Below are 115343 nucleotides of genomic sequence, written 5' to 3' on the forward strand. Positions count from 1 at the left end.
GCGAACCCGCTCGGTACATCCTCGGCAATGGACTGCCCGGCAGCGGACGTTCCCGCCGACCCTCCCGCCGGCTCGGCCGTCCCATCGGTCGACGACCCACACCCCGCCAGCACCATTACCGCACTCAGCCCGGCCGCCACGGCATACGCCGACTTGCGCATGAGATTCATCATTCCCCTAAGCCGATGCCCGATACCTGCTGTACGCCGGGCCCGGACCGGCTCCTCCGCCCCCGCGAAAACTACCGTTGACCGTATCGGGCACCAGTCCAGCTGGCAACCGGCGAACCGGTTCGGCCCGGCGCGAACCGCTCACCGGTTTTCCATGCACGGATCCTGCGCATGCCCACCCCGATCCGGGGGATTACCCGCTGGGCGTGCCGGGCGAGTTCGCGATAACTGTTCGACGATCGTGTCGAGATCGACCTCCGGACGGCAGTACCGGCTACGGAAATCCTCACCCACCTGCCGTGGATCCATGGCGAGCGAGCGCGGGTCCACGCTGCTCGTTCAGCTCGGCGCCGGCCACCATCTCGAGCTCCTCCCCGTCAACGCCCTGCACATTTTGCCCGAGAGGCGATATCAGAATTCCCGCGCACATGCTGAAACGGATACTTCTGGTTCGGCCGCGTCGGCTCACCGCGCCAGGAAATGCCACCCGAGCCAGATCCACAGTGGGAGGGTGAGCAAGCGAGCGGTTCGGGTGCGAAGGGCCAGGGCTACGACGAGGGTGGGGTTGCGCGCGGAGGAACGCTCCGAGGCCATAGGTCGCAGGATACGGCCGACTGGCTAGGTTGAGTGGGTGAGTTCTACTGAAGGCATGGTGCGGGTCCTCGCGCACGAGGCGGAACCGGAGTTCGCGCTGGGTCTCGATACCCGCCTGACCCTCGTCGCCACCGGCCTGATCTTCCTGTCGGCGCTGGTCCTGGGCACGTGGAAGTACCACGGCATCCGCACCTCGCCCGACGGTGCCGCGCACATCTACGTCGACATCGCGCACCGCGCGGCCCTCATGTATGCCTTCGCCGGCCTGATCCTGGCGGTGTTCACCGAGCTCAGCGCCTGGCCGACGGCGGTGAACCTGACCGCAGACGCGATCGTGCTCGCGTTCTTCGCCGGCGCCATCGCCACCTACGCCTGGCACGGGTACCGGCGCGACACCACCAACCAGTTCCACGGCGATATCGACCCGAGCATGCGGCTGTCGATGTTCGCCCTCATCGCCGGTGAGATCGGCGGCTTCCTGGTGCTGTTCGCAGGCTTCCTCGTCGGCCAGTTCTGACGATCCTCAGACCGCGGCGACTCGTTTGGCGAGATCCTCGGCCAGTTGCTCAGCGCGAGCGAGGTCGGTGGCTTCCACCATTACCCGGATGAGCTGCTCGGTTCCGCTGGGCCGCAACAGGACCCGGCCCGAATCGGCAAGCGAGCGTTCGGCTTCGGCGACGGCGTCGAGGACGTCGGTCGCGGCCATCACCGCTGCCTTGTCGCTGACCGGCACATTCACCAGAATCTGCGGCACGGTCTGCAACACCGACGCCAGGTCGGCCAGGGTGCGGCCGGTGGCGGCCATGCGGGCCATGAGTTTGAGGCCGGTGAGGATGCCGTCACCAGTGGTGCCGTGGGCCGGGAGCACCACGTGGCCGGACTGTTCGCCGCCGAGGGTGAAGTGCCCGCGGCGCAGCTCCTCGAGCACATAGCGGTCGCCGACAGCGGTGGTGCGCACGGTGATTCCGGCCTCGCGCATAGCGATGTGCAGGCCGAGGTTGCTCATCACGGTGGCGACCAGAGTGTTCTCGGCGAGTTCGCCGGCATCGCGCATGGCCAGCGCGAGGATCGCGAGGATAGCGTCACCGTCGACGACATTGCCCGCGGCGTCGACGGCCAGGCACCGGTCGGCATCGCCGTCGTGGGCAAGGCCGAGGTCCGCACCGTGTTCGCGGACCGCGCTCCGCACCTGGTCGAGGTGGGTGGAGCCGCACCCGTCGTTGATATTGAGGCCGTCGGGGTCGGCGTTGATCGCGATGACGTTCGCGCCCGCTTCCCGGTACGCGGCCGGGCCCACCTCGGAGGCGGCGCCGTGCGCGCAATCGACCACCACGGTGAGCCCGTTGAGCTCCTGCCCGGTGGCCTCCACCAGATGCTCGACATAACGCTCATGCGTTCCGGCGACGCTGTACTGATCGGGAAGGGCGAACCCGTGATCGCGCACACCGGTCGAGCCGAGGACCCGGCCGATTCCGGCACCGGTGGGGCGCACCGGAGGCTCGTTCATGAGGGCCTCGATCCGGTCCTCGATAGCGTCGTCGAGCTTGCGCCCACCGGCGGCGAAGATCTTGATCCCGTTGTCGGGCATGGGATTATGCGAGGCGGAGATCATCACGCCGAGGCACGCGTCGTAGAGGCCGGTGAGATAGGCGACCGCGGGCGTCGGCAGCACGCCGACCGACAGCACATCGACCCCGGCGGCGGTGAGCCCCGCGGTGACGGCGGCTTCCAGCATCTCCCCGCTGGCCCGCGGATCGCGCCCGACCACAGCCAGCGCGCGCTTCTTGCCGCGACTCAGAATCTGCGCCGCCGCGCCGGACACGCGCAGCGCCAATTCCGGAGTCAGCGACTCATTGGCCAGTCCGCGAACCCCATCGGTGCCGAACAGACGTCCCATACCTCGTCCCTCGATCGATGCAACCTGCCGCGTCCGCGCCCGCCCCACGAACGCCGCCCTTCCATACAGCACGAGAGCAGGCGCCCAGCGATGCTGGATGCCTGCTCTCGTACAGGTGCCGCGCCGACCGTACCGCTTCCGGCACCAGCACGGTGCCGGAAGCGTGCAGTCGACGATGCGAAAATCAGCGCTTCGAGTACTGAGGCGCCTTACGGGCCTTCTTCAGACCGTACTTCTTGCGCTCGGTGGCACGCGGGTCACGAGTCAGGAAGCCGGCCCGCTTCAGGGCGGGACGATCCTCGGGGGTGACCTCGATCAGCGCACGGGCGATGGCCAGACGCAGCGCGCCGGCCTGGCCCGACGGGCCGCCGCCGACCAGGCGGGCGTGTACGTCGAAGCTCTCGGTGCGCTCGACGGTGACCAGCGGGGACTTCACCAGCTGCTGGTGCACCTTGTTCGGGAAGTAATCCTCGATGGTGCGGCCGTTGAGCACGAAGTTACCGGTGCCAGGCAGCAGCCGGACGCGGACGACGGCTTCCTTGCGGCGGCCGACGGTCTGCACCGGACGGTCGATGACCACCGGGCTGTAGGTCGCCTCGGAGTCGTAACCGGCCTCTTCGTAACCGGCGCCGTCCTCGACCACCTCGACGGTGGTGTCCTCGGCGGTGTATTCCTCGTTGAATTCCTCGGGAGCGGTCACTGGGCCACCTGCTTGATCTCGAACGGAACGGGCTGCTGGGCGGCGTGCGGGTGGTTCGGGCCCGCGTAGACCTTCAGCTTGCCCGCGATCGCGTTACCGAGCTTGTTCTTCGGGATCATGCCCTTGACGGCCTTCTCCACGAGACGATCGGGCCGCGACTCCAGCACCTGACCGACAGTGCGCGACTTGAGGCCGCCCGGATGCCCGGAGTGGTGGTGGATGAGCTTGTCCTGCTTCTTGTTACCGCTGATGGCAACCTTGTCAGCGTTGATGATGATGACGAAATCGCCACCATCGACGTGCGGAGCGTAGGTCGGCTTGTGCTTGCCACGCAGCAGATTCGCTGCCTGAACGGCAAGACGGCCGAGCACTACGTCAGTGGCGTCGATGACGTACCACTTACGGGTCACGTCACCCGCCTTCGGGCTGTACGTAGGCACAGTGCTTCCCTGTCTGTCGTCGGTGCTGCCGGCCCGGTGTGTGGTCGAGGTTGTTCCCGGCGGCCGGTTGAGACCCGGGCCTCGGCATGCCACACACCAGCTGGCCACGATACCAGTCGGGTATGGGTGCGGCGAAACCGGAGCGTACGCCCCGGCCGCCGCGGTGGCTCAGATCTCGAGCGGTGGCCCGAAGTCGGCTGCTCCCGGCGGGCCGGGCACCAGGTAGCGCAGGGTGTTGACGCCGGGTTGCTCGCATTCGGCGGGCAGCGTGCCGCGCACCGCTGCGATGCCCGACGGCGGTTCCAGGATCGCTTCCGGGGTGAGTGAGCAGGCCACCGGTTCCACGCTGGTGCCGGCGACTGCGGCGAACTCGGCAGCCCCCGCCTCCGACGACATCGCGAAGGCAACGAGCGCGACCGCACCGGCCGCTGCCTGGGCTCCGAAGAGGTTTCCCTTCATCTTGTCCCACACCTTGCCCTTATCACGGTCGGGGTGGTCGTCGTGATCTCGACTCTGCGGCGCAGCCGGCGGAGCTTGCGGAGCCGGCCGCGCGTCGGACGCGGGCGCACCGCTCATCTCCGGCGGCCGGGTGAACCGGCTCGCGGCCGGCTCCGCGCCCGGCGCAGCGCTGTGCCGCCCCCGGCCATCGGTCATCGGCGGCCGGTCCCGCATCTGGGGCGCGGGCGGTGGCGGCCCCTGCTGCATCGGTGGACGTTGCGCACCCGGTGGTTGCTGCGGCGGGCGGGCAGCCTGCGGACTCTGTTGCGGCGGCGCCGGGCGCGACGGCGGCGGCGCGGGCTGGGCAGGCCTGCCGCCGGGCTCCGGTTCGCCCCCATCGCTCTCGCTCAACACCAGATGCGCGGCCCCGAGCACGAGCGCGTGCATGGGATGGTCGGCGCTGTGCAGCCGCTGGCCGAGGTGGTTCTGGAAGGCCAGCCGGATCGGATCGTTGAAGCAGACGTTTCCGGCCAGCAGCACCGTCGAGGTATCGGCGCCGATCGCCCGCGCGGCCGCCATGACCTCGATGACGGCGTCGTCGGCGGAGCGGGCGTCGCGGGTGGCCTCGGGCGGGATGGCGACGTCGACCGATTCGGTGGGCTGTTCGTCGTCGGCGTGCACCGCGACCACCAGCATGGTGCGCCCATCGGAATAGACGCCGGTGGCGCCGACGCCGCGGGGATTCATCCGGTCGGGCGGGCGGACCAGCCCGAGCGCGCGCACATACCCCGACAGCGCGACCGACTCCGGCAGCGGTTCGACGGTGACGTCGAGCTGCTCGACCAGTTCGCAGTAGGTGTCGACCTTCTCGTCCGGCCAGCCGTCCGGGTACGGCAGCGCGACCACGTCGGGCTTGCCGCGCAAATACTTGCCGACCGCGGCCAGCGGGTTGTACAGCCGCGCCCGGAACACCAGCTCGGCAGGCCAGGTGGCACCGGCGATGACGATCTGCGGATGCCCGAGGATGTCGCGCACATCGGCGATGGCCATGCCGAGATCGGGCCGCTGCCGGTCCAACCCTGCGGTATGCAGCCTGCCGGAGGCGTCCGCCAGCAGATATGCGGGAGTGGTGTAGCTACCCTCGACCTGGACCGGGCGGATCGGGGTGCCCCCACCGCCTGCGGCCACGGACACCACATCCCACCCGAGATGTATTGCCCCTACTCGCACCGTCACAGGCATCAGTGTGCCTGCTGTGCGCGCGACACGCTCGGCGCACCGGCAGACCGGCCGCTACCGGCGACGACACGCCCGCTCATGACGCGGACTTCTTCAGTCGTAGGCGGTGCCAGGTGATCACCGACAGGATCGCGGTCACCACCAGGAGCATCGCGATGTCGAGCAGCCAGATGCCAGCACTGTGCTCCCAGAGCGTGTCGGGCTGGGCGTTGGCGAACAGCGTGCGGATGTCGACGGTGGACGCCGCGGCCGCATAACCCCAGCGCGAGGGGAACAGCCAGGAGATCTGCTCGAGCACCACGCGATCGGTCACCGGGATCATGCCGCCGGCCATCACCAGCTGCACCATGATCGTCACCACCAGCAGTGGCATGACCTGCTCGTTGGACTTGGCCAGCGTCGACAAGGCCAGGCCGACGACGACACACGACACCGCGGTGAAGGCGACGCCGACATACAGTTCGAGGCTGCCGGACGGTATCAACGCTCCCGCGCCGGGCGGATTCTTACCCGCCAGCGCGATGCCGATGAGCACCGCCGACTGCAACAGGGCGGCGACGCTGAAGACCACGATCTTGGCCATGGCGTAGGCAGAGGGCAGCAGGCCGACCGCGCGCTCCCGGAAGAAGATGGTGCGCTCGCCGACCAGGTCGCGCACGGTCAGCGTCGACCCCATGAAGCAGGCGCCGAGCACGAGAACCACCAGCAGCTGCTGGGTTTCGCCGCCGCCCTGGTGGACGAAGATCTGCTCGCCATTGGGCCCGGGCACCGGCACCTGCGGTCCAGGCGCGAATCCGTTCTCACCCGGGACGACCAGCGTCAGCACGCCGAGCACGAACGGCAGGATCACCAGGAACGCGAGGTACCCGCGGTCGGCCAGGATCAATCGAACCTGCCGCCGTACCAAGGTGGAGAACTGGCGCCACCCGCTCGATTGCGGCGGACTGCCCATCGCGCCGTGCCGCATCGGCGCGGGCGGAGGCGGCGGCGGTATGAACGCCTGCCGCGACCGGTACGCCGCGAACGCCTGATCCGGGTTCGCCGCGACATTGGCGAAGATCTCCGCCCAGTCGCTGGTCCCGAGCGCACTGCCGACACCGGCCGGGTTGCCGGCGTAGGCGGTCTTACCGCCGGGGGCCAGCAGCACGACCTGATCGCACATGTCCAGGCAGGCCACCGAGTGGGTGACCACGATGACGACGCGGCCGGCGTCGGCCAGCTCGCGCAGCATCACCATGACCTGACGGTCCAGCGCCGGGTCCAGGCCGGAGGTGGGCTCGTCCAGGATCAGCAGCGACGGACCGGTGAGCAGTTCCAGCGCCACCGATGCCCGCTTGCGCTGACCACCCGAGAGCCGATCCACCCTGGTATCGGCATGCTCGGTGAGCGAAAGTTCTTTCAGCACACCGTCGATGACCTGCTGCCGGTCGGCGCTCGAGGTGTCGGGCGGCAGCCGCAGCTCGGCGGCGAAGCCGAGCGCCTGACGCACGGTGAGCTGCCGGTGCAGCACATCGTCCTGCGGGACCATGCCGATACGGGACCGCAGCGCTTCGTATTCGGCGTGCAGGTTGCGGCCTTCGAAGGTGACCACACCGCCCGAGGGCTGGGTATTGCCCGCGATGAGCTTCGACAGCGTCGATTTACCCGCACCGGACGGGCCGATCAAGGCGGTGAGCGTGCCTCGCCCGGCCTGCAGATTGACATCGACGAGCAGCTGCTTGTTGCCCTCGACGGTGAACCCGACCCCGTGCACATGCAGGCCCTGCTCGGCGACCGGACGCTGCCGATGCACCAGCGTGCCCTGCTGGACCACGAAGTCGACGTTGCCGATGGTGATGATGTCGCGTTCGCGCAGCACTGTTCGCTGCTGCCGGACACCGTTGACGAAGGTGCCGTTGGCCGAGCCGAGATCCTCGATGGTCAGGCCTTCGGAGCCGGCCACCAACCGGGCATGCCTGCGCGAGGCCAGCGGATCGTTGACCACGATCTGGTTGTCGGCGGTACGGCCGATCGCCAGTCCGCCGGCGGGCAACCGGTCCGCGCGCGCGATCGGCGAGGTCGACGGCCTGGCCCGCACCGGGGGCAGCGACGACGTATCAGCTTTGGTCGTCATATTGATATTGACGTTGGGGGCCGCCGGTTGCGGCTGCGGCGCACTGTGGAATCCGGCGATCCGGCTCGCCCCCGATTGCGGACCGGAGTGCGGACGCTGCGGCGGCGCGGGCGGCGGCCGTAACCCCTGACGCGGCGGTTGCACCGGATGCTGCGGCTGCGACGGATGCTGCGGCGGACGAGCTCGAGGCGCCGCGGGCAGCAGATGCAACAGCGGCCCGGTGATCGCGTCACCGAGCCGCACCTGCATGGGCCGATCAATGGAGACGGGCCGGCTGAGCCGGGCCGCGTCGACGAACACACCGTTGGTGCTGCCGTTGTCGCGCAGCACCCAGGCACCCCCCTGCCAGGCCAAGATCGCGTGTACCCGTGAGACCAGCGGACTGTCCACGAAGAGGGTCACTTCCGGCGCGCGGCCCATCGTGACCTGCTGGCTCGAATCGAAAATTCGTTCGGTTCCATCATGGCGCACGGTGATGGTCTGCGCCCCCGGTGAAGACATGCAGCGGATACTATTCCATCACCCGGACATCGGCGGTGCCCCCGATGCGCCATGCCCCGTTCCGGCGACCGAAACACCGACCGACCGGCCGACGAGGGGGAGGAACCGATGCGGCAACGTCGTGCGACCGCCGTCATCATCGCCGTGCTGTGCGCGGTCACCGCGCTGGTGGGATGCACCCGATCCGTGGACGGGCGGGCCGTCTCGATCTACGACGATCCGTTCAAGGTGGCAGGCCTGCCCACCACCAGCGGCCCGAGCGGCCCGCGCCCCGACGTCCCCGACAGCGAGCTCACCGCACGCAACGGCGACGGCGGCGAGGTCGACACCCTCGCGCTCAACGCTGTCGAGGACATCCAGGCCTACTGGGCCGAGGTGTACCCCGAGGAATTCGAGGGCGAGTTCGAACCGGTCGACAAGCTGGTCTCCTGGAGCGCCAAGGCCGGCCGCAACGATTCCGTCGAGTTCTGCACCGAAACCACCTACCGCCTTGTCAATGCGGCCTACTGCCGGCTCGACAACTCCATCGGCTGGGATCGTGCGCTGCTGCTACCGACCATGGAGGAAACCTTCGGCAAGATGTCGGTGGTCATGGTGCTGGCACACGAATACGGGCACGCCATCCAGACCATGTCCAAGATCGTCGACCGCAAAGACCCGGTGATCGTCAAGGAACAGCAGGCCGACTGCTTTGCCGGCGCGTTCATGCGCCATGTCGCCGAAGGTAAGTCGAAGCACTTCACCATCAACACCTCCGACGGCCTCAATTCCGTGCTCGCGGCGACCGTCGCTATCCGCGACTCCGACCCCGATGATCCGGAGAGCGTGCACGGTTCGGCGTTCGAGCGGGTCACCGCCGTACAGATCGGATTCACCGACGGCCCCAAGGGCTGCAAGGCCATCGACATGGACGAAATCGAGCGCCGCCGTGGCGATCTGCCGCAGAGCTTCGAAGGCGACGCCAACCGCGGCGAATACCCGATCACCAAAGAGAACCTGATCGAGCTGAGCAAGGCGCTGGCCGCGATCCTGCCGATCGACGGCGACCCCACCTACAGCTACGACGGCGCGCAGGTCGACTGCAGCAACGGCACCACCACCGAACCGGTGAGCTACTGCCCCGCCAGCAATACCATCGCCACCGACATCCCCGGCCTGGCCGAACGCGGCACCTCCGACACCGACCCGGATGATCCGCTGCCGGTGAAGGTGACCGGCGATTACAACGGTTACGTCGTCTTCATCGCCCGCTACGCGCTGGCCGTGCAGCGCGATCAGGGGCAGCAGTTGGTCGGCGCCAAGACCGGGTTGCGCTCGGCGTGCCTGTCCGGTGTGGTCACCGGCAAGCTCGCCGAACCGGGCAGGCCGCCATCGGAAGGCGATATCACCCTGGCCGCAGGCGATCTGGACGAAGCGGTGTCCGGGCTGCTCACCGACGGGCTGGCCGCCAGTGACATCAAGGGTCAGACCGTGCCAAGCGGTTTCGCCCGCGTCGACGCCTTCCGCGCCGGCGTGCTGAACGGCGAGACCACCTGCATGTCGCGGTACTCCTGAGCGTCAGCCGAAAGGTGGCGGCGCCGCCGGATCGAAGCGCAGCACCCGGTTGCCGATCATGATCTCGGTACCCGGCAGCAAGACCATCGGCTGATTCGGTGGCAGCCGCACCCAGTCGCGATACCCGGCCACCCGGGTGCGGGTGCCGTTGGTCGAGCCGCGGTCCACCAGCGTCACATCCCAATTGACCAGCACGATGTCGGCGTGCGCGCGCGACATCCCACCGGAGTTGTCCTCGATCTTGAGCGGGATCAGACCGCGGCGGGCCTGCTCGGAATGCTCCGGATCGCGCCCGATGACGGCGTCGGCGGCGAGCATGAACGTCATCCCGTCATCGAGTACAAGCATGCCGAGCGGCGGCCGGACCACCTCGCTCAATGCCTGCGTCTGGTCGACCGGCATCCCGCAGACCGTGCAGAACGCCGAGCGCGGATCGCTGGGATGTGCCCGCGCGCATTTGAATCCCATCACCTTGACCGCGAGCGTGGTCGCGCGGGCGGTGGCCTCCAACCGCCGCTGCAGCTGCGGATCGGGCCGCGGTGAGGGGTCGGTGCCGCGTTCTTCGGTCGTTTCCGGCGGTTGCCCGCCGTCGCTCAGGTCGAGCATCGAGGTCGAAGCCTGCGTGGGCGTCGCGTTCGGATCCGTCGGCGCCGATTGCGCCGCAGCGGGTTCCGGCGAACGTTCCTGGTCGATGCGTGCTGTCGGCAGTGGCGGCGGCGCCGACCGCCGATGCGAGCCACCCCCGGTGTGTTCGGCGCCGGCCCGGCGCGGCGCATGGGCACGCACCTCATCGGACCAGACGATCACCCCGCCCGCCTGGGCGATACCTTCCACCAGCCAGCCGATTCCACGTTCGGTGGGCAGCTCGGGCACTCGGCCACCGTTGTCGTCGACGAACAGCGCGACCGCCTTCGACGGCACCGACGCCACCCGGTCCACGGTGAACGCCGCGTCGCTGCCCCGATACCGTTCGACCTGCTCCCCCGCGAGCACCGCGGTGACGGCGCCGTGCAGGAAGATCGCCACCCCGCCGTTCTCGGCATGCGACAGGATCCCGAAATCGATCGGACGGCCGGGGCTGATCTGTTCAGCGTCCTTCATCAACCAGCGCGTCGCGTTACGCGCGACCAACGCGCCAGGCCCGGCAGGTTGCTGTTCGGCCGCGTCGCTGACCAGCTCGGCCAGCGATTCCAGCGCTCGAACCGCAGGCGATTCCTGGGTGGGCTTCCCCCGATCCCGGTGCGCCACGACCACCACGGCACCCGCAACCCGGGCCGCCGCATGATTACCGGCGACCACCTCGACCTGCCGATCCTTCAACGGTATCGGCCCTCCCCTGGATCGGAATGCTGGATCGTCGCCACCAGACCAGAGTATTGCAATGCGAACAACACCGGTCCGGTTACCCGCGGTTCGTCAGCAGGCTCTGATCGGCGCCGAAGGCCTTCGGCGAACACGTTCGCATGTCCCACCGGTGCAGTACTATCCGGCTGACACACTCGAGTAAAGGGGGGAGCGTGCAGCTCACCGCGAGATCGCACCGTTTCCGGGCCGGGGTCGCCCTGTTGTTCGCCTGCGCTCTGGCCGCCTCGGGCTGCGGATCCGACACCGAGGCCGCCGAACCGGCCGTGGATCTGACCCAGCTCGATGTCGGCGGTTATGCGACGCTCCCGCGCGAACTCGGCGCACCGAAGAACAAGGACGTCCCCCGGTTCGTCGAGGCCCAGCGCCTCGGCAACGTCATACCGCTACCGGTGGAGATCGACCCGAAGCTGGTGTATCAGCCGCCGGGTGCGGTGCGCCCGTTCCTGCTCCCCGACGAGTCCCACGGCAGTCCGATCCACCGGTGGATCAAGGAGGACAACTTCGCCAACGATGCGAAGGGGTTCATCTCCGGGTTCTCCGCGACCGGGCAGTCGAACAAGGTCAACAGCCTCGCCTACACGTTGTCGACCTCGGTGATGATCTTCTCCGATGCGAAGTCGGCGACCGACGCCGCCGCGAATCTGTCGCGGGCCGGGTTCTATGACGACGACAAGTACCCCGTCGAACCGGCGAAGCTCGACGAGCACCCCGCGGCCCAGGTGCGATACCAGCCCGGCATGCAGGTGCTGGCCTCCTGGCTGGCCCAGGACCGGTTCGTCATCGTCACCATCGTCTCGAACTACGAGAACAAGCTCCTCGGCGAGTCCGACCTGCCCGGCCTGTCCGCGCTGTCGGAGAAGGCCATCACCGCGACGAGCGCCGCCCTGGAGAAATTCGAGCCCACACCGCCGGACAAGATGATGGAGAACTCCATCGATCCCGACGGTATGCGCTCGATCTCGCTGCGCCGCCCTGAGGGCGATTCGTTCCTGAACGTGCCGGGCACCTACGACCTGCACGGCGCCCTGCACTTCCCCACCGACCCGGTCCAGCGTAGGCAGGAGCTCGAAGCCGCGGGCGTCGACCGCGTCGCGCACGACGCGGGTGAGCTGTACCGGACGGCCGATGCGGAGTCGGCACAAGAGCTGATGGACAAGTCCTCCCAGCTCAACCGGTTCTTCCGCAGCGCGGATTCGCCGAAGGGTCTGCCCCAGGCCACCTGCACCGAGTACAAGGGGCCGGCCCAGGGCGCGATTCGCTTCTACTGCCACGTCACCTACGACCGTTATTACGCGTTCATGGGCGCCGAACAGTTGCTGGACGCCCAGCAGCGGATATCCGCTCAGTACGCCATCCTGGCCAACTCCCAGTAGGACTGCGGCACATGCGAATTCGAAGCATCATGAGGACATCGACGCTCCGGTGTGCCGCGGTGGCCATCGCCGCGACCACCGTGTTGACCGGCTGCTCGGCCGTATCGGGCACCGCGGTTCCCGGGGAACCGGATGTCCGGGGACTCGATATCGGCAGCTACCCGGTCACCCCACTCGATATGCGCTGGGAATACCTGAACAGCCTGGTCGGCGGCACCGAGCTGGCGATCATGCGGCTGTCCGACAGCGTCATCAACGGGATCGATGTGGACCCGAAGCTGAAGTACAACCGCGGGGCGAAGGGCTTCGAGGACGCCCGAGCGGCCACCGAGCTACTCGCCGACGTCAACGGTCCGGTGCTGGAACGGCACAAGTTCATGTTCGGCCTCGGCATCACCTCCGCCGACCGCGCCAAGCGGGAGAAATCAATCGGCGAAACGGCGGTCACCATCGGTGTGCTGCAGTTCCCGGACGCGGCGACGGCCAAGGCCGCGGCGCGCGACCTCGACCAGACCGATTTCGCGGTGGCGCCCGACCAGAACAAGGCGGTCGCGCTGAAGAAATACCCCGACGCCCACTCCCATTGGCGGCCGGGCATTCCCTCGCTCGGCACCACCATGGCCGTCGGCAGCTACGTGCTCACGCTGCTGGTCACCTGGCCGAGCCCCGACCTGGACTCGCTGACGAGTCTGGCCGAGAAGACCTATGAGATCCAGGTCCCGCTGCTGAAGGAACTGCCTGCCCTGTCCAAGCGTGAGGTGCTGGAGCTGCCGTTCGATCCCGACGGAATGCTCCGGCGCATCCTGACCTCCGAGGAATTCTTCTTCGCACCCGCCGCAGGCACCGTCGGCACCTTCAAACCACGGGGCGTGCTGCACTGGGTCGGCGAGCCGACCGACGTGCAGAAGGCGATGCAGGACAGCGGTGTCGACAGCATCGCCCTTGCCGACGACACCTACCTATGGCGCACCAAGGACGCCGATGCCGCGGCGAAGTTCGCCGGTTCCCGGCTCACGGCGAGCCGGTGGACGGATATCGATGCACCGAAAGACGTTCCGGACGCCCGCTGCCGGGAAGACGCCAACCCCAACGACTCCGATCAGAAGTACGTCTGCATCGTCCATTACGACCGCTATGTCGCCCAGGTGCAGAGCGGCCAGCCGATCGATGTCCGGCAGCGGGCGGCCGCGCAGTACGCCCTGCTCGCCAACAGCCAGTACCAGTAGCGCCACCACCGACGACGGCCCGGCTCCATTGCCGCCCACTATGCTCCGAAGAACGTCCGCCCCAGCCGGCACCCCGATGCCGAACCAGCCAAGACAGGAGACCGCGAGATGGCGATGAGCCCCGGCACCATCGTGGGCGGATATCGCATCCAGCGCGTACTCGGCGCGGGTGGGATGGGCACCGTTTACCTGGCCAAACACCCCAGCTTGCCCCGGATGGACGCGCTCAAGGTGCTCAGTGGGCACCTCAGTGCCGACAACGAATTCCGGGGCCGGTTCGAACGTGAAGCGAACCTTGCCGCCGGACTGGATCACCCGAACATCGTGTCGGTCTACAACCGCGGCGAGGAAAACGGCCAGCTGTGGATCGCCATGCAGTACGTCGACGGCACCGACGCCGCCGCCGAACTCGAGCGCGATCCGCGCGCCATGACCCCGCAGCGCGCGCTGCGCATCGTCACCGAGGTCGGTAAAGGGCTGGACTACGCGCATCGTCGCGGGCTGCTCCACCGCGACGTCAAACCGGCGAACTTCCTGCTCTCAGCCGAGCACGACGAGGAAGAACGCGTCCTGCTCACCGACTTCGGCGTCGCCAAATCCTCCGAAGACACCACCGACCTCACCCAGACCGGCAGTTTCGTCGCCACCATCGCCTACGCGCCCCCCGAGCAACTCGCCGGCGGCCGGCTCGACCACCGCGCCGACATCTACAGCCTGGCCTGCGCCTTCTACAAACTGCTCACCGGCCAGAACCCCTACCCGGCAACCCAGCCCGCCATGGTCATGATGGGCCACCTGCACGAACCACCCCCACGGGCCACCGCGGTCAACCGCAACCTGCCCCCCGCCATCGACCAGGTCTTCGCCCGCGCCCTGGCCAAGAACCCGGCCGAACGCTTCAACACCTGCCGCGAATTCACCGACGCCGCAGCTCGAGTCCTCTCCGGCTCTATCCCGCACGCCCCCGGCCCCAGCTACACCTCCGGCGCCCACCAGCACCCCACCGGCACCCTCGGCTACACCGCGGGCCCCCACGCCCAGGAACCCAGCTGGCCCCGCTACGCCGTCAACAACACCGCAGAGCAGACCCGCCCACCCACCGACCCGCGGGCCCATATGTCGGCGCCATCCATCCAGCAGGCTCCCACCCCCACCGAGCCCCGCCGCAACCGCGCCCGCCTCCTGACCGCCGCAGCCGCGGTAATCGTCGTCGCACTGGCTGCGGGAATCGGGATCTGGGCGATGACCGGCGGCGATACGCCCGCAGGGCCGGCCGGCACATCGACCAACGCCGCACCCGGCTCCATCGAGGAAGCCCGCAAGAACAATCCGGCATTCGCAGGTAAGTCCGTCACGGTCGTCGATGTCACCGGCGGAAAGGCCTACGACAACCAGCTTGCGATGTATCTCGCGCCGAGCGACCAGGCGAAGTTCCTCCAGGATCTGGGGTTCGTCTACAATCCGGGCTTCGCCAAGTCAGGCGACGAAGCCTCGCCTCGGCCGGTGACCAAAGAAGACCGCTATTCCACCTTCTCCAAAGTGAATTCCGACTACATCGTCGCTATCCGCAGCGACGAAGGCGCTGGTGGCGGCGGACTATCCGGACTCAGCCCATACGTCACCGACGTCAAGTCGATCGTCATCGTGGTCGACGACCCGGCTACCGTCAACGCCTTCCGGAATTGGACCAGCTCGTCGCAGCCGCTGCTACTGGAGAAGCTCGTCCCGATCCTGTCGGCACAGGTGAAGTAGTATCCCTTCAACTGCGATCTACCAAGGGGGAGTCCAATTGAAGCCGACTGTGCTGTCGTCTTCGCATCGAGGGCTATGGGCATTGTTCGCGGCCGGAGCCATCGCAATCGGTGCGACGGCATGTGGTTCGACCGATACGCCGGCCGCTTCCACTCCGGTACCGGAAATCGACATGAGCACGTTGGATCCCGGCGGATTCCCTACTCGGCCCCGCGAATTCGGTACGGTGCAGACTATCGACCAGGCTCGTATCGTCGAAGCGACCCGGCTTGCCGAACACCTTCCGCTCCCCGCCGAAATCGACCCGGGATTCAATTACTCGAACCAGTCCATGGGGCGGATCCTGCTCGGGCCAGAGCAGCTCGGCCGCCTCATTGCGGTCGACAATTTCGACAAGGACGCAGCCGGATTCATTTCAGGATTTCTCAGCGAGGGTGAAACGAAACCCGACCATGCGGGACTGCATTTCATGAATGCAGTGCTGATCTTTCCCGATGCCGCCAGAGCCGCCGGAGCAGCGGCCGCGCTGGAGAATTCGGACTACCTTTACAACAACAGGAACCAACGAGTGGCCATCCCCGGATACCCCGAAGCGCATGCACACTGGGAACCGGGAGTGCAATCGATCGGCTCCTGGTTCGCCTCTGGCAACCTGGTCATCTATACCTGGGTGTACGACTACGTCAAGACCTGGCTGAAGAAGGATGATCTTCCGGCGCTCCTCGGTTTGGTGCAGAAGAGCCTCGATGTCGTGGTCCCAGCGCTCGAGAAGTTCGAACCGACACCCGCCGACAAGCTTATGCAGCTTCAGGCCGACCCCGACGGAATGATGAAGCGGGTACTGCCGCGGTCCGAAGGGAATCCCCTCGTCAACCCGCCGGCGGTGTTCACCGCCAACGGTGCCCTTCATCTCGCCGAGTTGCCGCTCGACAGGAAGCAGCTGTTCACCGAACTAGGCGTGGACCGGTACGTCGAGGGCGACGCCCTGCTGTGGCGAGCACGTGATGCGGGTGCCGCAGATCGCCTCATGGACGATGTGAGCGAACTCGACAAGAAATATCGCAGCATCGACCCACCCAAGGGTCTCCCGATCGCCAAATGCAAGGAATACATAGGCCGAGATCGCTACGTGCCAAGGTACTACTGCACGGTCAAATACGATCGCTATGTCGCACAGACCTGGTCATTGCAGTTGACCGATATCCATCAGCTGATTTCGGCCCAGTACAGCTTGTTGGTGAATGCCCAGTGAAAACTTCCCGCAGAATTACCAAGCTCCGCCTGGCAGGCATCCTGGCCGTTGCTGCCACTGCGGTATTGACAACAGCATGTGGCTCGACCATCCCTGGATCACCAGCGGCCGGTGAAATCGACATCCGAATTTTCGACACCGGGCAATATCCGACCGAACCACTCGATGCGCACGATGACACGCCGGTTCCGGGATTCTACGACTACTGGAAAATCGCAGGAATGCGGCTGGCCAACCACGTTCCGCACCCGTATCTGATCGATCCCGCGCTCAAACTCAACTCTTACGGTACGAGTATGTCGGATACTGGTCTGCCCGACTTCATGGGCAAAGAAGCCGAATTGACCGCGATCGCCAAGCGGAACAAGATGCTGTTCGGTTTCCGGACGTCGGCCAGCAGCGTGCTCTATTCGACACCAAGCTACTACGAATGGCCCGAAACCAAGTCGGCATGGGGACCATCGACCTCGCTCGCGATCGCGGTTTCGCAATATGTCGACGACGCGCACGCCCAGAAGGCCGCCGACGAGTTCTTCCGAGCGGACCGCGATCGGTTCAAGGACAATGAGGAAGTCGAGCTTCCGAAACACTCAGCAGCGCTGTCACATTGGAAGCCCGGCGGGACCGCACTCCGATCGTTCACGGCCCGGGGCTCCTATGTCGTGTCGATCACAGTAGTTATGCCCACCTCCGACCTGAACGGATTGAAGGGCCTCGCGGAAAAGGCTTTCGAAAAGCAACTTTCTATGCTCGATGCGCTCCCGCCGATAACTGACGAGGGAATGCTCGAACTTCCCTGGGATCCCGAGCGGATGCTACGCCGCACGCTCAACCCCAACCAGTTCCACAGCCCCACCGTGGACGAGGACTACGGGGTGTTCGAGCCGGACGGGTTCCTGCATTTCACTGAGGACGCCGGCGCTACGAAAACTTTCCTCGACCGTCTGGGCGCAGACCGAGTGGCCAGCTCCTACGGAACGCTGTCTTTTCGGGTAGCCGATCCCGAGGCCGCACAGCGAGCCGTCGAAGAGAAGGTCACCGCATACCCGTTCAGTAGGGTGCTCGATCCCCCGAAAGACGTGCCGGATACCGCCTGCGTGGAGGTAGCAGACCCGGGCGGCAGTGCCGAGTTCATGTGCATCGTCGCCTACGACCGATACGTGGGCTATGTGGGCTCCAACCAGATAACCGATGTACATCAAAGGGCGGCCGCACAATACGCGCTGTTCGCAAATAGCCGGTAAGCACGCGGAACCCCGACGCGAGCTCAATAACGGACGATTGCTGAGAACCGCCCGCGAACGACCAGGAGACATGAGACATGGCGATGAGCCCAGGCACCATCGTCGGTGGATACCGGATTCTGAAGGTGTTGGGCGCCGGTGGGATGGGTACCGTCTACCTCGCTAAACACCCGACCTTGCCGCGAACGGACGCCCTCAAAGTGCTCAGCGGCGAGCTCTCCCGCAACGATGAATTCCGTGCCCGGTTCGAACGAGAGGCGAACCTCGCCGCCGGTCTCGACCATCCGAATATCGTATCGGTCTACAACCGAGGTGAAGAGGAGGGGCATTTATGGATAGCGATGCAGTACATCGAGGGAACGGACGCTTCGGCCGACCTGACGCAGAATCCGTATTCGATGTCACCACTGCGGGCTCTCCGAATCGTCACCGAGGTCGGCAAGGGCCTCGACTACGCTCATCGAAAGGGCCTGCTGCATCGCGACGTCAAACCCGCCAACTTCCTGCTGTCGACGTCCCGCGACGAAGAAGAACGGGTATTCCTCGCCGATTTCGGCGTGGCAAAATCGTCCGATGACGCCAATAACCTGACACAGACCGGAAGCTTCGTAGCGACCATCGCCTACGCGCCGCCGGAACAACTCAGCGGCCAATCTCTCGATCACCGCGCCGACATCTACAGCCTCGCCTGCTCGTTCTTCAAGCTGCTGACCGGCCAGAACCCCTACCCAGCAAGCCAACCAGCGATGGTCATGATGGGACACCTTCATGAACCACCACCGCGCGCTTCCGTGGTTCGTCCAGGGCTGCCGAATGCCATCGACCGTGTCTTTGCCAAAGCCATGGCAAAGAATCCGGCGGAGCGTTTCGGCTCCTGCAAGGAATTCACCGCCGCTGCGGCAGCAGCTCTGACTCCGGGACACCATCCCGTTTCCACCAACACCTCACCGACCTACCCCGTCCAAGTGTTGCCGCCCGATTCACGTGCCCGTGCCGCGACGGTGACCGGGGATATCGCGCCACCGCTTCAACCGTCGAACCCGCGCAACGGCGCCGGTCGGCGCAAGATGATCGCCGGCGCTGGAGCCGCAGCCCTCGCGGTCGCCTTGGCGGTCGGTGCGACAGTATGGATCACCAATAGCGATGCCGCACCGGCTCCAGCGGACGCAGCCGCTTCGGCCGGAGCCACCGACGCCGCGCCGGTGTCCCGGGCCCGCGTGGACAACCCCGCATTCCAGGGAAAAACCGTCACCGTAGTGGACTACCAAGGGCCGGAGTCCGTGGAGGTCTACTACAACAAGTCACCACAGGCGGAATTCCTCCAGAAGTTGGGGTTCATCTACAATCTGAACCTCACTCAGGGCAATGGCCAGGCAGCCCGGGGCCCTGTCGAGGGGAGGATTTCGGAAATCGCCGACGACCCGAAGGCGTACCTCATAGTGCTACGAAGCGATCCCCAAGCGGGGGGTGGTGGCCTCACCGGGTTGCCCTTCGACATTGTGCATTCACGCTCGCAGGTGATCGCCGTTGACGCGCCACCAGCTGTTTCGGCCATGCGCGATTGGTCCGGGCGTTCTGAGGAAACCTTGCTGGATCAGCTGGTTCCGGTGCTTCGCCAGCGTATTAAATGAGTACGGCATCAAGCAAAAAAGGTGCGCTTCGAATCGTGCTGGACGATTGGAAGCGCACCTTATGGCAGGCCATCGGCCCTGGTATCACATCCAGGACTGAGCCGCGGTCTTGTCGGCGGTGGTCATATCGATGGCGCCGTCCTCGACGACCTTGGCGACCGCCTCGAGGATCGTCAGCAGGTCGTTGTGGGCGTCGTCCCAGCGGGCCTGCTTGTCACGGTAGGCGGCCTGCGCCTGACCTTCCCAAGACGCAACCAGCTGGTTGACGTAGCCGGTCAGCTCGTCGTGGGTCTCCGTCAGACGGCTCTTGGACGTACGGATGTCACCAGCGAGCGCGATCAGCTGGCCTTCGTTGTAAAGCATTTCGCCTCCTAAAAGAAAAAGACTGGTTCTGTTGTTCAGCTCTGGATGTTGAGGCTGCTCGCCTTGCCCAGCTCGCCCGACGCACCCGCCTTGTGGATGGAGTCGAGGTGCGCCTGCTCGGCATCGGTGAAGCCCTTGCCGTTCTTGCGAATGGAATCGGCGATCTCCTGCAGAACCGTGTGCAGCCGGTCGGAGGCATCGCGGTAGTCGTTCATGACCCCCTGGAACGCCTTGGCGGCCTCGCCCTTCCAGTTCCCTTCGGAACCGGCGACGAGAGTACCGATGCGGCTGAGCTCGGACGCCAGCTGGCCGTTCACAGTTTCGACGTGGCCCGCCGACGCCTCCATTGCGCCAAAATCGGCAATGATGTTAGACATTCTGCCTCCTGCTTCTACGTTTGGGTTCGGACGCGCTGCGCCAGCAGGGCCGAACTGCTCCTACACGATGATTGGACGCTAGGGCTGCCCAATCGGTTCCATCGATGTGGAAGAAATTTTTGGCTGTTGTCATGGGATGACTTCCAGCGTGGTTGCGACGTCTGCACAGAGTTGTGTTGTCGTGTCTTGCCCCCCTGTCTGATATTGGCACCCGATGCTGACTTGGGTGCTGTGCTCGACGATAACATGCCAGTCGACTTGTGAACCGTCGTCTGGATGTTCGGTGTAGGCCAGGCCTGGGCGGCCGCCGAAGACTACGTCGTGGCGCAGGGGGCTCATGGTTCCCGCGGGACGTTGCTTGATCTGAGCCTCGAGGTCGGCCGCGACCTTTTCGTAGCCGACACCTGGGGCTACCTGCTTTTGAGTGAGCGTGATTCGGGCCTTTGTGCCGTCTTCGGGGACCAAGTAGATGCGGGATCCGCCTGCCGCCTCGGTGATCCGCCAGCCGGACGGGACCTCGAACCGGATATTGCCGATCGTTTCAGGAGCTGGTGCGGCCTTAGTGGTCGCCTTGGCTGGAGTTGTCGGAGCGACGGTGGGCGATGAGGGTGCGGCGACCGTGGACGATTGGGCCGCTGCTGCCGTGCCGCTCGTCTCATCGGGCTGGTTCATGGCGACGGCTGCGCCGATACCTGCGACCACTATCGCGGCGACGGCGGCTGCGCCGATGTAGATCGGTGTGCGCGAACGCGGCGGCCGAGTCGCCGCGGCGCGCTCTCGCAATGGTTGCAGCCATTCGGTCTGCGGCAGCGGAGGAATGGATGCTGTCGGGTAGTGCGTGGGCTCGTTCTGCTTGTTACGAGCCAGATCGGCGCTCGCGACTGTCCGAACTTCGGTGTCGGGGCCGCTGACTTCGGTGACAACCGAACCGATGAGCTCGAGGAAGCGCGGGTCGGCGCCACCGACGACCAGGACGCTGTCAGCGGGCCGTCCGGCCAGCAAGCGTTCGAGGAGTGCCCGTAGGTCCGTCAAACCTGGGCTGTCCGGAGCGATCTCGGCGGCAGCAAGGTTCGGCTCGTGCTCACACGCCTCGATCCCCGGACCCTGCTGACCGTAGGTGACCGATGTCGCGGTCGTCGACAACGGGGCGAACTCGATCACCACCGTACGGCGATCCCGGTTTCGAATATCCGCCGCTACCGCACGTAGGGCTGCGGTGTGAATCTTCACCTCGGAGGCGCAACGAGAAGCGGCAGTTTCGAGGTCGGAACGGCGCCGTGCCCCCCATTCGGTGGGCGTGACGATCGTCAGGCGTTCGCAAGGCGCCGGAACACGCAACTCGGCAAGCAATCTGCCGAATACCGCCGTCATAGCGTCGATCGGCGAAGGCAGGCTCGGCAGATAAGCGATCCGGTCCGCGGTCAGCAGTTGCACTGCCGAACATGCCATCGACTGCGGCGCCAGTGGTTCTCCGACGACGAGACTCATCCCGTCGCTGCCGGGCGCAACCGACGGTGGCATGTCCGCGTGCGTGTTCGAGCTCCGCGCCCACAGGCGCGCATCGGTAACGATCAGCTCGACTGCGGTCATGAGATCGGCTGGATGTACGAAGTCTGGATGAGCTCAGCGCCGGCCCGGCTGACGAGAGTACCGCGCCCCGGAGGCATCGCACTCGGCCGGACATTCCCGAGCAGGCTGCCTTCTTCCCGGCTACCGCTCATGATCAAACCTGGTGTGGCCAGATCCCGCAGGCGTGAGATAGCAGCCTCGTACATCGCGCGGGATGCACCACCGGACCGACGGGCGATGATCAAGTGGAAACCGACATCCTTTGCGTGCGGAAGGTATTCGACGATCGGTGCGATCGGATTACCACTCGATGTGACCACAAGGTCGTAGTCGTCGACGATCAAGTAGAGATCCGGACCGGACCACCACGAGCGCTCACGCAGCTGCTGGGGAGTGACGTCAGGGCCGGGCATACGCGAATTGAGCAGCGCGGCGAGATCATTGACGTTGGTGGTAAGCCCTTGCGCGCTGGTGGCATAGGCGGCGATGTGATCGCCCTCGACCGCACCGAGCAAAGTGCGCCGGTAGTCGGCGAGGATGATCGCCGCTTCCTGTGGCCGGTTCGACTCCATGATGCCCTGGCAGATGCCGCGCAGCAGGGTCGTCTTTCCACACTCGGTATCGCCGAAGATGAGGAAGTGCGGCTGTTCGTTGAAGTTGAGGAAAACAGGCGCCAGTTCGGATTCGTTGATACCGATCGGAATACTGAGGTTCCGACGCCCCGGAACAACCGTGCCCCAACCCTCGATGGTGGACATCAGGTCGTAGCGATCCAGCCGATCCGGCAGCATACGAACCTTCGGCGCAGGACGCCCAGGCGTCATCGAAGCCAGCTGCTGCACCGCATTCGCCACACCGGTGCTGAGGTCCTGCGGGTCAGAGCTGCCATCCACCCGCGGCAGCGCGGTGAGCATGTGCAGGTTCTCCGGGGTCATACCGCGGCCGGGACGGCCCTGCGGCACGAGGGCGGCGATCTTGCGACCGAAGTCGGAGTCGGCCGGGTCACCCAAGCGCAGTTCGAGGCGGGTGCCGATCTGGTCCTTGAGGGCCGGGCGGGCTTCCATCCAGCGTGACAGGGCGATCACCACGTGGACGCCGTAGGACAGGCCCTGGACGGCGAGGTTCATGATCGGCTGTTCCAGGGCGTCGAAATCCTGGCGGATCGAGCCGAACCCGTCGATGACCAGGAAGGCGTCGCCGAACGGGTCCTCATGGGCGCCGGCCGCCGCGGGGCTGCTTGCCGGATCCATGGCGCGCAGGCGGCGGAACTCGGCCATCGACTCGATGCCGAGCTGGCGGAAACGGAGTTCGCGCTGGCGAACGATCGTGGTCATTTCCGCGATGGTGCGGCGGACCTTGTCCTCGTCGAGGCGCCCCGCAACCGACCCCACATGCGGCATACCCTCGAGGCTGGCGAGCGTACCGCCACCGAAGTCGAGGCAGTAGAACTGGACCTGTTCGGCGGTGTGGGTCAGCGACATCGACATGATCAGGGTGCGCAGCATGGTCGACTTGCCGGACTGCGGGCCGCCGACGACGGCGACGTTGCCCCGGGAGCCGGACAGGTCGACGACCAAGGGGTCGCGGCGCTGGTCGTACGGGCGGTCGACGATGCCGATGGGGGCGCGCAGGGTGGCCACCGCGGCGTACTCGCCGGTGAGGATCGAGCGCGGGACGAGCTGGTCGAGGGTGGGAGCCTCGTCGAGCGGCGGGAGCCAGATCTCGTGGGCCGGGCGGCCGTGGCCGCGGATGCGCTGCACGAGCATGCCGATGTTGGACAGCTGTTCGCCGTCTTCGCCGGCCTGGGGTTCCGGATCGTCGGTGGGCTCGGGGGGCAGCGGGATGCGGTCGGCGCTGCGGAAATCGACATGTCCCGCTTCGAAAGGCCTTGCGCGCACATCGATTTCACCGGCCTGGGTGGCGATGGTCATGTCACGCTGCGAACCACCACCGACGTATGGCCCGGAGACGTAGGACGCCTGGAAACGCACGATTTCACCGGAGTCGGACTTGAGGTAACCGCCACCGGGACTGTTGGGCAGGTTGTAGGCATCGGGGACACCGAGCACCTGACGGGATTCGTTGGCGGAGAAGGTCTTCAGACCGATGCGATAGGAGAGATGGCTCTCCAGGCCCTTGAGCTTGCCTTCCTCCAGGCGCTGCGAGGCCAGCAACAGATGCACGTGCAGCGAGCGGCCCAGGCGGCCGATCATGACGAACAGTTCCGCGAAATCCGGGTGCTGGGTGAGCAGTTCGGAGAACTCGTCGAGCACCACGAACAGCGCGGGCAGCGGGTCGAGGTCGGCGCCTGCGGCGCGGGCCTTCTCATACTCGGAGACGTTGGCGAAGTTGCCGGCCTGGCGCAGCACTTCCTGGCGCCGGTTCATCTCACCGGCCAGGGCGTCACGCATACGGTCGACGAGGTCGGCTTCGTCTTCGAGGTTGGTGATGACGGCGGCGACGTGCGGGACGTCTTCGAAGCCGAGGAAGGTCGCACCGCCCTTGAAGTCGACCAGGACCAGGTTCAACTGATCCGGCGAATGAGTCGCCAGCAGGCTGAGCACCAGGGTGCGCAGGAACTCCGACTTACCCGAACCGGTCGCACCGATGCACAGACCGTGCGGACCCATACCGCTTTCGGCGGCTTCCTTGATATCGAGCACAACGGGCAGGCCATCGGCGCCGACACCGAACGGAACCCGCAGCCGCTCCCGGCCGTAGCGCGGCCGCCACGCGTGTTCGGGGTTGAAGGTTCCGATATCGCCGAGGTTCATCAGCTGGGCCCAGCTGGAAATGACCTCGGTGTCATCGACCTCGACGTCGCTGCTGCGCTGAGTCGCGGCGCGGAACGGGGCCAGCCTGCGGGCCACCTGCTGGGCCTGCTCGGGGCTGATCCGGTCGATCATCGCGAAGCGTTCCTGATTGCCGGTGGCACCGCGGCCGACGCATTCGCCGTTCTCGACGATCATCTTGATACCGCGCGAAACCGCAAGGCGCGGAGCGTATCCGCACAGATCGATGATGGTGACGCCCTCGAAGCCGGATTCGCGGAGCTGATCCTCCTCCGACTCCAGCAGACCACCGTCGACGACGATGACGATGTGCACCAGGTTCGGGTTGGCCGGCTGGTTGCGCGAGTAGCGGACCCGATTGGCCAGCAACGGCTGCAAGCCGGTGGCCGCCTCACGGATGGAGCTGTAGAACATGCGCTGGGTGCCGATGCCGTCCTGGGCATCGGGATGCTGCGAATGCGGCAGCCACTTCGTCCAGTCCCATTCCGAGGCGGTGTCCGGACCGCAGACCACCGCGATCAGCACCTGATCGGGACCATGAAACATGGCCAGCTGCAACAACATCGCGCGCGTCATATCGCGGGCCTGGCCGCGATCACCGTCGAGCGCGATGGTGGCGAAACCCTTGACCGCGATCGCGGTGGGCAGATCCGGGACGGTGGAATGCGCGCGGACGAAGCGGCGCAGCGAGACCGCGGCGATCGGCTCCAACTCTTCGACGGGGCCCGTTTCCGGAGCGATCAGCCGGGTGGCCAGGCGCTGGCCGCCGATGCCGATGCGCGCGTGGCAGAAGTCCTTGTCGCCCGCGCGGCGCTCCCACATCCGGCTGGTGCCTGCCAGCATCCAGATCAGACCTGGTTCCGGGTGGCTCCATTCGACGGCGGCGCGCTGCTGGGTGGCCGTCTCGTCGACATCTTTACGCACCTGATCGAGGTAGCGCAGGTAATCCTTGCGATCCTCGTTGGCCTCCGCGGCCTTCTGTCCCTTGCCGCCACCCTGGCCGGCGAACATACCGACCATGGAGAACAGCATCATGACCGGGAACATCATGGTCATCGGGTTCGACATCATGCCGCCACCCTGAGTGAACATCAGGGCCATCATTCCGACCATGCCGATGACCATCACGACCGGCATCAACTTCATGAGCAGATTGCCCGGCGTCACCCGAGGGATCTCGGGAGGCGGCTGCAGGGTGACCTCTCCACCCGGCGTCCGCGGCATCTCCCGGCGTGCGCGCCGCTGAAACCGGACTGTGCTCATAAGACGAGAATTCCCCCTCTTGGCCTGCGGTGTTCGGGCCTCAGTGTAGAGGCAACCGCCGACATGTCGTACAGTTCGACCAGCATTCTGCTGCCCGGACCCATGGGTTCGCAAGCTCCGCTCGGGCCGGCGGAGTGCGGAAAACACGAGGTAGCGACCGAGTTGGGGGAGCCTTGACGCACGCGCGACTTGACCACATCGAGGAGGAATCCTCACGCGGCATCGTCCGCGCACCGGACCTGACCAGGGTTACCATTCTGGCCAAACATACCCAGGTGGACATGGCCATCCCGGTGGATGTCCCGGTCGCTCTGGTGATTCCGAGTGTCGTCGACATGGTCGCCCAGCACAGCCGCACCAATGATTTCGACAATGAGGGTGAACGCTTCGAACCGGCCGAGTGGGTGCTCGCGCGCATCGGTCACCCACCGTTCTCCAACTCGTTGAGCCTGGGTGAGCACGGCGTCCGCGACGGCGAGCTGCTGATGTTGGAGAGCGCGGCACACACCGCGCCCACACCACTGTTCGACGACATCATGTACAACGTCGCGATCGCCGACGCCGACCATTTCAAGGGTTGGACGCCCAAAACCGCACGTATCACCGGCTCGATTCTCGCCGCCTTCACCATGCTCGCCGGATGTGTCGGCCTGCTCGCCGCCCCCGATGCCATGGCGGGCTGGATCACCGGCTCCATCGCGCTCGGCGTGACGATCCTGCTCGTGGTCGCCGGCATGGTGCTGAGCCGGATGTACGGCGATACCGCCACCGCGCTCGTGCTCGGCGGTTGCGCGCTGCCGACGGCGTTCACCTCGGGCATGCTCATCGTCCCCGACCACTATGGCTGGGCGAACTTCCTGCTCGGTTCGGTGCTACTCGGGGCGACCGCGATCCTGGCGTGGCGCGTCACCGGCGTCGGGCTCGGTTTGTTCATCGGCGCGAGCGCGCTCGCGATCTACGCGGTCCCCGCCGCGCTGGTCGGATTGCTGACCGACCAGCCGGTGCGCGCGATCGGCGCGGTCGCCGCCGCCCTCGGCCTCGCCGGATTGTCGCTGGCGCCGCGGGTTTCGATGCTGCTGTCGAAGTTGCCGCTGCCTCCGGTGCCCTCCCCCGGCACCCCGATCGACCCGACCGAGGACGACCCGGACGATCACCGGGCGCTGCCGACGATGGAAGTGCTGCGCGCCAAATCCGAACGCGCCCGCATGTATCTGAGCGGTCTGGTCTCGGCGACCACGCTGGTCACCGCGATCGGAGCGCTGGCAGCGACCGATCCCACCGGCGAGGGTTACTACTGGCAGGGCATCGCGCTGGCGCTGGTGTGCGCCGTGGTGCTGATGTTCCGCAGCCGCACCTACGCAGGCGCCGAACAGGCCGTCGTGCTGATCGCGGGCGGTGCGGCGATCGTGCTGATCATGCTGATCGGCATGAGCTTCGTCGCCGAACTGCCACTTGCGGTGTTCGGTGCCGCGATGGTCATGCTGATCGCCGCGCTGATCCTCGGCATCATCATCCCCAACCAATCGGCGACACCGCCGATGCGCCGCGCCGTCGAACTGCTCGAATACGCGTTCGTCGCAGCCGTGCTGCCCCTGGTCTTCTGGGTGGCCTCGCTCTACTCCCTCGTTCGCGGGCTGTGAACGGGCGCCTCCGCGTCACGGCCGCCGCCCTGACGCTGGGTTTCAGCGCGTCGTTCGGTTTGAGTCTCGGCCAGGGCGTTGCGTATGCGGATCGGCCACCGCCGATCGATATGGGGAAGTTGCCGGCGGGTGATCCTGCGGTGCCGCCGGATCCGACGGAGCCCAAGCCGAACGTCGCCTGCGCCGACATTCAGCGTGGCGGCGATGGACCGACGATCCCACAACCGCAACGGGCGCTGGACCTGCCGCACGCTTGGAAGTTCGCGACCGGGGAGGGACAGCTCGTCGCCGTCATCGATACCGGCGTCTCGCCACACCCACGTCTACCGGGCCTGATCCCCGGTGGAGACTACGTGCAGGCCGGTGGCGACGGCCTCAATGACTGCGATGTGCACGGCACGATCGTCGCCGGACTGATCGCGGCGACAAGGGTTCCCGATCAAGGGTTCTCCGGCGTCGCGCCCGATGCCCGAATCATGTCGATTCGGCAGACCAGCGATAAGTTCACGATCAAAGGTCGCTCCCGCGAGGAACGCCCGGAAGACCTGCCCGGATACGGAAACATCAACGCATTGGCCTCGGCCGTACGACGGGCAGCCGACCGTGGTGCATCGGTCATCAACATCTCTTTGGTCAGCTGTGTGCCCGGCTCATACCAGCTTCCGGATGAAGCGCTGGGCGCCGCGTTGCGTTACGCGACTGTGGAAAAGAACGTCGTAGTGGTCGCTGCCGCCGGCAATATGGATCAGACTTCGAAGTGCCAGGCCGGAAATCCGGACGTCTCCCCGCTCGATCCCTCGGCCGACCTCTGGGACAAGCTGACCACGAACGTCACCCCGGCGCGCTTCGACGATTACGTCTTGACCGTCGGTTCCATCGGGCCGAATGGCCAGCCGTCGGACTTCACGGTGCCGGGCCCATGGGTCGATATCGCTGCTCCTGGTGAGGGGGTCGTCGGGCTGGATCCGACCAGCGGCGGCACCATCACGGGGAAGGGCGAACAAGGCAAAGTCAGCAGCCTCCAGGGCACCAGTTTCGCGGCCCCTTACGTTTCCGGCGTCGTTGCACTGGTTCGCCAACGCTTCCCCGAGCTCAGCGCTCAGGACGTTATGAAGCGCCTGAAGGCTACTGCTCATGCTCCCGCCGAAGGCTGGAACCCTTACATCGGTTACGGCGCGGTCGATCCGGTCGCCGCACTCACCAACGAGGTTCCGGAAACCCCCTTGCAGGCGAAACAGCCGAGCCCCGCCCAAAACGTACAGCTCCCTGTGCCCGAAGCCCCACCACCGCCGGACAACCTCGCACGCAATGTCGCGTTGATCGGTACCGGAATCATCAGTAGTGGACTGATTCTCGGCTACCTGGCGTCCTTCCCCATCCGCCGCCGATTCGGAGTTCGCGAGGACTGAGCAACCGCCGACACTGCTCGACCACAATGATGCGGCCCGCCGATTCGGCGGGCCGCATCATTTGTCGTCAACGAGTCGGCACCCGCCGACTGTGGGTTCTAGTGCCTGTAGAACAGCGCCCACGTCTTTCGCTGCACAGTTTCCCAGGGCTCACAGTAGTAGTAGACGCCAGGAGCAGTGGATTCCTTGTTCCGTTCCCGGTTTTCGGCGGTCCTCCTGTTTGCCTCGGCCTGACAGTCGCTCTTGCTGCTCGTTTCGGGCGGAGAACTGCGGCCGCCGGATCTGGCGGCCGCAGGACCTCACTTCCCGGCTGCGACCGGCTGTTGCGCCGGTGACGGGTCCGGCGCCACGCCGTCGTGCGCAACCATCGCCTCTTCGCGGCCGAGGCTCGGGCCGTTGGCGAGTAGGCCGACGATGGGCCATGGGGCGGGCTCGGGGTTTTCGCCGAGGCCGAGGGCCTTGACGGCGTCGGCGTTCTTGATGCCGTAGCGGACGCCGGTGTCGGCCACGTAGAACAGGGAGTCCTTGCGGCGGCTGTCGGGTTCGATGCCGGTGGTCTGGACGTAGGCGCCCGAACCCGGTGGGATGTAGGCGGAGTCGGCGTTGGGGCCGGAGCCGTCGGCCTGGGCCAGCGGCACCAGTTTGGCCTTCTCCGACATCGGCAGGGTGACGCCGGTGATCACCGACAGTTCGGCGCGGTTGCCGGAATCCTCGGTGGCCGTGGTGATCGGCTTCCAGGACAGGCAGCTCACCGGCTGGTCCTTGGCTTCGACGATCGACGGTGCGGTGACCGGGTAGTCGTCCACCCGCAGGGCGTTGGAGACGTCTGCCCTGGTGCGCACGGTCTGGTTGATGGTGGTGTCGCCGGTGGGCTGCGGGTTGGAATTGCGGATGATGTCGGCGGTCAGCGGCGAGATCCGCTGCAGGCCGTCGCGCAGGACCACATAGTTCTCGGCCTCGTCGGCGGTGGAGACCTGGACGACGGTGCCGATGCGGAAATCTCCGATCGGCTTGTCCGGCATGCCACCAGGGTCCACGATCTGCGGCGGCTTGATCTCCAGCACTTCGGGAATCGCGTTCAGCAGGCCCTCGCTGATCGGGCGCGGGGTCAGCCCGGTGATGTTCAGTGCGTCGGTGACGGCGCGGTCGGTCATGTCCACGCGGGCACGTTTGCGGTCGTACACCAGGTAGGTGGCGTCGTCGCCCTGCACGAGCAACGCCTTGTCCGCGCCCATGACCGAGGCCTTCTCCCCCAGTTCGGGATCGCCGGCCAGCACCGAGGTGGTGAGATCGCGGCCGCCGTCCATCTTCATGGAGTCGCATACCGACCAGGCCCGGCCCTTGCCGTCCTTGTCGAAGTTCAGTACGCCGGGCGCACCGGGGATGCCGATCAGCGGCCCGCGGGCCTTCTTACCGAGCTCTGATTCCTTGACGATGACGGCCTTGGGCGCATCGCCGGCGGCCAGACGCGCCGAGGCCAGATTCAGCGCGGGATGGACGACGTCGTTGAGAACGACGTACACCGCACCCGATTCCTTGCCGATCAGGATCTTGTTGTCGCCGATTTTGTCCTGCGGGCGTAGCAGGGCCAGTACACCGCAGCCGGCGAGCACGACGATGCCGAGAATGAGCCCGGCGGCATAGGCACGCGACTGGGAGCGCATGGGGTCGTGCAGCATTCGCACGTCCCGGCGCACCAAGGCGTGCTCCATCCGGCGCACCAGGAAGCGGTACCCGCTCACCTGCCAGCGCGTAGTGGGTTTTGAAGGCATGATTCCTCCCCCGAACAGTGCTCGCGTCCGCGGAACACAGTACAGTTCCCGGGGACTCTTGTTCAGCTCGGCCACACCGGAGGCGGCCGATACGGGTACTTGGGGGACGACGATGGCCGAACCTGCCGGCGCAGGACCGCGCCCGCTGCTGGGTCGCATCTCGCTGCGCAATCTGATGGTCGCGCAATTCGTTGGGCTCGTCGCGGGTGCGATCGCGCTGCTGGCCGGGCTCGGCGTCTGGCCCGCGGTCGGTATCGGTGTGGTGGCAGGTTTGGTTCCATTGATCCCCGTCGGGCGGCGGGTGCTGCTGGATTGGATCGGCACCGGCGTCGGCTATCTCGTCCAGCGCGAGTACGAGATCGGTGACACCGTCGACTTCCGCGGCCCCGACGGACGTTCGCTCGGCCTGTACTGGGATGGCAGCCGCGTGGTGACGGTCGTCGAGGTGCTCGCACCCAAGGGCGGGCTGACCCGCATCGCCCGCACCACCGTGCATGCCTCGCATCTGCTGCCACTGCCCGAGCTGGCGCAGTGCCTGACCCAGCACGACATCCTGCTCAGCGGCATCGACATCATCAGCCACGGTCACCGCAGCCGCGCGGGCACACCCGCGGGCAAGATCTACGAATCGCTGCTCGGCCCGCTGCCCGCCACCGCGCACCGCACCGTGTGGCTGGCCATCAGCTTCGACGCGGTGGCCTGCCCCGGCGCGGCCGAACGGCGCGGCGGCGGTAACGAGGGGGCGTCGCGTGCGGTCACCATCGCTACGCAGCGGATCATGCGCGCGCTCGAAGATGCCGACTGCAATGCCCGTATCCTCACCGCCCCGGAAATCCGCAAGGCCGTTCTGCAGATCACCGCCGGTTACGACCCGCGCACCCTGACCCAGCGGTGGCGCTACGCCGAGCTGGGCAACAGCGTCAATATCGGTGGCGCGGTGGACCCGAAGAAGCTGGGTTCGGATCTGCTGGCCCAGCTGTGGGTGGCGCCCTCGCGCGGCACCACGGTGGCCGTGCGGTTGCGTCCCGGTAGCAGCGCCGATTCGGTGAATATCGGTGCGGCCTGGCGATTGACGGCGCGTGAGCTGCCCGAACGCACCAAACACGAGGGCATGGTGTCGATGAACGGCAGGCACCGTGACGGTCTGCTGGCGCATCTGCCGATCGCCATCCCCGATGTGGACGATACGGTCCCGATGTCGGAGTACCCGATCGACGTGATCGGCGCGCTGCACCTGCCGTCCTCGGGCTGTGGTCAGCTGATCGGCTCCGACGACGAGGGCAACGGTGTCGCGGTCCGCATCATCGGCGCCGGTATCTCGACGGTGTACGTGGCCGGTGAGCTCTACCTGGCGCAGCAGCTGGTGTTCCGCGCGCTCGCCGTCGGCGAGCGCATCCTGATCCGCACCGATCGTGCGCACGCCTGGGAGAACCTGGTCACCACGATCGGTAATCCGGAGCGGCTGACCATCGCGGTGGAAACCCACCAGTCCGACGCCGGGTTCACCGCGACCGTGGTCGATGGTGTGCTCGCCCCGGCCCCGCACGCCGGTGTCACCACCATCTATGTGACCGGCGATCCGATGGGCTGGCCCGCGACCAAGCCGGATCTGTCGATCCAGCAGCCGGGTGCGATCGGCAACCACGTGGTGCTGCGCACCGGTACCGCGCAGGTCGATCTGACGCTGGTGTCCATCCCGCGCGAGGCCACCTACATCGGCCAGCCGCGCGGACGCCGCGCCATGGCACACCAGTAGCGCGCTCGGTCGGGCTCCAAGCGCTTCGAGCCGATCACCCCGGATACGGATCCGATACCCGAGCGGCCCGCAAAGCCCTTCCCCACCAAGCCAATTGGCCGAGCATCCGCGCGGCCGCGTCGATGGCGGCGCCATCGTGCGTCTGGCCCTGCGCGTCGAATCGTTTCTTGGCCTGATGGAAGCTGACGGTCTCGCGCACCGACACCATGTGGATCTCGGCAACCACCTGACGCAGCTGCTCCACCGCACGCAGCCCGCCCGACAGACCGCCGTAGGCGACGAACCCGATCGGCTTGGCCCGCCACTCGTGTTTGGCGCTGTCGAGGGCCGTTTTCAGGGAGGCGGGGTAGCCGTGGTTGTACTCGGAGGTCACCACAGCGAACGCGTCGGCGGCGGCGAGCCTGGCCCGGAACCGCTGCACCTCGGGCGTTTCGGTGAGGTCGGCGGGCAGCGGAGTATCGATGAGGTCGATGACGCCGACATCGAATTCGGCACGGTCGCGTGCGGTGCGCAGGAACCAATCGGCGACCACGGGCGCGAACCGTTCCGGTCGCACGCTGGCGACGATGACCTCGAGCCGCAACGGGGTTTCCACGGCGCGAGCCTAACCCGCTCGGCTCAGGGCAGCTCGAACGGCAGCGAGACGCCTGCGTGCACTCGGCAGCGGTTGCAGGTGTCGTCGCCGTCGACGGCGCCGATCGCGCGCCGGATCAGCGCCTTGAACGGGGTGATGTTCTTTTCGAACTCGGCGAAGACGTCGGTGACGTGCACGCCGTCGCCCTCCTCCAGCCCGGCATCCAGATCGGTCACCAGCGCGACTGCGGCGTAACACATTTCCAGTTCGCGGGCGAGCACCGCTTCGGGATGACCGGTCATGTTCACCAGTTCCCAGCCCTGGGCGGCGAACCAGCGGCTCTCGGCGCGGGTGGAGAATCGCGGCCCCTGCACCACCACCATGGTGCCCGAGTCCCGCATCGGCAGGCCATCACCGGCTGCTCCGATGGCGGCGGTACGCAGGTGGTCGCAGTACGGGTCGGCGAAGGAGACATGTACTCCGCCTGCGTCGAAGAAGGTCTGCGGACGCCCCGAGGTGCGGTCGACCAGCTGGTCCGGCACCGCCACCGTGCCCGGCCCCCAGTCGGGGCGCAGACTGCCCACCGCGCAGGGCGCGAAGATCCGCCGTACCCCCAGCGACCGCAACGCCCACATATTCGCCTGATAGGGCAGGGTGTGCGGGGAGAATTCGTGCCGCTTTCCGTGGCGCGGCAGGAATGCGACGGTCCTGCCCTCGACCTCGCCGATCGCGACCGGCGCACTCGGCGCACCGTAGGGCGTGTCGACCTCGACGGCCACCGCCTCGTGATCGAAGAAGTCGTAGAAGCCGCTACCGCCGATGACGGCGATCGCGGGCCGGGCATGCGAGCTCATGGCGACGATTGTGCCGCCCGTGCCGCTGGACGGCGCCGAGAGGTGGCTGTTCGCGCGCTCACCTGACAGTTCCCGGCGCGAGGTGTACCCTAGGGGGGTATTGAGAACCAGGCCGCCGACCCGGCGGGCAACGAGGAGGCAGTCGGTGACACCAAGCCCGTCGCAGAACAACGACCACACCGCGCACGACCATTCCGCCCACGGCTACATCACCGCCAAGGACGATTACCTCAAGCGGCTGCGTCGCATCGAAGGCCAGGCGCGCGGACTCCAGCGCATGGTCGAAGAAGAAAAATACTGCATCGATATCCTCACCCAGGTCTCCGCGATGACCAAGGCCTTGCAGGCGGTAGCGATGGGCCTGCTCGAAGACCACATCAGCCACTGCGTGGTCGACGCGGCGGTGGCGGGCGGCCCGGAAGCCGATGCCAAGATCAAGGAGGCCACCGACGCGATCGCGCGCATGGTGCGTTCCTGATCGCTCAGCCGTGCCAGCGCCGGTAGACCCGCGCGGCGCCGGGATGTAGCGGGACGGTTCCGGTGCCGATGAGGAACCGCCCGTCCAAGAACTGGGTGCCCGCGGCCTCGGCGGGCACCAGCTGATCGGCATGCCGTACCAGCAGCTCGACGATGGCGGCGGCAGCGTCGTCGGGCAGGGTCGCGGCGGCCAGCAGCAGGTTGGCGACGCCGATGGTGTGCACCGCCGGGCTGCCCGGGTAGGCATCGGCGGGGATGGCGACCAGGTCGTAGACGGGACCGTATCGCTCCCGCATGGGTTCGGCCAGTGCGCCGAGGTCCAGCAATCGCATGTGGTCGGGCACAGTGAGCGCGGCGGTCGGTACGCCGCCGGCCCACAGCAGTGCGTCGATGGTGCCCTCGGTGAGCGCTCGAGCGGCTTCGCGCAGCGGGCGGTGCTCGACGATGACATCTGCCGCGGGATCGAGCCCGGCGCTCGCCAACAGCCGCGGCCCGGTCACGGCCGCGCCCGACCCCTCGGCGCCCAGATTGACCCGCCGCCCCCGCAGATCGGCCACCTCCCGGATCGGCCCGTCCGTGCGTACCGCCAGTTGGAGATAGTTCTCATACACCCGGCCGAGCGCGAGTACGCGCCCGCCGTTATCGCCCGCCGAATCCGCCAGTGCCAGTGCGGTGTCGACCTGCCCGTCGGCGAGCATCCGCAAATTTTGTTGTGACCCTGCGGTTTCCACCGGTTCGATGCGGATCGCGTCGGTGTTGTTCGCCGCCGCGGCGAGCAGGCGGGCGAAGGCGAAGTAGAAGCCGCCGTCCTCACCGGAAGCCAGGCGGACAGTAGTTCGGTCGCTCGTTCCGCAGCCGACGAGACCTGCGGATGCGAGCCCGGCCAATACCAGGGCCCGACGCCGCGAGATCGACGGCCGGCTCATCGGAGCACCGCCATCGGCCGCAGGCCGCACCGCCGGAAGACTTCGTTGCCGGCCGCTTCCGCCGACTCGAAGGCGGTCGAGACCAGGGCTCTGCACACAGCCGGCCCGCTCATCGAGTCACCGCCGGCAGCCGGACCACAACGGCGAGGCCGTGTGGCTGCACGGGTTCGACCGTCAAGGTGCCGCCCCTGGCCTTGGCGAGCGCACGGGCGATCGACAGCCCGAGGCCGGTGCCGCCCGCCGCCGCACCCGAACCACGGAAGAACCGCGAGGTCAGCTTGTCGATCTCGGCCGGATCGACACCAGCGCCGTCATCCCGGACCAGCACGGTCACCCAATCCGCTGCTGCCCGCACATCGATGATGGTGTGCGCGCCGGGACCCGCGTATCGACACGAATTGCTCAGCGCCACATCCAGGATCTGCGCCAATGCCGCGGAGCTGATCGCGGTTTCGGCCGGTGAACGCCTATCAGCATGGTCAGGGTGCTCGGCGTCCACCTCGCCTGCTCCGTGCCGGTCCCGGCGAACTGCCGCAGCCGGTGTCGCATCGACGTCGTTTCCGCTCAGCGTGTGTCCGGCGGTACGCAGGTCCTCACCGGGTCGGCCCGCGCGACTGTCGTGCGCGCCGTCGGTATCGACCGGCCGGGCGCCGGCAAACCGGGCGGTCAGGGACATGCCCGCCTCCGCGAACGCGGGCGACCAGGAGTCGAGTCGATCGGCAACGACCTGGCTCGCATCGCACCGTTCATCGGCGGAGGCCGCGTCGCCGAAGGCCACCGGCGCCTCGGCCACCGCCAGCTCGAGCAGGGCGTCGAGCAGGGCGGTCAGTCGGTCGACCTCGGCGCTGGCGCCGCGGAAGGTCGCCGAAGCGCGTTCGGGGATCGACGCCTCGAGCGAATCGAGTCGAATCGTCAGCGCCGCCAATGGGTTACGCATGGCATGCGCGGTGTCGGCAACCAGCTGACGTTGCGCGTCGGCAGAATCGGCGACCGCGGCGGCCATGGCATCGAACGATTCAGCCAGCGCGCGAACCTCGGGCGGGCCGCCGTATCGCCTGGTAATAGGCGCCGCGACCGGACCGTCAGGGGTTTGCCCGGGCTCGCCCGGCCGTTCGGAGGCCTGCTCCGTTGCGGCCGCGCGGTCCTCGCGATGGGCCGATCGCAGTCCTGGCGTGGTGCGATGTGCGCGCTCGTGCGCCACGTCCGGCCGTGGCCTCGGCAGCGTCGCGGTGAGTTCGGCGACAGCCTCCGACATGGCCGCCAGCGGCCGCAACACCCAGCGACTCACGACCAGCGCCAACAACACGAACACCACCATCGCCCCGACCGCGCCGAGGCCGATCACCGCCCACACCCGCGCGATCGCGGCGCGGGCCTGCGCCGTGGACGCCTCGATCACCACCGCACCGTTCACCTGCACGCCCGAACCGACCGGGCGGGCGATGAGCATGACCGGATCGCTCCACGGCGTCAGCCGATCCACCTGCTGTGGCCGCTGGTTGCGCCGCGCCGCCGCCACCGCGGCCATGATCCGCGGATCGTCCACCTCGACCCCGGCATTGACGATCGGCGCCCCGCGCGCGTCCACCACCAGCACGTTCTCCCCGTACAGCTCGTGGTAGCGGCCCACCTCGTCGGCGAGGGCCTGCACGCCGCCGGCCGAGCTCGCGCCGTCGGCGAGGGTGGCGAAGCGTTCGGCATCGCCTGAGCGGCCGAGCACCAGCTGCTGGGTGCGACTGGTCGCGGCGGTCAGGGACAGCGGCACCGCGAAGGCCAGTACCGCGATGGCCGCGAAGACGGTGAGCACTACCAGCAGTCGGCGGCGCATGCCCGTCTCCTGCCCAGCGGCCCGGTCCACGGGCCCATGCTCCGGCTGCCGAGCAGACGCCGCCGGAGCCTCATCAGGGCGCCGATCAGCCGTGCCCCCGATCGGTGAAACACGGACCCCGAACCCCGCGGAGCCGATCGCGGCGGCATCGGCGTGTCCGGGCAACCGGCCGGTGCCTGGCTCACTCGCCCCACCGATACCCGTAGCCGCGAATGGTGGTGATCAGGCCGGGCCGGTTCAGTTTCGCCCGCAACCCCGTCATGTGCACATCGAGCGAGCGCGAGACCGCGACGAACGCGTCACCCCAGATCCGGTCCATCAGCTGCTGCCTGCTCACCGCCGAACCCGGCCGCTCCACCAGCACTTCGACCAGCTCGAACTCCTTCTGGGTGAGTGGGATCGGGGCGCCGGCCACCTCGACCACCCGAGCGCGCAGGTCCACCCGGACGTCACCGGTCACCACCTCGGTCCGCTCCTGCTGCGCCACCGCGGCTGCCCGGCGCATCACCGTTTCCAGCCGTGCCATCAACTCCGCGATCCGCGGCGGCTTCACTACATAGTCGTCGGCGCCGCCGCGCAATCCGCGCACGATGGAACGTTCATCACTGCGCGCGGTGAGGATGAGCACCGGCACCGCGCTCACCTCCCGCAGCTGGCGCAGCACCTGCAGGCCGTCGGCATCGGGCAGACCCAGATCGAGCAGCACGGCGTCGTAATCGCGGTGGGCGATGAGCAGATCGGCGCCGCGGCGCATGCGATCGGCCCGGTAGCCGCGCGCCGAGAGCGCCTCCACCAGGGCATCGCCTACGCCGTCGTCGTCCTCGACCACCGCAAGCCGCACGCGCCGATCCTCCCATAACGGCAGGACCGGCGCGGGCAGCGGACGGTCAGGCACGTACGGCGGCCAGCTCCGGTTCCGGCTGGGCCGAATCGGTATCGGCGGCAGCTTCGGCGTCGATGGTGGACTCGGCCGAGGTCTCGCGCATGAAGTAGTAGGTGAGCAGCGAGACCGCGATGCATCCGGCCACGTAGAAGAAGTACAGCGACTCCAGGCCCGCCTTCTTCAACGCGAGCGCGATCATCTCGGCGGTGCCGCCGAAGATCGCGACGGTGAGCGCGTACGGCAGCCCGACACCGAGCGCACGGATCTTGGTCGGGAACAGCTCGGCCTTCACGATCGCGTTGATGGAGGTGTAGCCGGTGATGATGACCAGTGCGGTCATCATCAGGCCGAACGCGGCGAACGCGTTGGTCGTGTGGGCGAGCACCATCATGATCGGCACGGTCAGCAGCGTGCCGCTGACACCGAAGAAGATCAGCAGCTTGCGGCGCCCGATCCGGTCGGACAGTCCACCGGCCAGCGGCTGCAGCACCACGAAGACCAGGAGCGCGGCGAAGTTGATCCAGGCGACGGTGTCCTTGGAGATACCGGAGGTGTTGATCATGAACTTCTGCATGTAGGTCGTGTACGTGTAGAACGCCACGGTGCCGCCCAGGGTCAGGCCCACCACCAGCAGGCATTCGCGTGGATACTGCAGCAGCACCCGCAACGAACCGCGCGAGCTGCTCGCCGCCGGTTCGGACGACTCCGGCTTTCCGGCCACCGCCTTGAACGATTCCGATTCGTCCATGCCGCGCCGCAGCAGCATCACGACGATGGCGCCACCGGCACCGATCAGGAACGGAATGCGCCAGCCCCAGCTGTGCATCTGCTCCGAAGTCAGCAGCTGCTGCAACACGATCTGCACGCCGAGCGCGGTCAGCTGGCCGGCCACCAGCGTCACGTACTGGAAGCTGGAGTAGAAGCCGCGACGGCCCGCGGAGGCCACCTCCGACAGAAAGGTCGCACTGGTGGCGTACTCACCGCCGACCGAAAGCCCCTGCAGCAGCCGCGCCAGCAGCAACATCACCGGGGCCGCGATGCCGATGGTCTGATAGCCGGGGGTCAGGGCGATCATCAGCGAACCGGCGGCCATCACCGTCACCGACAGGGTCAATGCGGAGCGGCGGCCGAAGCGGTCGGCGTAGCGTCCGAGCGCCCAGCCGCCGATCGGGCGCATGATGAACCCGACCGCGAACACCGCGGCGGTCGAGAGCAGCTGCGCGGTGGGATCGCCATCGGGGAAGAACGCCTTCGCGAAGTAGACGCTGAACGCGGCGTAGACGTACCAGTCGTACCACTCGACGAGGTTGCCGATCGATCCGCGCAGCACGTTCGCCACTACTCGCCGTTCACCACCGGCCTGTGTCGTTGTCACCTGGACCCTCCTCTTATCAGCGCGGCTCTGCGCCGTCGGAGTCCACTGTGTCGGCAGTCACAAGCCGAAGGGAAGCCGCGCGGGCGGTTCCTAACTTTCCCTTAGGACGATCGCACCGGATCTAGCACTCTCGACCCGAGAGTGCTAACTTTAGTGGTGCACAGCTTCCGGCGCCCGTCGCCGTGGCGGTCGCCGTCGGGAACGAAAACGGAGGTGATTGCTGTGCTGAGGTTCGATCCGTTCCATGACATCGATGCTGTAGCCCGCCAGCTGCTCGGTGAAGCGACCGGCACCAGCCGCGCTCCGCGTTTCATGCCGATGGATCTGTTCAAGGCAGGCGACCACTATGTGCTCAACGCCGACCTGCCCGGTGTCGATCCCGGATCGGTCGATGTGAGCGTGGACAACGGAACGCTCACCCTGCGCGCCCAGCGCACCGCCCCGAGCGAGGAAGGCGTCCAGTGGATCGCCTCCGAACGCTTCTCGGGCACCTACATGCGGCAGCTTTCCCTCGGCGACAACGTCGATACCGACAACATCAGCGCCACCTACAACAACGGGGTCCTCTCGGTCACCCTGCCGATCGCCGAACGCGCCAAGCCGCGCCGGATCGAGATCACCGGCGGCGGCTCGGGGCCGAAGACGATCGAGGCCGGATCGAGCTGATCTCGAACCGGAGTACCTGAGACGACCAACGGATCAGGCCGGTGAGATCAGCGCCGGCGCCAGCGCCCGCAGGTCGGCCAGGTAATCGGGGCCGAGCGGCTGGACCGCGAGATGGTCCGCGCCCGCGTCCAAGTGGGCGCGAAGCCGCTCGGCCACCACATCCGCGGAACCGTGCACGGCCAGCGCGTCGATGAGTCCGTCGCTGCCGGGCGCGGTGACGTCGGCTTCGGTGAATCCGAACTTGCGCAGATTCCGCACGTAATTGCCCAGACCCAGATACATCTGCACGACCGGGCGGGCGGTCTCGCGTGCGCGGTCGGCGTCCTCGTCGAGCACGAACTTGTGCTCGACGGCCAGCCCGGCGGGCCCGAGGGTCTCCCGCGCGAAGGCCGTATGCGCCGGCGGGACCAGGTACGGCAGCGCGCCCGCGGTGCGTTCGGCGGCCAGCTTCAACACCCGCGGTCCCAGCGCGGCCAGCGCCCGCCGACTGCGCGGCACACCGGCCTTGTCCAGCTCGTCGAGGTAGTCGACCAGTGCGTCGAAGGGCTTGCGGTATGGATCGTTGAACTCCGGGTGGCCTACGCCGATGCCGAGCAGGAAACGGTTCGGGAAGCGGTCCTCGAGCCGGTGGAACGATTCGGCGACCTCCGCGGCCGGCGCGGTCCAGACATTGACGATGCTGGTGGCCACGGTCAGCGTTTCGGTGGCGGCCAGCAATTCCTCGACGCCGGGCAGCGCCGCCGGTGGGGAACCGCCGAGCCAGAGGGTGCTGTAGCCAAGCCCCTCCAGTTCCTTCGCCTCCTCGGGCGTGACGCCCTTGTAGCCGCGCCACACACCGAACTTTCCGAGCCCGTCGATAGTCATAGTCGATGCGAACTGCGGTGCGGCCGAGTTTATTTCCACGGGCACATCGCGGGCTCGCCACCCGGCCGACTCAACTACCGCAGCAACCACTCTCACTTGGGACGGTGCGCATCTCCCTGGTCTGCGCGTTGCGCGCGGCGAGCTCGGCGTCGGCCGGGTAATCGACGGCGATGAGGCTGAGACCATGCGCCGGCGCCACGGTCACCGCGCTGGAGCGGGTGCGCTCGGTGAGCAGCTCGGCGGTCCATTCGGGAGCGCGGCGCCCCTCACCCACCGCGAGCACCGCACCGACCAGACTGCGCACCATCGACCAGCAGAACGCGTCCGCACTGACGTAGGCCGTCAGCAGATCGCCTTCCCTGGCCCAGTCGAATCGCTGTAGTTCACGCACCGTCGTCGCGCCCTCGCGACGGCGACAGAAAGCGGCGAAATCGTGCAGGCCGAGCAGGTTTCGGGAGGCGGCCCGCATGGCATGCACATCGAGGCCGGGCCGGCACGGCACCACACCGCGCGCTTGCAGCGGTTCGGCGCCGTAACGGGCAGTGGTCAATCGGTAGGCGTAGTGACGGCGGATGGCCGAGAAGCGGGCGTCGAATTCCGCTGGCGCGACGCGGATGTCCTTGATGCGCACGTCCTTCGGCAGGAACCGCGCCATGCGATGCACGAGTTTGTCCTGATCGATCGCGGCGGCGGTATCGAAGTGCGCGACCTGACCTTCGGCGTGCACACCCGCGTCGGTGCGCCCGGCCACCGTCAGCGCGACGGTCTCGCGCAGCACCTTACCCAGCGATTCCTCCAGCACACCCTGGACCGTGCGCAGCCCGGGCTGACGGGCCCAGCCGATGAAATCGGTCCCGTCGTAACTGATGTCGAGCCGGTACCGGGTGGTCTCCGGTGCCTGGATCTCGTTCGCGTCCTGCCCGCTCACCACGGCCTCCTCGGAAAGTGAACGAGCCCGCCCACCCGAAACGGGTAGACGGGCTCGTTCGGCGAATTCAACGCGTCACGCGCATCCCGGGGAACCGGGACCACGACTCACGCCTTGTCGTCGGCCTTCTCGTCCGCGGTGGCCTCGGCCTCGGGAGCCTCGGTCTTCTCCTCGGCAGCCTCGGCGGCGGTGTCCTCGGCGGCTTCGGCGGCAGGCGCCTCGGCCTTCTTGGAGGCGGCCACGCGACGGGCGCGATCGGCTTCCCTGGTCACGGTCTCGCCGCGGACCAGTTCGATGATCGCCATCGGAGCGTTGTCACCCTTGCGGGGCAGCGCCTTGATGATGCGGGTGTAGCCACCCTCGCGACCCTCGAACGAGGGGCCGATCTCGGCGAAGAGCGAGTGCACGACGTCCTTGTTGCGGATCACCTTGAGCACCTCGCGACGGTCGGCAAGAGTGCCGCCCTTCGCCTTGGTGACAAGCTTCTCGGCGTACGGGCGCAGCGCCTTGGCCTTGGCCTCGGTGGTCGTGATCCGACCGTGCTCGAAGAGCGCCGTGGCCAGATTGGCGAAGATCGCCTTCTGGTGCGACGCCGACCCGCCGAAGCGGGCACCCTTCTTGGGCTTGGGCATTGTTGGTTCTCCTTGAGTAAGACCCCGGGGCGCCTACCCCAGCGGCCTAGAGCTGTTCGGTTTCGGCGTAGTCCTGCTCGCCGCCGTCGTTGTCGCTGAAGTTGCCGCTGTCGGACCAGGTGCCGGTGGCCGCGTCGTAACCCACCACGCTGGAGGGGTCGAACGAAGCCGGGCTGTCCTTGAGCGAGAGGCCGAGCGCGTGCAGCTTGACCTTGACCTCGTCGATGGACTTCTGGCCGAAGTTACGGATGTCCAGCAGATCCGATTCGGTGCGTGCGACCAGCTCGCCGACGGTGTGCACACCCTCGCGCTTGAGGCAGTTGTAGGACCGGACCGTCAGGTCCAGATCCTCGATCGGCAGACCGAACGAGGCGATGTGATCCGCCTCGGCCGGCGACGGGCCGATCTCGATGCCTTCGGCTTCGACGTTCAGCTCACGGGCCAGGCCGAAGAGCTCGACCAGGGTCTTGCCCGCCGAGGCGAGCGCGTCCCGGGCGCTGATGGAGTTCTTGGTCTCCACGTCCAGGATGAGCCGGTCGAAGTCGGTGCGCTGCTCGACACGGGTGGCCTCGACCTTGTAGGTCACCTTGAGCACCGGGGAGTAGATCGAGTCCACCGGGATCCGGCCGATTTCCGCACCGGACGCCTTGTTCTGCACTGCCGGGACGTAACCGCGACCGCGCTCGACGACCAGCTCGATCTCGAGCTTGCCCTTGTCGTTCAGGGTGGCGATGTGCATGTCCGGGTTGTGCACCACGACGCCGGACGGCGGGACGATGTCATCGGCGGTGACGGTGCCGGGGCCCTGCTTGCGCAGGTACATGGTGACCGGCTCGTCCTCCTCCGAGGACACGACCAGACCCTTGAGGTTCAGGATGATGTCGGTGACATCTTCCTTCACACCGGGGACGGTGGTGAACTCGTGCAGGACGCCATCGATGCGGATGCTCGTCACCGCGGCCCCCGGGATCGAGGACAGCAGGGTACGGCGCAGCGAATTGCCGAGGGTGTAACCGAAGCCCGGCTCGAGGGGTTCGATGGTGAACTTCGAGCGGTTCTCCGCCACGACCTCTTCGGTCAGGGTCGGACGCTGGGAAATCAGCATGTGGATCATCCTCCTTTGTGGGCGCCCGCTATTTGACGCCTCGTCTAAGGGTTGTGCGTGATCGCCCGGGATGGACGATCACGCACCAGCAGCGGAGCAGCTGTTACTTCGAGTAGTACTCGACGATCAGCTGTTCCTGCAGCGGCACATCGATCTGGGCGCGCTCGGGCTCCTGGTGGACCAGGATGCGCAGGCGGCCAGGGATGACCTGGAGCCAGCCGGGGACCGGACGGTCGCCGACGGTCTCGCGCGCCACCTGGAACGGCAGCGTGTTCAGCGACTTCTCCTTGACATCGATGATGTCGTACTGGGTGACGCGGAAGGAGGGAACATCCACCTTCCGGTTGTTCACCAGGAAGTGGCCGTGGCTGACCAGCTGGCGGGCCTGGCGGCGGGTGCGCGCCAGACCGGCGCGGTACACGACGTTGTCCAGACGGGTTTCGAGCAGGCGAAGCAGGTTGTCACCGGTCTTGCCCTTGAGGCGGTTGGCCTCTTCGTAGTACCGGCGGAACTGCTTCTCCATCACGCCGTAGGAGAAGCGAGCCTTCTGCTTCTCCTGCAGCTGGAGCAGGTATTCGCTCTCCTTGATCCGCGCGCGGCCGTGCTGGCCGGGCGGGTAGGGGCGACGTTCGAACGCCTGGTCGCCGCCGACCAGGTCGACGCGGAGGCGACGGCTCTTGCGCGTTGCGGGTCCGGTGTAACGGGCCATTGTGGTCTACCTTCCTTTCCCGTTAGACGCGACGCCGCTTGGGCGGACGGCAGCCGTTGTGCGGCTGCGGGGTGACATCGGAGATCGTGCCCACTTCCAGGCCCGCGGCCTGCAGCGAACGGATCGCGGTCTCGCGGCCCGAACCGGGGCCCTTGACGAACACGTCGACCTTCTTGACGCCGTTCTCCTGCGCCTTGCGGGCCGCGTTCTCGGCGGCCAGCTGCGCGGCGAACGGGGTCGACTTGCGCGAACCCTTGAAACCGACGTGGCCGGAGGACGCCCAGGAGATGACGTTGCCGGACGGGTCGGTGATCGACACGATCGTGTTGTTGAACGTGGACTTGATGTGCGCGTGGCCGTGCGGGACGTTCTTCTTTTCCCGGCGACGCGACTTCTGGGTCTTCTTGGGGCCGGAGGCCCGTGACTTCGGAGGCATCGGTTATCCCTACTTCTTCTTGCCGGCGACGGTCTTCTTCGGACCCTTGCGCGTACGCGCATTGGTCTTGGTGCGCTGGCCGCGCACCGGCAGGTGGCGACGATGACGCAGGCCCTGGTAGCAGCCGATTTCGATCTTGCGACGAATGTCGGCCTGCACCTCGCGGCGCAGGTCACCTTCGACCTTGAACTCCGAGGCTTCGATGTAGTCGCGCAGCTTGGTCAGATCGTCGTCGGTCAGATCCTTCGACCGCAGATCCGGGCTGACCGAGGTCGCCGCCAGGATTTCCTTGGCGCGGGTACGGCCGATACCGAAAATGTAGGTCAGTGCGATCTCCATGCGCTTTTCGCGCGGGAGATCGACGCCCATGAGACGTGCCATGTGGCAGTTCCTTAATCGTTGCGGAGGTCTGCTCCCTGTCCGTCCCCTCGTCGTGGCGGGGCCCCGGCCTCCGTACCGGGGGTTGGCTCATGCACCTCGGGGGTGAACCCGAATTCCGCAGTGCACGGCTGGAGCTGGGAGTTCTTCTCGGGCGAGTGGCGCTCGCCCATTCAATTGGTGTGCCAATCCGAACCGCGTTCGGTGCTTGGCTGGTGTCAGCCCTGACGCTGCTTGTGGCGCAGGTTCTCGCAGATCACCATGACCCGGCCGTTACGGCGGATCACCTTGCACTTCTCGCAGATCTTCTTGACGCTCGGCTGAACCTTCACGTCCGTCCAATCTTGTTGTGGTTCACACGTGCTGTGAACACAGCTTTTCCCCAGCCTGCCGGCTGGGGAATTCCTGTTTCCCCCGGTCCGTGGATCGAGGAAGTCTTGTGGGCAGCCAATCGCGAGCAGGGACCGCTCGCCGACTCACTTATAGCGATAAACGATACGGCCGCGGGACAGGTCGTAGGGCGAGAGCTCGACGACCACACGGTCCTCCGGCAGGATGCGGATGTAGTGCTGCCGCATCTTGCCGCTGATGTGCGCGAGAACCTTGTGCCCGTTCTCGAGCTCGATCCGGAACATCGCATTGGGCAGCGGCTCGACAACTCGACCCTCGACCTCGATGGCCCCGTCTTTCTTCGCCATATCCTCCGCGATCCCGGTTATGCTCAACCTGGTCTGATTGGTGGTACCGCCCGAATGCAACCGGTCGGTATGGACTGCTTGAGCCCGGACCGGTCGCATGCGAACAGTCGGCGCATAGGTGCACCGCCGCTCAAGCTTACCGGCAGGCGCCCGATCGGGCAAAACACGCCCACAGTCCCCCATCACGGGGCTCTCGGCGCACGGCGCGGAGCACCCACCGCGAGCCTTCCCATCGGAGCACCGCCTGCCCCGGGGCGTGCTTCGGAGGCGGCGGCGAAGCGTAACCACGCAGAGCCTCCGGGGCAGGCAAATGTGGGAACTGCCTCGCCCACGCCGGAACCCGGCTGTCGCGTAAACTGACCGCTGTCCGAGGTCCAGCACATCAGAGGGGGATGCGTGAGCCGCAGCAATGACGGCCTCCCCATGCTGCCGCCGTGGCTCTCCGACAGCGAGGTCACCCAGGTCGGGCAGCAGATCGACTACGAAGCCCCACCGGTTCAGAACCTTCCGCACGACGAACTGATCGAGGACACCCCCGCCCCCAAGCGCCGCTTCAAGCGGCCGGCTCCCGAGGGCGACCGCTCCGACGCCCCCGGCCCCCGCAAGGAGAAGCGCCGCAAACCCTGGCGCCGGGACAAGAACGACGACCACCAGGTCGAGGAGCACGCCGGCGAGCGTAATGAGGTCGGACCTCGCACGTCGCGACCCGGAGATCAATGGTCGAACCCACCGCAGCAACTCGACGGCGGCAGGCAGAGCGCGCCGCCGTTCGAGCAGCGCCCGGCCGACTACCGGCCTGCGGACCGGTCCCCCGAATCCGGTCCGGCCGACCCGTATCAATCCGCCCCCACCCAGCAGCCCTACCGCCCGGGTCCGGACAACTCATGGCAGCAGGGTCCGGCTCAGACCGCCGACCGTCCGTCGGCGCAGCTGCCGACCCGCACCCCGAGCGAACCGCCGGCCGAGTTCCAGCCGCTCGGGCCGCGCCCACCACAGCCGCCGGTCGATCAGCAGCCGATCTCGACCGAGGCGACGGTGCATCTCGGCCCGCGCTCGCATCCACCCGCGCCGCCCGCCCCACCGCAGGCCCCGACTCACACCCCTGCACCGCAAACTCCGATCGCACCGCTGCCACACGCCTCCTCACCGCAGACTCCGATCGCACCGCAGCCGCACGCCTCGTCGCCACAGATCCCGCTCGCACCGCAACCGCCGCAGCGGCACGCGCCGACGCCACAGACTCCGATCGCGCCGCTGCCACACGCCTCCTCACCGCAGATCCCGCTCGCACCGCAACCGCCGCAGCGACACGCGCCGACGCCACAGACTCCGATCGCACCGCAGCCAGACACGTCGACGCCCCAGACCCCGATCGCACAGCAGCCACACGCCTCCTCACCGCAGATCCCGCTCGCACCGCAACCGCCGCAGGGGCACGCGTCGACGCCGCAGACCCCGATCGCGCAGCAGCCGCAGCCGCACGCCTCGTCGCCACAGCCCCCGATCGCGCAGCAGCCGCACGCCTCCTCACCGCAGGATCCGATCGCGCCCTCGCAGGCAACCTCGGCCGACGCGACGTCGACGGCTGATCGACCGGCAGTCTCCGAGCGGGCTTCCTCGCAGGGTGGCCCCGACGCGTTGTCCGTCGACCGCGCGGAGACGCCGACCGCGGAGCCGCCATCGTGGTTGGAGGGACCGCGGGCCGCCGAAGGTGATCAGGCCGAGGGCCGCGAGACCGGCGAAGGCAGCGGAACTTCCGCGGGTACAACTCCAGCGACAGCGCAGACCTCCCCCGACGCAACATCGAATCGCACGTCCGGCTCGCAGGCGTCGGCATCCGTCGCGGGTGCCGGACCCGCCGAGGCACCGCCGGCGTGGCTCGCGCCGGCGGACTCCGCGAACACGCCCGAGCAGCCGACCGCGCAGCGCCCGCTGCCGCGGCTGCCCGACCTGCCGCCACCGCCGAGCCGGCCCCGAGCTTCCACGGACGCAGCCGAATCGGTGCCGAGTAACGCTGCGAGCGATCCTGCGTCGGCTCCCGATGCCGACGATCGAGGAGCCCCGAGCGATCTGCGGACCGATTCGGCGACTGGCTCGCCGAAACCGATCTCATCGACACCGGCCGATGACGTCGCGGTGCGCCGTCCTGATGAGGCACCCCGCTCAGCGCAGTCGGGCGCCGTCGAGCAGGCCGTCGATCCGAACCGCGCCCCGGCTTCTGAGGGTCGCCCCAGCCCGGCGGACAGTGCGGTGTCGACCATGCGTGGCCGGCACTGGCTGCCGTCCGAGGGGCCGGACGCGTCGGCAGACCAGGTCCGCGCCACTCCGGCCGACGCTGCCGAGGCACGTCCGCAGCAGGCGGCGCCACCGGCGGCGGACGGCCCCGTACCGGGCCAACCGCAGAATCCGCACGCCGCGGCTTCGCCCCATACGTCGGGCTCCGAGCACCCGCTGCCCTCCCAGCCGGTCACCGGCATCGGCAGTGGCACCGGCAGTGGCACCGAGCAAGCCCGGCCGACCGCCCCCGAACAGTCGTGGCACACCGGGCAATCCGCGGCCGAGTCCGCGGTCGGGCCGTCACCTATCGCCCAGCCGCCGCGCTCCTTCGCGGCACCGGTGAGCGAGTCGGCTCCCGCAGTCGAGCCGGAAGCTGGCCGGGGTGGATCGCAGAGCATCTACACCACGCCTGCTACCCATTCGTCCGGCTTCGAGCGCCCGCAGCCGTCGCAACCGATCACCGGCACCGAGCAGAATTCGTTGCGAGCGCCCGAACATCCGTCGCAGGTCGGGCCGCGTGGCGCCGACCAGCAGGGTCGACCTGGACCGAACGCCCCGCAGTGGCAGGGCCCGGTCGCACCCGGTCCCGAGGCGCCGGGGCCGCATCATCCAGCGCCCATGCGCGCGCCGAGCGATCAGGCGCCGGGTCCGCACGGTTATCCGCAGGCCCCGGGCCCGATGGCGCCGAATCGAGCTCCGCTCTCTGCGCCGGGTCCGCACGCCGCACCGGAATATCCCTCGGCGCCACAGCATCCCGTGCAGCCACAGCATCCGGTACAGCCACAGCATCCTGTTCCGCCGCAGCATTCCGCGGCGCACGGTGCGAACCCACCGCAGCAGCCCGCGCAGCCGCAGCAGTGGGGCATGCAACAGCAGCCACCGGTGCCGACACCGTCGCTGGACAATGTGCCGATCCGAGGGCGCGCGGCCAAGAAGCCTGCGGGCTCCGGCTGGCGTAAGGCGGTGCACCATGTGTCGGGCGGCGCCATCAACCCGGGCATGTCGGCCGAGGAACGCCGGTTGCAAGAGTTGGTGGCGCGGATCCGGCAGCCGGTGCGAGGCGATTACCGCATCGCGGTGCTCTCGCTGAAGGGTGGTGTCGGCAAGACCACGACCACCATGGGTCTGGGCTCGACCTTCGCCTCGATCCGCGGCGACCGCGTGATCGCCGTCGACGCCAACCCGGACTTCGGCACCTTGTCGCAGCGGGTGCCGTTGCAGACCCGGTCGACGGTGCGCGACCTGCTGCTCGATTCCTCGATCCAGCGCTACTCGGACGTGCGCAGGCACACCTCGCAGGCCACCAGCCGACTGGAAGTACTTGCCAGTGAACGCGATCCGGCGGCGTCGGAGGCGTTCAACGAGGACGAGTACCGGGCCGTCGCGCGGATCTTGCAGCGGTTCTACAACATCATCCTCACCGACTGCGGCACCGGTCTGATGCACTCGGCCATGGCCGGTGTGCTGGAGTTGGCACATTCGCTGGTGTTGATCTCCTCCCCCGCGATCGACGGCGCCCGCAGTGCCGCCGCGACACTGGACTGGTTGTCGCTGCACGGGCACGACCATTTGGTGCGAAACGCGGTGGTGGTGATCAACTCTCCACGCGCCGGATCACCGAATGTGGGCATCCAGCAGTTGCGCGAGTACTTCCTGTCGCGCTGTCGCGCGGTGCACATCATCCCGTTCGACCAGCACATGTCCGAGGGCGCGGAGATCGATCTGCACCGGCTGCACAAGCAGACCAAGCGGGCATATGTGGAACTGGCGGCGACGGTCGCCGATGATTTCGCGACCGATCACCGCCGCTACCGGGGTTGACGAGAGGTCGCGGCCGTTACCCGGCCGCGACCTTCTCAGCACACTGTTCCGCCGCCCCGCCCGCTCACCATTCGGGCAGCCTGCGCCGACCGGCCAGTACGTCGCGTACCAGGTCGTCGTAGGCGTCGGCCAGTTCGGCCAGGTGATGCCAGGCGCTGTGCAGCAGATCATCGTGGGCGTCGAGGGTCATCAACGCGTGATGGGCCCGCACGGACGCCTCGGCCAGCCGGTCGATCACCGCGCCGATGGTTTCGGTGTGCAGGGTGGCGCCCAACCGGTGCTGGGGAACGTTGCGCACCACCCAGTCATCGATCGCCATCACCAATTCGCCTCGGCGGCGCTCGATTTCGATGACGGTCGAGGGCCGGGTGTCGATCGATCCGCCCCGGCCGACCAGCCGTCTCTCATGCAGAATCGCCAGGTCACGGGCATACCAGAGCAGCTGACCGCCGATAACACGGTGCCCTCGGCACGCTCTGACAAGTAGATCCGAGGTCGGCAGCGGCCCGGAAATCTGGGGCTGCGCCACCGGATCGGCACTTCGCTGAGTGCCGGGAAGAGCCATTACGACTGTTGTATCCGAACCTGCCACGGTTGCCTCGCCGTCATCGCCGCACAACACCGGATCAGTACGTTCATTACAATAAACCTCGGAAAACCCCTGTCAAGCGTAATCGGGCCGTAGTGGGCCGAAAAGTGTACACTTCGTTACCTGCACGACCAACCGAGGAGCAAGATGGCGGACGGTCCGACGTATCACCGGATCGCAGACCTCCTCCGCGAGGAGATCCGCGCAGGCAGGTGGAAGCCGGGTGATCGACTGCCCAGTCATGCCGAGCTGGCCGATCAGATGCAGGTTTCGATCACTACCGCGCGCAACGCAATTCAGGTTCTGGTCACCGAGAACCTTGTCTACACAGCTACTTCCCGTGGAACGCTGGTCCGAAACCAGGAAGTACTCGAATCCGTGGTCACAGATCATATCCGACCGAATCGGCCACGGTCGGCACATGACATTTTCGAGGAAATCGCGCGCGCCGCGGATCGCGAACCCAGCAAGGAATTCAGCGCCCGTATGGAGCCCGCCGGTACGGAAGTGGCGCAATGGCTGGGCGTTCCGGCTGATTCCTGGGTGCTCGCCCGCACGGTCGTCCAGTATTTGGATAACGAACCGTGGTCCTGGGAGGTCAGTTTCTATCCGCGTGATCTCGCCGAAGCCACCGGAATCGACTCACCGCACGACATTCCCGAGGGTACGACTCGCCGACTCGCCGATCGTGGCCACGCCGAGACCGCCCATCGCGATACCGTCGTCGCCCGGCCCGCAACCGCCGAGGAGGCCATTGTGCTCGGAGTCGCCACCGGAACCGTTCTGCTCGATCACCTTCGGATCGGCGCCAATCATGAACGCGTCACCCGCGCCACCAGGCATCGTTCGATCGCCACCCGCAATCGGCTGGCCTATGAACTAGGTGACGACGAGGGCACGGCCGTGATCCGCCGCGCCCTCGGCAGTTCCTATCGGCCCGGCATCGCGTAGCCATGTCCGTGGTCATCCGGCCCGCGGTGCTCGCCGACCTCGGTACCATCTGCCGGCTTCGGGTACAGCGCACCGCATGGCTGAGCGCGCGCGGTTCGGACCAGTGGACCGTGGCCGGACGGGGCCTGCCGATCGAGATCTTCGCGCGGTCGGTGGGCCGCTGCCTCGACGCCGGGGAAACCTGGATCGCCGAGGTGTGCGGCAGGCCCGCGGGCACGATCACCGTGAACGATCGGGCCGATCAAGGACTCTGGGATCCCGATGAGCTCTCCGACGCGGTGATCGTGCACTACATGATCGTCGATCTGCGTTACGCGGGTCGCGGGGTCGGCCGTCGGCTGCTCGCCCACGCGGGCGAGCTGGGCCGCGAATACGGCCGGGATTGGGTGCGGCTCGATGCTTGGACCACCAACACCGACCTGCACGCCTACTACCGCAGGGCCGGCTTCCAGCTGGCCCGGATCGCCGGCGACGCGGCGCTCGGTCCGTCGCGGGCATTGTTCGAGCGGCGCACCGATTCGTGGACGCCGGCACGCCACGACAGCGCTCCCGTGTTCACCCCGGTACACGGCTGATCCGGCACTCGCGACCTACGCGACGGATATCGCTCGAACTCGCACGGCAGTGCCCGAGCTCGATGCCGGGCTCGCGCGCAGCGGAACGATCGCCTACAGCGGTGGCAGGTGGGCGATCTGGATCATCTCCTGGCCCCGGGTGCGGGAGACCAGCATGCCGCGACCGGGTGGGAGTTTGGTGGGGCGCACGTCGCCGATCAGTTTGCCTTCGTCGCGCGGGCCGCTCATGATCAGCGCGTCGACGGACAGGTTCTTCATACCGCCGAGCACGTGGTCGTAGAGGGCGCGGGAGACGCCGCCGATGCGCCGGGTGACCACCAGGTGCAGACCGATATCGCGGGCCTGGGGCAGGTATTCCAGCAGCGGCAGCAGCGGATTGGTACCCGCGGTGATCATGTCGTAGTCGTCGACCAGAACGTAGATCTCCGGGCCTTCCCACCAGCTGCGGTCGCGCAGCTGCTGCGGGGTGATGTCGGAGCCGGGGATGCGTTTGGACAGGTAGCGGGCCAGTTCGGTGATCATCGGTCCGCTGGTCTGCGAGGAGGTGGAATAGCCTGCCAGGCGTTCATCGGGGACGACTCCGAGCAGGCTGCGGCGGTAGTCGATCATGATGATCCTGGCCTCACCTGGCGCGGAGTTCTCCACCACGCCCATGGCGATATTGCGCAGCAGGGTGGTCTTGCCGCATTCGACGTCGGCGAAGGCCATGAAGTGCGGTTCGGCGTCGAAATCCAGCACGAACGGATCCAGTTCGTTCTCCCCGAGCCCGACCACGACCTTGGTCGCGCTCTGCCGGACGCCGTGCGCGCGGGCGATGGCCAGCACCTGATCCCGGGAGATCTCCAGCGGCAGCATGCGCACCTCGGGGGCGCGCCTGGTGCCCCACAGCTGTACCAGCTGTTCCTTGGCGGCCGCGACACCGTCGGTGAGGGTGGTGGGATCCGAGTCGGAGTCCAGCCGCGGCAGGGCGATCAGCATGTGCAGCTCATCGGGGGTCAGGCCGCGGCCCGGGCGTCCGACGGGCACCAAGGCCGCGGTGCGCCTGCCCATTTCCGAATCCGAGGGATCGCCCAGGCGCAGCTCCAGCCGGGTGCCGATCTGGTCCTTGATCACCGGCCGGATCTCGCCCCAGCGCGAGGCACCGAGGATGAGGTGGATGCCGTAGGACAGGCCCTGCTGGGCGATGGCGTTGACGGCAGGCTCCAGGGTGTCGAATTCCTCGCGCATGGCCGCCCAGCCGTCGATGACCAGGAAGACGTCGCCGAACTGGTCGGCGGCCAGCGGGTCGTCGGGTGCCGGTGGGTTGCCGTTGGCGGCGGCTTCGAGCTGGGCGTATTTGCGGCGACGGAACTCCACCATGGACTCGATGCCGAGTTCGGTGAATCGTTCCTCGCGCTGGGTGAGCAGCGAGGTGAGCTCAGCGATGGTGCGTCGCACCCGATCGCGGTCGAGGCGGCCGGCCACGGAGCCGACGTGCGGGATCCCGGACAAGCCGGTCATGCTGCCACCGCCGAAGTCGAGGCAGTAGAACTGCACCTGCTCCGGGGAGTGGGTGGCGGCCGCGGCCATGATGATGGTGCGCATGGTCGTCGACTTACCCGACTGCGGACCGCCGACCACGGCGACATTGCCCTGGCCGCCGGCCAGGTTGATGGTGAGCACATCGCGGCGCTGTTCGTAGGGCTTGTCGATGATGCCGATGGGCATCCACAGCTGCCCGTGCCGGTTGGCCGGAGAACGCCAGTCCGGGTCGGGCAGCAGCATGTCGACGGTCGGTGATTCGTCCAATGGCGGCAGCCACACCTCGTGCGCCGGCCGTCCGTGCCCGGTCAGCCGTTTGACCACGACCTCGAGCAGCGAATCGGGCAGGCCCTCTTCGGTATCCGCGGTCTCGGTGCCGGGCGGCGGGGGCAGCTCGGGCAGGCCGAGTGGACCCGCCGGTACGGGCGCAGGCTCGATCCTTTCCGGCATCTCCACCGGCGCGGCGGTGAACACCGCAGGTGCCTGCCCGCTGCTGACGCTGCCGCCTGCCTCGCGGGTGCCGGTCGGTGAGACGTAGGGCCCGGAGACGTAGGTGGCGTTGAAGCGCAACGGATCGTCGGCGTCGCTCTTGAGATAGCCCGAGCCGGGGATGCCCGGCAGGTGGTACGCGTCGGTGATACCGAGCACCGCACGAGATTCGTTGGCCGAGAAGGTCCGCAGGCCGATCCGGTAGGACAGATGCGAGTCCAGGCCGCGCAGCTTGTTCTCCTCGAGGCGCTGCGAGGCCAGCAGCAGATGCACGTGCAGTGAGCGGCCCAGGCGGCCGATCATCACGAACAGGTCGGCGAAATCCGGTTTCTGTGACAGCAATTCGGAGAACTCGTCGACGATGACGAACAGCGCGGGCAGCGGATCGAGCTGAGCGCCCGCCGCACGGGCTTTCTCGTACTCGGTGACATTGGCGAAATTGCCCGCTGCGCGCAGCAACTCCTGGCGCCGGTTCATCTCGCCGGCCAGCGCGTCCTTCATCCGGTCGACCATCGAGAGCTCTTCCTCGAGGTTGGTGATCACCGCCGCCACATGCGGCAGCGGATCGAGTCCGAGGAAGGTCGCACCGCCCTTGAAGTCGACGAGCACCAGGTTGAGGTAGTCCGGTGAATGCGTGGTGACCAGCGACAACACCAGCGTCCGCAGGAACTCCGATTTACCGGAGCCGGTGGCGCCGATGCACAATCCGTGCGGGCCCATGCCGTTCTCGGCCGACTCCTTGATGTCGATCTCGACCGGCGTGCCGTCGGGTGTGACGCCGATCGGCACCCGCAGCCGTTCGCGGGCGGTGCGCGGACGCCACACCTTCGAGGCTTCGATCTGGGCGGCGTCGGGAATCTTGAGCAGCGCCATCAGACCGGGATCTGCCCTGGTCTCGTCGCCGAGGCTGACGATCTGCGCCGCGGTGGCGATGCGGTAGCGGGCCAGGCCGCGACCGAACGCGGTGGCTTCGGCGATGCTGACCTCGTCGGCGGTGGCGAACTTCTCGATGCCCGCCGCGCTGCGCGCGCTGACGTCGCCGTCGGCGACCACGAGCTGCAGGCCACGGCGCACCGCGAGCCCGTCCTCGGGTGCGGTGAGGTCGAGTACGGTTACCGAGTCCAAGCCGGATTCGCTGACCAGGCGTTCGGTGCCGTTGACGTAGCCATCGTCGATGACGACCACCAGATGCAGCCTGCCCTGCGTCGGCTGCGGATTGCGCATGAACCGGCCGCGTTCGATCAGCTCCGCGGACAGCGCGGTTTCCAGCTCACCCAGTGAGCCGTACATCATCCGGGCCGAGCCCATACCGTCGCGCATCGTCGGATGTTGCAGGTGCGGAAGCCATTTCGCCCATGCCCAGTTCGGCCCGTCCGGGTCGGCGCAGACGATCGCGATCGCGACGTGGTCGGGGCCGTGGAAGGCGGCCAGCTCCATCAGCATGGCCCGCACCAGGGTGCGCGCCTCCTCGGCGACCCCGCCGATATTGATGGCGGGGAACGCGCGCAACGAGACCGCCGTCGGGAGGCGGTGCACCACCGAATGGGTGCGCACGAACCGGCGCAGCGCCACCGTCGACACCGGTTCGAGGTCCTCGAGCGGGCCGGTCTCCGGGCGGGCCAGTTTGGTGGCGAGGCGGTGGCTGCCGATGCCGACGCGGACATGCCCGAAATCCGGGTCGGCCGGGCGGCGTTCCCACATGCGGCGGGTTCCGATCACCGAGCGCAGGTCCATCGGCTCGGGATGGCTCCAGGTAAGTGCCTCGAGCTGTTTACTTCCGGTGCGGCGCACGTCTTTTCGCATCTGGTCGAGGTAACGGAAGTAGTCCTTGCGTTCCTCGTTGAGCTCGGCCGCCGACTTCGGTCCGCCGCCGCTGCGCATTCCCAACATCATGCCGACCATCGACATGATCATCATCATCGGGAACATCATCATCATCGGATTGGCGAACAGGTTGCGGCCCATCATCGCCATCATCGCGATCATGCCGACGACGGCGACGAGCATCACCACCGGCATCAGCTTGACCAGCAGCGGAGCGGGCAGCGGGCGCGGGATCTCCGGCGGGGAGTTCAACGCGACTTCCCCGCCGGGTGCGCGCGGCGGCGCGATCCTCGGGCGTCGCACGAAACCTTCGGTAACCATGGCGGTCCGCTACCCCTCTGTTGCTTCCGGGTCGAGGTCGGAGATGTCGGCGTCCTCGCCGCGGCGACGGAACGGGATCCACAGCGCGGTGCCGATCCCCAGCACGGCCAGGCAGGTGATCGCACCGATGGCGGCGATGCGGCGTGGCAGCGGGTCCGGGCCGGGCGGGCGCCACGGCTGCGCCATCGGGCTCGGGACGTCGGCGCCTTCGCTGATCGGCTGATCGGGCAGTTCCGCGGTCAGCGCGGCCACGGGGTCGATCAGGCCGTGGCCGATACGGTCGTCGCGGCCGGGCCCCGGTGCGTGCGCGGTGCGTTCGATCCGGTCGATCACCTGGGCGGCGGTCAGTTCCGGGAAACGGGAACGGACGAGGGCGGCCAGGCCGGCGACGTAGGGTGCGGCGAAACTGGTGCCCTCGATGGGGCTGATGCCTTCGGCGGTCTGCACGCCGTCCACCAGGCCGACGCCGCCGGGTTTGCTGTCGAGGGAGACGATCTGGCGGCCGATGGCGGCGACACCGATCCACGGGCCGTTCAGCGAAAGTTCGGACACGACGCCGTTCGGATCGACCGAGGCGACCGAGAGCACATACGGGTCGAACCAGGCGGGGCTCGCCACCGTCTGCACCCCCGCCCACCCGGATCCGGTGTTCTGCGCTTTACAGGCGCCGTCGGTCTGGAGATTGCCCGCCGCCGCGACCACCACCACATTGCGGTCGTAGGCGTACTTCACCGCCGCGCCGAGCGGCTCGTCGACGGTGTCGACTCCTGCTGCGGCACAGGCTACTTCGGAGATATTGATTACCGTCGCGCCCATGTCGACGGCCCGCACGACGGCCGCGGCGAGGGTGAGAACATTGCCGTAGCCCGCACTGGCGATGGCGCCCGGCTTCTCCTGCGAACCGCGGCGATCCTTGGCCTCGAACGCCAGGCTCAGCTGCCGGATGGTGAGGATCTCCGCCTCCGGCGCCACACCGGCGAAGGCGTCATCGGGGCTCGGCCGGGCCGCGATGATGCCCGCGACCAGGGTGCCGTGTCCATCGCAGTCGACGGTTCCGTCGGTACCGGAGACGTAATCACCGCCTGCCTGCAACGCGGGCAGCCGGGGATGGCGGTTGACGCCGGTATCGATCACCGCCACTTTCTGCCCGGCCCCTCGGCTGAACTGCCAGGCCGAGGGCAGATCGAGCATGGCCTGGGACACCGGGACCTCGACGGGTGGGCCACCGTTGAGCACCGGTTCGGCACAGACCGATCGCTGTTCGGTGGGTTCGAGGGGCGCCGGGCGACCACTGAGAGCCTGTGCCGCGGCCAGCGCACCGGGATCGATCTGCGGTGGCGGGACGGCATGTGCCGCCGGCAGGCCGAAGCCAGCAAGACTCAGCGTGATAGCGGCGGCCACCGCATGGGCACGCCTGCCCATCAGATATTCCGTGCCATCGCGTACACGCCCATGATCCACAGCACCAGCGGAATCACCGTGCAGATCAGCAGATATTCGAAGATCTCGCCGGAACGCCGTGTCACCGGGGTGATCTCGATGTGCGGGCCGATCACGCCGAACACCACGACCGCCACCGCCAGTGCCAGCAGCAGCCCACCGCAGAGCAGCGGATCGGCGCCACCCAGAGCCAGCCCGGTGAGCAGCGCGGCGACGATGGTCGCACCGGCGATGATCAAGGTGGCGGCCTGCGCGAGATCGGCGAAGGCCCGGCCACGCAGGCACAGGATGATGGCGGTGACCACCGCGAGCGCGACCCCCTGCCAGCGGGAATCGCCCAGCGGGTCGGCGGCGCCGAGCGCACCGGTCACGCCCGCGATCGCACAACCGATGAGCAGGCCGGTCTGATACTGATTGGCCACGCGTGCTCGCCGGCCGAGCCCGGCCGCCGACGGCAACGCGGTGGCGCCGATCGCGCCGATGCCTTCGATGGTGGGACGCTGCTCATGATCGGCCGGGTCGATCGCACCGCCCGCGGTGGGCACCGGCGGCACCGGGAGCCGCGCCAGCACCGCCGACAGCCGCGGCACCGCCGAGATCAGCACGATCGCCGCCACCAGCAGGCCGGCACCGATCTTCGGCAGCGCCGGATCCCACACCATGCGCACCAGCGCGGCCACTCCCCCGCAGACCGCGACCGTGATCGCTGCGGTGAACAGGGTGGCGCCGGTGCCGGTCGCGCGATAGACGCCGACCGCGGCGACCAGCGTCACCGAAAAGCCCAGCAGCAGATGCGGACTGCCGAGATCACCCGGCACAAATAGGGCAGCGCCGCCGAACAACAGCAGCAGCGCACCGAAAGACAACCAGACCGCGGTGAGTTCGTCGTCGTACTTGCGCGCGGCGATGGCGGCGGCCACCGCCGCGCCGATGCCGACACCGGTGGCCAGGAACGGGGCTGCAATTCCGAGCCCGGCGTCGCGGCCGGCGGCGAACAGGGCGAGCGCGAGCACGGCGGCCACCACGGAGGCGACCAAACCGGTGCAGCGCGCGGCGCTCGGCGACCAGCCGCGAAAGTCGTTGGCGGTCAAGCGGGATACCGCATCGATGACGTCGTCGAACAGAGCCGGCGATTCCTTGGCGCTCACCGAACGCAGCACGAGCAGTTCGCCGTCGAAGACCTCCGCCTCGGTGAGCGTGCGGCTCGGCGCGATGGCGTCACGGCCCAGCCGGGCCAGCGTCCAGTGCCGAGTCTGCAGCGGAGCGCCGCCGTCTTCGGAGTCGACGGGTGCGGGGTTGCGGGACTCGATGAGAGCCACCAGATCGCCCATGAAGGTCGCGATCGGCACGTTGGCCGGCAACCCGACATCGAGCTGGGTATTTCCCCCGATGACGGAAACCCGGCACAGTTCTGGCTCAGCGGTACCGGCGCCGCTGCTCAACGTCTCGGTCAATTGTCGAACGACCCCAGTTCTTTCCTGCACGTTTCAGACACTCGCGACCGGATTCCTACCCGTCGAACCACCGGCGAGCCACTCCGCGGCACCAGCTCGATATTGCGACCGGACCACGTTGCAACCTACCGGCAGCGAACAATAATGTATCGGACAGGCCATGCCGACGCGATTTATGTCGCGGCCGGGCCGAACTCGTCCGTGTCCGCCGCAGTTATGAAGATTTCGGGGTTCCATGCAATGACCGGCAACCGTCAAGCACAGCGCGCCTTCGATGCCGGAATCCTGTCCCTCGGGCTGAGCATTGATGGACAGGAATCGACGCGTGATCTCGAGTACGCGAAATTGGCTTTTCAGCGCGCTACCGAATGGGATCCGTCCATGTGCGATGCCTGGCTGGGCCGGGCGGCGGCGGGCGAGGTCACCGATGAGGTCATCCGGAACCTGCACCGCACCAGCACCAGCACCCTCTACCGCGAGCAGCGCAGGCTCGGCCTGGCGCCGCGAGCGCTGGCCGGGCGGTTCGTCTCCGGGCTCTACATCGACTATCCGCTGGCCAGCTACACCGAGATCTGGCTCGCCTACGCCGCGAACCTGATCGGGAGCAAGCAGTACGACGAGGCCGAGCGGGTGCTCGACGAGCTGGCCGAGTACCGGGCGGGCATGCTGTCGGATCCCGATCGCGAGATCGACGACCGGATCAGCGCCTATATCCGCGGTGTGCTGCATTTCAACACCCAGCGCTGGCCGGATGTGATGTCGGTGCTGGCCGGGTCGGCCGAATGGGAGGACCCGTACCTGGCCACCGGCGCGCACGTGATGGTCGGTTCGGCCTGCGCCCAGCTCGGGTTGTTCGGCGAGGCGATCCGGCGGATGGAGCAGGCCGAGAACGGGCCGATTCCGGCCGCGCGCACCACGGCCATGTTCTGCCGCGGCCTGTGCCTGCGCGAAACCGGCAGTGAGGACGAGGCGCAGGCGCTGTTCGAGCAGGTGTATTCGCAGGCGCCGGACTTCACCGCGAACACCGAGGCGATGCGGGACAAGAGCTACCGCATCACGGTCACCACCAAGGAGTCCATCGACGCCCGCACCGACCGCTGGGATCCGGCCTCGGCGCCGTCGGTGGAGCAGCTGCAAACCGCCGATGCCGAGGACCGCGCCAAGAAGATCCTCACCGAGGCCCGCGCCGAACTGGATCGTCAGATCGGCCTGACGGCGGTGAAGACGCAGGTCGCGAAGCTGCAAGCGACGGCGCAGCTGGCCAAGATCCGGGCCGAGAAGGGCATGGCCAGCGTGCCGCGCGGCAACCATCTTGCCTTCACCGGGCCGCCGGGAACGGGTAAGACCACCATTGCTCGGGTGGTCGCCAAGATCTACTGCGGCGTCGGCCTGCTCAAAACCGACAAGGTGGTCGAGGCCAAGCGGATGGATTTCGTCGGCCAGCATCTGGGCAGTACCGCGATCAAGACCGACAAGCTGATCGACACCGCGATGGACGGGGTGCTGTTCATCGACGAGGCGTACACGCTGATCCAGACCGGTTTGTCCGGCGGTGACGCCTTCGGCCGCGAGGCGGTGGACACGCTGCTGGCCCGGATGGAGAACGACCGCGACCGGCTGGTGGTGATCATCGCGGGCTACGACGGTGAGATCGACCGGCTGCTCGCCGCCAACGACGGTCTGGCCTCGCGTTTCGCCAAACGCTTGCAGTTCCCCTCCTACACCCCGCCCGAGCTGGGGCAGATCGGCAAACTCATCGCCTCCTCGCGCGATTCGGAGCTGTCCGAGGACGCGGTGCGGCTGCTGGAACAGGCCTGTGAGCGGCTCTACAACTCCGAACGCACCGACCAGAGCGGCCAGCCGCGCCGCGGCATCGACCTGGCCGGTAACGGCCGTTTCGTTCGCAATGTGATCGAAGCCGCCGAGGAGGAGCGCGAGTTCCGGCTGGCCAACGACGAGTCGCTGGATCTGACCGCGGTCGACGAATCGGTGCTGATGCGGATCGAGGCGCCGGACATGGAGGCCGCGCTGGCCGGTGTGCTGGCCTCGCTCGGGGTGTCCTAGCGATCGGTCCGGGTGCCGTATCCGGCGTACCGGATACGGCCCGAGCTCGGAGCGGCGGCTAGCTCAGTTGCGCTGCGGCAAAACGTCGTGCCTGGTCAGCGCGTCGCTGGGAGCCAGCGTCGGGCCGGGCACCAGCTGCCCGACGATGGCCCACGGCGCCGGCTCGGGTGAATCGCCGAGGCCGAGCACCATGGCGGTATCGATATCCGGGATGCCGTAGCGGATGCCGTTATCGGCGACGTAGAACAGGCTGCCGCGCCGCGGACTCCCCGGTTCCATGCCGGTGACGTGCACGAACTCCCCCGACGACGGGCGCAGATAAGCCTGATCGATGCGGTCGCCGGAGCCGTCGGCGGTGGCCAGCGAGACCGGTTGCGCACCCTCGGGCAGCGGCAGCCTGGCGCCCACGAGCAGGGCGGCCGAGGCGCGGTCGGTGGGTCCGTCGACGGCATCGGCCTCGCCCTGATCGGTCTTCGACCAGGACACACAGGTGACCGGCGCGTCCTCGGCGGACAGGATGGCAGGCACGGCGGCCGGGAAATGATCGACCGGCAGCTGCGAGAGCACCGGAATGCCGGTGAGCACGTCCGGCGGGACGGCCTCGATCTGGCTCATGCCCTGCGAGTTCGCGGTGCGGATGAGTTCGGCGGTGAACTCGGAGATGTGCTGCACACCCTCGCTGAGCACCACATACAGCTCGGCCCCCTGCTGCTTGCCGGTGGCCGCGACCGAGATGACGCCGCCCACCGGGATGTCGGACAGCGCGCCGGGGCCCGGCTTGCCCGCGTTCGGAATCTGCGGAACCGCGATGGGCGGTACCGGGGTGGCCGCCCCGAGCAGGCCGGTACCTGCCGGGCGCGGACGTTCACCGGAGAGGTCGAGCGCCCGCGCGAGCACGCTGTTGTCCGGGTCGATTTCGGCGCGTTTGCCCTCGTAGATGAGGTAGGTGCGGTCCGATCGGCGCACAAGCACGGCTTCCTCGGACCGCGCGGCGCGGATTCGTTCGCTCAGTTCCGGGCGCGCCGCGAGCACTGCGGTGTCCACCCCGGACGCCGAGGCGGCGCTGCCGGTGATGGACAGCTCGACGGTGTCGCACAGCGTCCAATCGGAGCGATCGCCCTGCGCCGAGCCGGGCAGCGCCGACGGCGCGCCCGGAATGCCGAGCAGCGGTCCACGCGGCATCTCGGCGAGCTTGGCGTCCTTGACCGAGGCCGGCGACTCGCTGCTGCCGCTGATCAGCCGGGCCGAGGCGAGATTGAGCACCGGGTGCAGGGTGGAACCGCCGTCGCTGTCGGCGACGACGACGTAGAGCGCGCCGCTGTCCTTGCCCATCACGATCTTCGCGTCGCCGATGGCGCCCTGCGGGCGGATGAAGGCCAGGATCGCCGCGCCGGCGACGACCAGCAGCCCGAGCACCGCCCCGACCAGCAGCGAACGCAGCTGTGAGCGCATCGGATCGTGCAGCATCCGCACATCCCGGCGCACCAGCGCGTGGTCGAGCCTGCGCAACAGGAATCGATATCCATTGACCTGCTGCCGGGTGGTCAGCTGTGCCGGCACATGGCCTCCATAGAACTGGGTTCTCCCCTCACTCGAGCAATTACAGTATCGGCCGAAACGGCGGTGTCAATCGACGTGGTACGCGGCCCGTCGAGCCGATTTCCCCCGACCCGCGTATTCATCTGCGGCGCGGTATTGTAAAAGTTCTCCAGACCCCCCGGAATAAACAAAATCAGGCAAGCGGAATTCGAACCCAGGGCTACTAAAAGTGAACGTTGTCGTAAACGAACGGGAAACCGCAGCCGACAATTCGGCGGAAAACCCATCCGGGGAAATCAGGTCGGACATCGCGGTGAACGCGACGTTACGTGATCCCGAATTCTGGTTGTTCCGCCATATTCCTTTACGGCGGATGGTTCCGCTGGCGTTGCTCGCCGCCGTGGCGGCCTGGGTGGCGCTGGCCTTCGACGCACCGATCGCCGCCGTCGCCGGGATCGGGGCCGCGGTGCTGCTGCTGGGCGCGGTGCCGGTGCGGCGGGCCGATCCGCGTAATCTCGCCGGGATGGTGGCGACGGCCGTGGCGTGGCGGTGGCGTCGCGCCCGGCCCGGTCCGGCCGACGGGGGTGCCGAGCCGTTCGACGTCACCCTGCCCGAAGGCGGTAGCTACGGCGTGCGCTGGGACAACGACCTGCTGGTCACCATGCTGCGCATCGATCCGCCGCCGGATGCGATGACGCTGCTGCGGCGCGGCTCGCTCAGCACCGATCAGGTGTTGCCGCTCACCGAAATCGGAAAATGCTTGAGCCAGTTCGACATCACGCTCACCTCCATCGACGTGATCAGCACCGGCGCACGCACCGCGGGCAACGGTGTGGTGGCCCAGCTCTACGACCGCATCCTCGGCCCGCTGCCCGCCATCGCCCACCGCACGGTCTGGCTGGTGCTGCGGCTGGATCCGCTGGCCAACGCGGAGGCGGTCGACAATCGTGGCGGCGGGCGCACCGGCAGCCTGCGCACCGCTATCATCGCGACCCGCCGCGTGGCCAATCGACTGGCTGCGCACGACATCTCGGTGTCGGTGCTCACCGCGGGCGAGATGAACGCGGCGGTGCGCCGGATGTGCTGGGGCGTGCCGCTGGACCAGTTCACCGAGACGCAGAACTCGCTCGTACATGGCGAGCTGCGGCTCACCAGCTACGAGATCGGCCCCGAGCTGGTCGGTTCGCGCGGCTTCGCCGATATCTGGGCCACGCCGAGCCTCAACACGATGGTGACGGTGCGGCTGCGTCCGGGCGTGCAGCGTCCCGGCGTCGGCACGCGGGCAGACTCCCCGCCGATCACCCTCGGTGCGCTGGTGCGCTTCGACACCCTCACCGAGCTCGACGCGCCGCCCGTCACGGGACTGCGGCCGTTGCGCGGCAGGCAGTATCGCGCCTTACTCGACACCCTGCCCGCGCAGACGGTGGTGCACGACAGTGCCGCGGACTATCACGGCCCGCTCAGCGCACTCACCGGCATCGCGGTGCCCACCGGTGGTTGCGGGCAGCTCATCGGCGCCGATCATCGTGGCCAGGGCATCGCGGTCCCGCTGATCGGTGACGGTACTCGCCATCTCGAGGTGATCGGCAAACTCGATCTGGCCCAGCAGGTGATCCTGCGGGCCATCGCGCTCGGCGCGCATGTGGTGGTGCACACCGGCAGGCCGGAGGCCTGGCAGACCATGGTCGCCAATGTCGGTGCACCGCATTCACTCTCGCTGGCGACGCGCTTCGGCGGAAACAACCAGCAGCACGGGCCGGCCTCCCCTCAGCCGGGCGCGGGGTTCAGCACCGCGACCGTCGTGGTGTTCGACGGAATCGCGCCCACCGCGTTGACGGGCGGCGCGACCATCGTGCGGGTGCGCGGACCACATGAACCCGGCGGCGATTTCGACGCCGACGTCACGCTGTACCAGGACCCCACCGCACCGAACCGCATCACCGTGCGCACCTCCACCGCGCAGGCCACGGTCAACATGGTCACCACCCCGGACGAGATGCGCTACATCGGCGAGTCACTCGCCGCCGCCCGCTGAATCCGCCGTTAACGCAGACAGCCGGCCCGGTATGCACCGGGCCGGCTGTTCGGCGCTGACGTGTCCTACACGCCCGCGAAGCCGTCGCCGATCTTGCCGTCGGTGCCGAGGGCGCGGTGCAGCGCGCTCTCCACCGCGGCGGCGACGTTGTCCAGGATCACCAGGGTGTCCTCGAACTTGGTGTCCCAGTCCTTGTGCACGGCCTGGAAGCCGTTGTAGGCCTCGTTGCCCTCCCAGGCGACGGCGAGCGCGCTGCCCGCATCGGCCATGTCACGGGCATTGTCGGTCAGTGCCTTGCGGAAACCCTGCAGATCGTGGAACAGGGTGGTCATCGCAGACTTGTCGTATTCCATCAGAACCCTCCGGATCAGTTGTGTAGCTGGTGGTTACGGCCGATGCCTCGATCGGGCGGCCGTCAGATCTTGATGTAGTTGAACTCGTCTTCGCCTTCGGCGTCGATCCGCTTGAAGGTGGCGCTGCCCTCACCGACCAGCTGGGTCATCCGGTCCAGCACGCCGTTCAGTTCGGTGGCCTCGGTGTTCCACCGGTCGGCGGCGGCGTTGAAGGCGTTGCGGGCGTCGCCCTCCCAGCCACGGGCCGCGTTGACCTCATCGGTGATGGCCTTGAGGGTGAACTTCATGCCCTCGACGGCGTTGGCCATATCGCCCTGGGCCTTGTCGGCGGATGAATGATCGGCGTAAACCATGATCGAACCTTTCGTGTTGTGATTTCTGTACCCGGAAGGTGCCGGTCGGGGCACCGCCGGGAGAGTGGCGGGCTACTGCACGCCCTGCGGGTCTACTGCGGCAGCCACCTTCCCCCGGGCAGTGCTTCGACCAGGGCCGAGATCGCTTGCGCGATCCGGTGATCAGTGCCCGGTGTCACCGTGGACCAGACCTGCTGATCCGCTGCGAACCCGGGCGCGGCGACGAGGCGACCGTGCCCGGTGTCGTATACCGCGACCGCCGCGGGCGGCCGGGTCGTCACGCCGTCGATGTGGGCATAGGCCACGATTTCGGCGTAGGCATGGCAGGACGCGAAGGCCAGCCCGTAGCGGGGCGCGTCCCGGTCGGCGACGCCGAGCGCGTAGAGGGCGTCGGCGTATTCGGCCGAGCTCTGCGCGGCTTCGAGGCGTTCGCTCAGTTCGGCGGCAGGCGCGCTGAACACTGCGACATCGGCGGGATCGGCCGGGCCGAGCGCGGCCAGCACAGGACGGGCCAGGGTGGCGCCGGACCCGTCGGACCAGACGGTGCCGATGTCGTAGTCGTCGCCGGTGCGCACGGCGAGGGCGTGCTGCTCGCCGCGGCGGGCCAGGCAGATTCGGATCGGCGCGGCGCCGGTGAACACGCGGGCGACCAGCTCGCGGTCGGGCTGGGCCAGGGTGAACAGGGCGTCGGCCAGGGTCGGTTCCACCTCGCCGTAGGCATCGATGACGCCGGAACCGGTCAGCTCGGTGACGGCGCGGTGCTGGGCCTGCGCCCATGCGTCGTAGGAGTCGTGCTGCGGCGCCACCGACAGCACCTGCGGCAAGGTTTGCACCCCGAGGCGCTCGGCGACGGCGAGCAGGCCGTCGTTGGTCACCAGCGTCATGACGCGCCTCCCGGGGCGGTACGGCCGGTGGGCGGCGCGGCCGGTTCCGGCGCGCCGAGGACCGCGGGGGCCGAGACGATGCCGAGATCGGCGCCGAGCGCGTCAGTGCCCGCATCGCCCGCCCTGGACTGGTACTCCTCCTCCTGGGCGCCCGCCGCGGCGGCGAAGGGCGAACCGGGAACCAGCGGGATGGTGCCGTGCGAAGCCGGAACCTGCTGTGGTGCCAGAACTTCCACCGTTTCAGCGGTGGCCGATTCGGTGAAGGCAGCGGCTTGGTATGAGGTCTTCGCGCGGGGGATGGGGCCGAGGCCGCCGCCACCGGGGGCGAACATGCCGGGTGTGACCGGGGGCAGGGCGGGTGAGCCGGCTTGCGGCGCGGTCGCGGGTACTTGCTCGGCCTGCAAGGCGGCGGCGGGCACGATGACCGGCGGCGGTTGCTGGGTCCAGGGTTGGGCCAGCGGCGCACTGGCCGATTCGTAGCCGCGCATCACCCGCGATGCGGCGGCCTTGGCGGCATCGGCATCGGCATCGGTGGTGGCTGCGACGGCCTGAATCGGGGCGCCGAGAGCGGATCCGACCTGCTCGAGCAAGCGCTGGATCTCCTGAATGGCCTGGATCTCCGCGCTGTTCGGCATGGCGAGTCGCGCCACCTCATAGGCCGCGACCTGCGTTTCGGCCCGGACCGCGTTGTTGGCTGCCGCGCTCGCCGCCTCGGTCAACCAGTCGCGCAACCGCGACACCTTGTCCAGCACTTCACGGCTGGTGCCCGACTGCCAGACCCCGCGCAGACCGAGCACCACCCGCTCGAAATCGACCACCGCGGTGCCGAGCTCGGCCGCCAACTGCACCCAGGCGGCGGCCGCCTCGGCCATCGGCAGTGAACCCGGCCCGGTCCCGAGTTCGCGGGCCAGCCGGTCGGGCTGACGCGCCTCCCAGACCACGCCGGTGAAGCCGGGCTGCGGTGGTTCGATCATCACAGAGCTCCGTGTGCCGCCCGAGACGAGCTAGGCCGCTCCGCGCGCGGGCACATCGAAGCCAGCGGCACTGTCGCTTTCGGACCGGCCGAACTCGGTGATCTGGCTGCGTAGTACAGCGGCCAGCTTGCGTAGTTCATGGATGCCCGCGGCGGTGCTGTCCCCGAAGGACATCGCGACCTCGTTCATCGTCTGCGCTGCCGTGCGCGATACCTCGTCGGCACCGGCCGGTTCGACCTTCAACGCGGCTTCCCTGCTGGTCAGTGCCTGCTCCAGCCGGTCGGCCAGACTGTCGAGTTCACGCGCGGCCGCGCCTGCACCCGCGGCATCGAATTGGACCCCATCGAAATCCACACCACTGCGGACCATGACAACCTCCTGGATCGGACCGTGCTGACTGCGTCAGAGGGTGAGTTCTTTGTCGGGCGGTGCTTCGGATTGCTGTTCGGCCGCGCCGACCACCGGCAGCGAGACACCCTCGATATCGCCGACGACCTCGTCGCCGTGCTGACCGGACACCAGGTAGTTCGGCATATCGCCGGCGTCGCCCGCACCGCGCACACCCGCGGCGGCGCCGGCCGCACCGGCCGCTCCTATCGGCATCATGGCCGGGCCGGTGCCCGCGGTGGTGGCTGCCGAGCGTCCGCCGGCCATCCCCGCCTCGCCGGACGCCGCGGCACCCAGTCCACCGACGGCACCGGGCACGGCCCCGAGTCCCGCGGTCCGCGTGCCCGGCCATGGGCTCAGCGGTGCGGCGACCGGGCCGACACCGCCGCCACCGACACCTGCTCCACCGCCGGCGCCCGGATGGCCTTTACCTGGCTCGCCGTCCTTCTTCTCGGCCGGATCCTGCGCACCGTCAGTGGGTTTCGGCGCCAGCAGCGAGGTGTTGGCCGCGGCCAGCTGTCCGATCGACTGCGCCCCGGTACTGGCCATCGTCATCAGCGGGGTGACCATCTGCAGCAGCTGCATGACCTGCTGCATCGAGTCCACCCCCTTGGGCGCCCCGGTGACGGCGACCTTCTTGCCCGCCTGGGTCATATTTCCCGAGTGGCCGAGCAGCTCGCCGCGGGTCTTGGCCACCACGGCAGTCGCCGAGGCCAAGGCCTCGGTGGTCGCGGCGACCATGAACATCTGCCCGCCGGGAGTGGCGAGCAGCGGTGCCGAGGCCACCATCGTGGTCAGGTATTTGGCGATGATCGCGGTCAATTCGGCGCCGCCGACCGCCACCGAGGTCGCCGCGCCCGCGAGCACCGTCTTCTCGTTGGTGCTCTGCGCGGCCAGTTCGGCGCTGTCGGCCTGTGCGTCGGCGGCCTTGCCCGCGGCGCTGCTTGCGCCCATCCCCTGCCAGATCGTCATCACCGCCTGCAGCGCGGAGGTACCTAGCTGCATCGCGGTGGTGAGCGCGGTGTTGACCGCCTGGAATACCTGTATCGGATCGGGACCGCCACCCGGTGGCGGTGCGAGTACACCGGTGCCGAAACTGCTGGCCAGATCCGTCAGCGGGCGGGCCAGCGCGGCGATATCGATCACCGGCATCGGCGGGAATTCCGGTAGCGGCGGGATCGCGGACAGATCCGGCAGCGGCGGCAGACCCATATCCGCCAGGATGTCGTTCACCGGCCGGTCGATATAGGGCGCGAGGGCGCTGCCGCGTAAGAGATCGACGACGGTGGGGTCCAGCTCCGGATTCATTGCAGCGGCGCGGTTGCCGCACCCAGTTCGGCGATGGCGGCGGCGTCGGAGGCCTCGTAGGCCGCGGCGCTCTGATGCGCGGTGACCGCCGTGGCGGCGTGCACACCGGCCAGTTCCATCACCGACGACAGGTGGTTGCCCTGTGCGATGGCGTACGACACCAGGAATTCCTGCCCGATCAAGCCGAATACGGGGGCTGCGACGGCCATGGTCGCGGCCTGGTCGACACTGCCCGCGGTGGCCACGCTCGTCGCCATCGCCGCTGCCGCGTCGCCGTAGCGACGGATCGCGTCAGGTGTTGCTACGAGGTCGCTCATCGTACTCCCCGATCCGGTGATGCTGGATGTTTGGCGCGAATCCCCCCACCGAGCGGACGCTTCGGTGTGAGCTGTCGCAAAAAACTATGACCGGTCAGGGTGAACGTGACGTGTCTACCCGCTGACTTCTTCGTTGAAAGACACGACGATTTCGGCGCGCCGGGCAAAGGCCGCCCTGGCCGCCGCTGCGGCGGTAGCCACCAGCCGCTGCTCGAACTCGGAGGGCGTGAGCTCCGAGATCGCCGTGGTGAACTGGAGATTCACCAGCGAGCCGTTGCCATCGACCTCGGCGGTCATCGACCCGTCCGGTGCGGTTTCGCTCGCGCGGACCGCGGCCATATCGTCGGCGAGGTCGCGCATGCGGTACAACCGCCGGCGGACGCTGGCTTCCAGCTCGTCCATAGATTCAAACACGAGATGAATTCCTCTCCCGCACAGTTGTTCCCACTGATGGAAATCAGCAGCTCAGACCGAGCGCAGCCAGCTGCGCGGCTCGGTGTCGTAGTCCTGTTCGTCGGCCATCTCCTGCGCGGCCACCTCGGCCGCGGTCGGCAGGCCCATCAAGGCCAGCATGTCCTCGGCCACGCCCGCTTGTTCCAGCTGTGCCCGCCGCGCGAGCCCGGCCCGGCTCGCGGCCTGCTTGCACAGCCGCAGCACCTCGGCCGCCAGCGCCGCCGGATCGCCACCTAGCTCGGCTCGTTCGATCGAAATGCCCACCGGCAAACCCTGTTCGGTGGTGCGCACCGCGATCGCACCGGTGCGGGACGTGGCGGTCCATTCGGCCGGGCCCTGCTCCTGCTGACTCATCGCGGCATTCCTTTCACGCGCGTTCGTCCTTGATCGCCCGGATCACCGCGGCGACCCGGGTATTGATCGCGTTGACCAGATGTTTGCGGTCGGCCGGTCTGGCCACCGGCGGTGTCTCGTCACCGATGACGTAGCGGCCGTCTTCTTCGAGATCGCGCCAGCGCAGCCGGTGTTTGGTGATGCCGCGCGGTCCGAAGATCGAAAAGCCCTGCACCACATCGATGGTTCCGTAACTCGGCGCGGGCGTGGCCAGGAAGGTGGCGCCGCGCTGACCGACGGAATCGTCGAACGAGTCGTGTACGGCGGAACCGCCGTAGGAGTGGTCGAGTTCCTCGCTCGGGTTTTCGGCTGGCAGCACCACATCGCGCTGCCTACCGGGCTCGGCCTCCGGCATCTTGGCGACCATCGCCTCGGCCAGACTCACCGCCTCGCACTCGGAGACGGTGAAACCCCCGCTGTGCCAGTAGGTCTCACCTGGCAACTGTTCGATGATATAGCCGGTGTTCTGCCGCCGGGCACCGTGCAGCCGCACCAGACCCTTCGGTTCGCGCGGTGCGCGGCCGTCGCCACCGTTGATCACGATCCGCAGATCCGGGTCGGCGATCGCTTCCAGCACCGCATCGAACGAGGAGCCGAGCCTGCGCCGCACGTCGTCGCGCGCGGCCAGCTTCTCGGCCTTGAACTGTTCTGGATCCTCGGTGCGCCCGGTGTAGAACAACGGGAACGGCAGCCCGCCGCGGCGCAGCGACTCCCACAGCACGACGAACTCGATATCGCTGAATTCCCAGGTCCGGTTCATTTCTCCACAACAGGTTTGGCCACCACCGGCGCATCGCCCAGTGCTTCTTCGATGTGCTCGACGGAGTCGAGGTAATCGGCGCGCTTGTGCTCCTTGGCCTGCTGACCACCACCAGCGCCCGCGCCCGCCGGACCCATGCCGCCGGGCGCGCCGGGAGCACCAGCGATGGGCGCCAAACCGGCGCCACGCATCGCACCGGCCGCGACACCGGCGGCCGAGGCGCGCGGGAACAGCTTGGAGGCCTGGGTCTGCGCTGGTTCCTTCGGGAGCCCGCCGAGCCCACCCGCGCCGGCTCCGCCACCCGCGCCACCGCCGCCGACGCCCTTGCCTCCGCCGAGCCCGCCCTTGAGGTTCGGCAGGTCCTTACCAAGACCGGACAGCGCCTGCGGCAGCCCGGCCAGACCGGCCTGCTGCATCGCCTGCTGGGCGGCCTGCTGAGCTTGCTGTAACCCCTGCTGGGCCGCCTGCTGAGCCTGCTGCAAGCCCTGCTGTAGCGCCTGCTGGGCTTGTTGCGCGGCCTGCTGGGCCGCCTGCTGGGCGGCTTGTTGCTGCGCGCGTTGCTGGGCCTGCTGCTGGGCCTGTTCCTGCTGCTGGCGCAGCTGCTCGGCCTGGCGTCGCGCGTCGGCCTCGGCCTTGTCCCGCGCGGCCTGCATATCCCGTTGCTGCTGGCTCAGCGCCTGCTGATCCTTGGCGAACTGGGCGAGGGAGGCCTGCTGCTGTTGCTGGGCGGCGGAACTGCCGCCCCCATTGTTGCCGCCGCCGGTGTTGCCACCACCGTTGTTGCCGCCATTGTTTCCGCCGTTGTTGCCCGGATTCCGGGGGTCGTCGTTCGGCATCTGCACCGCATCGGCCGGCTTCGGCAGGATCGGAATCGCGCTCGCGCAGGCGGCGATGCCGGGCTCGTACCAGTTCGCGTAGACCTGCCTGGCCAGTTCGAGCTGGGCGTGTTCCTGGTCGTCGGGGGTGTAGGCGACGCTCTGGTCGGGCATGCCGTAAACCGTGTTGGCCGTCCAGCCGGAGGCATTGACGAGATTGTCGCTGAGCTGCTGCATCGCGGTGAGCAGCTTGCCGCTGTTGTTGGTGTAGAGCCGGACGGCGCGAGCGGCGCCGTCCGCGCCGGTGCCCTTCCAGCGATCGGAATCCATCAAGCCCTGGATGCTCTGGTCGAAGTTGGAAAACCCGGACTGCAACTGCAACTTCATCCGGAACCAGTCACCGCCGGCCACCGCGATGAAGGCCGGTTTGCCGCGGATCTGATCGCCCAGCCACCACAGCTGGTTGAAGTTCAAGGTCTGCGCGGGCGGCACCGTCACCGAGAAGCCTTGGGAACCTTCGCTACCGGCGAGGTCGAGCAGGCTGTCCGGGAGTCCGCCGTACTTGGAGTCCTTGTTCTCGTAGTTGCCGAGGTTCGGAATATCGGGCGAGATGTCGACCCAGCCGCCGTGATACATCTGCTCCTGCTCGACGTGCTTGATCAGATCGCCCGCATTGCTGGTACGCACCATCGAGTCGAAATGGCCCTTGCCGTCCAGATCGGTGCCCTCGTACAGCTTTCCCGCGATGACGAAGGACTCGCCCAGATCGGTGGCGATGCGCTTGTGTTCCTTCATCACCTCGTCGCGGAACTCCGCGGCGATCTCGGCGAACTTGTTCGCCAGCCGCACCGCGCCGGGAAAGTGACCGAGGCCCTCGATCTTCAGCACGTCATCGAGGCTGCCGGTCACCATGTTCAGCACATCGACCAGATCGGCGCAGTAGGACGCGGCATCGGTGGCGACGTCCTTGGTGAACACCAGCCCGCCGTTGCCTGCTTGCGTGCGGAGATCGCCCCATGGGTTGTTCTCTCCTGCCATCGGCACAGCTCCTTCCCACTCGCTGTCCACACGGTGCGGGATCATCCCGTGGAGAAACTGAACGGCAGGTAGCCGCGCGATGAATCATGCTCGGGCCGAGGGTTTCCGCCAGTTCAGAAGTCGGCCGCGCGGTGCCGTTGCTGGTAGCGCTGCTCGAACTCGGCGATGTAATCCGAGGGGGCGATGGAGGAGCTGGACTGTTCGAGCACGCCGTCGTCGGCCAGGTAGAAGATGGTGCGGCCGACGGCGAGTTCATCCGGTGCCACCGGCACGTACACCATCCAGCCGACGCTGAACCGCTCGGCGATCAGCTCCTGCGGCGGATAGCCGGCGGTGGCCGCCCCGGTGTCGGCCAGATGCGCCCGCACCCGCGCCAGCGCCTGGTCCTGCGGCATCGGTTCGGGCAGCGAGAGCGCGACACCGGCCACGGTGAGCTGGTAGAAGGCGCTGTCGATATCGAAATCGCCGTCGTCGCCGAAAACTTCGATCAGCGTGTCCCGTGTCGCCACGCCGACCTCGGCGGCCGCGAGTAGCGCCGCCACCGCGCGGCGTTCGGGCTCGCCGGGCTCCGCGGTGAGCAATCGCAGCACCACATCCACGACGGTGTCGAAGGTCCAGAACCCCGGCACCGCCTCGGCGATCCCCTGCGCACCCGGCGATTCGCCGCAATACCAGTGGCCGCTGTCCCACCAGAAGCAGAACGAGAGCAGCCCCGTGGAAGCGCGCGCGTTGAGTACCGGGTTGGCGACCCACTCGGGCGCGCCGGCATACAACTCGGGCAAGTCGGCGTCCGCGTTGTAGGCGACGTCGAGTTCGGGTGCGTTCCAGACCCCGCCGGAGAGCACCGCGCGGCCGCCCGGCAACGCATACAGGGTGGCGCCGCTGCGCCGGGAACCCTCGAACATGCCGAGGGAGGGCAGGATTCGCGGACCCCACTGCGAACCCGCCGCCACGAACGCCGCCGACAGCACCGCCCACCGCGCCCACATCAGTGGAAACTCCGGCAACTCGTGATCGGCGAGCTCACCGCGAATGTCGCGGGCGCGGTCGGCGCGGGCCTGGGCGGCGGCATCCCCGGGCGAGCGGGACTGCCGGTCGCCGTGGGCGAGATGGGCTGCCAGCCACACCGGCAGTGAGCGGCGCGGATACAGCCGCAGATCCTCGGCGTACGCCTGCGGTGGGAACAACTGATCCTGCGGGAACGGTTCGTCGCCGTAGTCATAGTCGACCTCGAGCTCACCGCCGGCATCGAGCGTCAACAGCAGACGCCACCAGGGGCCGTCACCGAGCTGCGCGGATTCGTGACGCTGACGTCGCACCAGCTCCAGCAACTCCGTCGAGGGCTGCGCCCCGATCGAATGACCGTCCTCGTCGACGTAGAAGACCTGCCCGAGTTCGGCGGCTGCGGTCAACGCGAACAGGGCGGTGAGCCGTCGCCAGCCCGCGGGAGCGGCGGCCGCGAGTGCGCGGGCGATCTGGCGGGTGAGCTCGGTGGCTCGGGTGGCTGGATCGGCGGCGGCGGGGGTGGGGGTTGGGTCGAGGGTGAAGCCGACGTCGGGGTCGTCGGTGTCGGCGTCGCTGGCGGTGGCGGCAGCGGTCGTGGCGGTAGCGGCGACGTCGCTGACGGTAGCGGCGGTGTCGCTGTTGTCGGCGGTGGCAGCGGTCGTGGCAGCGTCGGCCTCGGTGACGGCGGCGGTTGCATCGGTAGGGGTTTCAGCGGCGCCTGCGGCCGCATCGGTTCCGGGCGTCGCGCCGGCCGAATGCGCGGAGGAACGTTTCCCTTCCGGCTTTTCGGCTGCCGGTTCGGGCTGGTCGGCGGGGTTGTTCACGCGCGGCACTCTCCTCGTCTGCGCACCCGACGGGCGGGAAGCTCGAAGCGGTCATACCACCGCAGGTGAAACGGCGCCGGAACAGCCGGTGACGGCGAGCCGACCCGGAAAACTGTTCAGTCCTGCCGCGCCAAACCCAGAGCAGGCAGGTCCACAGGACGATTTCCGTCGCTCTCATCCCACGCCACATACGACAGCGCCGCCGGGTCGGAGATCCCGAAGGCATCGCGCAGGCCCTCGACGATCATCGCGGCCAGTGCGCGATAGCGGGCCGAGGGCAACGGCCACGACCATTCGACCCACCAGTTGCCGGCGTGATCGGCGTCCGGCCGCTGCCAACCCGCCGCGGTCAGGATCCGCGCGCCGTCGGCGCCCGCCCCGGCTTCGGGGCTCAACCAGCGATCACCGACCAGTTCGGCCCAGATGCGGTCGTCGAGTTGACGCAGCTGCGCGAAGCGCGGCGACTCCACTCGGTCCTCGCCGATACGCAGCACCGAACCCGCGCCGAGCCGCATCAGCTCGGCGGCCAGGCCCGTGCTCAGCTCCGCCCACTCCGTCACAGCAGGCCTTGCTCGTCGAGCTCGACATTGCGGTCGTCGCGGGCGAGCCTGGCGTTGTCGACCAGCTTCAGCACTACCGAGACCGCCAACTCGTTCAGCACCAGAGTGTGGTCCTTGCCTGCCCATCGCAGCTGCGGAAACTCGCCGGGGATGCGGGCTGTCGGCTCGCCGAGTGCCTCGGTGAGGGACTCGCCCAGTGCCGCGAACGCGTCGCGGATGCGCTCGCGTCCGGTTGCCGATTCCTCGGCGAAATCGGTCACTCGAACCTCGATGACCTCGGCTTTGCCGTTCCTGCCTCGGATCTCACCGCTGCCGAGACCGAAACCGGTGTCGAGCATCACCCAGTTCGCGTCGCTGTGCAGCACCCGCAAGCCGAACTCGGTGGCCAGCCGCGGACCATCGGCCACCAGCCACGACCAGTTCAACGATTGCAAACGGGTGCCGAGCTCGGCGATCTCGGTGCCGGGCATCGCACGCCATCGCGTCATAGGCGCTTCCCCGGTTCCGTCGGCGGTCATCGGGCCTGCCCGCGCCGATCGAGTTCCTCGATCTTGCGGGCCAGCGCTTCCCTGCGCTCGCGGGCATTGGTGCCGTCGAGCTGGCCGGCGAAGGCGGCGCGGGCGGCGACGACCAGGTCGTCGGGCACCTCCGGGTAGACGTGGGCGATCGCCCAGAGCGCGTTCTCGGTCTTCATGTCGAGGCCGGTGGCGGAGCGTAGACCGCCACCGCTGCATACCGACGCGAGCATTTCCTCGAAGTTCGATCGAAGCTCGTCATCGGTCGGTGGACTCACCCGCATGGTGCCTCCTCATCTCTGTCGGTCTTCCGGTCATCCGCGGAAGGTTTGTTCCCGGCGCTGTGGGTCGGCGAGGACACTGTGGACCAGTGCACCGAGGTCCATCTCGGGTGGCAGCGTCCGGTAGCGCACCTCGAACACGACGACACCGTTCTCGATCACCGCGAACCGCGTGGTCCGCCGCTCGAGCAGAACCCATTCGACGCGGACCGGGCCGCCGAGGTCGATCGTACGACCGTCCACCCGCAAAGCCAGCCCGGCGCCGTCGCGGTAGAACACCACCCGCGATTCGCCGAGGTCGCCGTACACCCCGGCTCTGGATCCGTTCGAGGCGGGCACCGCCTGCAAGGCGCCGGTCGCGGGATCGAACTCGGCCGCCACGCCGAACCCGGCGAACGGTTGCACGAGGATCGGGACCTGCGCTGGTTCCGGGCGTTGCGCGGGGCGACCATAGGGCCGGTTGGCGCCGCGGTTCGATCCGCCTCCGGCCGCACCGAACGGGGGCGGTGGAGGCATCGGGCCCCAGGAGCCGGGCTGGCCGTTGGATACGTGGTGGCCGCCGCTGGGGGCGTGGTCGCCGTTCGGCTGGTAGGGCGTCTGACTCCATCCCCGGTCGACCGGCGGTTGTCCCGGGTTGAGGTTCGCGTGGCCTTCGCGGTAGTGCTGGGCGGGAGGCGGCAGTGGATCCGATTGCGGGGGCGCTGCGAATTCCGGGGTGCGTGCAGGAGCGGGATTCTGGAAGCCCAGGGGCTGAACCGCAGTCGGCTGATAAGGCACCGACTGATGCGCAGGTCTCGGATCACCCGGTGGGCTCGCCGGTGCGGGTGGAACCGAACGCTCTTCGGGTGCGGGCGGTTCCGGCGGCGCGGTAGGCAGCGGCAGCTTCGACTGTGCCGAGTCAGAGATAGCCGGCATCGCCGAAAGCTCTGGAAGAGCGGCTGCTATCGGCGGCGCCGCAGGGTTCGCCGGAACCGGCGGCTCGGTCGAAGCCTGAGACGCCGGCGGCACTGGCCTGCCCGCGACACCGTCGTTCTCCGGCCACACCGACGACGCCGGTGGAACCGGATGTCCCAGCGGAACAGGCACTTCCGGAGACATCGGTGGGACCGGAGGCTGCGGCGGCGCAGACGGGGCAAGCTCCGGAGGCGCAGTTGGCGTCAGGCCCCCGGGAGACTGCGACGGCACGGGCAGGACCGGCGGCGCCGAAGAGACCGGCCGAACCGGCAGTTCCGGTGGAGCCGCCGGCTGCGGCAGCGGCGGCACGACCGGCGGCTGCGGCGAAACCGGCGGGGCAGACGGGGCCGGCGCCGCAGGAAGCACCGGCGGTTCCGGCGGTAGCGGCTGGCCCGGAGGCGCTGGTAGCTCGGGCGGCGCCGAAGGCAGCGTCGGCGGCACAGGCGATTCCGGCGGGACCGGTGGTTGCGGCGGCACAGGCAAGCCCGGCGGCACCGGCGGTGTCGGCGGCACCGGAAGCACAGGCAACTCCGGCGGCACAGGCGGAATCGACGGCCGCGGCGGCAACGGGAACTGCGGTGGGACCGGAGGTTCAGGCAATTCCGGCGGCACCGGCGGCGTCGGCGGCACCGGCGGCGTCGGCGGCACCGGCGGCGTCGGCGGGACCGGCGGCGTCGGCGGGACCGGCGGCGTCGGCGAAACCGGAGGCTCAGGCAATTCCGGCGGCACGGGCGGCACCGGCGTCGTCGGCGGCAACGGCAAGCCCGGCGGCGTCGGCGGTGTCGGCAGTGTCGGCGGCGCCGGCAACTCCGGCGGGACCGGTGGCTGCGGCGGAACCGGGAGCTGCGGCGGGACGGGCGGCTGCGGCGGCATCGGAGGCTCAGGCAACTCCGGCGGCACGGGCGGAACCGGCGGCACCGGCGGCACCGGCAAGCCCGGCGGCGTCGGCGGCAACGGCAAGCCCGGCGGCACAGGCGGTGTCGGCGGTGTCGGCGGCTCAGGCAATTCGGGCGGGACCGGCGGTGTCGGCGGCACAGGCGGGGCCGGGGGTTCTGGTGGGACCGGCGGCACCGGGGGTACCGGGGGTGCAGGAGGTTCCGGCGGCGTCGGGAGCACAGGCGGTTTCGGGGGTACCGGCGGAGCCGGAGGCTGGGGCGGTTTCGGAGGCTGCGGCGGGGCAGGGGGCTCGGGTCGGCTCGGTGGCGGCCAGGGTGCTGGGTTCGCGGGTTCGACCGGGTCTAACGACGGGAACTCGAAGTCGACGTCGCGCGGAAGCTTCGGGATATGGGAGCGGTAGATCGGGTCACGGCGGCGGCGCGGGGCACCGCCGTCGTCCGAGTCACGGTTACCGGAAGCGGGCGGCGTCTGGGGCGGAACGCCGGCCTGCCGGGCACCGTCATCGTCGGGTGCGCCGCGTCCGGCGTCACCTGAACCATCGCCGCTGTCCGGCGTGCCGCGTGTAGCGCCAGACGATTCGTCATCACCGGCCTCGGACGAACGACGTCCGGCGTCCCCCGAATCTGTGCCGTCGTCACCGTCAGGCTTACGGCGTGCAGGATCAGATGCATCGGCGTCACCGCCACCATCGGCGGACGTGCGCGGCGCGGTATCCGCCGAACCTTCGTCCCCGCCGTCCGGCGTGCCGCGTGTAGCACCAGACGATTCGTCGGCACCGGTCTCGGGCGAATTGCGCCCGGAATCGGTGCCCTCACCGTCAGGCTCCCGCCGGGTAGGACCAGGCGATCCGAGATCCCCGCCGTCACCCCCAGGCTCCCGCCGCGCAGCACCAGGCGACCCGACATCCCCGCCGTCACCCCCAGGCTCCCGCCGCGCAGCACCAGGCGACCCGACATCCCCGCCGTTATCGTCGGAGGTGCCGCGCCCGGCAGCAGCCGAATCGTCGGCGCTGCCGTCCGGCGTGCCGCGCACGGCACCCGACGTATCAGCATCATCGGGCTCGGACGAACGACGGCCGGAAGCGCCGGAATCGGCGTGGCCGTTGGGTATGCGGCTCACGGGGCCGTGCGGACCGGGGCCGGCGGCGGCATCGGAGTCTGGTCCGGCGATCTGCTCGGGCGTTTGTTCGGCGCGGTTTTCGGAGCGCTTGCTCGATCCGTCGCCACCTTCGGCCCCGCGATCGGGCGTCGCGGGATCGGCGTCGGCCTGTCCGTCTCGATCCGGGCGAGCGGGTTCGCTGAGACCGTCGACCGGCGGGGAGGCATCTGGTGCTGGATTCGGTGGCTCGGGGGTGCGATCGGAGCGCGGGGCAGGATCGAGATCCGAGGCGGGATCGTGATCCTGCGCGGGATCGGCACCCGGGGCGGGTTCAGGATCCGACGCGGGATCGACCTCCGCTACAGGACCAGGACTGGTCGCGAGATCAGAGCCCGCAGCACGGCCAGGGCCCGCAGCAGGGTCGACGCCCGAAGCGGGATCAGAACTCGCAGCACGATCAACATCCACAGCAGGATCCGCGCCCGCAACAGGATCGACCCCCACGGCACGATCAGGGCCGGCGGCGGCGTCAGGGTCCGCGGCCGGGGGTGTCGGATCAGGTGTGGGTGACTCATCACCGGCGTGCGGGTCGTCGGCTGTGGGTGGGAGGGCGTCCGAGTTCTGGGCGGGCGGGAGTTGCGCGGGTGTGGAGGGGCGTTCGGGCAGGAGTGGGGATGACGTGGGGCGGGTGGGGGCGTACGGGATGCCGGTGCGCCAGTCGGTGAGGGGTGGGCGGTCGGCGTCCCAGTGGTAGCCGAGGCCGATGGCGTAGGCGTTGGCGTCCTGCCAGGTGGCGAGGAGGTTGGCGCGCAGGTAGTCGGATTCGGCCAGGGCGTCCTGCAGCAGGATGAAGTCCTGCGGCAGCGGGGTGCCGTTGCGCAGGCGGTTCCAGGCTTCGGCGATATCGGCGAGGCGGTCCATCGGTTTGCGCACGAAACGGCCGTTGGGGTCGGCGTAGTCACGGACCAGCAGCTCGGCCTCCATGAGGTGGTGGCGGATCTGTGCGAGCTGTTCGGGGGTGAACACCGGGACGTCGTCGCGCATGTGCTCGGCCAGCGCGCCCGCGATCATGTCCGGCTCGACGCCGGCCATGAGCAGTTCGCGGACGTCTTCGATGGTGTCGCGGATGGCGGCGGGATCATCGGCGGCGAACTGATCGGCCAGGGCTTCGGCGATGCGGTCGATGTCGGCGTGGACGGCGTCGAGCTGGGCGTTCACATCGCCCCGCGGGTCGATCCCGGCGTGGCCGTCGACCAGGTCCCGCCGCACCCGGGCGACGACCTGGCGCGCCCGATCCACCTGCTGCTCGCGCCGGTGTTCCTCGATCCCCTCGGCGATCCGGTCCAAGTCGTCGGGGTCGGTCAGGAATCGGCGGTATTCGGCATCGGCCCAGTCCTGCACCCGCTGCCACTGCTCGGCTTCGTGCTCCCATTGCCGACGCAACGATTCCGGCACGTCGTCGACGCCCTGACGGTGATCGGAAGCGACCCAGGGCCGAACCATCGGCTGCACATTGCGTTCCGGTGGCGCGAACCACTCGTACCCGCGGAACACCGTCCCGAACGGTGGGATCCGCTGCAACCACGGCCGCGCCAGCACCCACCGGCCGATCCACGGATGCCGCTGAATCCACGCCTTGACGGCCGGATGCTTGGGCACTTGCGCCGCCATCAGCAGCAACCGCACCACGTTGTAGGAGTCGGCGCCCCAGTGCTGGCCGAAGATCTGATTCGGATCGAGACCGGAGGTGTTGTACTGCGTCGGCGCCTGCGGTGCGTTCACCGGCAGCGTGCTCTCCGGAATTTTGCCGGCCGGGACGTCGTCGGTGGGCAGGGTGATGTCGTTGACGACGTCCTCCATGGCCCAGCCGCTCACACCGTCCGGCGGGTCTTTGCGCGAGTACTTGCCGTACCGCTCGGCCTTCGGTTTGCTCGATTCGCTGGTATCGCGGCCGGTCCGCCAGTCCGGGCGGGTGGGGTCGACCCGGTGCCAGTTCCCTTCGCCGTCGCGCCAGGAGGTGATGTCGAGCCGGTCGCCGCCGACCCAGCCGGTGCTCAGCCGCTCCACCTCGAGCAACCCGAGTTCCTCGACCGTGCACACACCGTCGCGGTCGGCGCGCACGCGGCGCAGTTCGACGGTGGTGTCGGCGTCCATCATCGACTGCGCCACCAGCGAATTCGTGCGCAAGGCGGTGGCGAAGGCATCGTCGATATCGCTGCGCGGCGGGCGGCCGAGCTGGTCGCGGATACCGAACACCACGATCCGGGTGGCATCACCGTCGACGATGATGCCCACGCGCGGCGTCAGCATCCGGCCGCCTTCGCCCTCGATCATCGTCCGCCAGGCGCCTGCGAGGCCCGCCATCTCGTCCTGGATGCGGCCGGCGAGATTGTGCACCCGGTTCACGTCGCGGGCGGCATCGGCGAGGGCGTCGATATCGCGCAGCAGCAGGCGTTGGCCGTCGCCCGCCGCTCCGGTGAGCATGTCGAATTGGGCTCGGCCGCGCAGGAATCGGAGCGTTTCCTCGAGCCGGTCGGGAGCGAGAGCGGCCTCGTCGGGACGGCCCTGTGCGTCGACGACGCCGAGCCGGGTCGCGAGATCGTCGCGCATGACGCGGCGCGGTTTGATCTGCCGCAGTTGCTCGGCCCGCTGCCTGGCGAGCAGGTCCAGTTCGGCCGCGACCTCATCGGCACGCGGCCTGCCCTCACCGACGCCTGCGCGCTCGAGTTCGGCGAGCTGCCTGTCGACCTGGTCGACTTCGGCGTCGAGCCGGTTGCAGGTGCTCGCCGCGTCGGCGAGTTTGGCGATCGCGGCGCGCCGTTCGGCTGCGTCGGCGCTGCTACGCGGGGAACGGGACTGGCTGGGACCCTCATCCATGCCACCGGGATGGTCGACGGTGTCCGCGCCCGCCTCGTCGTAGAGGCGCAGGATGGTCGGTTCGAGCCGGTCGCCGCGTAGCGCGGCCTCGTCGACGCGGCCGTCATCGTCGACCAGACCGTGCCGCACGGCGCGATCATCGCGTTTGGCGCGCCAGAATTCACGTTCGCGGGCCAGCTCCTGACGCTGCTGTACCAGCCGGTCGTATTCGCCGACCGGGGTCACCGAGCGTTCCAGGCGCGCCAGTTCCTGATCGAGGCGCGCGACGTCGGCGTCGGCGTCGTTGAACTGCTCGGCCGCCCGTTCGAGCGCGTCGAGTTCGGCCAGCCTGCGCGGCATCTCGTCGACGCGCATGGTGCGGCCGCGCAGCTCCTCCATGGTCGCGCCGAGGTTGTCCCGGTTCAGTGCCGCGTAGGCGTCGGCGTCGTCGATCGGGTGGCGTTCGGCGCGCATCTCGCGGATCTCGCGCCACTCTTCGCGCCGCGCCACCGCTTCGGCGCGTTCGGCTGCGAGGCGGTCGTATTCGGCCCTGACCTCGGGAGACATCTGGGCGCGCGGATCCGCGTCGGGTTCGGTGCCGGGATCGCTGGCGGCAGGTGTATCCCCTTCGGCGGGTGCGGCCGCTTCGGCAGATGTATCCCCTTCGGCGGGTGCGGCCGCTTCGGCAGGTGCATCCCCTTCGGCGGGTGCGGCCGGGTCGGCGGGTGCGGCCGGGTCGGCAGGCGCAGCCGCGTCGGCAGGCGCAGCCGCGTCGGCAGGCGCAGCCGCGTCCGCAGGCGCAGCCGCGTCGGCAGGCGCAGCCGCGTCCGCAGGTGCAGCCGCGTCCGCAGGTGCAGCCGCGTCGGCAGGTGCGGCCGGGTTCGGCTGAGCGGGATCGTTCCGTCCGTCGTGCGGGGGCTGCCCATGCGACGACGTGCCGGCCTCATTCGTACTGTCACGCTCACCATCGCCGCTGTCCCCGTCGTCGGGCCGGGCGGGTGCCGGCGGCGTGCCCGGCGGATTCTGGGCTCCCCCGCCCGCTTCCGGCTCCGGCGGCGTGCCCGGCGGCTTCTGGGCTTCCCCACCGGCGTCCGACTCCGGCGGCGTACCCGGCGGCTTCTGCACTCCCCCACCGGCTTCCGACTCCGGCGGCGTGCCCGACGGCTTCTGCACTCCCCCACCGGCTTCCGGCTCCGACGGGGTTGGCAGCGCCCGCGCCTCGCCCGGCGCGGCGGGCGGCCGGGAGGGCGGAGTGTCGCCCGCGGGGGTCGGGGTGGCGTCGGGATCGTCGCCGGGGTCGGCGCGCCAGCTGCCGTCGGGGTTGCGGGGCTGGTGCAGATCGGGCTGCGGACCGGGGGTGGCGTTGTGCACGTCGTTGACGAGCCCGGCCAGGTGACGGACATCGGCGGCGCGCTGCCGGATCTCCTCGCGCAGGGCGGCCTGGACCTCGGCCAGCTCGGCGGGGCTCAGGCGTTCGTGCAGATCCATGCGGCCGTCGCGGAACTTGGTGTACGCCTCGCTCCAATCGTCGTCGCTCGCATTGGTGATATCGACGCCGAGGATGCGCAGATAGTCGCGGCTCGGCCTGCGATTGGCGACATCCGGGGCGGGGCCGTCGCCGAACGGGGCGAAAAGACCGGTGTCGCCGAGGATGTCGAGCAGGAACGCCAGCGATGACGGGTCGTGCACGGGCAGCTCGTCGCCACCCACTCGCGGATCGGCGCTCGGATCGCGCTGCAAGCCCTGGGTGAAGGGGTCGACCTCGCCGAGCGCGCGCACGAAATCGGTCAGCGCGTCGACCACCGCGGGATGGTCGGCCATCGAGAACACCATGGCGTTTATCGCGCGGCGCATCCCCTTGGGATCGAGGGTGTCCCGGTCTGGCCGCAGATGCCGCATATCCTCGGTGAAGCTCGCCCCGTACAGCACTCCCGGGGCGACGCCGAGCCGCCGCGCCAGCCGCAGCACCGCCGCGTTGACGGCGGCTTTGTCCAGCTTGCGCAGGTTTTCTGCGTATTCGGCGAGATCCTCGAGCTGCTGAAGCCGCCGCGAGTCCGGTGTCGCCGGATCGGCGATGATCCGCGCGACCAACTCCGGCGACAATGCGGTGCGATCGATCTCGAGCCGGTTGGTCAGATGGCCGAGCACCTTGTCGAGGGCGTTGTAGTGGTCGATCGCGTCGGCGCTACGGGTGGCGTCGAGTAGGCCTTCGACCTGCGTCGCGCGCAGCACATTGTCCTGCCACAGCTGGGCAATGGCGTCGGCCCACTGGCGCGGGCCGAGCGAGTCGGGGTCGACGATACCCAGCCGGCGAGCCAGTGTGTTGCGTTCGCTGCGAAGGGAATCCGCGCTGCGAGTGCCGTCGGGATCGGCCTGGGGATCGCTCGTGGCGGGTTCCTCCGAGCGGTTCCGGTCCGCCGCTCCCGCGGTTCGATCGGCGTCGCTGTCCACCCGGTCGGGACGAACCGAACCGGTCCGGTCGCCCGCCGTACCGTCAACCGTCCCGGCGGGCCCATCCGCGGGCACCGGATCCGGTACCACGTGCCAGGTCCCGCTCGGCTCGCGCACCATCGTCACCGCGACCGGCCTGCCGTCGATCTCGCCGCGGAAGTGCCGGATCTCGGGGGTGTCGAGCGCGACGATGTGGACCATGCCGTCGCGGTCGAGGAACGCGCTGTAGAACTCGACCTCCACCTCACCGCGGTCCACCCGGCCGGCCAGATCGGGGTCGCGGGTCAGGGCGGCGGCGATGGCCGCCTCGTGCTCGCCCCTGGCATTGACCACGATGACGCGCGGCGGTTCACCCGGAACCTGGACGACCCGATCAGCGGCGTCGGCGGCGAGGAAATCGTCGACCCGATCGGCGAATTCACCGACCAGATCGGCGCGCGCGGGCAGCTGCTCGCGCAAGGCGGCGATGGTCTCGTCCAATCGGGCGGACGGCGACAGCGCAGCGATCGGCACCCCGAGCAGCTGCGCCCACACGCCGCGTTCATCGCGAAGCTGTTCGCGCCGCAACGCGTCCTGGAAGTGCAGGCTGTTGCCCTTGTCTCGCTCCTGCGGAACTTCAGGACCCCACTCCGGCCCCGGTTCGCCACCGTTGCCCACGCCGTCCCAGCGCAGGATGTCGGTGCGTTCGCCGCGGGCGCTCGCGCGGTCGATCAGCGAACGACCCAGCGGGTCCTCGTCGAAGAAGCTGGTGGAGTCGGCGTAGGGGACGATGTCGTGTTCGGCGTTGTAGCGGCGGGCCGCGGCATAGAGGCCTTCGATGGCTCCGGCGCGGCGCATGTGGGCGTACCGCGCGTCCGCGACGGCGCGGCGCAATGTCTCCGGGTCGACGTCGGGCAAGCGCATCCCTAGTAGGCCCGCGATACGGCGGAGCTCGGCGGCGTCGGCGGCGCGCGTGCGCAGGTTGTCGGCGAGGTCGCGGGCCCAATCCGGTAGCGACGGCTCCTTGTCGAGTTCGCCCGTGGCGGGCGGCGCCTGGTCTCCGGGTGGCAGTTGCTTGCGCGCCGGCGGTTCGCCGCCGTCGAGCCCGGCCAGTTCCAGATCGGCTCGGATCTCGCGCAGCAGTTCCGGATCTGCTTCGTCTATCCACGGCGCGTACTCCTCGCCCTCGGGGGTGAGGATCGGTGCCACATCGCCTGTCCGAGTGGGCAGCCGGTCGGTGAGGTGCCGCAGGAACGGGATGAGTTCCCGGCTCTTCCACATCGTCACACCCTCTTTGAGGATGCGGGCCGGGTTGAACTTGGTGGTGAGTTCCTCGATCGGCGAACCACCCGGTGTCGCGGGGGGTTTGTTGGTGGTCAGGTCGATCGGCAGATACTCGTGGCCGAGCACCGATTGGCCGGCACCATCGACGCCGGACCCGGACGGATACTTCGGGCTCGCGCCGCCGTACCCGCCGCGCAACGCATCCCAGACCTTGCGCAGCCAGGACTTCTTCTTCTCGATCGCCTTGGGTTCGGACGCTTCGGGCCGCTCGACGGTCGGGCGCAGCCGCTCCGGCGCCTCGACCCGCCAGCCACCGTTGCCGTCGTCGACCAGCCGGACCGGGACCCGGTCACCGTCGACAGTGATCACATAGCGGCGGCCGCCGGATTCACCGGACTGCTCCTGCCTGGTCGCGAGGACGGCGTCGGCCAGCTCATCGATGTCGGTGATGCGGCGCAGCACCTCGCTGCGCAGCCGATCGATCGTCTGGCCGGCGCGGTCGTCGAGGTCGGTGGGGTCGACGTTCAGGCGTCCGGCCCACCGGTCCCGTTCGGCGGTGGCAGCGGCACGTTCACCGGGGTCGGTGACGGCGTCGAGCCGGGCGACCGCGTCGGCCAGCGCCTCGACTGTCGCCGCCCGCACGAGATTGCGGTACTGCTCGGCGGTGATGGTTTCGGCCAACCGCGCGGGATCGAGTTCATCGGCGCCGAGACCGTACCTGCGGGCCAGCTCGGCGGCGACGTCGGCGATCGGACTGACCTGCGGCATCAGCACATTGCCGGTGCGCGCGACAGGCTCGCTCGCGGGCTGCGGCGCACGATCGGGCACCTGGCCCGCGTCGTCGGGCGGGAACCAGAGCCCCGGCTCGTCGGGCGACGGATGCGTGAAGTCCTCCGGATACCGCATCGGTCGCAGCGGACCGGCCTCCGGGTCCAGCACCGCGTCCAAGAACCCGTGCGCATCGGCCAACTCGGCCAGTTCGGCCAACGCACCCAACGGATCCGGATGCCCCGTCAGCCGCTCCCCCAACCCGAGCAACTCCGCCAGCCGCGCCACATACCCGCGCTCCCGATCCGACAACGCCACCGGATCGTCCTGCCCCCGCAGCGCAACCTCCCGCAGGAAATCGACCACATCGGCGAACGGGCGATCACCCCAGCTCCGCTCGGCGCCATCGCCGTCGACGTCCCGAGGTGCAGGCGGGCCCGCCGGCGGCGCACCCGAGTCTCCGGCATCCGAATCCGGATCGCCTGCCGACGGCACGGGTTGCTGTTGCGGTGTTTCCGCACGCTGCACCGGAGCAGGCGACTGCGCCGCCGGCTCCCGGACCGCCGGATCGCCCGAAGCGGGCTGATCCGGCTGCGCCGGTGGTGTGGGCTCCGCCTGCTGCGGGACCTCGGCGGGAGCCGGCGGATGTGCCGGCGCTTCCGACGGCATCGGAGGATACGACGGCCGCGGCGGGACCGGCGGCTCCGAAGGTGTCGTCGGCACAGCCGGACGCGGAGACTCCGACGGCATCGGCGGATGCGAGGGCAGCGGCGGCTCCGACGGCAGCGGCGGCTCCGACGGCAGCGGAGGGTGCGACGGCATCGGAGGGTGCGAGGGCATCGGCGGATGCGACGGCAGCGGTGGGGTCGGCGGCTCGGAGGTTGGCTCCTTCGGGGGCTCAGCGCCGCCTGGGGATTGGGGTTGGCGGGGTGAGGTGGGGTCTGTGGGTGATGAGCCCGGGTCTTCGGGCCCCTCGGGCGGGTTCTGCGGATCGTCGGGTAGCGGGTGGATGGCGGTGTCACGCAACCACTGCACGCGCTCCTCAGCCATGCGCGCGGACCATTCGGCCTGGTCGGCGCGAAGGGCGGACCAGCGGTCGGCGGGGTTGGCGTCGGCCAGACCACGCAGGAAGGCGGCGTGCTCGGCCGCCATCCGGGCTTCCCATTCGGCCTGAATGATCTGCTGCCGCTCGAACCACGCGGACGGCGGGCCCTCGAGTACGCGCGCGGGGGCATCGCCGGACTCGGAGTCGCGTGCCGGACCATCGGAGTCGCCCGTGCCAGGCTCAGCCGGACCGCGCACGGAGCCCGGGCCGGCGGGCGATGAGCCTGCCTCACGCGAGCCCTCGGCGGGACTCTGCGGATCATCGGGCAGCGGATGAATCGCGGTGTCACGCAACCACTGCACGCGCTCCTCAGCCATGCGCGCGGACCATTCGGCCTGGTCGGCGCGAAGGGCGGACCAACGGTCGGCGGGGTTGGCGTCGGCCAGACCACGCAGGAACGCGGCGTGCTCGGCCGCCATCCGGGCTTCCCATTCGGCCTGAATGATTCGCTGCTGCTCGAACCACGCAGACGGCGAGCGCTCAGCTGTGCTGCTTCGCGCGGGGTCGCCGGCGTCCGAGTCACGCCCGGAACCATCGGCGTCGCCGGTGTCGGGCGCCCCGGGTTCATGTCCGGACTTCACACCACCGGCATCGCCCGACGCACGCTCACCCGATTCACGCCCGGCCACCGCACCATCGCCCGCAGCACGCTCACCCGATTCACGCCCAGCCACCGCACCATCGCCCACACCAGGCTCACCCGATTCACGCCCGGCCACCGCACCATCGCCCACACCAGGCTCACCCGGCTCACGCCCAGCCACCGCACCATCGCCCACACCAGGCTCACCCGGCTCGCGCCCGGACACCGCACCACGTTCACCCGGCTCACTCCGGGAATCCGCCCCATCCGAATCACCCGCACCGGGCTCATCCGGGTCACCCGGTGCCGGCGGGGCCTTCGGCGGGTCGCCGGGCGGAAGGTTGCCGCCAGCGGCTGCCGGGATGGGGCCGGAGTCCGAATCGTCCACAGGGGGAGCCGGATCAGCGCTTTCGCCGGGTTGGTGTGGAAGCGGGCCGCGCGGGTCTGCTGCGCCCATCTGCGCCTCGCGCATCGCACGGTAGAACTCGTCGGCGAGCCGCGCGACGTCCTTGATGCGCTCGGCCTGGTCGCGGACTTCGGCTCGTAGCGCGGCGAGTTCGGCGGCCAGCTTCTCCGGGCTGAGGCCTTCGTGCTTTTCGCTCCGGCCGTCCCGGTACGCCTCGTACACCTTGCGGAAGGTGGCGTCGTCGGCGTCGGTGAGGTCGACGCCAACGATGCGCGCCCAGTCCCGGTTGGGTGTGGGGCGCCACGCCGGATTCTCGCTGGGCAGCGGGCCGGTGTCGAAGCGACGGGCGGCATCGGCGAGGGCGCGCGCGAAATCGTCGGCGCCGCGGGCGCGCACCGCGTCGGCGATGATGTCGCGCAGCGCGGTCATCGAATCCCGGTCGTGCATCGGGAATCTGCCGTCGATCACGCGCGGGTCGCGGCTGTAGTCACCGCGCGCGACCGCCGCGTACGGGTCGATGTCCAGCAGCGCGTTCGCGTATTCGGTGAGCGCCGCGCGCACCTGGTCGCCGTGGCCGCGCGCCTCGAGATCACGGATCACCGTGGCGAGTTTCGCCGGCGACATCCCGGTGGGATCGACCGCGAACTTGCGGCCCTGACCGGGCACATCGACCCGACCCGGCGGCATGAGCGCGGCATGTTGCAGCGAAACCCCGGCCCGCTCGGCGAACTTCGGTTTGGTCACCGCGCGGGCTACCGAATCGGAGACGAGCTGCTCGGCCAAGCGGTTGCGTGCGGCATCGACGGCCGCCGCGTCGACCTCACGCAGTTGATTGGCGTATCCGGCGAGGTCGGTGAGCTGCTGGGTGCGCAGGGCACGACGCTTGGAGGTGTCGCTGAGCGCCTCCCCCATGGTCTCGCCGGTCAGTTCGGCCTGCGGAATGCCGAGCCTGTCGGCGAGCTTGCTGCGCGCGTCGCCGATCTCGTGGAAGGTCTGGATGTCGTTGGCGGAGCGGGTGAAATCGGTGAGGCCCTCGATCTGCGCGGCCCGCACGGCATTGTCGAGCAGCAGATCGGCGACGGTCTGGTCGATCATGTCCGGATGCACATCGGCCGGGCCGATCCCCAGCTCGTGCATCGCCCGGATCAGGTCGGCGAGGATTTCGTCGCGCGGGCGCGGCGCGGCACCTGCCGGGTCGCCGACCGGCGCCGGATCCGATTCGGGCACGGGCTGCCAGGGGCCGTCGCCCTCGCGGACCAGGGTCACCGAGAGTTCGCGTCCGTCGATGATTTCCCGCCGGTGCAGCACTTGCGGGGTGTCGACCGGTTCGAGGTGGGTGCGCCCGGTCCAATCGGTGCGGGCCACGCGGTAGTCAACGGTCAGGCGGCCGTCGGCGAGGTCGCTGACCAGTTGCGGGTCGCCGGCGAGAGCGTCCGCGAGCGCTTGGTGCCTGCTGCGCTCGCCGTCGACGACGATCAACCGGTCGGGCCCGTCCGGCTCCGGGATCCGCACGACCTGATCGCCGATCGCCGCACCGACCAGGTCCCCGTCCTCGGTCTCGGGATACCGCTGACGCGCGAGATCGGCGAATTCGGCCACCCGGTCCGAGCGCGCGATATTGGCCTCGCGCAACTGGTTCAGCACATCGTCGAGCAGCTCCGCGGTGAGTTGGCGCACGTCCAGATCGCGCATCGCGGCCCAGGTGGCCAACTCGTCGCGCAGCTGATCGCGGCGCAGCGCGTGTTCGAAGAACTGGCGCAAGCCTTGGTCGCGGCCGAGTTCGTCGCCTTCACCCCATTCCGGAAGCGGGTCGGCGCCATTGCCGATCGGCACGGTGTCCAGCAGGCCGAGGTGGTGGCCGAAGGCCGCGATGATCTCGTTGCGGAATCGGCCCATCGGGTTCTGGTCGATGAAGCTGACCGCATCGGCGAACGGCACCGCCCGGCCCGCCGGATCGGGCTCGGCGAAGCGGTTGCGACGCGGTGTTTCGGCGTTGTCGTCGTCATCGGTGAAGTCGTCGTCGAAAGAGTCCTCGGGACGGCGCTCGGGCCCGTCGAGCTGTGCCGGTTCCGCGCCGCGGTCCAGCCCGGGTGCGTCCGGCTCGGTGCCGTCCCAATCCAGCTTGGTGTAGGGCAGCGTCTGTTCCTCGTGGAGGCGCTGGGCTGCCGCCGCGAGGCCTTCGATCGCCGCGGCCGCGCGCACCACCCGGTACTGGTGCTCGTCGATGAGGTCGCGCAGCGTCTGGGGGCTCTCGTCGGGCAGGTCGACGCCGAGCAGGCGCTGAGCCGCGTCGGTGAGCGATTCCCCGTCTGGCGGCGGACCGGCCGGTTCCGGCGCACCGACGCCGGCGGGCGGTTCGTCGGCGAGCCGTTCGGCTTCTTCGCCACTGATCAGGTCGCGGTCGAGCAGATCATCGAGGATCCGTTGCCGCTGTTCGGCATTCGCGCCGGGGAAGGCGTCAAGCAGAGCTTGCCTGGCCTCCTCCGGGGTGATCCGTTCGACGTCGTGATCCGAGACGACCTGTTCGCGAACGAGATCCGGATCGGCGTCGGTGTTCCAGGGCCGGTATTCCTCGCCGTCGGCGGTGCGCATCGGCAGATGTTCGCCCGCCGAGCCACGCATGCGCCCCGACAGCTCGCCGAGAATCGGGATCATCTCCCGGTTCTGGATCCAGATCGGCGCCTGCTGGGCGATGCGCAGCAGCGTGGGATCGGGCGGGCCCGCCTCCGGCGGGGCCTCGATCCGCGGGACGTCGGGAGGTGGCGCGGGAGGCGGTGCGGGCGGCGGCGGCCCCACCAGGTCCGGAATGCCGGCGACACCGTCACGGATAGCGGCCTGACCGGCCGAATCCCCGACCGGCGACCCGGACGGGTACTTGGGTTGCGCTTCCCGGCCCGGCATAATCTCCCGGACCGCATCCCATTCGCGGCGCAATGGTGAGCGGGTGTCGACGGGTTCGGGTTCCGCCGATTCGGGCACGACGCGCCAGCGGCCGGGGCCGTCTTCGCGTACCGGCACCTCGACCTGCTGACCCTCGACGTCGATGGTGACCTTTGGTGGCGGGTCCACCGAGTCCGGTTCGATCGCGCCGTCGTCGGCCGAATCCGGCTGGGCGCCCTCGTCACCGGAGTCGCGCCGATCCGCCGCCTTGTCCGGTTCGTCCCCGGAGGACCGTGCCGGATCACCGTCGACCGCCATCCGGTCGGGTGTGGACGGCGCCGGCGCATCGGCCTGCAACGGATCGCGGGCCGCGTCGAGGAGCAGCTGGTACAGGATGCGCACCGGCGTATTCGCCTGGTCGGCACCGCCGACGAGGTATTCGGCCAGCGCCTCGGCGAGGGCCTCCCCCGGCAGCAACATCCCGTCCTCGTCGAGGCTGTATCCGCTGAGCTGCCGCAGCCATTCGCCGAAATCGCCGTCCGGATCGGCTTTCGCCCGCGCGAGCAGCTCCGATTCGGCGGTGTCGCGGGCCACCAGGTTGCCCGCGTAATCGAGGGCGTGACCGAACTCGTGCACGGTGACGTAATAGACCGGGCGGCGCAGGATCGTCGGGGTGAACTGCCCGTTGTTCACGCCGTTTCGCGCCGAGTCGAGGAACGCGTACGCGCTGCACGCATCGTCGTAGCTGAGCGTGATGGATTGGACGTGCCAGGAATCCGAGCCGGGGTGCCTCATGCCCTCGGTCTCCCCCAGCACTCCGAAATCCAGCCGCCCGATGCCCACCGACCGCACGTCGACCTGCGGGAACCGCGCGAACATGTCGACCAGACCGCGGGCGTAGTCGCGCACCACGACAGCGTTGAGCCCGGACAGATCGAATCCGAAGATGTCGAAGTGCGGATTGCCGGTCATATCACGCAAGAGGTCGCGCAGCCGATCACCGACCTGCTGCGGGGAGAGATCCGACCACTCGTCGTTGTCGACGATGCCGAGCATTTCGGCGTCCTGCTTGTCGGGCGTGTCGTCCTCGTCGGGCGGCCGCAACGGCGAAATCCCGTCGTGTGCCATCCGATCGGATGCGCGATCGGCCGCACCGGATTCGGTGTCGCGGTCGCCTAATCGATCCGCCGTACCCGGCCCCTGCTCGTGGCGTACGGGCGAGTGGCCGACGTCGACGCCGGTCGTCCGCTCGGCGGCCCCGACGAGCAGGTCGTAGGCCTGGCCCACCGCGACGTTGACGTTGTCGCGCCCGTTGAGGACCACGTCGACGAAGGCTTCCGCGAGCGCCTCGCCCGGATCGAGCTCGCCGGCCTTGTCGAAGCCGTAGCCGGTGAGCTGATCGTGCAGCCAATTGTCGTAGCTCTCGACCGTGCCCATGCCGAGCCGGTTGTTCACGTAGAACTCGATCAGCGTGTCGTCCAGCATCGCCCGTGCGGCCCTGTTGCCCGCGTAGTCGAGGGCGTGGCCGAATTCGTGGGTCACGGCGGCGTACACCGGGCGGTTGAGCACCGAGGGGTGGAAGCGGCCCGCAGCGACCCCGTCGGCCATCCACTGCCGCAGCCCTTCCGGGTCGGCCGCGAACCGGGTGTTGATCGTCATCGACTTGGTGAACAGCCCACCGGTGCTGTCGTTTTCGGCCGCGTGGGTGAGCCCGACGAGCCCCGAGGACATCTCGTCGATGCCGAGACGGCGCACATCGACCTGCGGGAACCGCGTAACCAGATCGACCATGGCTCTGGCGTATTCGCGGGCGAACTCGGGGTCGATGCCGGTCCGGTCGAATCCGACGACCACGAGCTCGGGGTTGTCCAGGATGTCGCGCAACTCGGCCTGCAGGCGGCCGCCGACTTCCGCCGGGGTCAGCCGCGTCCATTCGTCGGCGACCGGTCCGCCGAGCGGCGTGCGGTCTTCCCCGGTGGCCGGCGCCGGCTCGGTGCTCTCGCGCCGATCGCCCGATTCCGATGCCGGGTCACCGAGACGGTCGGTATCGGAATCGCCGTCGCGCCCGGACCGCCACGGCAGCCCGTCGATGAACGTGCCGAATTTACCGCGCGGTGGGCTGCGGTCGTACAGGTCGGCCGAACCGTCCTCGAGCACCTTGACGATCCGGGCGGCAAGACGTTCCCGATCGGCATCGGCCAGACCTTCGAAGAGCCGGTTGAGTGCGTTGGCGGAGCTGCCGTCCAGCGGTGGCGCCACTCGCCAACCACCTCGGCCGTCGGGTACCAAGTCGAGGGTGACCGGCAGCGGCCCGACATCGAAATGTTGCTGCGAGTAATGCGACGGCCAGCTCGGCCGCGGCCCGATGGGCATCGGAATCTCGCGTCGGACCAGGCGATTCACCACATCGCCCGGATGTGTCGGGTCCACCTCCCGACCACGGAACGGGCGTTCGGTGACACTGTCGCGCAAGAGGGTGGAACTTCCCCCGCCGAAGCGGCCCTTTGCCCGCGGCTTGAACGCCTCCGGACCGAGCTGCGCCAACCATTCGCCCAGCCCGAGCGAGATCCGGTTTTCCTGCCGCAGGCGCAGATAGTGCGCCAGGATTTCGTACTTGGCCTCGTGGACCTCCGGACTGCGGTATGGGCCTTCGGCGGTGTAAGCGTTGACGTACTGCGCCCTCGGCTCGCCGTCGGGCCCGAGGACCGCCGTCTTGTAGTCCAAGTGGTGCGTGCGGTTCCACAGCACATCTGTGTATTCCGGATGCCGGGTGGCCAGCTCACGCAGCGCATCCAGATGACCGCCAGGTTCGGCGACGATGACCAGCCGCGGCCGGGTGACCTCCGGTGTGCCCGGGTACAGGGCGACGCTGTCGGTCAGGCGCTGCGGATGCGGTTCGTCGTTGTATTCCAGATCCAGGACGCGTCGCGCGAGATCGGGGTCGCCGGTGCGGTCGGGCGTTACATCGGTGGCATCGGCGGGAGTGACGACCGAGCCGGGATCGTCGGCGGGTTTCCTCGGGAAACCCCAGCCCGGGCCATCGAGATCGCCCAGCGCCCGGACGACGTCGAGCAGAATCTCGGCCTTCTCCGTGCCCGTGCGATCGAGATAGCGCTTCAGCGCTTCGCGGCCCGCCTGCTGGGCCACCTGCTCCGGCGGCGATCCTTGCTGGTTGCGCTGTAAAGCCTTCTCGGCCTTGGCGTATGCCTTGTCGTAGGCCTTGGTGTAGGTGTCCTCGGCGGGCCCGAACGGCACGTAGGTGCCCAATTCGCGCACCATCCGCAGATTCTCGATCTCCGGTGCCAGGTGGTCGGCCAGCCGCTCATTCTCCCGGTCGGTTTTCGTCGGCCGCGGCGTGCCGGAGTCCGTGCTGTTCGGGTCGATGCCGTGCGCTCGATCCCAGATCGCCCCGAAGTGATCGCCCTGACGAACGCCGTCGACCAGCGGTCCGAGGGTGTCCAACTGTGTTCGTACCGCACGCACTCCGGCCCGGAACGCTGCCCGGTGGTAAGCCGGGAACGAGCGGACCACGCCCGATTTCCAGTAGGCATTCTTGGCCTGCTTCACCGCATCCTGGTACGCGGCCACGAAAGCACGCTCGAGCGCGGAGACACCGGGCCGCTTCAGATCGAATTTGCCGGCCCAATCGGCGTCGGAGCGATAGGCGAGGGCAAAGGCCTCCGCCGCCCGGTCCAGCATCAGGTCGACGTACTCGTCGCGGCTGAGCGATAGCTGCGGTAGCGGCTCGCCGGCGTCGGCGGCGAACAGTTCCGCCAGCCGGGCGCCGCGCACCAGTTCGCGCATCATTTCGGCCGGGTCGGCATTGCGATCGAGCACGACGGTGTTCGTCGCCGGGTCGTACCCGGCGGCCGGGCCGTGATCGGGCCTGCCGTTCGGCTGCCTGCCGAGCCTGGCATCCGGTTCGGTGCTGAACCGCACATCCGTCCCGAGCCGGTCGAGGGTGTAGGTCGCCCAGCGGGCCAGATCCGAGTTTCTGGGGTTGAACATCAGATCACGCAGTTGCGCGGCGGCGCGATCACCGAGGGATTCGCCGGTGGGGCTGTCTGGTTCGGTATCGGCGCGCACAACGGCGGCCGTCGGTTCGGCGTCGGCCCGCACGACGGTGGAATCGGGTTCGGCCTCGACCCGCACAACGGCGGCATCCGGTTCCGCAGATCGCGGTGGGGATGTCTCGTCCGGGCGCACGGGGGCATCGCCGCCAGTGCGCCGCACATGCACCACACCCGTCGGGTCACGCTCCACCCGCAGCTGGGCGGGCCGATCGTCGGCAACCCGCGGATCGGTCAGATCCCGCCGGATGAAGTCGGTGATCTCGTCGATCAGGCGTGTCCGGTCGGCGGAGGCTGTGCGGTGCTGTTCGGTCAGTTCCGCGAGCACCCGCACGTCGTCGGCTTCGCCCAGATCGGGATGACGGGTGAACTCCTCGAGGATCTCGGGCCGGGTATTCGGCAGCTCGTCACCAGAGCGGCCCGCCGCCAGCAGAATCCGATCGACAACCCGGTCCCAATCGCCTTCGATCCGCATGACCTCGCGTGCGGCCGCGGATTCGGCGCGCAGCAGGGCTGCGACCGCCCGCGCGGCTTCCGGCGAGGACGGAACGTATTCGTCCATGCCCTCGGGTGGCCGATGACGTTGTTCCGCATCCCATTGCGCACCGGCGGCTTTCGTCGGCCCGGTGTCCGCGTCGACGGGGTCGAACATCGGGTGCGCGAGCAACTCCGCGATGGCGGTGTCGCGGGCTGCGCGCTCGGCTTCCGGAGAATCGGCCCGGCGCAGCGCATCCGCATATGCGTCCAGGTACGCCGACTCGAGGTCCGCGCGGACCGCGGCGGCCACGGCATCCCGGATCGGGGCGGCATCGGGGTCGTAGCCCGCGCGGCGCAGCTCGTCCCGGAATTCCGCGGTCCGCGCTGTCGCCTCCGCCTCTGCCCGCCGGTGTGCGTCGATGTGCTCGGCACGGTCCAGCTCGCGGATGCGCGCGGGCATCGTCTCCACCCGGCCCGCGACCACGGCATCGGTCAGTGCCGCGAACCGCACCAACGCGGCCGCCTGCGCGATCAGGTCGCGTTCGCGGGTGCCGACGAAGGCTTCCATGGTCCGCCCGTCGAAGGCATCGGGAAGGGCGGGCCCCGCGCCGGGCTCCTCGAACCGGACCATCACATCGGCCGCGCGCAAGGTAGCGAGCGCGGCCCGCCCGGTCTCGGTACGCGCGAGCAGTTGCCGCACCTCGGCCTGCGCCGGGTCGACCGGATGAACCAGCCAGCCGTCCGGTTGGCCGGGATCCCGGACGAGGTCGTAGGGGTCGGCGGAGTCCGGATCGGCTAGAGCTCGAACGTCCCTTGCTGCGGCCAGGTCCCGTCCGGACTGCGGTGCGCCGTCGCCCACGCCTTCGCCCGTGCGCACACCGGATGGATCGCCGGCGTGTCCGTCCGGCTGCGCAGCGTCTGCTTGTCGATCGTCAGCCGGTGTTCCAGCATCGGGTCGTCCGTCGACCGGGCCTGCACCAGGTACTCGATCTCGTTGCGGTCCTCGTGGATCCGCCGCATCGTCGCCTGCCACCGGGGCGGATAGATCTGATGCGCCCTGATCGGCTGCCCGGTCTCGATCGCCTGGTCGAACATCTGCCCGATCACCGCCGGCGGCAGGCTCGGATGCGCCGTCACCACGCCCGTCCGGGAGTCCACCACGTAGTTCCCCAGACCGATCCCCTGCCCCGATGACAGTATCGGCCGGCACACCCACCCGTGCCGGGCGCGATGAATCCGGAACGGCCTGCCCGGGAAGATCTGTGCGAGATGGCGTTCCACTTGTTGCCTGGTCTGGAGTCGATCCACCGTCGTGCTCCTGCTTCGGTTGCGGCTGGTCCGCCGGTACGGCGGCATCTGCCGGGAGGTCGATGAAGAACGTCGCCGCGCTGTTGTCGACGAGCAGGCTCGGCGGGGTGTTGGAGGTGCTGCCGTGCTGCGGATCCCACCACACGGGACCGTCCGCGCCCAGTGGGTAGACCACAAGCGTGGCATGGCCGTTGTCGTAGACGGGTTCGCCGTCATCGGTGAACAGCTTCAGTCCGGTATCCGGATCGGTGGCGTGCCAGTAATTGATCATCACAGCGGCCGAGCCCGGACCCAAGTTGTCGATGTGCTGATGCAGCCTGTTGAACTGCGCCGGAATCGGCAGGTTCACATACCGCCGCCAGTTCCGGCCCAGCCAGTCGGCGATGCGCTCGGCACCGCCCGGCTCCCCGTGCGGCGAATCGATGTCCGCGTCGGCGAAGGCCTCACTCAACCAGCGCGGGAAGGCAACCTGTGGATCGCCGAAGAACGAGGCCAAGGCGGCGAGCACACAATCGACGCAGTTGGTGGAGCGCCCGAACACCCCTGGGCCGCCGTCGTTGATCAGTTGCCCGTAATCGTTCGCGCGCGGATCGGCACCGATCAGGAATCGGTCGCCATCGCGCAGCGCGTCCTGCACGCGAGCCTGGTGCACCGGGTCCTCGAGCACATCGAGGTAATTCGGCGCGATCTCCCGGGTCGCCGGCATGCCGTCGAGCCGAGACGGGGTGTTCGCCGCGGCGATGTCGTTGCTCAGCTGAGCCAGGTCCGCGTCGCTGAAACCGAGATCGGTGCCGAGGTTCGGGTTGAGCGGGCCGAGCCCGAGATGACGGCGCAGATCGTTCACGATCACGGCCGGGTCGTCGTCGGCGGTGCGCACGCCGGGGCCGGGCTCATCACCGGCCCGCACCCGCACATGGGCGGCGTCGGCGTCGGCCGTCGCGACAATGTCGATGAGCAGGGTGTCCCCGTTGCGCAGCCGCGAGCCGTTGTTGAGCAGCTCATCGACCGTGCGCTGCATGTGGTCGGTCACCGCCTGGCGACCCGCCGCGTCCAAGGTGCCGTCGGCATCGACATGGACGCGGACGGTGGCGACGGTGACCGGCGATCCGTCATTGCCGAAGCGGGTCGAGTCGAACATCGGCGTGGTGCGGTCACCCGGCAGGCCGTTCGAGCCGAGTTCCGGGCGCCGCACCGGGGTGGGCCGGGCGCCGTCGGGCGTTTGGTTTCGCAGGTCGTCCCGGAGGCGGGAGGCATCGGCGGTGGGGTCGACGGGGGCGGAGTCGTCGGAGGTGGGATCGACGGGAATGGGGTCGTCGGGGCGGTCGCCGATGCGGGCGTCGCCATCGATGACACCGGCGGGGTCGTCCGGCGCCGACCGGCTCGCCTCGACACCGCCGATGATGTCCATCGGCACCGGCTGCCCGTCGCGGTTCAGGTCGAACCGGCGGATGGTCACCTCACCGTGCTCGGAGGTGTGCGCGAGGTAGTACTCGATCTCCAGCGTGCCGTCACGGTGGGCGCGCAGCAGCTCGTTCCGTGCGGCGAGCAAGGCCCGGCCTTCCGGATCGCTGTCCAGAGCCCGCAGCTGTTCCGGAGTGGCCCGCAGCAGAGTGGCGAGGTTGGTGTCGATCGCCAGGGTGCGGCGCAGATACTCCGGCGAACCCTGCTGTGCGCTGGCGGTTTTCGAACCGCCGAGGGCCGACCCGACACCCTTGGCCTCGACCACGACCAGCTTCGGCGGCTTGCCACCCGCACCCGGCTCCAGCGCCGCGATATCGACGGTATTCGCCCCGTCGAACGCCCCGGGGAACGGGGTGAGCTGCACCGCGCCGGGCCGCAAGGCCGGATCGAGCACGAACGCGGTTGCGCCGAGTTCGCCGAGCAACTTGGAGGTGGCCACCATGTCCTGGCCGAGATCGTTGTACCGTTCGGCCTCCGCGCGGAGCTCGCCGAGCCGGATCAGCTTCGCGATCCGCTCCGGCTCGGGGATGTCGCGGTCGCTGGAGATTCGGTTGATATGCCGCTGGATCTCGGCGTCGAGGCGTTTCGGCGCGAGATCATGGATATCGGTGATGCCGAACTCGCCCATATGCTGCTTGACCAGGCTGCCGAGCGCGTCACGCTCCGCCTGCAAGGCGATGCGATCCGCCGACGCCTGCGCCAGTCGATCCGCGATCGCCGCATCGGTGACCTGGTACGGCGCGGCAGGTCCGGGCTGCGCCTCGTACAGGTAGCCGTAGGAGGTGCGCGGATCGGGGATCCAGCGCTGGGCGTCGCGCAGCTGGAAGTTCTTGTCCCGCCAGGTATTCGGTGGGTCATCGGTGTGGTGCCAGTTGCCGTCGCTGCCGCGGTACATCCCGTCCGGTACAGCACGCAGCGGCGCGGGCTGGTTTCCGTCCGGGGCGCCGACTCGCCGGTCGGCGTCGAGCCCGGCTGCCGCGGGCACCGTCTCCTCGATCGGGTGCAGCGGATTGCCCGCCGCGTCGTAGACGATGCCGTAGGTGCCGCGCACCTCGCGCGGCAGCGTGGGCGGGAAGCCCTCGACGCGACCCGCGCCGGGATCGCGCACCATGATCGTGCCGTTCTCGTTGACCAGCACATACGCGTGCGCGCCCACCCGGTACCGGTTGGTCGGCCCGGAGTAATCGTCCACCACCAGCGCCGCCGAGCCGGGCCCGAGCACATCCAATTGATCGGCGATGGCGTCATGCCCGTCGAACGGCCGCAGCCGCCCACCCGCGGCCGCCTCGACCTCCCCCGCGGACATGCCTTCCGGGCCGACCGGATGCACCGGCGGCGTGATCGCCCGGCTACCGGTCAATTCCCGAATCAGGCGCAGCGCCAGTTCGGCGCAGCGACCACGCCGCCCGGCACCATCGCGCGTGCCGTCGCCGGAACGCGGTGCCGACGACGATGTATCCGCCGAGTCGCCGACTGGCGCGGCATCACGCGAACCGATCCGGTTGATGCCAGGGCCGTTGTCCCGCCCGGAAACACCGCCTACCAAGTCCGGCGGCGGGATGACGAACATGGCGGGCGGGAGGGCGGACCCATCGAAATCGTCGGCGTCCGGGGCGGGGCGGTGCGGGCCCGCGCCCTCCTGCTGCGAGCTGTCCGCGACGTCGTCGCTGGCAGGCGATGCCGCCCGATCGGCACCGGGCTGCCGATCCCGATTCCCATCCGTCGCCCCATCCCGAGCGGACCACCCGGCGTCACGATCGGTACCCGGCCGACCCTCACCGCGCTCACGATCGCCGGCGGCCGGCTGATCATCACCACGCCCACGATCCCCGCCACCCGGCTGGTCACCGGTGCGCTCACGATCGCCGCCCGGCAGCACACCGTCGCCGTGCGCGCGATCGACCTGGGCCGACTGGTCGTCGCCGCCGTCGCGGTCGATGCTGCCCGGCCGGTCATCGCCGCGCCCACGATCACCGGTACCCAACTCGCCACCGGCGCGCCCACGATCGCCATCAGCCAGCACGTCATCGCCGCGCCCACGACCGGCCCCGCTCGGCTGGTCGTCGCCACGCTCACGATCCCCGGTGCCCAGCACGTCACCGCCACGCCCACGATCCCCGGTACCCAACTCGTCACCGGCGCGCCCACGATCGCCATCAGCCAGCACGTCATCGCCCCGCCCACGATCAGGGCCCCCCGGCACCTCATCGCCGAGGACAGGAGCGGTCAGGTCTCCGACGTCGTGGCGGGCACGGTCGGCGTCACCGGCGCCGGGTAGGTCGTCGCCGGCACGCGATCCCGCTTGGATGCCCGGCTGTGGATCGCTGAGGACAGGGGCAGCGCGGTGCGGGTCGGCGGTACCTGCGCGCGAATCAGGCTCGGGGGCAGCGGCATCCGGGGTGGCGGTGCGGCGATCGGCGGATTCGTCGGCCGGGGCGAGCGGACCCGAGGTGTCGTCCGCGCCGGTGCGATCCGGCCCTCTTCCGGCCGATGTATCGCCGACGGGAACGCGCCCGTCACCTCCGCGCGCTGGACTCGACGCTCCCGCGCCGCTGCGAGCCTCGCCGCTGGACGGCGAGGCATTCGGTGCCGCGTTCGCCGGTGACGCACCCGTGGGAGCCGCACCTGCGGCAACCGGTGGCGGCGGAGCAACCGGAACCGCTGCCCCGGCCCCGCCGACTTCACCGGCGCCGTCCATCCCGGCGTCGGGCCCGAGCGGCGTCGGCACGCCGGGCATTCCGTGATGTGCGCCGACTCCGCCGTCACCGCGCGGCTCGGCTTGCAGGCCACCGTCACCGCGCACACCGTCGGCACCGGATGCCGCCCCGGCGCGACTGCCGTCGCGGTCACCGGTGTCACCAGCGGAATCGCCACGGGATGCATCGCCTGCTCGCGAGGCATCGCCCGCCCGGCTGTCACCGTCGCGCGCCGCGTCTGCGGCCCTGCTGTCGCCGTCGCCGCGATCGCCGGCATCCCCGGCCCGGCTGTCGCCCGCACGGCCTTCGCCTTCGCCGCGGCCGCTCTCGCCGGCCCGGGTATCGCCGCCGCTGTCGCCGCGCTGGTCGCCCTGGCTCGGTGGCGGCGCCGAACCGTCGTCTACTCGACCGCCGTCACCCTGTGCCGGCGAAGTTCTGCCATCGCCACCCTGGGTTCCGGATTGTTCGCCGCCGGCATTGTTTCCATCCTGGTTCGCGCCGTTGTTGCCACCCTGATTGGCACCGTTGTTGCCCCCCTGATTGGCACCGTTGTTGCCCCCCTGGTTCGCACCGTTGTTACCACCCTGACCAGCGCCGGTATTACCGCCCTGACCACCGCCGGTATTGCCACCACCGGCCCCCGGCGTACCTCCGCCGCCCGTACCCGGCTGACCGCCCGGCGTCCCATCACCGGTGCCGGGGGTCCCAGGTCCGCCCGCACCGGAGCCCGGCGCCCCACCCGGACCGAAGATCACCGCGTCGACCCGCGATTGGAAACTCGGCTGGTTGAACAGATCCGGCCGCCGGTTGCTCCACACCTGGTTCGCCCATGCCTTGTTCGCCCCACTCGCGGCACCGTTGAACACACCTGCGGTGATCGCGCGCGGATCGAAGTTGTTGATGGCGTTGCCGAGATTCTTCGTCGCGTCGTCCCAGCCGTCCTGCGCCCAGTCGATGCCGAACTGGGTGCCGAGGCTTGCCGCGTAACCCGCTGTCGCACCGGCCAATCCGGCCGTTGAACCGCTGATCAGCCCGTTGACGATCGGGTTGACGCGCTGCGGCCGGATGACAGTGCCGTCCGGCAGCCGCTGCGGCCCGAGCCAGTTCCCCATCCGGTGCGCCAGCGGCCCCGCCACCGCACCACCCACCGCGGACGACACCGCGGTGACCGCCACCTGCTCCCAGTCGATGCCTTTACGGTTGCCCTGCCAGACCTGATACGCCTGGATACCGAGGTCCTGACCGGTGCCGATGACGGTGTCGATGGCGACATGGCGCACCATGAACTGGAAGAACTTCTTGCGCGCCAGCGATAGAACCATATTGCGGATGGCGCGGGCGGCGGTCTGTCCGATGACCCTGATCGCGATCCGGGTGAGCGCGATCGCCGCCGCCTGCACCGCGGGTGCGGTGGGCGGAAAGATCCAGGCAGCGGCGAGTTCGGCCGCCAGCAGCACCAGCGACGAGATCACCATCAGCTTGGCGTATTCGATCTCGTTCGCCATGTTGTCGGCGGACTCGCCCATGCTGTTGAGTCCCTCGATCAACTGCTCGAGCGAACCCTTGTCCTGCCCCTCGGTCGCGTAGAGCATCGAGTCGAAGGCCTTGGCGATATCCTTCGGCGCTTCGCCCTCGGGGTAGGCGTTCAGCGATACCGTCTTGGCCGCACGGACGTCGGCGATCACCTCTTGGATGGCAGCGGCCGCCGCACGCCAGTCGTCGGCGAGCGAGCGCATATCGTCCTCGTTGCCGTCCGGCCAGTCGGTGCCGGCCACCCAGCCGAGGACGGTGGGGAAATCGATCGCCATCGCGAGCCTGGGTCAGCTCACCAGCCGGAATCGGTGACGCCGTCGTCGCCGTCCGGCTTCGGCACCTCGGCATCGGCGAATTCCGGTGCGGCACTGCCGTCCTCGACCGAGTTACGACCGCGGGCGGCGGGCGCAGCCGTCGACGCCCGCCGCGGTGCCAGCAGGTTGCCGGTGAGGTCCGGCATGCCTTCGATCAGGTCCGACAGTTTCGGCAGCCGGGCTCGCCGGTCGTCGAGCGGGCTCATCAGCTGCTGACCCTTGCGCAGCACCTCGGCATTCGCCTTCTGCGCGGCTTCGGTCACCGCGGCGGCGATCTCGGAGTAGCTCAGGTCCTCGATGTTGGGACCGAACTTCGTCTCGATGACGACACCGTCGGCATTCACGGTGACCGTGACTCGTTTGCGCCGCACGGTGGCGCTGGCAGTGAGCTGCGCGCGTTCATCCTGGATGCGTGCGATCTCCCGGAACTGTTGCCCGACTTCTTCGATCAGGCCGGCCAGCTCCGCCTTCGCGCGTTCGTTCGCCATAGGTATCAGAGGCCTTCGATCACTCGAAGGTGCCCTCGTTGGCCCGCTCCATCTTGCGCAACGCGACCACGGTCTGGGCCTGGCCGCTGCGGAAGTTGTTGAACGAGTTGGCCACATTCTCCAAGTTGCCGGTGAGGCTTTCGCGGGCTGCGAAGTAGCCCTGCTCGCCATCGGTGAACGAAGCGCCGAGTTTGTCGTTGCCCCAAGGTGTTCCGTAGGAGCTGATGGACGCCTCCAGTGTGTTGAGGATGCCCTGCACCTTGTCGCGAACCGCACCGGTCTTCTCGGCGGCCTTCTGGAAATCTTCCGGATCGGCCTTGACCTTGTCGGCGCCCATGCTCGCTCCTCACCACCCGCGCGGTCGCCCGCACTCCGTCAGCTCGTCTGCGACTGTGACAGCCGATCGCGAATCCCGAGTAGCGCCGAGTTGAATCGCAGGTGGCGCCGGAGTGGCACGCGGGTACCGCGCGGCGCGGACGGACCTGCCATGATGGCCCGCGTGCGAGTACTGCTGCAACGAGTGACATCTGCGCGGGTCAGCGTCGACGGTGAGGTGGTCGGCAGCATCGACCCCGCCGCGCACGGCGCGCCGCACGGCCTGGTGGCGCTGGTCGGCGTCACTCACGACGACACCGAGACCACCGCTGCCGCGCTGGCGGACAAGCTGTGGCGGTTACGCGTGCTCGACGGCGAACGCAGCGCCGCCGATCTGGACGCGCCGATCCTGGTGGTCAGCCAGTTCACCCTCTACGCCGACACCAGGAAGGGCCGTCGCCCGTCCTGGTCGGCGGCAGCGCCAGGTCCGGTCGCCGAACCGCTGGTCGATCATTTCGCCGATGCCCTGCGGGCTCTCGGCGCCACCGTCGCCACCGGACGTTTCGGCGCGCACATGCACATCGAACTCACCAACGACGGGCCGGTCACGATCCTGCTGGAGGGTTGAGGCTGCCCGATTACTCCGGGCGCGGGGTGAGAATGCGGGGCCCGTCTTCGGTGACGGCGACGGTGTGTTCCCAGTGCGCGGCGCGGGAACCGTCGGAGGTGACAACGGTCCAGTCGTCGTCGAGCACATCGGTTTCGCTGGTGCCGAGTGTCAGCATCGGTTCGATGGCCAGCACCGAACCCACCACCAGCAGCGGGCCCTTGCCCGGCTCGCCCTCATTGGGCAGGAACGGCTCCATGTGCATCTCGCGGCCGATGGCGTGGCCGCCGTAGCCGTCGACGATGCCGTAGCTGCGCCCGTGCGCCTTCTCCGCGGCGCGGGTGCCGAGCTCGATGGCGTGCGAGACGTCGGAGAGGCGGTTGTCGGGCAGCATCGCCTCGATACCGGCCTCCATCGACAGGCGGGTGGCCTCGCTCAGCAGCCGGTCGTCCTCGGAGAGTTCGCCGACGCCGAAGGTCCAGGCCGAATCGCCGTGCCAGCCGTCGAGGATGGCGCCGCAGTCGATGGACACCAGATCGCCCTCGACCAGGATCTCCTCGGCCGAGGGGATGCCGTGCACCACCCGGTCGTTGACCGAGGCGCAGATCGAGGCGGGGAAACCCTGGTAGCCCTTGAACGACGGCACCGCGCCGGCGTCACGGATGACCTGCTCGGCCACCTGATCGAGATCGAGCGTCGAGGCGCCCGGCACTGCGGCGGCGCGCACGGCGACCAGGGCGCGACCGACGATCGCTCCCGCGGCCGCCATCGCGTCCACTTCGCCCGCCGTGCGGAACGGCACCACTTTCTTGCGCTTGCGGCCGAAAACCATGGCGCCTCAGTGCTCCATCGTCGAGTGGATGATCAGTGTCCCAGCGCGCGCAGCGCCCGGGCGTTGACCTCGTCGACCTCGCCGACACCGTCGACGGTGACGACCAGGCCGTCGTAGTGCTCGAGCAGCGGCTCGGTCTCCGAGCGGTACACCCGCAGCCGGTTGTCGATGATCTGCTCGTTGTCGTCGCCGCGACCGCGCGCCAGCATGCGCTCCTTGAGCACTTCCTCCGGCACGACGAAGCAGAGCACCGCGTCCAGCTTCTTGTCCATATCGCCGAGGATCTTCTCCAGGGCGTCGGCCTGGTCGACCGTGCGCGGGTAACCGTCGAGCACGAAACCGTTGACAGCGTCGGGCTCGGCCACGCGGGCCTCGACCATCCGGTTGGTCACATCGCTCGGCACCAGATCGCCGGCATCGATGTACTTCTGCGCCTCGCGACCCAGCGGAGTCTGCTGGCTGATGTTCGCGCGGAACAGGTCCCCCGTGGAGATGTGTGGCACACCGAGCTTTTCCGACAGCAGAACGGCTTGCGTGCCCTTGCCTGCACCCGGCGGTCCGAGCAGTACAACTCTCACTTGAGGAACCCTTCGTAATTTCGATTCATCAGTTGGCTTTCGATCTGCTTCACGGTGTCCAAACCGACGCTCACCATGATCAGCACGGCCGTACCGCCGAACGGCAGGTTCTGCACGCCACCGGTATTACCGATGTCGAGGAACAGGTTCGGCAGGACGGCTACCGCGCCGAGGTAGATCGAGCCGGGGAGGGTGATGCGACTCAGCACGAAACTGAGATGATCGGCGGTCGGCTTACCGGGCCGGTAGCCCGGAATGAAGCCACCGAACTTCTTCATCTCGTCGGCGCGTTCCTCCGGATTGAAGGTGATCGCGACATAGAAGTAGGTGAAGAACACGATCATGCCGAAGTAGATCGCGATGTAGACCGGGTTGCTCGGATTCACCAGATACTTCTGGATGATCTCCTGCCACCAGCTGGGATCCGGATTGTTCTGCGAGCCCGTCAGCTGCGCGATCAGATTCGGCAGATACAGCAGCGAGGACGCGAAGATCACCGGGATCACACCGGCCTGGTTCACCTTCAACGGCAGGTAGGTCGACGAGCCGCCGTACATCTTGCGGCCGACCACGCGCTTGGCATACTGCACTGGAATCCGGCGCTGACCCTGCTCGACGAAGATCACCGCGACGATGATCGCGAACGCGGCCACACACACCAGGCCGAACACCAGACCACCGCGGCTGTCCAGGATGGCCTTGCCCTCGGTCGGGATGCGGGCGGCGATACCGGCGAAGATCAGCAGCGACATGCCGTTGCCGATACCGCGCTCGGTGATCTGCTCGCCGAACCACATGACCAGCGCCGCACCGGCCGTCATGACCAGCACGATGATGATCATGCCGAAGATGCTGGTGTCGGCGAGGATGTCCTGCTGGCAGCCCTGCAGCAGCTGACCGCGGGCCGCGAGCGCCACCAGACCGGTGGCCTGGAGCACGGCCAGCGCGATGGACAGATAACGCGTGTACTGCGTCATCTTGGTCTGGCCGGCCTGGCCTTCCTTGCGCAGTTCCTCGAACCGCGGGATGACGACCGTCAGCAGCTGGATGATGATGCTCGCGGTGATGTAGGGCATGATGCCGATCGCGAAGACCGACAACTGCAGCAGCGCACCACCGGAGAACAGGTTGATCAGCTGGTAGATACCGGCGTTCTCACCGCCGGAGACCAGGTCGACGCACTCCTGGACCGCCCGATAATCGACACCGGGCGACGGCAACGCGGCACCGGCACGGTACAGCGCGACCAACCCCAGCGTGAAGAGAATCTTCCGCCGTAAGTCCGGAGTCCGGAAGGCCGATACGAAGGCGGAAAGCACAGATCCTCCTGGCGAACGACATGGTCATGCCATGGAACTTTCAGCGGTGGTCCGGAATCAGAAACCCCGGTCCCTCGACGCCGACCCCATGACGAGTCTTGGCAGACAACACTTGAACTCTAACAGTGGCACCGGACGAGTTCTCACTCGTCCGGTGCCGCTGTGGAATTCCTAACGTCAGCCCAGCTCGGTGACGGTGCCACCGGCCGCGGTGATCTTCTCCTTGGCGGAGCCGGAGAACTTGTCCGCGCTGATCTGGACCGCGACGGAGATCTCTCCCTCGCCGAGGACCTTGACCAACTGGTTCTTGCGGACCGCACCGGCAGCGACGAGCTCGTCCTTGCCGATCTGGCCACCCTGCGGGAACAGCTCGGCGATCGCGCCGACGTTCACGACCTGGTATTCGGTCCGGAACGGGTTGGTGAAGCCCTTGAGCTTGGGCAGCCGCATGTGGATCGGCATCTGCCCGCCCTCGAAGGCGGCCGGGACGTTCTTACGAGCCTTGGTGCCCTTGGTACCGCGGCCCGCGGTCTTACCCTTGGAGCCCTCACCGCGACCCACGCGGGTCTTCTCGGTCTTGGCGCCGGGGGCAGGACGCAGGTGATGCAACTTGATGGTCATGTCAGACCTCCTCAACTGTTACGAGGTGGCGCACGACGTTGATCAGCCCACGGTTCTGGGCGTTGTCCTCACGGACCACCGACTTGCGGATGCCCCGCAGACCGAGGGTGCGCAGGCTGTCCCGCTGATTCTGCTTGGCGCCGATCGAACTCTTGATCTGGGTCACCTTGAGATCTGCCATGGTCAGACTCCTTGTCCGGCACGGGCACGCAGCATGCCCGCGGGAGCGACGTCCTCGAGCGGCAGACCACGACGGGCCGCGACCTCTTCGGGACGCTGCAGCTGCTTGAGCGCGGCAACGGTCGCGTGCACGACGTTGATCGCGTTGTCGCTACCGAGCGACTTGGCCAGGATGTCGTGGATGCCCGCGCACTCCAGCACGGCGCGCGCGGCGCCACCGGCGATCACACCGGTACCCGGGGAAGCCGGACGCAGCATGACCACACCGGCCGCTGCCTCGCCCTGCACCGGGTGGGTGATGGTGGAGCCGATCATCGGGACGCGGAAGAAGCCCTTGCGCGCTTCCTCGACACCCTTCTGGATGGCCGCGGGAACTTCCTTGGCCTTGCCGTAACCGACACCGACCAGGCCGTTGCCGTCACCGACGATGACCAGGGCGGTGAAGCTGAAGCGCCGACCACCCTTCACGACCTTCGACACGCGGTTGATCGCGACGACGCGCTCGAGCTGGTTCTTCTCGGCGGCCTGGTCGCGACGGTCACCGCCACCGCGACGGTCGCCACCACGGCGGTTGTCGCGGCCGCCCTCGGGGGCGCTTCCGTTCTGTCCGGCGGGTCCGTTTCCGCCGTCACGCCTCTGACGTCCCGGCATCAGACGTTCCTTCCGTTCGCAATCTTGATCATCATCAGAACTTCAACCCACCTTCGCGAGCGGCATCGGCCAGCGCGGCGATGCGGCCGTGGTAATCGTGACCACCACGGTCGAACACGACGGCCTCGACACCGGCAGCCTTGGCGCGCTCGGCGATCAGCTCGCCGACCTTCTTGCCCTTGGCGGTCTTGTCGCCGTCGATCGCGCGCACATCGGCCTCGATGCTGGAGGCCGCGGCGATGGTCTTGCCGAGCGAGTCGTCGACCAGCTGGGCGTGCAGGTGCCGCGAGGAGCGGTGCACGACCAGACGCGGACGCTCGGTGGTGCCGGCGACCTTCTTGCGCAGGCGGAAGTGGCGACGGGTCTTCGACAGCCGACGCCGGGTGGAAGCATCCTTGCCCAGCGGAATGCGCTTGGCCTTCTGATTCTCGGTTTGCGCCATGATCACTTACCCGTCTTTCCGACCTTGCGGCGAACGTTCTCGCCGGCGTAGCGGATGCCCTTGCCCTTGTAGGGCTCCGGCTTCCGGTACTTGCGGATGTTGGCGGCGACCTCGCCGACCAGCTGCTTATCGATACCGGCCACCGAGAACTTGGTGGGCGATTCCACCGCGAAGGTGATGCCCTGCGGCGGCTCGGCAACGACCGGGTGGCTGAAGCCGAGGGCGAATTCGAGGTTCTGGCCCTTGAGCGCGACGCGGTAACCGACGCCTGCGATCTCGAGCTTCTTCTCGTAGCCCTTGGTGACGCCTTCGATCATGTTGGCGACCAGGGTGCGGGTCAGGCCGTGCAGGGCACGGCTGCGGCGCTCGTCGTCGGGACGGGCGACCTGGAGCTGACCGTCGTCACCCTTGGTGACGGTGATCGGCTCGGACACCGTCAGCGACAGCTGGCCCTTCGGGCCCTTCACCGCGACATCCTGGCCGTTGATGGTGACTTCGACGCCGGAGGGGATGGCGATGGGCTGCTTACCAATACGCGACATGTCTCTACCTCCCTTACCAGACGTAGGCGAGGACTTCGCCGCCCACGCCGGCTTTGGCTGCCTGACGGTCGGTCAGGAGGCCGGTGGACGTGGAGATGATCGCCACACCGAGGCCGCCGAGGACCTTGGGCAGGTTGGTGGACTTCGCGTACACACGCAGACCCGGCTTCGAGACGCGGCGCAGGCCCTGCAGGCTGCGCTCACGGCTGGGGCCGTACTTCAGATCGACGACGAGGTTCTTGCCAACGGCGGCGTCTTCGGTGCGGTAATCGGCGATGTAACCCTCGCGCTTCAGGATCTCGGCGATGTTCGCCTTGAGCTTGGAGTGCGGAGCCTTCACCTGATCGTGGTACGCCGAGTTGGCGTTGCGCAGACGTGTCAGGAAGTCTGCGATCGGATCAGTCATGGTCATAGTTCGACCTCGACACCTTTCTCGCTGCGGTTCCCATACAGCACCCGCACCCCTTTTCAGGGCACAGATCGTGGGCCTACAGCAATTCGGCTGGTCCGGTCGACCCTTGCCGACCGGATGAGTTCGCATCGCCCGGGCCACCCGCACGCAGACCGCATGCGGGCACAGAGGTGCCCAGGCAACCGCTCTAGTGTAGATGGGGGCCTGGTCAGGACCAAATCGGGGTCTACCCGCGGCCCGGGCCGGGTCCGTGCCCGCACAGAGATCACGTTTCCGCCCGCACCCGCCGGTCAACAAGTGGGTAGTGCGCGGGTCGGGTGTGATCGACCACCGCACTTACTTTTCCGAAACCGGCATCACAGCGCGCATGCGCATATGAGGAGGATCAGGTGCGATCGATCAAAGCGGGCATCGTCGCGGCGGCACTCGCGGCGGCAACCGTGGCAGTGGCGAGCCCGGCACATGCCGACGAACCGCTGCCCGGTGCGCCCGAGGAGCGGATCACCGTCGACATCAATCTGCTCGGCTGCTCCATCGGCGCCGGGCTCGGTGTCGATCTGCTGCTCGCGCTGACGACCGGCCAGGGGTCGAGCACCACCATCGGCTCGGGTCTGGCCACTCGGCTGAAGATGGCCGGCTGCCTGCCCTGGTGACCGGTACCGGATAACGCGACGAGGGCACGGACTCCACCGGAGTCCGTGCCCTCGTTCAGTTCTCGCCTAACCGATTGCGCTCAGCGCGAGCTCACCAGGAGCTCTTGTGCACGCCGGGCAGCTCGCCGCGGTGCGCCATTTCGCGCAGGCACACGCGGCACAGGCCGAACTTGCGGTAGACCGCGTGCGGGCGGCCGCAGCGCTGGCAGCGGGTGTAGGCCCGGACGGCGAACTTCGGCTTGCGGTTGGCCTTGTTGACCAGAGCTTTCTTAGCCATGTGCTCAGTTCTCCTTGAACGGGAAGCCGAGGTGCTTGAGCAGGGCACGGCCTTCTTCGTTGTTGGTCGCAGTGGTCACGACGGTGATGTCCATACCGCGCGGACGGTCGATGGAGTCCACATCGATCTCGTGGAACATCGACTGCTCGCTCAGACCGAAGGTGTAGTTGCCGTTGCCGTCGAACTGCTTCGGCGACAGACCACGGAAGTCGCGGATACGCGGCAGCGCGATGGAGACCAGGCGGTCCAGGAACTCCCACATCCGGTCGCCGCGCAGGGTGACCTTGGCGCCGATCGGCATGCCCTCACGCAGCTTGAACTGCGCGATGGACTTGGTGGCCTTGCGGATCTCCGGCTTCTGGCCGGTGATCAGGGCCAGGTCGTTGACGGCGCCGTTGATGAGCTTGGCGTCGCGCGCGGCGTCACCGACACCCATGTTCACGACGACCTTCACCACGCCCGGGATCTGCATCACGTTGGCGTAGTTGAATTCCTTGTTCAGCGCGTCCTTGATTTCCTCGCGGTAGCGCTGCTTCAGCCGAGGCTGCACGTTTTCAGTCGTGGTCATGTCAGATGTCCTTCCCGTTGTTACGGGAGATCCGAACCCGCTTGCCGGTCTCTTCGTCGGTCCGGTAGCCGACGCGGGTCGGCTTGCCATCGGAGTCGACGACCATCACGTTGGACACGTGGATCGGGGCTTCCTGGGTCACGATGCCGCCCGAGGAGGCGCCGCGCTGGTTGGCGGAGTTCGCGACGTGCTTCTTGATCCGGTTCACGCCCTCGACGAGGACCTTGTTGGTCGCCGGGTAGGCCTGGATGACCTTGCCCTTGGCGCCCTTGTCCTTACCCGAGATGACGAGCACGGTGTCGCCCTTGTGCACCTTCATGTCAGAGCACCTCCGGGGCCAGCGAGACGATCTTCATGAACTTCTTGTCACGCAGCTCGCGGCCGACCGGGCCGAAGATGCGGGTGCCGCGCGGATCGTTGTCCGGCTTGATGAGCACGGCGGCGTTCTCGTCGAAACGGATGTAGGAACCATCCGGACGACGGCGCTCCTTGGTGGTGCGCACGACGACGGCCTTGACGACGTCACCCCGCTTGACGTTGCCGCCGGGGATGGCGTCCTTCACGGTGGCGACGATGACATCGCCGATACCGGCATAGCGACGCGACGAACCACCGAGAACGCGGATGCAAAGGATTTCCTTCGCTCCCGTGTTGTCGGCGACGCGCAGTCGCGACTCCTGCTGAATCACTTCAGCCTCCTTGACCTGGACGTAAAAGCACGCCGGATTTCCGACCCGACGGGCATGGTCGCGTTGCCACCCGAACGCGCGCCTGCCAGCGGTTTTGTTCGATCCTGACGGACCGACCACTGGGGGTTCACGGCCGGATTGCGGGCACAGCTGCCGCAGGCAACCGGTCTAGTGTAAGGGTTTGCCCAGGTCGGCCCCAAATCGGGGGCGGTCAGCCCGAACGGCACCGCTGCTTGTGCTCACGCCAGCGTTGCAACATCTGCCGCATGTCTTCTTGGATGAATTCGAAGAATTCCACCGCCTCGGCCATGCGCTGACCCGCCTCGGTATCCGGGCCTGCGACTTCGACCCCTTCTTCCAGGGCGGCCTTCCATCCGTCGACCGAGTCGTTGCGCAAGGTCAGCACGGTTTCCCAGACGTCGTCGCGGATGCGGTAGCGGTCTTTGCGGGTGCGCGGAACGCGTTCGCGGGTGATGAACCCGATCTGGGTGAGGAATCGGACCGCACCGGATATCGAGGGCTGACTGGCCTCGAGCGCGTCGGCGAGCTCGGCGGAGGTCATCACCCCGGATTCGCTGATCAGCATGCGCGCGAGCACACGTGCGGCCATCGGAGGCACCCCGGCTCCGGCCATCGCTCCACCGAGCCGCTCGACGAAGGCCCGCTCGCGTTCGGAGTCCACGGAAATCGGTGTCGGCGCTGCCATGGCAGCCGGCGCGGTACCGGCACCGCCCCACCTCCTCGATTCCCCGTCAACCGGTCACAGCGGCGCGCCCGGCCTGTCGGGTGGCCGCCGCTTCGGCGTGCTCGCCGCCCTCTGCCTTGCTGTTCTGGTGGTCGGCCTGGATACGACCGTGCTCAATGTCGCGCTGCCGACGTTGTCGGTCGATCTGGGCGCATCGACCGAACAACTGCAATGGATCGCGAACTCCTACAACCTCGTGCTCGCGGTGCTCCTGCTGCCCGCCGGACTGCTCGGCGATCGCTTCGGCCGGAAGGCAGTGCTGGCGATCGCCCTGCTGCTGTTCGGCGCGGGCTCTGTGGTGTGCGCACTGGCGAACAGCGCGAATCAGTTGATCGTGGCGCGCGCTTTCCTCGGCATCGGTGCGGCGCTGCTCGTGCCCGTGGTGATGTCGCTGATCGCGGTGCTGTTCCCGGATGAGGCCGAACGCAAGAAGGCGATCAACTTCTTCGTCGTCTCCAACAGCATCGGGTTGCCGCTCGGCCCGATCGTCGGAGGCCTTCTGCTGGACCATTTCTCATGGTCGTCGATCTTCTGGATCAATGTCCCGGTCGCCGTCGTGGCCGTAGCGGCCGTGCTCGTGCTGATTCCGGAGTCGCGGAGCTCGGTGCGACCGTCGATCGACTACGCGGGCATCGTCGTCTCCTCGGCCGCGCTCGCGGCTTTGGTGTACGGCGTGACCCTGGCCGGTGAACGTGGCTGGGGCGATGCCTTGGCCGTGGTGTTCATGGTCGCGGCCGCGGTGCTGCTGTGTGTGTTCGGCGTGGTGGAGGGCCGGTTCGGCAAACTCGGGCGGCCGACCCCGCTGGTGGATCTGGCACTGCTGCGCTCGCGCTCGTTCTTCTGGGGAACCATGCTCATCACCATCGCGGTGTTCGCGATGTTCGGCCTGTTGTTCACGATGCCGCAGTACTTCCAGGCCATTCAGGGCGCCGATGCGCTCGGAACCGGCCTGAAGCTGCTGCCGTTCATCGGCGGCATGGTGATCGGGGCCAAGTTCGCCACCCCGGTCGATTCCGCGGCGGGCACCCGAGTCACGGTCACGATCGGGTTCCTGATCCTGGCCGCTGGACTCGGCATGGGAGCGATGACCGATGCCGAATCGGGGTACGGCTACGTCGCCACCTGGATCACGATCGCCGGCGTCGGTGCCGGATTCGGCATGCCGTCGGCGATGAACGCCGCAATCGGCGAACTGGATCCGGACCGAGCCGGCTCGTGTTCCTCGCTGATCCAGGCCATGCGTCAGGTGGGCGGCACCGTCGGCATCGCCTTGCTCGGCACCATCGTCAACGCCGTGTACCGCAACTCGGTCGACACCGGTGATCTGCCCGCGGCAGCCGCGGAAACCGTACAAGCCAGCGCCGCCAACGGCATGGCCGTGGCGCACCAAACCGGTTCAGCGGAGCTGGCCGCTTCGGTAACCGGCGCGTTCATCGACAGCATCTCGTCGATGCTGTGGCTGTGCACCGTCATCGGCATCTTCGGCGCGGTGGTGGCGCTCACCTTCCTGCCGCAGCGGGCGAAGGCGGTGGATCCGGCAAGCCTCATGTGACCTCGGCGGCGGCCCGCGTTCGGTAGGAGCGCGGGCCGCAGGCATTTCCGGCGGACGCCAGCGATCGACCCGATGCCGATGCGCCGGTAGCCTCGTTCGGGCCGGTACGTCAGTGCACCATGCGTACCGGCTCAGCGTCTGTGATCGGGGAGAGGAAGCTTTGTGACATCGTCGGGTCGTCCGTTCCTGTTGGACCGCCGCGCGTTCTTGGTCGCTCTCGGGGTGGTGCCTGCGGCGGCGCTGCTGGCGTCGTGTTCGGACGACGAGGCCGCACAGCCGTTGAAGCAGGTCGATATGACCGGTTCCGATCCGGCGATCCGGCCGCAGGACGATCTGTACCGGCACGTCAACGGTAAGTGGCTGCGCGAGTACCAGCTGCCGCCGGACAAGGTCGCCTACGGCGCGATCAGTGAGGCCAATGATCGCACCGAACAGCAGTTGCGCGAGATCATCGAGTCCATTTCCGATCCGGAGCCGGGTTCGGAGGCGCAGCAGATCCGGGATCTGTACGACGCGAGGATGAACCTCGACGAGATCGAGCAACTGGGGCTCACTCCGCTCGAGCCGATGTTCGCCGAGATCGATGGGGCGAAGACGAAGGCGGAGCTGGCCGGAGTGATGGGCGCGCTGCCGATCGGCGGCCTGATCGGGCTGGGCGTCAGTATCGACCGGAAGAATTCCGAGGCCTATATCCCGTCGATCGGCCAGTCCGGTATCGGGCTGAGCGAGCAGTACTACCGCAAGCCCGAGTACGCCGAGCAGCTGGCCGGTTACCGGACTTTCAACGAGCGCCTTGCCGCCGCCGCTGGCCTGCCCGATCCGGCGGGGCTGGCGCAGCGCAACCTCGATCTGGAGACCCGGATCGCGGC

87 protein-coding genes and 1 pseudogene (2 of these 88 cut by a window edge) are annotated in these 115343 nt (G+C 68.4%); 23 read left to right on the forward strand and 65 right to left on the reverse strand.

The features are described from left to right. Positions 1–173 carry the beginning of a DUF3558 domain-containing protein gene (locus AC5W7N_RS00300; protein WP_195020655.1) on the reverse strand. It extends 418 nt beyond the left edge of the window, so 173 of the gene's 591 nt are visible here — the first part of the coding sequence; it begins with the start codon at positions 171–173; the stop codon falls past the left edge of the window. 462 nt (positions 174–635) lie between these two features. After that, positions 636–764 (reverse strand): DUF6186 family protein, encoded by a 129-nt coding sequence (locus tag AC5W7N_RS00305; protein WP_228806394.1) that lies wholly within the window; start codon positions 762–764, stop codon positions 636–638. Positions 765–819: 55 nt separating this feature from the next. Between AC5W7N_RS00305 and AC5W7N_RS00310 the strand changes: the two genes are divergently transcribed. Further along, entirely contained in the window at positions 820–1281 is a 462-nt protein-coding gene (locus AC5W7N_RS00310; RefSeq protein WP_194990462.1) for a hypothetical protein, read from the forward strand. Positions 1282–1287: 6 nt separating this feature from the next. Here the strand turns inward: AC5W7N_RS00310 and glmM are convergent, their stop codons facing one another. The 5 genes from glmM to AC5W7N_RS00335 all read right to left on the reverse strand — a co-directional run bounded on the left by glmM (position 1288) and on the right by AC5W7N_RS00335 (position 8092). Further along, positions 1288–2661, reverse strand: a complete 1374-nt coding sequence (glmM, locus tag AC5W7N_RS00315; protein ID WP_163814573.1) for a phosphoglucosamine mutase — start codon at positions 2659–2661, stop codon at positions 1288–1290. Positions 2662–2845: 184 nt separating this feature from the next. Continuing rightward, complete coding sequence (rpsI, locus tag AC5W7N_RS00320; protein WP_163814572.1) at positions 2846–3361, reverse strand: 30S ribosomal protein S9; 516 nt, start codon at positions 3359–3361, stop codon at positions 2846–2848. Further along, complete coding sequence (gene rplM / locus AC5W7N_RS00325; protein WP_036533407.1) at positions 3358–3801, reverse strand: 50S ribosomal protein L13; 444 nt, start codon at positions 3799–3801, stop codon at positions 3358–3360. The genes rpsI and rplM overlap by 4 nt, the downstream gene beginning before the upstream one ends. A 168-nt stretch (positions 3802–3969) precedes the next feature. Continuing rightward, positions 3970–5481, reverse strand: coding sequence for a hypothetical protein (locus AC5W7N_RS00330; protein ID WP_228806393.1), 1512 nt, complete (start codon positions 5479–5481; stop codon positions 3970–3972). Positions 5482–5554: 73 nt separating this feature from the next. Next, complete coding sequence (locus tag AC5W7N_RS00335) at positions 5555–8092, reverse strand: FHA domain-containing protein (RefSeq protein WP_194990452.1); 2538 nt, start codon at positions 8090–8092, stop codon at positions 5555–5557. A gap of 108 nt (positions 8093–8200) precedes the next feature. Between AC5W7N_RS00335 and AC5W7N_RS00340 the strand changes: the two genes are divergently transcribed. Further along, the gene (locus AC5W7N_RS00340; protein ID WP_194990451.1) at positions 8201–9646 is read left to right on the forward strand and encodes a neutral zinc metallopeptidase; all 1446 of its coding nucleotides are present in this window, start codon (positions 8201–8203) and stop codon (positions 9644–9646) included. Positions 9647–9649: 3 nt separating this feature from the next. Here the strand turns inward: AC5W7N_RS00340 and AC5W7N_RS00345 are convergent, their stop codons facing one another. Further along, positions 9650–10966, reverse strand: coding sequence for an FHA domain-containing protein (locus AC5W7N_RS00345; protein ID WP_195006969.1), 1317 nt, complete (start codon positions 10964–10966; stop codon positions 9650–9652). Positions 10967–11163: 197 nt separating this feature from the next. Between AC5W7N_RS00345 and AC5W7N_RS00350 the strand changes: the two genes are divergently transcribed. From AC5W7N_RS00350 to AC5W7N_RS00375, 6 genes are all read left to right on the forward strand, one after another. Then, positions 11164–12384 carry a DUF7373 family lipoprotein gene (locus AC5W7N_RS00350; protein ID WP_195020654.1) on the forward strand — a complete coding sequence of 407 codons (1221 nt, stop codon included), beginning with the start codon at positions 11164–11166 and terminating at the stop codon, positions 12382–12384. Positions 12385–12443: 59 nt separating this feature from the next. After that, complete coding sequence (locus tag AC5W7N_RS00355; RefSeq protein WP_194991806.1) at positions 12444–13610, forward strand: DUF7373 family lipoprotein; 1167 nt, start codon at positions 12444–12446, stop codon at positions 13608–13610. A 108-nt stretch (positions 13611–13718) separates the two neighbouring features. Then, positions 13719–15362 (forward strand): serine/threonine-protein kinase, encoded by a 1644-nt coding sequence (locus AC5W7N_RS00360; RefSeq protein WP_490724639.1) that lies wholly within the window; start codon positions 13719–13721, stop codon positions 15360–15362. Between the two features lie 37 nt (positions 15363–15399). Further along, positions 15400–16614: a DUF7373 family lipoprotein gene (locus AC5W7N_RS00365; RefSeq protein ID WP_490724638.1), complete on the forward strand. Its 1215-nt coding sequence runs from the start codon at positions 15400–15402 to the stop codon at positions 16612–16614. After that, a complete protein-coding gene (locus AC5W7N_RS00370; RefSeq protein WP_195020650.1) occupies positions 16611–17858 on the forward strand; it encodes a DUF7373 family lipoprotein in 1248 nt (415 codons plus the stop codon). Before AC5W7N_RS00365 ends, AC5W7N_RS00370 begins: the two co-directional genes overlap by 4 nt. A gap of 77 nt (positions 17859–17935) precedes the next feature. Beyond that, positions 17936–19489: a serine/threonine-protein kinase gene (locus tag AC5W7N_RS00375; RefSeq protein ID WP_195020649.1), complete on the forward strand. Its 1554-nt coding sequence runs from the start codon at positions 17936–17938 to the stop codon at positions 19487–19489. Positions 19490–19573: 84 nt separating this feature from the next. On the opposite strand, the gene AC5W7N_RS00380 is transcribed toward AC5W7N_RS00375, so the two are convergent. From AC5W7N_RS00380 to eccCa (AC5W7N_RS00395), 4 genes are all read right to left on the reverse strand, one after another. Further along, positions 19574–19852 carry a WXG100 family type VII secretion target gene (locus tag AC5W7N_RS00380; RefSeq protein WP_195020648.1) on the reverse strand — a complete coding sequence of 93 codons (279 nt, stop codon included), beginning with the start codon at positions 19850–19852 and terminating at the stop codon, positions 19574–19576. Between the two features lie 35 nt (positions 19853–19887). Beyond that, the gene (locus AC5W7N_RS00385) at positions 19888–20229 is read right to left on the reverse strand and encodes a WXG100 family type VII secretion target (RefSeq protein ID WP_195020647.1); all 342 of its coding nucleotides are present in this window, start codon (positions 20227–20229) and stop codon (positions 19888–19890) included. 129 nt (positions 20230–20358) lie between these two features. Next, the gene (locus AC5W7N_RS00390; protein ID WP_490724637.1) at positions 20359–21819 is read right to left on the reverse strand and encodes a type VII secretion-associated protein; all 1461 of its coding nucleotides are present in this window, start codon (positions 21817–21819) and stop codon (positions 20359–20361) included. Next, entirely contained in the window at positions 21816–25853 is a 4038-nt protein-coding gene (eccCa, locus tag AC5W7N_RS00395; protein WP_195020645.1) for a type VII secretion protein EccCa, read from the reverse strand. The genes AC5W7N_RS00390 and eccCa (AC5W7N_RS00395) overlap by 4 nt, the downstream gene beginning before the upstream one ends. 173 nt (positions 25854–26026) lie before the next feature. Here eccCa (AC5W7N_RS00395) and eccD (AC5W7N_RS00400) point away from each other — a divergent pair, with 173 nt between their 5' ends. Both eccD (AC5W7N_RS00400) and mycP (AC5W7N_RS00405) read left to right on the forward strand, forming a co-directional pair. Beyond that, positions 26027–27493 carry a type VII secretion integral membrane protein EccD gene (eccD, locus tag AC5W7N_RS00400; RefSeq protein ID WP_163814559.1) on the forward strand — a complete coding sequence of 489 codons (1467 nt, stop codon included), beginning with the start codon at positions 26027–26029 and terminating at the stop codon, positions 27491–27493. Then, entirely contained in the window at positions 27490–28902 is a 1413-nt protein-coding gene (gene mycP / locus AC5W7N_RS00405) for a type VII secretion-associated serine protease mycosin (protein ID WP_324197394.1), read from the forward strand. Before eccD (AC5W7N_RS00400) ends, mycP (AC5W7N_RS00405) begins: the two co-directional genes overlap by 4 nt. Positions 28903–29201: 299 nt before the next feature. Here the strand turns inward: mycP (AC5W7N_RS00405) and eccB (AC5W7N_RS00410) are convergent, their stop codons facing one another. Further along, on the reverse strand, positions 29202–30674 hold the full coding sequence (gene eccB / locus AC5W7N_RS00410) for a type VII secretion protein EccB (RefSeq protein WP_163814558.1): 1473 nt from the start codon (positions 30672–30674) through the stop codon (positions 29202–29204). A gap of 112 nt (positions 30675–30786) precedes the next feature. Between eccB (AC5W7N_RS00410) and eccE (AC5W7N_RS00415) the strand changes: the two genes are divergently transcribed. Next, the gene (gene eccE, locus AC5W7N_RS00415) at positions 30787–32430 is read left to right on the forward strand and encodes a type VII secretion protein EccE (RefSeq protein ID WP_163814557.1); all 1644 of its coding nucleotides are present in this window, start codon (positions 30787–30789) and stop codon (positions 32428–32430) included. Positions 32431–32464: 34 nt separating this feature from the next. On the opposite strand, the gene AC5W7N_RS00420 is transcribed toward eccE (AC5W7N_RS00415), so the two are convergent. Both AC5W7N_RS00420 and AC5W7N_RS00425 read right to left on the reverse strand, forming a co-directional pair. Next, positions 32465–33025 (reverse strand): NADPH-dependent FMN reductase, encoded by a 561-nt coding sequence (locus tag AC5W7N_RS00420; RefSeq protein WP_163814556.1) that lies wholly within the window; start codon positions 33023–33025, stop codon positions 32465–32467. A 23-nt stretch (positions 33026–33048) separates the two neighbouring features. Continuing rightward, entirely contained in the window at positions 33049–33858 is an 810-nt protein-coding gene (locus tag AC5W7N_RS00425; RefSeq protein ID WP_195020644.1) for an S-methyl-5'-thioadenosine phosphorylase, read from the reverse strand. Positions 33859–34003: 145 nt separating this feature from the next. On the opposite strand from AC5W7N_RS00425, the gene AC5W7N_RS00430 reads away from it, so the two are divergent. Then, entirely contained in the window at positions 34004–34336 is a 333-nt protein-coding gene (locus tag AC5W7N_RS00430; protein ID WP_138446034.1) for a metal-sensitive transcriptional regulator, read from the forward strand. A 4-nt stretch (positions 34337–34340) separates the two neighbouring features. Here AC5W7N_RS00430 and AC5W7N_RS00435 read toward each other — a convergent pair whose 3' ends face one another. From AC5W7N_RS00435 to AC5W7N_RS00450, 4 genes are all read right to left on the reverse strand, one after another. Continuing rightward, positions 34341–35261, reverse strand: coding sequence for a TAXI family TRAP transporter solute-binding subunit (locus tag AC5W7N_RS00435; protein ID WP_195020643.1), 921 nt, complete (start codon positions 35259–35261; stop codon positions 34341–34343). A gap of 109 nt (positions 35262–35370) precedes the next feature. Then, the gene (locus tag AC5W7N_RS00440) at positions 35371–37089 is read right to left on the reverse strand and encodes a sensor histidine kinase (RefSeq protein ID WP_490724634.1); all 1719 of its coding nucleotides are present in this window, start codon (positions 37087–37089) and stop codon (positions 35371–35373) included. 181 nt (positions 37090–37270) lie between these two features. Continuing rightward, the gene (locus AC5W7N_RS00445; protein WP_163814552.1) at positions 37271–37930 is read right to left on the reverse strand and encodes a response regulator transcription factor; all 660 of its coding nucleotides are present in this window, start codon (positions 37928–37930) and stop codon (positions 37271–37273) included. 46 nt (positions 37931–37976) lie between these two features. Beyond that, positions 37977–39347, reverse strand: a complete 1371-nt coding sequence (locus AC5W7N_RS00450) for an MFS transporter (RefSeq protein ID WP_495923005.1) — start codon at positions 39345–39347, stop codon at positions 37977–37979. Between the two features lie 222 nt (positions 39348–39569). Here AC5W7N_RS00450 and AC5W7N_RS00455 point away from each other — a divergent pair, with 222 nt between their 5' ends. Continuing rightward, a complete protein-coding gene (locus AC5W7N_RS00455; RefSeq protein ID WP_163814550.1) occupies positions 39570–40013 on the forward strand; it encodes an Hsp20/alpha crystallin family protein in 444 nt (147 codons plus the stop codon). Positions 40014–40046: 33 nt separating this feature from the next. Here AC5W7N_RS00455 and AC5W7N_RS00460 read toward each other — a convergent pair whose 3' ends face one another. From AC5W7N_RS00460 to infA, 9 genes are all read right to left on the reverse strand, one after another. After that, positions 40047–40877 carry an LLM class F420-dependent oxidoreductase gene (locus AC5W7N_RS00460; protein ID WP_195020640.1) on the reverse strand — a complete coding sequence of 277 codons (831 nt, stop codon included), beginning with the start codon at positions 40875–40877 and terminating at the stop codon, positions 40047–40049. 70 nt (positions 40878–40947) lie between these two features. Then, positions 40948–41805: a tRNA pseudouridine(38-40) synthase TruA gene (gene truA, locus AC5W7N_RS00465; RefSeq protein WP_195020639.1), complete on the reverse strand. Its 858-nt coding sequence runs from the start codon at positions 41803–41805 to the stop codon at positions 40948–40950. A 107-nt stretch (positions 41806–41912) separates the two neighbouring features. Continuing rightward, on the reverse strand, positions 41913–42437 hold the full coding sequence (gene rplQ / locus AC5W7N_RS00470; protein ID WP_163814547.1) for a 50S ribosomal protein L17: 525 nt from the start codon (positions 42435–42437) through the stop codon (positions 41913–41915). 46 nt (positions 42438–42483) lie between these two features. Next, a complete protein-coding gene (locus tag AC5W7N_RS00475; RefSeq protein WP_014349149.1) occupies positions 42484–43542 on the reverse strand; it encodes a DNA-directed RNA polymerase subunit alpha in 1059 nt (352 codons plus the stop codon). 103 nt (positions 43543–43645) lie between these two features. Further along, positions 43646–44251 carry a 30S ribosomal protein S4 gene (gene rpsD / locus AC5W7N_RS00480; RefSeq protein WP_036533322.1) on the reverse strand — a complete coding sequence of 202 codons (606 nt, stop codon included), beginning with the start codon at positions 44249–44251 and terminating at the stop codon, positions 43646–43648. Between the two features lie 22 nt (positions 44252–44273). Beyond that, positions 44274–44687, reverse strand: coding sequence for a 30S ribosomal protein S11 (gene rpsK, locus AC5W7N_RS00485; protein ID WP_014349147.1), 414 nt, complete (start codon positions 44685–44687; stop codon positions 44274–44276). Positions 44688–44696: 9 nt separating this feature from the next. Next, positions 44697–45068 carry a 30S ribosomal protein S13 gene (gene rpsM, locus AC5W7N_RS00490; RefSeq protein WP_014349146.1) on the reverse strand — a complete coding sequence of 124 codons (372 nt, stop codon included), beginning with the start codon at positions 45066–45068 and terminating at the stop codon, positions 44697–44699. A gap of 215 nt (positions 45069–45283) precedes the next feature. Beyond that, entirely contained in the window at positions 45284–45397 is a 114-nt protein-coding gene (gene rpmJ / locus AC5W7N_RS00495) for a 50S ribosomal protein L36 (RefSeq protein WP_003938068.1), read from the reverse strand. Positions 45398–45541: 144 nt separating this feature from the next. Further along, entirely contained in the window at positions 45542–45763 is a 222-nt protein-coding gene (infA, locus tag AC5W7N_RS00500) for a translation initiation factor IF-1 (RefSeq protein ID WP_003418601.1), read from the reverse strand. Positions 45764–46159: 396 nt separating this feature from the next. Between infA and AC5W7N_RS00505 the strand changes: the two genes are divergently transcribed. Continuing rightward, positions 46160–49861, forward strand: a complete 3702-nt coding sequence (locus AC5W7N_RS00505; protein WP_324197393.1) for a nucleotide-binding protein — start codon at positions 46160–46162, stop codon at positions 49859–49861. 64 nt (positions 49862–49925) lie between these two features. On the opposite strand, the gene AC5W7N_RS00510 is transcribed toward AC5W7N_RS00505, so the two are convergent. Next, positions 49926–50180 (reverse strand): DUF4254 domain-containing protein, encoded by a 255-nt coding sequence (locus AC5W7N_RS00510; protein WP_228781130.1) that lies wholly within the window; start codon positions 50178–50180, stop codon positions 49926–49928. Between the two features lie 417 nt (positions 50181–50597). Between AC5W7N_RS00510 and AC5W7N_RS00515 the strand changes: the two are divergent. From AC5W7N_RS00515 to AC5W7N_RS00525, 3 genes and pseudogenes are all read left to right on the forward strand, one after another. Next, a pseudogene (locus AC5W7N_RS00515) lies at positions 50598–50744 on the forward strand (winged helix-turn-helix domain-containing protein); the annotation flags it as partial. A 192-nt stretch (positions 50745–50936) separates the two neighbouring features. Next, entirely contained in the window at positions 50937–51401 is a 465-nt protein-coding gene (locus AC5W7N_RS00520; RefSeq protein ID WP_228806982.1) for a UTRA domain-containing protein, read from the forward strand. A 2-nt stretch (positions 51402–51403) separates the two neighbouring features. Beyond that, the gene (locus AC5W7N_RS00525; protein WP_194992239.1) at positions 51404–51976 is read left to right on the forward strand and encodes a GNAT family N-acetyltransferase; all 573 of its coding nucleotides are present in this window, start codon (positions 51404–51406) and stop codon (positions 51974–51976) included. Between the two features lie 93 nt (positions 51977–52069). Here AC5W7N_RS00525 and eccCa (AC5W7N_RS00530) read toward each other — a convergent pair whose 3' ends face one another. The 3 genes from eccCa (AC5W7N_RS00530) to eccD (AC5W7N_RS00540) are packed head-to-tail and all read right to left on the reverse strand — an operon-like array spanning position 52070 to position 59025. After that, positions 52070–56131 (reverse strand): type VII secretion protein EccCa, encoded by a 4062-nt coding sequence (eccCa, locus tag AC5W7N_RS00530; RefSeq protein WP_495923006.1) that lies wholly within the window; start codon positions 56129–56131, stop codon positions 52070–52072. 9 nt (positions 56132–56140) lie between these two features. Continuing rightward, positions 56141–57553: a type VII secretion-associated serine protease mycosin gene (mycP, locus tag AC5W7N_RS00535; RefSeq protein ID WP_495923007.1), complete on the reverse strand. Its 1413-nt coding sequence runs from the start codon at positions 57551–57553 to the stop codon at positions 56141–56143. Then, positions 57553–59025 (reverse strand): type VII secretion integral membrane protein EccD, encoded by a 1473-nt coding sequence (gene eccD, locus AC5W7N_RS00540; protein ID WP_495923009.1) that lies wholly within the window; start codon positions 59023–59025, stop codon positions 57553–57555. Before eccD (AC5W7N_RS00540) ends, mycP (AC5W7N_RS00535) begins: the two co-directional genes overlap by 1 nt. A 240-nt stretch (positions 59026–59265) precedes the next feature. Here eccD (AC5W7N_RS00540) and eccA point away from each other — a divergent pair, with 240 nt between their 5' ends. Beyond that, entirely contained in the window at positions 59266–61089 is a 1824-nt protein-coding gene (gene eccA / locus AC5W7N_RS00545) for a type VII secretion AAA-ATPase EccA (protein WP_163814541.1), read from the forward strand. A gap of 63 nt (positions 61090–61152) precedes the next feature. On the opposite strand, the gene eccB (AC5W7N_RS00550) is transcribed toward eccA, so the two are convergent. Next, positions 61153–62649 (reverse strand): type VII secretion protein EccB, encoded by a 1497-nt coding sequence (eccB, locus tag AC5W7N_RS00550; protein ID WP_195020637.1) that lies wholly within the window; start codon positions 62647–62649, stop codon positions 61153–61155. Positions 62650–62941: 292 nt separating this feature from the next. Here eccB (AC5W7N_RS00550) and eccE (AC5W7N_RS00555) point away from each other — a divergent pair, with 292 nt between their 5' ends. After that, positions 62942–64663 (forward strand): type VII secretion protein EccE, encoded by a 1722-nt coding sequence (gene eccE / locus AC5W7N_RS00555; RefSeq protein ID WP_324197392.1) that lies wholly within the window; start codon positions 62942–62944, stop codon positions 64661–64663. 65 nt (positions 64664–64728) lie between these two features. Here eccE (AC5W7N_RS00555) and AC5W7N_RS00560 read toward each other — a convergent pair whose 3' ends face one another. From AC5W7N_RS00560 to AC5W7N_RS00645, 18 genes are all read right to left on the reverse strand, one after another. Continuing rightward, on the reverse strand, positions 64729–65016 hold the full coding sequence (locus tag AC5W7N_RS00560; protein ID WP_163814539.1) for a WXG100 family type VII secretion target: 288 nt from the start codon (positions 65014–65016) through the stop codon (positions 64729–64731). 62 nt (positions 65017–65078) lie between these two features. Beyond that, positions 65079–65369 carry a WXG100 family type VII secretion target gene (locus AC5W7N_RS00565; protein ID WP_163814538.1) on the reverse strand — a complete coding sequence of 97 codons (291 nt, stop codon included), beginning with the start codon at positions 65367–65369 and terminating at the stop codon, positions 65079–65081. Between the two features lie 92 nt (positions 65370–65461). After that, complete coding sequence (locus AC5W7N_RS00570) at positions 65462–66253, reverse strand: ESX secretion-associated protein EspG (protein WP_163814537.1); 792 nt, start codon at positions 66251–66253, stop codon at positions 65462–65464. Continuing rightward, positions 66250–67227, reverse strand: a complete 978-nt coding sequence (locus AC5W7N_RS00575) for a PPE domain-containing protein (RefSeq protein WP_195020636.1) — start codon at positions 67225–67227, stop codon at positions 66250–66252. The genes AC5W7N_RS00570 and AC5W7N_RS00575 overlap by 4 nt, the downstream gene beginning before the upstream one ends. A 30-nt stretch (positions 67228–67257) precedes the next feature. Beyond that, the gene (locus tag AC5W7N_RS00580; protein WP_163814535.1) at positions 67258–67596 is read right to left on the reverse strand and encodes a PE family protein; all 339 of its coding nucleotides are present in this window, start codon (positions 67594–67596) and stop codon (positions 67258–67260) included. A gap of 33 nt (positions 67597–67629) precedes the next feature. Further along, on the reverse strand, positions 67630–68922 hold the full coding sequence (locus tag AC5W7N_RS00585) for a hypothetical protein (RefSeq protein WP_195020635.1): 1293 nt from the start codon (positions 68920–68922) through the stop codon (positions 67630–67632). Further along, a complete protein-coding gene (locus tag AC5W7N_RS00590; RefSeq protein ID WP_171047994.1) occupies positions 68919–69239 on the reverse strand; it encodes a hypothetical protein in 321 nt (106 codons plus the stop codon). Before AC5W7N_RS00590 ends, AC5W7N_RS00585 begins: the two co-directional genes overlap by 4 nt. A gap of 114 nt (positions 69240–69353) precedes the next feature. Then, positions 69354–69653 carry a YbaB/EbfC family nucleoid-associated protein gene (locus AC5W7N_RS00595; RefSeq protein ID WP_163814533.1) on the reverse strand — a complete coding sequence of 100 codons (300 nt, stop codon included), beginning with the start codon at positions 69651–69653 and terminating at the stop codon, positions 69354–69356. Between the two features lie 51 nt (positions 69654–69704). Beyond that, a complete protein-coding gene (locus AC5W7N_RS00600; protein ID WP_194990849.1) occupies positions 69705–70046 on the reverse strand; it encodes a hypothetical protein in 342 nt (113 codons plus the stop codon). Positions 70047–70059: 13 nt separating this feature from the next. Next, positions 70060–70845, reverse strand: coding sequence for an ESX secretion-associated protein EspG (locus tag AC5W7N_RS00605; protein ID WP_163814531.1), 786 nt, complete (start codon positions 70843–70845; stop codon positions 70060–70062). Further along, positions 70842–72698 carry a hypothetical protein gene (locus AC5W7N_RS00610; protein ID WP_194990850.1) on the reverse strand — a complete coding sequence of 619 codons (1857 nt, stop codon included), beginning with the start codon at positions 72696–72698 and terminating at the stop codon, positions 70842–70844. The genes AC5W7N_RS00605 and AC5W7N_RS00610 overlap by 4 nt, the downstream gene beginning before the upstream one ends. 113 nt (positions 72699–72811) lie before the next feature. Beyond that, positions 72812–74527, reverse strand: a complete 1716-nt coding sequence (locus AC5W7N_RS00615; protein ID WP_495923012.1) for a hypothetical protein — start codon at positions 74525–74527, stop codon at positions 72812–72814. A 116-nt stretch (positions 74528–74643) separates the two neighbouring features. Then, a complete protein-coding gene (locus AC5W7N_RS00620; RefSeq protein ID WP_490724632.1) occupies positions 74644–75087 on the reverse strand; it encodes a TY-Chap domain-containing protein in 444 nt (147 codons plus the stop codon). Next, on the reverse strand, positions 75084–75575 hold the full coding sequence (locus AC5W7N_RS00625) for a DUF6301 family protein (protein WP_495923013.1): 492 nt from the start codon (positions 75573–75575) through the stop codon (positions 75084–75086). Before AC5W7N_RS00625 ends, AC5W7N_RS00620 begins: the two co-directional genes overlap by 4 nt. A gap of 26 nt (positions 75576–75601) precedes the next feature. Next, on the reverse strand, positions 75602–75886 hold the full coding sequence (locus tag AC5W7N_RS00630) for a hypothetical protein (RefSeq protein ID WP_163817960.1): 285 nt from the start codon (positions 75884–75886) through the stop codon (positions 75602–75604). A gap of 30 nt (positions 75887–75916) precedes the next feature. Beyond that, positions 75917–102964 carry a toxin glutamine deamidase domain-containing protein gene (locus AC5W7N_RS00635; RefSeq protein WP_495923014.1) on the reverse strand — a complete coding sequence of 9016 codons (27048 nt, stop codon included), beginning with the start codon at positions 102962–102964 and terminating at the stop codon, positions 75917–75919. A gap of 17 nt (positions 102965–102981) precedes the next feature. Further along, entirely contained in the window at positions 102982–103491 is a 510-nt protein-coding gene (locus AC5W7N_RS00640; protein WP_495923016.1) for a YbaB/EbfC family nucleoid-associated protein, read from the reverse strand. 19 nt (positions 103492–103510) lie between these two features. Next, positions 103511–103828, reverse strand: a complete 318-nt coding sequence (locus tag AC5W7N_RS00645) for a hypothetical protein (protein ID WP_495923018.1) — start codon at positions 103826–103828, stop codon at positions 103511–103513. A gap of 162 nt (positions 103829–103990) precedes the next feature. Here AC5W7N_RS00645 and dtd point away from each other — a divergent pair, with 162 nt between their 5' ends. Then, complete coding sequence (dtd, locus tag AC5W7N_RS00650; RefSeq protein WP_495923019.1) at positions 103991–104434, forward strand: D-aminoacyl-tRNA deacylase; 444 nt, start codon at positions 103991–103993, stop codon at positions 104432–104434. Positions 104435–104444: 10 nt separating this feature from the next. Here dtd and map read toward each other — a convergent pair whose 3' ends face one another. From map to rpsH, 9 genes are all read right to left on the reverse strand, one after another. Then, positions 104445–105245, reverse strand: coding sequence for a type I methionyl aminopeptidase (gene map, locus AC5W7N_RS00655; RefSeq protein WP_163816896.1), 801 nt, complete (start codon positions 105243–105245; stop codon positions 104445–104447). A gap of 32 nt (positions 105246–105277) precedes the next feature. Further along, positions 105278–105823, reverse strand: a complete 546-nt coding sequence (locus tag AC5W7N_RS00660) for an adenylate kinase (RefSeq protein WP_163816895.1) — start codon at positions 105821–105823, stop codon at positions 105278–105280. Continuing rightward, complete coding sequence (gene secY, locus AC5W7N_RS00665) at positions 105820–107142, reverse strand: preprotein translocase subunit SecY (RefSeq protein WP_036533252.1); 1323 nt, start codon at positions 107140–107142, stop codon at positions 105820–105822. Before secY ends, AC5W7N_RS00660 begins: the two co-directional genes overlap by 4 nt. A 177-nt stretch (positions 107143–107319) precedes the next feature. After that, positions 107320–107763 (reverse strand): 50S ribosomal protein L15, encoded by a 444-nt coding sequence (rplO, locus tag AC5W7N_RS00670; protein ID WP_036533250.1) that lies wholly within the window; start codon positions 107761–107763, stop codon positions 107320–107322. Between the two features lies 1 nt (position 107764). Beyond that, positions 107765–107944 (reverse strand): 50S ribosomal protein L30, encoded by a 180-nt coding sequence (gene rpmD, locus AC5W7N_RS00675; RefSeq protein ID WP_014349110.1) that lies wholly within the window; start codon positions 107942–107944, stop codon positions 107765–107767. Positions 107945–107946: 2 nt separating this feature from the next. After that, positions 107947–108594 (reverse strand): 30S ribosomal protein S5, encoded by a 648-nt coding sequence (gene rpsE, locus AC5W7N_RS00680; RefSeq protein ID WP_014349109.1) that lies wholly within the window; start codon positions 108592–108594, stop codon positions 107947–107949. Between the two features lie 34 nt (positions 108595–108628). After that, positions 108629–109036: a 50S ribosomal protein L18 gene (gene rplR / locus AC5W7N_RS00685; protein ID WP_036533271.1), complete on the reverse strand. Its 408-nt coding sequence runs from the start codon at positions 109034–109036 to the stop codon at positions 108629–108631. A 2-nt stretch (positions 109037–109038) separates the two neighbouring features. Beyond that, a complete protein-coding gene (rplF, locus tag AC5W7N_RS00690) occupies positions 109039–109578 on the reverse strand; it encodes a 50S ribosomal protein L6 (RefSeq protein ID WP_036533248.1) in 540 nt (179 codons plus the stop codon). 13 nt (positions 109579–109591) lie between these two features. Then, positions 109592–109990 carry a 30S ribosomal protein S8 gene (rpsH, locus tag AC5W7N_RS00695; protein ID WP_014349106.1) on the reverse strand — a complete coding sequence of 133 codons (399 nt, stop codon included), beginning with the start codon at positions 109988–109990 and terminating at the stop codon, positions 109592–109594. A 389-nt stretch (positions 109991–110379) separates the two neighbouring features. Here rpsH and AC5W7N_RS00700 point away from each other — a divergent pair, with 389 nt between their 5' ends. Continuing rightward, on the forward strand, positions 110380–110643 hold the full coding sequence (locus tag AC5W7N_RS00700; protein WP_163816894.1) for a hypothetical protein: 264 nt from the start codon (positions 110380–110382) through the stop codon (positions 110641–110643). Positions 110644–110734: 91 nt separating this feature from the next. Here AC5W7N_RS00700 and AC5W7N_RS00705 read toward each other — a convergent pair whose 3' ends face one another. The 5 genes from AC5W7N_RS00705 to AC5W7N_RS00725 all read right to left on the reverse strand — a co-directional run bounded on the left by AC5W7N_RS00705 (position 110735) and on the right by AC5W7N_RS00725 (position 112859). Next, entirely contained in the window at positions 110735–110920 is a 186-nt protein-coding gene (locus AC5W7N_RS00705; protein WP_014349101.1) for a type Z 30S ribosomal protein S14, read from the reverse strand. A gap of 4 nt (positions 110921–110924) precedes the next feature. Then, on the reverse strand, positions 110925–111488 hold the full coding sequence (gene rplE / locus AC5W7N_RS00710) for a 50S ribosomal protein L5 (RefSeq protein ID WP_036533246.1): 564 nt from the start codon (positions 111486–111488) through the stop codon (positions 110925–110927). A 1-nt stretch (position 111489) separates the two neighbouring features. Next, entirely contained in the window at positions 111490–111807 is a 318-nt protein-coding gene (gene rplX / locus AC5W7N_RS00715) for a 50S ribosomal protein L24 (protein WP_014349099.1), read from the reverse strand. A 1-nt stretch (position 111808) separates the two neighbouring features. After that, positions 111809–112177 carry a 50S ribosomal protein L14 gene (gene rplN, locus AC5W7N_RS00720; protein WP_033244618.1) on the reverse strand — a complete coding sequence of 123 codons (369 nt, stop codon included), beginning with the start codon at positions 112175–112177 and terminating at the stop codon, positions 111809–111811. Positions 112178–112388: 211 nt separating this feature from the next. After that, positions 112389–112859 (reverse strand): GbsR/MarR family transcriptional regulator, encoded by a 471-nt coding sequence (locus tag AC5W7N_RS00725; protein WP_495923025.1) that lies wholly within the window; start codon positions 112857–112859, stop codon positions 112389–112391. A gap of 22 nt (positions 112860–112881) precedes the next feature. Between AC5W7N_RS00725 and AC5W7N_RS00730 the strand changes: the two genes are divergently transcribed. Further along, a complete protein-coding gene (locus tag AC5W7N_RS00730) occupies positions 112882–114474 on the forward strand; it encodes a DHA2 family efflux MFS transporter permease subunit (protein ID WP_495923027.1) in 1593 nt (530 codons plus the stop codon). A gap of 162 nt (positions 114475–114636) precedes the next feature. Then, positions 114637–115343, forward strand: the start of a protein-coding gene (locus AC5W7N_RS00735; RefSeq protein ID WP_280499709.1) for a M13 family metallopeptidase. 1336 nt of this gene lie beyond the right edge of the window; the window shows 707 of its 2043 coding nt (coding positions 1–707); it begins with the start codon at positions 114637–114639; its stop codon lies off the right edge, out of view.

The organism is Nocardia sp. CDC519, assembly GCF_059509835.1.

What these genes read in the sequence shown, in the direction of transcription:
- rplF (WP_036533248.1), bottom strand. Translation starts at nt 109,578, where the DNA reads ATGTCGCGTATTGGTAAGCAGCCCATCGCCATCCCCTCCGGCGTCGAA.
- AC5W7N_RS00330 (WP_228806393.1), bottom strand. Translation starts at nt 5,481, where the DNA reads ATGCCTGTGACGGTGCGAGTAGGGGCAATACATCTCGGGTGGGATGTG.
- AC5W7N_RS00605 (WP_163814531.1), bottom strand. Translation starts at nt 70,845, where the DNA reads ATGAACCGGACCTGGGAATTCAGCGATATCGAGTTCGTCGTGCTGTGG.
- AC5W7N_RS00635 (WP_495923014.1), bottom strand. Translation starts at nt 102,964, where the DNA reads ATGGCGATCGATTTCCCCACCGTCCTCGGCTGGGTGGCCGGCACCGAC.
- eccE (WP_163814557.1), top strand. Translation starts at nt 30,787, where the DNA reads ATGGCCGAACCTGCCGGCGCAGGACCGCGCCCGCTGCTGGGTCGCATC.
- rplR (WP_036533271.1), bottom strand. Translation starts at nt 109,036, where the DNA reads ATGGCGCAAACCGAGAATCAGAAGGCCAAGCGCATTCCGCTGGGCAAG.
- AC5W7N_RS00600 (WP_194990849.1), bottom strand. Translation starts at nt 70,046, where the DNA reads ATGAGTCAGCAGGAGCAGGGCCCGGCCGAATGGACCGCCACGTCCCGC.
- rpsM (WP_014349146.1), bottom strand. Translation starts at nt 45,068, where the DNA reads ATGGCACGTCTCATGGGCGTCGATCTCCCGCGCGAAAAGCGCATGGAG.
- mycP (WP_495923007.1), bottom strand. Translation starts at nt 57,553, where the DNA reads ATGGGCAGGCGTGCCCATGCGGTGGCCGCCGCTATCACGCTGAGTCTT.
- AC5W7N_RS00625 (WP_495923013.1), bottom strand. Translation starts at nt 75,575, where the DNA reads ATGACGCGATGGCGTGCGATGCCCGGCACCGAGATCGCCGAGCTCGGC.
- rplO (WP_036533250.1), bottom strand. Translation starts at nt 107,763, where the DNA reads ATGACCATCAAGTTGCATCACCTGCGTCCTGCCCCCGGCGCCAAGACC.
- rplQ (WP_163814547.1), bottom strand. Translation starts at nt 42,437, where the DNA reads ATGCCCAAGCCCAAGAAGGGTGCCCGCTTCGGCGGGTCGGCGTCGCAC.
- AC5W7N_RS00390 (WP_490724637.1), bottom strand. Translation starts at nt 21,819, where the DNA reads ATGACCGCAGTCGAGCTGATCGTTACCGATGCGCGCCTGTGGGCGCGG.
- AC5W7N_RS00360 (WP_490724639.1), top strand. Translation starts at nt 13,719, where the DNA reads ATGGCGATGAGCCCCGGCACCATCGTGGGCGGATATCGCATCCAGCGC.
- AC5W7N_RS00575 (WP_195020636.1), bottom strand. Translation starts at nt 67,227, where the DNA reads ATGATCGAACCACCGCAGCCCGGCTTCACCGGCGTGGTCTGGGAGGCG.
- AC5W7N_RS00380 (WP_195020648.1), bottom strand. Translation starts at nt 19,852, where the DNA reads ATGCTTTACAACGAAGGCCAGCTGATCGCGCTCGCTGGTGACATCCGT.
- AC5W7N_RS00340 (WP_194990451.1), top strand. Translation starts at nt 8,201, where the DNA reads ATGCGGCAACGTCGTGCGACCGCCGTCATCATCGCCGTGCTGTGCGCG.
- AC5W7N_RS00510 (WP_228781130.1), bottom strand. Translation starts at nt 50,180, where the DNA reads ATGGCGATCGATGACTGGGTGGTGCGCAACGTTCCCCAGCACCGGTTG.
- AC5W7N_RS00570 (WP_163814537.1), bottom strand. Translation starts at nt 66,253, where the DNA reads ATGACGCTGGTGACCAACGACGGCCTGCTCGCCGTCGCCGAGCGCCTC.
- rpsD (WP_036533322.1), bottom strand. Translation starts at nt 44,251, where the DNA reads ATGGCCCGTTACACCGGACCCGCAACGCGCAAGAGCCGTCGCCTCCGC.
- AC5W7N_RS00610 (WP_194990850.1), bottom strand. Translation starts at nt 72,698, where the DNA reads ATGGCAGGAGAGAACAACCCATGGGGCGATCTCCGCACGCAAGCAGGC.
- AC5W7N_RS00630 (WP_163817960.1), bottom strand. Translation starts at nt 75,886, where the DNA reads ATGCGGGTGAGTCCACCGACCGATGACGAGCTTCGATCGAACTTCGAG.
- AC5W7N_RS00425 (WP_195020644.1), bottom strand. Translation starts at nt 33,858, where the DNA reads ATGAGCTCGCATGCCCGGCCCGCGATCGCCGTCATCGGCGGTAGCGGC.
- AC5W7N_RS00385 (WP_195020647.1), bottom strand. Translation starts at nt 20,229, where the DNA reads ATGTCTAACATCATTGCCGATTTTGGCGCAATGGAGGCGTCGGCGGGC.
- AC5W7N_RS00730 (WP_495923027.1), top strand. Translation starts at nt 112,882, where the DNA reads ATGGCAGCCGGCGCGGTACCGGCACCGCCCCACCTCCTCGATTCCCCG.
- eccCa (WP_495923006.1), bottom strand. Translation starts at nt 56,131, where the DNA reads ATGGTTACCGAAGGTTTCGTGCGACGCCCGAGGATCGCGCCGCCGCGC.
- map (WP_163816896.1), bottom strand. Translation starts at nt 105,245, where the DNA reads ATGGTTTTCGGCCGCAAGCGCAAGAAAGTGGTGCCGTTCCGCACGGCG.
- AC5W7N_RS00305 (WP_228806394.1), bottom strand. Translation starts at nt 764, where the DNA reads ATGGCCTCGGAGCGTTCCTCCGCGCGCAACCCCACCCTCGTCGTAGCC.
- rpsH (WP_014349106.1), bottom strand. Translation starts at nt 109,990, where the DNA reads ATGACCATGACTGATCCGATCGCAGACTTCCTGACACGTCTGCGCAAC.
- AC5W7N_RS00705 (WP_014349101.1), bottom strand. Translation starts at nt 110,920, where the DNA reads ATGGCTAAGAAAGCTCTGGTCAACAAGGCCAACCGCAAGCCGAAGTTC.
- eccCa (WP_195020645.1), bottom strand. Translation starts at nt 25,853, where the DNA reads ATGAGCACAGTCCGGTTTCAGCGGCGCGCACGCCGGGAGATGCCGCGG.
- AC5W7N_RS00435 (WP_195020643.1), bottom strand. Translation starts at nt 35,261, where the DNA reads ATGAGCCGGCCGTCGATCTCGCGGCGTCGGGCCCTGGTATTGGCCGGG.
- rpmD (WP_014349110.1), bottom strand. Translation starts at nt 107,944, where the DNA reads ATGGCAGATCTCAAGGTGACCCAGATCAAGAGTTCGATCGGCGCCAAG.
- rpsK (WP_014349147.1), bottom strand. Translation starts at nt 44,687, where the DNA reads ATGCCTCCGAAGTCACGGGCCTCCGGCCCCAAGAAGACCCAGAAGTCG.
- AC5W7N_RS00520 (WP_228806982.1), top strand. Translation starts at nt 50,937, where the DNA reads ATGGAGCCCGCCGGTACGGAAGTGGCGCAATGGCTGGGCGTTCCGGCT.
- rplE (WP_036533246.1), bottom strand. Translation starts at nt 111,488, where the DNA reads ATGACCACGACTGAAAACGTGCAGCCTCGGCTGAAGCAGCGCTACCGC.
- AC5W7N_RS00440 (WP_490724634.1), bottom strand. Translation starts at nt 37,089, where the DNA reads ATGCGCCGCCGACTGCTGGTAGTGCTCACCGTCTTCGCGGCCATCGCG.
- AC5W7N_RS00310 (WP_194990462.1), top strand. Translation starts at nt 820, where the DNA reads ATGGTGCGGGTCCTCGCGCACGAGGCGGAACCGGAGTTCGCGCTGGGT.
- AC5W7N_RS00645 (WP_495923018.1), bottom strand. Translation starts at nt 103,828, where the DNA reads ATGGGCGCCGACAAGGTCAAGGCCGATCCGGAAGATTTCCAGAAGGCC.
- rpsE (WP_014349109.1), bottom strand. Translation starts at nt 108,594, where the DNA reads ATGCCGGGACGTCAGAGGCGTGACGGCGGAAACGGACCCGCCGGACAG.
- AC5W7N_RS00375 (WP_195020649.1), top strand. Translation starts at nt 17,936, where the DNA reads ATGGCGATGAGCCCAGGCACCATCGTCGGTGGATACCGGATTCTGAAG.
- AC5W7N_RS00460 (WP_195020640.1), bottom strand. Translation starts at nt 40,877, where the DNA reads ATGACTATCGACGGGCTCGGAAAGTTCGGTGTGTGGCGCGGCTACAAG.
- AC5W7N_RS00585 (WP_195020635.1), bottom strand. Translation starts at nt 68,922, where the DNA reads ATGAATCCGGAGCTGGACCCCACCGTCGTCGATCTCTTACGCGGCAGC.
- rplX (WP_014349099.1), bottom strand. Translation starts at nt 111,807, where the DNA reads ATGAAGGTGCACAAGGGCGACACCGTGCTCGTCATCTCGGGTAAGGAC.
- eccB (WP_163814558.1), bottom strand. Translation starts at nt 30,674, where the DNA reads ATGCCTTCAAAACCCACTACGCGCTGGCAGGTGAGCGGGTACCGCTTC.
- AC5W7N_RS00565 (WP_163814538.1), bottom strand. Translation starts at nt 65,369, where the DNA reads ATGGTTTACGCCGATCATTCATCCGCCGACAAGGCCCAGGGCGATATG.
- glmM (WP_163814573.1), bottom strand. Translation starts at nt 2,661, where the DNA reads ATGGGACGTCTGTTCGGCACCGATGGGGTTCGCGGACTGGCCAATGAG.
- AC5W7N_RS00590 (WP_171047994.1), bottom strand. Translation starts at nt 69,239, where the DNA reads ATGAGCGACCTCGTAGCAACACCTGACGCGATCCGTCGCTACGGCGAC.
- AC5W7N_RS00580 (WP_163814535.1), bottom strand. Translation starts at nt 67,596, where the DNA reads ATGGTCCGCAGTGGTGTGGATTTCGATGGGGTCCAATTCGATGCCGCG.
- AC5W7N_RS00335 (WP_194990452.1), bottom strand. Translation starts at nt 8,092, where the DNA reads ATGTCTTCACCGGGGGCGCAGACCATCACCGTGCGCCATGATGGAACC.
- AC5W7N_RS00475 (WP_014349149.1), bottom strand. Translation starts at nt 43,542, where the DNA reads ATGCTGATTTCCCAGCGTCCGACCCTGACCGAAGAGGTCGTGGCGGAG.
- eccA (WP_163814541.1), top strand. Translation starts at nt 59,266, where the DNA reads ATGACCGGCAACCGTCAAGCACAGCGCGCCTTCGATGCCGGAATCCTG.
- AC5W7N_RS00560 (WP_163814539.1), bottom strand. Translation starts at nt 65,016, where the DNA reads ATGGAATACGACAAGTCTGCGATGACCACCCTGTTCCACGATCTGCAG.
- AC5W7N_RS00525 (WP_194992239.1), top strand. Translation starts at nt 51,404, where the DNA reads ATGTCCGTGGTCATCCGGCCCGCGGTGCTCGCCGACCTCGGTACCATC.
- infA (WP_003418601.1), bottom strand. Translation starts at nt 45,763, where the DNA reads ATGGCGAAGAAAGACGGGGCCATCGAGGTCGAGGGTCGAGTTGTCGAG.
- AC5W7N_RS00640 (WP_495923016.1), bottom strand. Translation starts at nt 103,491, where the DNA reads ATGGCGAACGAACGCGCGAAGGCGGAGCTGGCCGGCCTGATCGAAGAA.